Source organism: Sphingomonas chlorellae (assembly GCF_056485145.1).
In genome coordinates this window covers 1,167,861-1,281,475 of record NZ_JBQXXM010000001.1, presented here as the reverse complement: position 1 = coordinate 1,281,475, position 113,615 = coordinate 1,167,861, and the positions used below count along the sequence as shown (strand labels likewise).

General features: G+C 69.3%; 102 protein-coding genes and 4 tRNA genes (2 of these 106 cut by a window edge). 45 read left to right on the top strand and 61 right to left on the bottom strand.

The window, feature by feature from the left end:
* Both ACT3CF_RS05910 and ACT3CF_RS05905 read right to left on the bottom strand, forming a co-directional pair.
* A protein-coding gene (locus ACT3CF_RS05910; protein WP_478421070.1) for a hypothetical protein crosses the window boundary here: on the bottom strand, positions 1-233 show its 5' end (the start). It extends 322 nt beyond the left edge of the window; 233 of the gene's 555 nt are visible here — the first part of the coding sequence; its start codon is at positions 231-233; its stop codon lies off the left edge, out of view.
* Between the two features lie 5 nt (positions 234-238).
* Positions 239-952 (bottom strand): AAA family ATPase, encoded by a 714-nt coding sequence (locus ACT3CF_RS05905; protein ID WP_478421378.1) that lies wholly within the window; start codon positions 950-952, stop codon positions 239-241.
* Positions 953-1,115: 163 nt separating this feature from the next.
* Here ACT3CF_RS05905 and ACT3CF_RS05900 point away from each other — a divergent pair, with 163 nt between their 5' ends.
* Together ACT3CF_RS05900 and ACT3CF_RS05895 are read left to right on the top strand one after the other, a co-directional pair.
* A complete protein-coding gene (locus tag ACT3CF_RS05900; RefSeq protein ID WP_478421068.1) occupies positions 1,116-2,180 on the top strand; it encodes an SPOR domain-containing protein in 1,065 nt (354 codons plus the stop codon).
* A gap of 46 nt (positions 2,181-2,226) precedes the next feature.
* Positions 2,227-3,006, top strand: coding sequence for a TSUP family transporter (locus tag ACT3CF_RS05895; RefSeq protein ID WP_478421067.1), 780 nt, complete (start codon positions 2,227-2,229; stop codon positions 3,004-3,006).
* 10 nt (positions 3,007-3,016) lie between these two features.
* Here the strand turns inward: ACT3CF_RS05895 and serB are convergent, their stop codons facing one another.
* Complete coding sequence (serB, locus tag ACT3CF_RS05890) at positions 3,017-3,895, bottom strand: phosphoserine phosphatase SerB (protein ID WP_478421066.1); 879 nt, start codon at positions 3,893-3,895, stop codon at positions 3,017-3,019.
* On the opposite strand from serB, the gene miaA reads away from it, so the two are divergent.
* From miaA to ACT3CF_RS05865, 5 genes are all read left to right on the top strand, one after another.
* Positions 3,894-4,820, top strand: coding sequence for a tRNA (adenosine(37)-N6)-dimethylallyltransferase MiaA (gene miaA, locus ACT3CF_RS05885; protein ID WP_478421376.1), 927 nt, complete (start codon positions 3,894-3,896; stop codon positions 4,818-4,820). The genes serB and miaA overlap by 2 nt on opposite strands.
* Positions 4,821-4,891: 71 nt before the next feature.
* Positions 4,892-6,649 carry an acetolactate synthase 3 large subunit gene (locus ACT3CF_RS05880; protein ID WP_478421375.1) on the top strand — a complete coding sequence of 586 codons (1,758 nt, stop codon included), beginning with the start codon at positions 4,892-4,894 and terminating at the stop codon, positions 6,647-6,649.
* 54 nt (positions 6,650-6,703) lie between these two features.
* A complete protein-coding gene (ilvN, locus tag ACT3CF_RS05875; RefSeq protein ID WP_478421064.1) occupies positions 6,704-7,219 on the top strand; it encodes an acetolactate synthase small subunit in 516 nt (171 codons plus the stop codon).
* Positions 7,220-7,333: 114 nt separating this feature from the next.
* A complete protein-coding gene (ilvC, locus tag ACT3CF_RS05870; RefSeq protein ID WP_478421062.1) occupies positions 7,334-8,353 on the top strand; it encodes a ketol-acid reductoisomerase in 1,020 nt (339 codons plus the stop codon).
* Positions 8,354-8,542: 189 nt separating this feature from the next.
* The gene (locus ACT3CF_RS05865; RefSeq protein ID WP_478421061.1) at positions 8,543-9,145 is read left to right on the top strand and encodes a TMEM175 family protein; all 603 of its coding nucleotides are present in this window, start codon (positions 8,543-8,545) and stop codon (positions 9,143-9,145) included.
* A 51-nt stretch (positions 9,146-9,196) separates the two neighbouring features.
* Here the strand turns inward: ACT3CF_RS05865 and ACT3CF_RS05860 are convergent, their stop codons facing one another.
* Positions 9,197-11,842 (bottom strand): TonB-dependent receptor, encoded by a 2,646-nt coding sequence (locus ACT3CF_RS05860; protein WP_478421059.1) that lies wholly within the window; start codon positions 11,840-11,842, stop codon positions 9,197-9,199.
* Here ACT3CF_RS05860 and ACT3CF_RS05855 point away from each other — a divergent pair.
* From ACT3CF_RS05855 to ACT3CF_RS05840, 4 genes are read left to right on the top strand one after another with little or no spacing between them, the layout of a single operon-like run.
* Positions 11,841-12,038, top strand: coding sequence for a hypothetical protein (locus ACT3CF_RS05855; RefSeq protein WP_478421058.1), 198 nt, complete (start codon positions 11,841-11,843; stop codon positions 12,036-12,038). The genes ACT3CF_RS05860 and ACT3CF_RS05855 overlap by 2 nt on opposite strands.
* 33 nt (positions 12,039-12,071) lie before the next feature.
* Positions 12,072-12,692, top strand: a complete 621-nt coding sequence (folE, locus tag ACT3CF_RS05850) for a GTP cyclohydrolase I FolE (RefSeq protein ID WP_478421056.1) — start codon at positions 12,072-12,074, stop codon at positions 12,690-12,692.
* Positions 12,692-13,465 carry an SDR family NAD(P)-dependent oxidoreductase gene (locus ACT3CF_RS05845; RefSeq protein ID WP_478421054.1) on the top strand — a complete coding sequence of 258 codons (774 nt, stop codon included), beginning with the start codon at positions 12,692-12,694 and terminating at the stop codon, positions 13,463-13,465. Before folE ends, ACT3CF_RS05845 begins: the two co-directional genes overlap by 1 nt.
* 11 nt (positions 13,466-13,476) lie before the next feature.
* The gene (locus ACT3CF_RS05840) at positions 13,477-13,827 is read left to right on the top strand and encodes a dihydroneopterin aldolase (protein WP_478421052.1); all 351 of its coding nucleotides are present in this window, start codon (positions 13,477-13,479) and stop codon (positions 13,825-13,827) included.
* 58 nt (positions 13,828-13,885) lie between these two features.
* Here the strand turns inward: ACT3CF_RS05840 and leuA are convergent, their stop codons facing one another.
* On the bottom strand, positions 13,886-15,544 hold the full coding sequence (gene leuA, locus ACT3CF_RS05835) for a 2-isopropylmalate synthase (protein WP_478421050.1): 1,659 nt from the start codon (positions 15,542-15,544) through the stop codon (positions 13,886-13,888).
* Between the two features lie 282 nt (positions 15,545-15,826).
* On the bottom strand, positions 15,827-16,132 hold the full coding sequence (locus ACT3CF_RS05830) for a hypothetical protein (RefSeq protein ID WP_478421049.1): 306 nt from the start codon (positions 16,130-16,132) through the stop codon (positions 15,827-15,829).
* A 229-nt stretch (positions 16,133-16,361) separates the two neighbouring features.
* On the opposite strand from ACT3CF_RS05830, the gene ACT3CF_RS05825 reads away from it, so the two are divergent.
* Positions 16,362-16,631, top strand: coding sequence for an SWIB/MDM2 domain-containing protein (locus ACT3CF_RS05825; protein WP_478421047.1), 270 nt, complete (start codon positions 16,362-16,364; stop codon positions 16,629-16,631).
* A gap of 264 nt (positions 16,632-16,895) precedes the next feature.
* Positions 16,896-18,020 (top strand): BaiN/RdsA family NAD(P)/FAD-dependent oxidoreductase, encoded by a 1,125-nt coding sequence (locus tag ACT3CF_RS05820; protein WP_478421373.1) that lies wholly within the window; start codon positions 16,896-16,898, stop codon positions 18,018-18,020.
* Between the two features lie 116 nt (positions 18,021-18,136).
* Here the strand turns inward: ACT3CF_RS05820 and ACT3CF_RS05815 are convergent, their stop codons facing one another.
* Positions 18,137-18,562: a DUF1842 domain-containing protein gene (locus tag ACT3CF_RS05815; protein WP_478421045.1), complete on the bottom strand. Its 426-nt coding sequence runs from the start codon at positions 18,560-18,562 to the stop codon at positions 18,137-18,139.
* Between the two features lie 309 nt (positions 18,563-18,871).
* On the opposite strand from ACT3CF_RS05815, the gene ACT3CF_RS05810 reads away from it, so the two are divergent.
* The 3 genes from ACT3CF_RS05810 (at position 18,872) to ACT3CF_RS05800 (ending at position 22,766) form a co-directional block, all read left to right on the top strand.
* On the top strand, positions 18,872-20,617 hold the full coding sequence (locus ACT3CF_RS05810; protein WP_478421043.1) for a DEAD/DEAH box helicase: 1,746 nt from the start codon (positions 18,872-18,874) through the stop codon (positions 20,615-20,617).
* 239 nt (positions 20,618-20,856) lie between these two features.
* Entirely contained in the window at positions 20,857-22,221 is a 1,365-nt protein-coding gene (locus tag ACT3CF_RS05805) for a M28 family metallopeptidase (RefSeq protein WP_478421041.1), read from the top strand.
* 468 nt (positions 22,222-22,689) lie between these two features.
* A tRNA-Arg gene (locus ACT3CF_RS05800) sits at positions 22,690-22,766 on the top strand.
* 55 nt (positions 22,767-22,821) lie between these two features.
* Here ACT3CF_RS05800 and ACT3CF_RS05795 read toward each other — a convergent pair.
* Genes ACT3CF_RS05795 through ACT3CF_RS05780 form a run of 4 tightly spaced genes read right to left on the bottom strand, consistent with a single transcriptional unit; the run spans position 22,822 to position 25,212 of the window.
* Entirely contained in the window at positions 22,822-23,328 is a 507-nt protein-coding gene (locus ACT3CF_RS05795) for a DUF1178 family protein (protein ID WP_478421039.1), read from the bottom strand.
* Positions 23,325-24,146 carry a carbon-nitrogen hydrolase family protein gene (locus ACT3CF_RS05790; RefSeq protein ID WP_478421037.1) on the bottom strand — a complete coding sequence of 274 codons (822 nt, stop codon included), beginning with the start codon at positions 24,144-24,146 and terminating at the stop codon, positions 23,325-23,327. The genes ACT3CF_RS05795 and ACT3CF_RS05790 overlap by 4 nt, the downstream gene beginning before the upstream one ends.
* Positions 24,143-24,400, bottom strand: coding sequence for a glutaredoxin 3 (grxC, locus tag ACT3CF_RS05785; protein WP_478421036.1), 258 nt, complete (start codon positions 24,398-24,400; stop codon positions 24,143-24,145). Before grxC ends, ACT3CF_RS05790 begins: the two co-directional genes overlap by 4 nt.
* Before the next feature lie 32 nt (positions 24,401-24,432).
* Positions 24,433-25,212 (bottom strand): double zinc ribbon domain-containing protein, encoded by a 780-nt coding sequence (locus ACT3CF_RS05780; RefSeq protein ID WP_478421034.1) that lies wholly within the window; start codon positions 25,210-25,212, stop codon positions 24,433-24,435.
* A gap of 42 nt (positions 25,213-25,254) precedes the next feature.
* Between ACT3CF_RS05780 and ACT3CF_RS05775 the strand changes: the two genes are divergently transcribed.
* Positions 25,255-26,088 (top strand): class I SAM-dependent methyltransferase, encoded by an 834-nt coding sequence (locus ACT3CF_RS05775; protein ID WP_478421032.1) that lies wholly within the window; start codon positions 25,255-25,257, stop codon positions 26,086-26,088.
* 15 nt (positions 26,089-26,103) lie between these two features.
* On the opposite strand, the gene ACT3CF_RS05770 is transcribed toward ACT3CF_RS05775, so the two are convergent.
* A complete protein-coding gene (locus tag ACT3CF_RS05770; protein ID WP_478421372.1) occupies positions 26,104-26,526 on the bottom strand; it encodes a (deoxy)nucleoside triphosphate pyrophosphohydrolase in 423 nt (140 codons plus the stop codon).
* A 75-nt stretch (positions 26,527-26,601) separates the two neighbouring features.
* Between ACT3CF_RS05770 and ACT3CF_RS05765 the strand changes: the two genes are divergently transcribed.
* The 3 genes from ACT3CF_RS05765 to ACT3CF_RS05755 all read left to right on the top strand — a co-directional run bounded on the left by ACT3CF_RS05765 (position 26,602) and on the right by ACT3CF_RS05755 (position 27,415).
* Positions 26,602-26,787 carry a Flp family type IVb pilin gene (locus tag ACT3CF_RS05765; protein ID WP_478421031.1) on the top strand — a complete coding sequence of 62 codons (186 nt, stop codon included), beginning with the start codon at positions 26,602-26,604 and terminating at the stop codon, positions 26,785-26,787.
* A gap of 131 nt (positions 26,788-26,918) precedes the next feature.
* Positions 26,919-27,083, top strand: a complete 165-nt coding sequence (locus tag ACT3CF_RS05760; protein ID WP_478421029.1) for a Flp family type IVb pilin — start codon at positions 26,919-26,921, stop codon at positions 27,081-27,083.
* Between the two features lie 173 nt (positions 27,084-27,256).
* Positions 27,257-27,415 carry a Flp family type IVb pilin gene (locus tag ACT3CF_RS05755; protein WP_478421027.1) on the top strand — a complete coding sequence of 53 codons (159 nt, stop codon included), beginning with the start codon at positions 27,257-27,259 and terminating at the stop codon, positions 27,413-27,415.
* Positions 27,416-27,593: 178 nt separating this feature from the next.
* Here ACT3CF_RS05755 and ACT3CF_RS05750 read toward each other — a convergent pair whose 3' ends face one another.
* From ACT3CF_RS05750 to ACT3CF_RS05735, 4 genes are all read right to left on the bottom strand, one after another.
* A complete protein-coding gene (locus tag ACT3CF_RS05750; RefSeq protein WP_478421025.1) occupies positions 27,594-28,541 on the bottom strand; it encodes an acetyl-CoA carboxylase carboxyltransferase subunit alpha in 948 nt (315 codons plus the stop codon).
* Positions 28,542-28,551: 10 nt separating this feature from the next.
* On the bottom strand, positions 28,552-29,448 hold the full coding sequence (locus ACT3CF_RS05745; RefSeq protein WP_478421371.1) for a tyrosine-type recombinase/integrase: 897 nt from the start codon (positions 29,446-29,448) through the stop codon (positions 28,552-28,554).
* Positions 29,449-29,513: 65 nt separating this feature from the next.
* Positions 29,514-31,310: a hypothetical protein gene (locus ACT3CF_RS05740; protein WP_478421024.1), complete on the bottom strand. Its 1,797-nt coding sequence runs from the start codon at positions 31,308-31,310 to the stop codon at positions 29,514-29,516.
* A complete protein-coding gene (locus ACT3CF_RS05735; protein WP_478421023.1) occupies positions 31,291-31,428 on the bottom strand; it encodes a hypothetical protein in 138 nt (45 codons plus the stop codon). Before ACT3CF_RS05735 ends, ACT3CF_RS05740 begins: the two co-directional genes overlap by 20 nt.
* A gap of 75 nt (positions 31,429-31,503) precedes the next feature.
* On the opposite strand from ACT3CF_RS05735, the gene ACT3CF_RS05730 reads away from it, so the two are divergent.
* Genes ACT3CF_RS05730 through ACT3CF_RS05715 form a run of 4 tightly spaced genes read left to right on the top strand, consistent with a single transcriptional unit; the run spans position 31,504 to position 35,485 of the window.
* Positions 31,504-32,043, top strand: a complete 540-nt coding sequence (locus tag ACT3CF_RS05730) for a shikimate kinase (RefSeq protein ID WP_478421022.1) — start codon at positions 31,504-31,506, stop codon at positions 32,041-32,043.
* Complete coding sequence (gene aroB, locus ACT3CF_RS05725) at positions 32,040-33,140, top strand: 3-dehydroquinate synthase (protein ID WP_478421021.1); 1,101 nt, start codon at positions 32,040-32,042, stop codon at positions 33,138-33,140. Before ACT3CF_RS05730 ends, aroB begins: the two co-directional genes overlap by 4 nt.
* Positions 33,141-33,147: 7 nt before the next feature.
* Positions 33,148-33,525 carry a hypothetical protein gene (locus tag ACT3CF_RS05720; RefSeq protein WP_478421020.1) on the top strand — a complete coding sequence of 126 codons (378 nt, stop codon included), beginning with the start codon at positions 33,148-33,150 and terminating at the stop codon, positions 33,523-33,525.
* Between the two features lie 58 nt (positions 33,526-33,583).
* Positions 33,584-35,485, top strand: a complete 1,902-nt coding sequence (locus ACT3CF_RS05715; protein ID WP_478421018.1) for a M1 family metallopeptidase — start codon at positions 33,584-33,586, stop codon at positions 35,483-35,485.
* A 107-nt stretch (positions 35,486-35,592) separates the two neighbouring features.
* Here the strand turns inward: ACT3CF_RS05715 and ACT3CF_RS05710 are convergent, their stop codons facing one another.
* The 5 genes from ACT3CF_RS05710 to radA all read right to left on the bottom strand — a co-directional run bounded on the left by ACT3CF_RS05710 (position 35,593) and on the right by radA (position 40,402).
* On the bottom strand, positions 35,593-35,967 hold the full coding sequence (locus tag ACT3CF_RS05710; protein WP_478421016.1) for a DUF423 domain-containing protein: 375 nt from the start codon (positions 35,965-35,967) through the stop codon (positions 35,593-35,595).
* Positions 35,964-37,760 carry a cation:proton antiporter domain-containing protein gene (locus ACT3CF_RS05705; protein WP_478421014.1) on the bottom strand — a complete coding sequence of 599 codons (1,797 nt, stop codon included), beginning with the start codon at positions 37,758-37,760 and terminating at the stop codon, positions 35,964-35,966. Before ACT3CF_RS05705 ends, ACT3CF_RS05710 begins: the two co-directional genes overlap by 4 nt.
* Positions 37,760-38,221, bottom strand: a complete 462-nt coding sequence (locus ACT3CF_RS05700; protein WP_478421013.1) for an iron-sulfur cluster assembly scaffold protein — start codon at positions 38,219-38,221, stop codon at positions 37,760-37,762. Before ACT3CF_RS05700 ends, ACT3CF_RS05705 begins: the two co-directional genes overlap by 1 nt.
* Positions 38,222-38,317: 96 nt before the next feature.
* Positions 38,318-38,950, bottom strand: a complete 633-nt coding sequence (locus tag ACT3CF_RS05695; RefSeq protein ID WP_478421012.1) for a CvpA family protein — start codon at positions 38,948-38,950, stop codon at positions 38,318-38,320.
* Between the two features lie 75 nt (positions 38,951-39,025).
* Entirely contained in the window at positions 39,026-40,402 is a 1,377-nt protein-coding gene (gene radA, locus ACT3CF_RS05690) for a DNA repair protein RadA (protein WP_478421011.1), read from the bottom strand.
* A gap of 143 nt (positions 40,403-40,545) precedes the next feature.
* Here radA and ACT3CF_RS05685 point away from each other — a divergent pair, with 143 nt between their 5' ends.
* Positions 40,546-41,700 carry a glycosyltransferase family 4 protein gene (locus ACT3CF_RS05685; protein WP_478421009.1) on the top strand — a complete coding sequence of 385 codons (1,155 nt, stop codon included), beginning with the start codon at positions 40,546-40,548 and terminating at the stop codon, positions 41,698-41,700.
* A 12-nt stretch (positions 41,701-41,712) separates the two neighbouring features.
* Here the strand turns inward: ACT3CF_RS05685 and ACT3CF_RS05680 are convergent, their stop codons facing one another.
* The 3 genes from ACT3CF_RS05680 to ubiM all read right to left on the bottom strand — a co-directional run bounded on the left by ACT3CF_RS05680 (position 41,713) and on the right by ubiM (position 44,066).
* A complete protein-coding gene (locus ACT3CF_RS05680) occupies positions 41,713-42,054 on the bottom strand; it encodes a DUF2218 domain-containing protein (protein WP_478421007.1) in 342 nt (113 codons plus the stop codon).
* Between the two features lie 83 nt (positions 42,055-42,137).
* Positions 42,138-42,770 carry a PadR family transcriptional regulator gene (locus tag ACT3CF_RS05675; protein ID WP_478421006.1) on the bottom strand — a complete coding sequence of 211 codons (633 nt, stop codon included), beginning with the start codon at positions 42,768-42,770 and terminating at the stop codon, positions 42,138-42,140.
* A gap of 126 nt (positions 42,771-42,896) precedes the next feature.
* Positions 42,897-44,066 carry a 5-demethoxyubiquinol-8 5-hydroxylase UbiM gene (ubiM, locus tag ACT3CF_RS05670; protein WP_478421004.1) on the bottom strand — a complete coding sequence of 390 codons (1,170 nt, stop codon included), beginning with the start codon at positions 44,064-44,066 and terminating at the stop codon, positions 42,897-42,899.
* 159 nt (positions 44,067-44,225) lie between these two features.
* On the opposite strand from ubiM, the gene ACT3CF_RS05665 reads away from it, so the two are divergent.
* The 3 genes from ACT3CF_RS05665 (at position 44,226) to ACT3CF_RS05655 (ending at position 46,562) form a co-directional block, all read left to right on the top strand.
* The gene (locus ACT3CF_RS05665) at positions 44,226-45,551 is read left to right on the top strand and encodes a replication-associated recombination protein A (RefSeq protein ID WP_478421002.1); all 1,326 of its coding nucleotides are present in this window, start codon (positions 44,226-44,228) and stop codon (positions 45,549-45,551) included.
* 8 nt (positions 45,552-45,559) lie between these two features.
* On the top strand, positions 45,560-46,468 hold the full coding sequence (locus ACT3CF_RS05660; RefSeq protein ID WP_478421000.1) for a hypothetical protein: 909 nt from the start codon (positions 45,560-45,562) through the stop codon (positions 46,466-46,468).
* A gap of 18 nt (positions 46,469-46,486) precedes the next feature.
* Positions 46,487-46,562, top strand: a tRNA-Thr gene (locus tag ACT3CF_RS05655).
* A gap of 340 nt (positions 46,563-46,902) precedes the next feature.
* Here ACT3CF_RS05655 and ACT3CF_RS05650 read toward each other — a convergent pair.
* From ACT3CF_RS05650 to ACT3CF_RS05630, 5 genes are all read right to left on the bottom strand, one after another.
* Positions 46,903-49,452 (bottom strand): TonB-dependent receptor plug domain-containing protein, encoded by a 2,550-nt coding sequence (locus tag ACT3CF_RS05650; protein ID WP_478420998.1) that lies wholly within the window; start codon positions 49,450-49,452, stop codon positions 46,903-46,905.
* 273 nt (positions 49,453-49,725) lie between these two features.
* Positions 49,726-50,913 (bottom strand): pyridoxal phosphate-dependent aminotransferase, encoded by a 1,188-nt coding sequence (locus tag ACT3CF_RS05645; RefSeq protein WP_478420996.1) that lies wholly within the window; start codon positions 50,911-50,913, stop codon positions 49,726-49,728.
* A 66-nt stretch (positions 50,914-50,979) separates the two neighbouring features.
* Positions 50,980-51,810, bottom strand: coding sequence for a sulfite exporter TauE/SafE family protein (locus ACT3CF_RS05640; RefSeq protein WP_478420994.1), 831 nt, complete (start codon positions 51,808-51,810; stop codon positions 50,980-50,982).
* A 513-nt stretch (positions 51,811-52,323) separates the two neighbouring features.
* Entirely contained in the window at positions 52,324-53,628 is a 1,305-nt protein-coding gene (locus tag ACT3CF_RS05635) for a dicarboxylate/amino acid:cation symporter (RefSeq protein WP_478420992.1), read from the bottom strand.
* On the bottom strand, positions 53,625-54,914 hold the full coding sequence (locus ACT3CF_RS05630) for a Xaa-Pro dipeptidase (protein ID WP_478421370.1): 1,290 nt from the start codon (positions 54,912-54,914) through the stop codon (positions 53,625-53,627). The genes ACT3CF_RS05635 and ACT3CF_RS05630 overlap by 4 nt, the downstream gene beginning before the upstream one ends.
* 206 nt (positions 54,915-55,120) lie before the next feature.
* Here ACT3CF_RS05630 and ACT3CF_RS05625 point away from each other — a divergent pair, with 206 nt between their 5' ends.
* Positions 55,121-56,260, top strand: a complete 1,140-nt coding sequence (locus tag ACT3CF_RS05625) for a M24 family metallopeptidase (RefSeq protein ID WP_478420990.1) — start codon at positions 55,121-55,123, stop codon at positions 56,258-56,260.
* A 65-nt stretch (positions 56,261-56,325) separates the two neighbouring features.
* Positions 56,326-57,564 carry a LysR family transcriptional regulator gene (locus tag ACT3CF_RS05620; RefSeq protein WP_478420988.1) on the top strand — a complete coding sequence of 413 codons (1,239 nt, stop codon included), beginning with the start codon at positions 56,326-56,328 and terminating at the stop codon, positions 57,562-57,564.
* 7 nt (positions 57,565-57,571) lie between these two features.
* Here the strand turns inward: ACT3CF_RS05620 and ACT3CF_RS05615 are convergent, their stop codons facing one another.
* The 5 genes from ACT3CF_RS05615 to ACT3CF_RS05595 form a co-directional block, all read right to left on the bottom strand.
* Positions 57,572-58,972 (bottom strand): HlyD family type I secretion periplasmic adaptor subunit, encoded by a 1,401-nt coding sequence (locus tag ACT3CF_RS05615; protein WP_478420987.1) that lies wholly within the window; start codon positions 58,970-58,972, stop codon positions 57,572-57,574.
* The gene (locus tag ACT3CF_RS05610; RefSeq protein ID WP_478421369.1) at positions 58,969-61,086 is read right to left on the bottom strand and encodes a type I secretion system permease/ATPase; all 2,118 of its coding nucleotides are present in this window, start codon (positions 61,084-61,086) and stop codon (positions 58,969-58,971) included. The genes ACT3CF_RS05615 and ACT3CF_RS05610 overlap by 4 nt, the downstream gene beginning before the upstream one ends.
* Before the next feature lie 203 nt (positions 61,087-61,289).
* Positions 61,290-62,342 carry a polysaccharide pyruvyl transferase family protein gene (locus ACT3CF_RS05605; RefSeq protein ID WP_478420985.1) on the bottom strand — a complete coding sequence of 351 codons (1,053 nt, stop codon included), beginning with the start codon at positions 62,340-62,342 and terminating at the stop codon, positions 61,290-61,292.
* The gene (locus tag ACT3CF_RS05600) at positions 62,339-63,820 is read right to left on the bottom strand and encodes an oligosaccharide flippase family protein (protein ID WP_478420983.1); all 1,482 of its coding nucleotides are present in this window, start codon (positions 63,818-63,820) and stop codon (positions 62,339-62,341) included. Before ACT3CF_RS05600 ends, ACT3CF_RS05605 begins: the two co-directional genes overlap by 4 nt.
* A complete protein-coding gene (locus ACT3CF_RS05595; protein ID WP_478421367.1) occupies positions 63,810-64,559 on the bottom strand; it encodes a glycosyltransferase family 25 protein in 750 nt (249 codons plus the stop codon). Before ACT3CF_RS05595 ends, ACT3CF_RS05600 begins: the two co-directional genes overlap by 11 nt.
* A 242-nt stretch (positions 64,560-64,801) precedes the next feature.
* Between ACT3CF_RS05595 and ACT3CF_RS05590 the strand changes: the two genes are divergently transcribed.
* The 5 genes from ACT3CF_RS05590 to ACT3CF_RS05570 all read left to right on the top strand — a co-directional run bounded on the left by ACT3CF_RS05590 (position 64,802) and on the right by ACT3CF_RS05570 (position 73,870).
* On the top strand, positions 64,802-65,671 hold the full coding sequence (locus tag ACT3CF_RS05590) for a glycosyltransferase family 2 protein (protein WP_478420982.1): 870 nt from the start codon (positions 64,802-64,804) through the stop codon (positions 65,669-65,671).
* Entirely contained in the window at positions 65,671-66,624 is a 954-nt protein-coding gene (locus ACT3CF_RS05585; RefSeq protein ID WP_478420981.1) for a glycosyltransferase family 2 protein, read from the top strand. Before ACT3CF_RS05590 ends, ACT3CF_RS05585 begins: the two co-directional genes overlap by 1 nt.
* A complete protein-coding gene (locus ACT3CF_RS05580; RefSeq protein ID WP_478420980.1) occupies positions 66,621-67,541 on the top strand; it encodes an endonuclease/exonuclease/phosphatase family protein in 921 nt (306 codons plus the stop codon). Before ACT3CF_RS05585 ends, ACT3CF_RS05580 begins: the two co-directional genes overlap by 4 nt.
* On the top strand, positions 67,538-68,851 hold the full coding sequence (locus ACT3CF_RS05575) for an outer membrane beta-barrel protein (RefSeq protein WP_478420978.1): 1,314 nt from the start codon (positions 67,538-67,540) through the stop codon (positions 68,849-68,851). The genes ACT3CF_RS05580 and ACT3CF_RS05575 overlap by 4 nt, the downstream gene beginning before the upstream one ends.
* A 63-nt stretch (positions 68,852-68,914) precedes the next feature.
* Positions 68,915-73,870 (top strand): beta strand repeat-containing protein, encoded by a 4,956-nt coding sequence (locus ACT3CF_RS05570; RefSeq protein ID WP_478420977.1) that lies wholly within the window; start codon positions 68,915-68,917, stop codon positions 73,868-73,870.
* Here ACT3CF_RS05570 and ACT3CF_RS05565 read toward each other — a convergent pair.
* From ACT3CF_RS05565 to ACT3CF_RS05550, 4 genes are all read right to left on the bottom strand, one after another.
* Positions 73,846-74,622 carry a serine acetyltransferase gene (locus ACT3CF_RS05565; protein WP_478420975.1) on the bottom strand — a complete coding sequence of 259 codons (777 nt, stop codon included), beginning with the start codon at positions 74,620-74,622 and terminating at the stop codon, positions 73,846-73,848. The two genes, ACT3CF_RS05570 and ACT3CF_RS05565, sit on opposite strands and share 25 nt — an antisense overlap.
* Positions 74,622-75,185, bottom strand: a complete 564-nt coding sequence (locus ACT3CF_RS05560; RefSeq protein ID WP_478420973.1) for a polysaccharide biosynthesis/export family protein — start codon at positions 75,183-75,185, stop codon at positions 74,622-74,624. Before ACT3CF_RS05560 ends, ACT3CF_RS05565 begins: the two co-directional genes overlap by 1 nt.
* On the bottom strand, positions 75,182-76,387 hold the full coding sequence (locus ACT3CF_RS05555; protein ID WP_478420972.1) for a glycosyltransferase: 1,206 nt from the start codon (positions 76,385-76,387) through the stop codon (positions 75,182-75,184). The genes ACT3CF_RS05560 and ACT3CF_RS05555 overlap by 4 nt, the downstream gene beginning before the upstream one ends.
* Before the next feature lie 247 nt (positions 76,388-76,634).
* Entirely contained in the window at positions 76,635-78,818 is a 2,184-nt protein-coding gene (locus ACT3CF_RS05550) for a calcium-binding protein (RefSeq protein ID WP_478420970.1), read from the bottom strand.
* Positions 78,819-79,119: 301 nt separating this feature from the next.
* Between ACT3CF_RS05550 and ACT3CF_RS05545 the strand changes: the two genes are divergently transcribed.
* Positions 79,120-79,449 carry a hypothetical protein gene (locus ACT3CF_RS05545; RefSeq protein WP_478420969.1) on the top strand — a complete coding sequence of 110 codons (330 nt, stop codon included), beginning with the start codon at positions 79,120-79,122 and terminating at the stop codon, positions 79,447-79,449.
* Positions 79,450-79,491: 42 nt separating this feature from the next.
* Here the strand turns inward: ACT3CF_RS05545 and ACT3CF_RS05540 are convergent, their stop codons facing one another.
* Genes ACT3CF_RS05540 through ACT3CF_RS05530 form a run of 3 tightly spaced genes read right to left on the bottom strand, consistent with a single transcriptional unit; the run spans position 79,492 to position 83,041 of the window.
* The gene (locus ACT3CF_RS05540) at positions 79,492-80,676 is read right to left on the bottom strand and encodes a glycosyltransferase family 4 protein (RefSeq protein WP_478420967.1); all 1,185 of its coding nucleotides are present in this window, start codon (positions 80,674-80,676) and stop codon (positions 79,492-79,494) included.
* Positions 80,673-81,689, bottom strand: a complete 1,017-nt coding sequence (locus ACT3CF_RS05535; RefSeq protein ID WP_478420966.1) for an NAD-dependent epimerase/dehydratase family protein — start codon at positions 81,687-81,689, stop codon at positions 80,673-80,675. The genes ACT3CF_RS05540 and ACT3CF_RS05535 overlap by 4 nt, the downstream gene beginning before the upstream one ends.
* Before the next feature lie 2 nt (positions 81,690-81,691).
* A complete protein-coding gene (locus ACT3CF_RS05530) occupies positions 81,692-83,041 on the bottom strand; it encodes a UDP-glucose dehydrogenase family protein (protein WP_478420965.1) in 1,350 nt (449 codons plus the stop codon).
* Positions 83,042-83,224: 183 nt separating this feature from the next.
* On the opposite strand from ACT3CF_RS05530, the gene ACT3CF_RS05525 reads away from it, so the two are divergent.
* The 6 genes from ACT3CF_RS05525 to ACT3CF_RS05500 all read left to right on the top strand — a co-directional run bounded on the left by ACT3CF_RS05525 (position 83,225) and on the right by ACT3CF_RS05500 (position 91,597).
* Positions 83,225-84,739 carry an aldehyde dehydrogenase family protein gene (locus ACT3CF_RS05525; RefSeq protein ID WP_478420963.1) on the top strand — a complete coding sequence of 505 codons (1,515 nt, stop codon included), beginning with the start codon at positions 83,225-83,227 and terminating at the stop codon, positions 84,737-84,739.
* Between the two features lie 118 nt (positions 84,740-84,857).
* The gene (locus tag ACT3CF_RS05520) at positions 84,858-85,715 is read left to right on the top strand and encodes a hypothetical protein (protein WP_478420962.1); all 858 of its coding nucleotides are present in this window, start codon (positions 84,858-84,860) and stop codon (positions 85,713-85,715) included.
* Positions 85,716-85,972: 257 nt separating this feature from the next.
* Positions 85,973-86,914, top strand: coding sequence for a hypothetical protein (locus ACT3CF_RS05515; RefSeq protein WP_478420961.1), 942 nt, complete (start codon positions 85,973-85,975; stop codon positions 86,912-86,914).
* 234 nt (positions 86,915-87,148) lie between these two features.
* The gene (gene galU / locus ACT3CF_RS05510; protein WP_478420960.1) at positions 87,149-88,006 is read left to right on the top strand and encodes a UTP--glucose-1-phosphate uridylyltransferase GalU; all 858 of its coding nucleotides are present in this window, start codon (positions 87,149-87,151) and stop codon (positions 88,004-88,006) included.
* 3 nt (positions 88,007-88,009) lie between these two features.
* On the top strand, positions 88,010-90,190 hold the full coding sequence (locus ACT3CF_RS05505) for a GumC family protein (protein ID WP_478420959.1): 2,181 nt from the start codon (positions 88,010-88,012) through the stop codon (positions 90,188-90,190).
* A gap of 9 nt (positions 90,191-90,199) precedes the next feature.
* Entirely contained in the window at positions 90,200-91,597 is a 1,398-nt protein-coding gene (locus tag ACT3CF_RS05500; RefSeq protein WP_478420958.1) for a hypothetical protein, read from the top strand.
* Between the two features lie 646 nt (positions 91,598-92,243).
* Here the strand turns inward: ACT3CF_RS05500 and ACT3CF_RS05495 are convergent.
* The 3 genes from ACT3CF_RS05495 to ACT3CF_RS05485 all read right to left on the bottom strand — a co-directional run bounded on the left by ACT3CF_RS05495 (position 92,244) and on the right by ACT3CF_RS05485 (position 95,760).
* A complete protein-coding gene (locus ACT3CF_RS05495) occupies positions 92,244-93,665 on the bottom strand; it encodes an amino acid permease (protein WP_478421366.1) in 1,422 nt (473 codons plus the stop codon).
* 167 nt (positions 93,666-93,832) lie between these two features.
* Positions 93,833-94,831 carry a 4-hydroxyproline epimerase gene (locus ACT3CF_RS05490; protein WP_478420956.1) on the bottom strand — a complete coding sequence of 333 codons (999 nt, stop codon included), beginning with the start codon at positions 94,829-94,831 and terminating at the stop codon, positions 93,833-93,835.
* Positions 94,831-95,760, bottom strand: coding sequence for a dihydrodipicolinate synthase family protein (locus ACT3CF_RS05485; RefSeq protein ID WP_478420954.1), 930 nt, complete (start codon positions 95,758-95,760; stop codon positions 94,831-94,833). The genes ACT3CF_RS05490 and ACT3CF_RS05485 overlap by 1 nt, the downstream gene beginning before the upstream one ends.
* Positions 95,761-95,806: 46 nt before the next feature.
* On the opposite strand from ACT3CF_RS05485, the gene ACT3CF_RS05480 reads away from it, so the two are divergent.
* The gene (locus ACT3CF_RS05480; RefSeq protein WP_478420952.1) at positions 95,807-97,057 is read left to right on the top strand and encodes an NAD(P)/FAD-dependent oxidoreductase; all 1,251 of its coding nucleotides are present in this window, start codon (positions 95,807-95,809) and stop codon (positions 97,055-97,057) included.
* 101 nt (positions 97,058-97,158) lie between these two features.
* Here ACT3CF_RS05480 and ACT3CF_RS05475 read toward each other — a convergent pair whose 3' ends face one another.
* The 5 genes from ACT3CF_RS05475 to ACT3CF_RS05455 form a co-directional block, all read right to left on the bottom strand.
* Positions 97,159-98,175 carry an Ldh family oxidoreductase gene (locus tag ACT3CF_RS05475; RefSeq protein ID WP_478420950.1) on the bottom strand — a complete coding sequence of 339 codons (1,017 nt, stop codon included), beginning with the start codon at positions 98,173-98,175 and terminating at the stop codon, positions 97,159-97,161.
* Positions 98,176-98,468: 293 nt separating this feature from the next.
* Positions 98,469-98,545, bottom strand: a tRNA-Met gene (locus ACT3CF_RS05470).
* 43 nt (positions 98,546-98,588) lie between these two features.
* Positions 98,589-99,098, bottom strand: coding sequence for a 2'-5' RNA ligase family protein (locus ACT3CF_RS05465; RefSeq protein WP_478420948.1), 510 nt, complete (start codon positions 99,096-99,098; stop codon positions 98,589-98,591).
* Positions 99,095-100,993, bottom strand: a complete 1,899-nt coding sequence (locus ACT3CF_RS05460; protein ID WP_478420946.1) for a potassium transporter Kup — start codon at positions 100,991-100,993, stop codon at positions 99,095-99,097. Before ACT3CF_RS05460 ends, ACT3CF_RS05465 begins: the two co-directional genes overlap by 4 nt.
* Positions 100,994-101,197: 204 nt before the next feature.
* Entirely contained in the window at positions 101,198-101,668 is a 471-nt protein-coding gene (locus ACT3CF_RS05455) for an Lrp/AsnC family transcriptional regulator (RefSeq protein WP_478420944.1), read from the bottom strand.
* 151 nt (positions 101,669-101,819) lie between these two features.
* On the opposite strand from ACT3CF_RS05455, the gene ald reads away from it, so the two are divergent.
* Positions 101,820-102,926, top strand: a complete 1,107-nt coding sequence (gene ald / locus ACT3CF_RS05450; RefSeq protein WP_478420942.1) for an alanine dehydrogenase — start codon at positions 101,820-101,822, stop codon at positions 102,924-102,926.
* A 94-nt stretch (positions 102,927-103,020) separates the two neighbouring features.
* Here ald and ACT3CF_RS05445 read toward each other — a convergent pair whose 3' ends face one another.
* The 11 genes from ACT3CF_RS05445 to ACT3CF_RS05395 form a co-directional block, all read right to left on the bottom strand.
* On the bottom strand, positions 103,021-103,716 hold the full coding sequence (locus ACT3CF_RS05445; protein WP_478420940.1) for a tetratricopeptide repeat protein: 696 nt from the start codon (positions 103,714-103,716) through the stop codon (positions 103,021-103,023).
* A complete protein-coding gene (locus tag ACT3CF_RS05440) occupies positions 103,713-104,099 on the bottom strand; it encodes a cytochrome c-type biogenesis protein (RefSeq protein WP_478421365.1) in 387 nt (128 codons plus the stop codon). Before ACT3CF_RS05440 ends, ACT3CF_RS05445 begins: the two co-directional genes overlap by 4 nt.
* 44 nt (positions 104,100-104,143) lie before the next feature.
* Entirely contained in the window at positions 104,144-104,677 is a 534-nt protein-coding gene (locus ACT3CF_RS05435; protein WP_478420938.1) for a redoxin family protein, read from the bottom strand.
* Complete coding sequence (locus ACT3CF_RS05430; protein WP_478420936.1) at positions 104,674-106,668, bottom strand: heme lyase CcmF/NrfE family subunit; 1,995 nt, start codon at positions 106,666-106,668, stop codon at positions 104,674-104,676. The genes ACT3CF_RS05435 and ACT3CF_RS05430 overlap by 4 nt, the downstream gene beginning before the upstream one ends.
* Entirely contained in the window at positions 106,665-107,099 is a 435-nt protein-coding gene (ccmE, locus tag ACT3CF_RS05425; RefSeq protein WP_478420934.1) for a cytochrome c maturation protein CcmE, read from the bottom strand. The genes ACT3CF_RS05430 and ccmE overlap by 4 nt, the downstream gene beginning before the upstream one ends.
* Entirely contained in the window at positions 107,096-107,227 is a 132-nt protein-coding gene (locus ACT3CF_RS05420; RefSeq protein ID WP_478420932.1) for a hypothetical protein, read from the bottom strand. The genes ccmE and ACT3CF_RS05420 overlap by 4 nt, the downstream gene beginning before the upstream one ends.
* Complete coding sequence (gene ccmC, locus ACT3CF_RS05415) at positions 107,224-107,943, bottom strand: heme ABC transporter permease CcmC (protein ID WP_478421364.1); 720 nt, start codon at positions 107,941-107,943, stop codon at positions 107,224-107,226. Before ccmC ends, ACT3CF_RS05420 begins: the two co-directional genes overlap by 4 nt.
* Before the next feature lie 91 nt (positions 107,944-108,034).
* Complete coding sequence (locus tag ACT3CF_RS05410; protein ID WP_478420930.1) at positions 108,035-109,771, bottom strand: EAL domain-containing protein; 1,737 nt, start codon at positions 109,769-109,771, stop codon at positions 108,035-108,037.
* Between the two features lie 137 nt (positions 109,772-109,908).
* Positions 109,909-110,961 carry a Glu/Leu/Phe/Val family dehydrogenase gene (locus ACT3CF_RS05405; RefSeq protein ID WP_478420928.1) on the bottom strand — a complete coding sequence of 351 codons (1,053 nt, stop codon included), beginning with the start codon at positions 110,959-110,961 and terminating at the stop codon, positions 109,909-109,911.
* Positions 110,962-111,031: 70 nt separating this feature from the next.
* Positions 111,032-111,108, bottom strand: a tRNA-His gene (locus tag ACT3CF_RS05400).
* Between the two features lie 58 nt (positions 111,109-111,166).
* On the bottom strand, positions 111,167-112,309 hold the full coding sequence (locus ACT3CF_RS05395; RefSeq protein ID WP_478420926.1) for an ATPase, T2SS/T4P/T4SS family: 1,143 nt from the start codon (positions 112,307-112,309) through the stop codon (positions 111,167-111,169).
* Between the two features lie 140 nt (positions 112,310-112,449).
* Here ACT3CF_RS05395 and ACT3CF_RS05390 point away from each other — a divergent pair, with 140 nt between their 5' ends.
* Positions 112,450-113,136: a prolyl hydroxylase family protein gene (locus ACT3CF_RS05390; RefSeq protein ID WP_478420924.1), complete on the top strand. Its 687-nt coding sequence runs from the start codon at positions 112,450-112,452 to the stop codon at positions 113,134-113,136.
* Between the two features lie 75 nt (positions 113,137-113,211).
* Here the strand turns inward: ACT3CF_RS05390 and ACT3CF_RS05385 are convergent, their stop codons facing one another.
* Positions 113,212-113,615 carry the end of a TonB-dependent receptor domain-containing protein gene (locus ACT3CF_RS05385; protein WP_478420922.1) on the bottom strand. The gene runs 2,305 nt beyond the window's last position, so 404 of the gene's 2,709 nt are visible here — the last part of the coding sequence; its start codon lies beyond the right edge, outside the window; the stop codon is at positions 113,212-113,214.

The following is a 113,615-nucleotide window of genomic DNA, read 5'->3' as shown; positions in this document are numbered from 1 at the left end:
GGGCGCTCGGCACAAGCAGACCGTGCCGGCACCGCTTCGGATGGCACCGGCGCTTCCGCGCCGTGATCGTTCCAGCCCAGGTCGTTCCAGGCGGCATCGTCGACCGGAAGGACCGCAGCGTCGGCCGAACTGGCGGGCGATGCCGAGCGCATTGCCGGGCGCGCCTCGCCCTTGCGGGCGAGCAGTCCCGCACCCAATGCGCCGAGCGATTTGGAAGGACCGAGCACCGCCACCGTCCTCAACTCACCACCCGGCGGCCGAAACCGCCGGCAGGTCGGCCGCCCACCGGATGCCCCAGCGATCCGGGCGACGCAAAGACGGTGCGGCGGAAATTCTTTTCCAGCCGATCGGCGATGTAACTCCACAACGCCGAAATCTCCGCCGCAGACTTCCCCCGCGGATCGACCTCCATCACGGTGCGCCCGTCGATCATCGACGAGGCGAAATCGGTACGGTGATGGACGATGATCGGCGCGACAGTGCCGTGCTGTGACAATGCGACGGCGACTTCGGACGTGATCCGTGCGTTGGGCGTCGCAGCGTTGACGACGAAGATCAGGGGCTTGCCCGCACGTTCGCACAGGTCGACCGTCGCGCCGACGGCGCGCAGATCATGCGGACTTGGCCGGGTGGGGATGACGATCAGTTCCGCGATCTGGATCACGCTCTGGATCGCCATGGTGATCGCAGGCGGCGTGTCGATGACGGCCAGTTTGAAGCCCTGCTGGCGCAGTATTTCCAGATCGGAGGCCAGCCGCGCAACGCTGGTCTGCGCAAAGGCCGGCATTTCGTCCTCGCGCTCGTTCCACCAGTCGGACAGCGACCCCTGCGGATCGATGTCGATCAACACGACCGGCCCGTGCCCGGCGAGCTGCGCCTGAACGGCCAGATGCCCGGACAAGGTGGTCTTGCCGGATCCTCCCTTCTGCGAAGCCAACGCGAGAACGCGCATCACCCCCCTCAAACCTGGGTCATTCCTGTGGCTGCCTTGCCACGGCGTCGGATAAGAAGCCGTTAATGGCGCGGGCACCGCGCCCCCAGCCGCGCAGAGGGAGTAAGGATATCTTTGCCAATCGATGGTTAACTGACGGGCAAATCCCGGTTGCGGGACGGAGGTGAACAAGTCGATGAAGTTCGTGTGGATTGCCGCCCTTTCCGGACTGATGCTGGCCGCAAGCCCCGCCAAGGCCGATGACAATCCCGTCAAGACCGGTGTCGAGGCCTATGCGCGCGGTGACTACAAGATGGCCGTCGCATTGTGGCGCGGACCGGCCGAGCGCGGCGACGCGGATGCGCAGTTCAACCTGGGCCAGGCCTATAAGCTGGGTCGCGGCGTCCCGCTCGATTCGCGCCTTGCGGAGCAGTGGTTCCGCCGCGCCGCCGAACAGGGCCACGAACAGGCGGGCGTCAACTATGGACTGGCGTTGTTCGAAAACGGCAAGCGGGCCGATGCCGTGCCCTGGCTCGAACGCGGCGTCGCCCGTGGCGATGCGCGCGCGCAATACATCCTTGGCGTGATGCTGTTCAACGGCGACGTCGTGGCGAAGAACCCCGTGCGCGCCTATGCTCTGGTCGTGCGCAGTTCGCAGAGCGGGCTCGACGCCGCGTCCAAGGCGCTGGCACAGATGGACCAGTATCTTCCCGTGGCCGACCGCCAACGCGGGCTGGCGCTGGCGCGTGAATTGGAAACGCACCCGGCGATCGTCGAGGTTCCCGTCACCATTGGCGACGCATCGGGTACGGCGGCAGTGTCGGCGGAAGCCGCGTCACCGAGCACCAGAATCCCCCGCCCCGCTTCCCCCCGTCCGGAAGCAACACCACCCTCGGTGGCCGTCGCAGCGCCCCCCGCTCCGGCGGCTGCGTCGCCGCGCGCCGCGACGCCGGCGCCTCGCCCCGCCCCATCGGTTGTACCGCAGGCACGACCTTCGCCCGCGCGGACCACGACGCCGTCGGCGCCGGCCCGTCGTGAAGGCGCGTGGCAGGTTCAACTCGGCGCCTTCGGCGATCCGGCGAATGCCCATCGCTTGTGGGCACAGGTCGCCGGGCGCTTTCCCGGTCGCCAGCCGCACTTCGTCAAGACCGGTACGCTGACACGGCTGCTGATCGGCCCCTATGCCTCGCGCACCGATGCGCAGGCCGGATGCCGCGGCGTATCGCCCTGCGTCCCGGTGGCGCGATAGGATAAGGGGACGCTTGAACGCCGGTCGAGGCGGGTTAAACGGTGCTGTGCACCTGACCTTCGACCTGCTCGCCTTTCTTACCGGAATCGCCTTCGTGGCAGGGGTGATCGACGCATTGGCCGGCGGCGGCGGATTGCTGACTCTCCCCGCGCTGATGGCCGCGGGTATCCCGCCCGTTGCCGCGATTGCCACCAACAAGCTCCAGAGCACGCTCGGCACCGGGGGCGCCTTCCTTGCCTTTGCGCGTCGCGGTCATGTCGATTTCCGCCGCTTCGCGCCGCATGCGCTGGCAGTGTTCGCCGGCGCGTGCCTCGGCGCCTTCACGCTCCAGCACGTCGCCCCGACCTTTCTCAAAGGGCTGATGCCCGCCTTGCTGATCGCGATGGCGCTCTATTTCCTGCTGGCACCGCCGATGCGCGAGGCCGACCGCCACGCGCGGACGGGGCTTGGCGGGCTCGCGCTGATTGTCGCAGCGATCGGCTTTTATGACGGGTTTTTCGGCCCCGGCACCGGATCGTTCTTCACCACCGCGCTGGTCGCGCTCGGGGGCCTGGGGCTGGTGCGCGCGATCGCCCACGCCAAGTTCTTCAACTTCGCCAGCAACGTCGCCGCGCTCGGCATCCTCATCCTTGGCAGCAAGGTGATGTGGCTGCCCGGTCTCACGATGGCAGTCGCCAGCATCGCAGGGAACCAGGCGGGCGCCCATCTCGCGATGCGCTTCGGCGGGCGAGGCGTAAGGCCGTTGCTCGTCCTGATGTCGCTGGCGCTCACCGCGCGCCTGCTCGCCGATCCCGCAAATCCGCTGCGCGTCTGGCTGGGCTATTGATGGTCGACCGTCATCCGGTCACCCAATCGGCGCGCGCGATGCCCTGCGCATAAAGCAGCGCGGTCAGGTCGCCATGGTCGACCCGGGCGCCGGCGGCCGCCGCCACAATCGGCTTGGCGTGATAGGCGACGCCCAGCCCCGCCAGCCGGATCATCGCCAGATCGTTGGCGCCATCGCCGACGGCCATCGTCTGTTCTGCCGAAATGCCGAGTGCGGCCGTCGCATCGCGCAACGTCGCCTCCTTCGTGCTGCTGTCGACGATCGGCCGCGCGACCGTGCCCGTCAGCGCTCCCCCGGCGATCTCGAGCCGATTGGCGATCACGCGGTTGAAGCCGATACGCGCCCCGACCGGCTCCGCAAAACGCGTAAACCCGCCCGAAACGAGGATCGCATGCGCGCCGCGCGCGCGCATCGTTTTGACCAGCGCTTCGGCGCCGGGCATCAGCCGGACGCGTTCGGCGAGGCAGCGATCGATCGCGTCTTCCGAAAGTCCCTTGAGCAGCGCCACACGTGCGTCGAGCGCGGCAGCGAAATCGAGTTCGCCGCGCATCGCCCGCTCGGTCACGTCGGCGATCTGCGGTTTGATGCCGGCATAATCGGCGAGTTCGTCGATGCACTCGACGGTAATCATCGTCGAGTCCATGTCAGCGACGAGCAGCGCCTTGGTTCGCCCCGCTTCAGGCTGCACGATCACGTCGGTTCCGGCGAGCGCCCCTTCCAGCGCGGCGCGCGCTGCATCGGGATGGTGGGCGAAGTGCAGGTCGGCGGCAATGCCGTCGTCGATCCAACGCCACTTGCCCGGCGCACAGCCGAGCGCCGAAAGTCGATCCGCTGCGGCGGAAACATCCCCCGCCGCCAAAGCCTCTGCTATCAGTGTCGCGATGAACATGCGTCCCCCAGAACGACCGTTGGTCGCGCTCATTGCAGGGCCGACGGCCAGCGGCAAGTCCGCACTCGCGCTTGCGCTCGCCGAGCGCCACCGCGGCACGGTCATCAATGCCGATTCGATGCAGGTCTATGCCGACCTCGATGTGCTCACCGCCCGCCCGACCGCCGACGAGATGGCACGAGCGCCACATCGCCTGTTCGGGCATGTCGACGCTGCCGACCGCTATTCCGCGGCGCGGTGGGCGGCGGAGGCCCGTGAAGCAATCGCAGAGGCCCGGGACGATGGACGATTGCCGATCCTCGTCGGGGGCACGGGCATGTATCTCCGCACGCTGATCGACGGGATCGCACCGGTTCCCGAGATCGATCCCGCAATCCGTGACGAGGTACGCGCGCTTCCGGTTGCGGAGGCGCACCGAGCACTCCAGCAGGAGGACCCGGCGGCCGCGACCAGGCTTCGCCCCACCGACACGAGCCGGGTTGCCCGTGCGCTGGAAGTCGTTCGGTCCACCGGGCGACCACTCGGCGCGTGGCAGGCCGAACGTGTCGGGGGAATCGGCGATGCGATCACCCTCGCCGCGTTCATCCTGCTTCCCGATCGCGACTGGCTGGGCGAACGGATCGACCGGCGCTTCGCCATGATGGTCGACGCCGGTCGCGACGAGGCCGAACGCCTCCTTGCGCGGAGCGATGTCCCGGCCGACGCCCCTATCCTGCGCGCGATCGGTGTGCCCGAAATGCGCGCCCTGATTACGGGCCAGATCGACCGGAAGGCGGCGATCGCCGCGGGAGCGCTCGCATCACGCCAATATGCCAAACGGCAATATACCTGGTTCCGACGCCAGCCCCCGGAGAGCTGGCACCGCCGGAAAGAGACACAAACGAGTCACCTTGTCGACATTTTTGAACGATTCTTTCTCATTTAACTATTGACGTGCAGTTTTGTTGCCTTTAGCGACCCGCACTCTGGCGGCACCGTATCAAGGAGTCGCGCGTGATGGAGGCAAATGTGGTCGAGAAATGCGGAGCGGACATCCTGATCGAGGCGTTGTGCGACCTCGGGGTGGAAGTCGTGTTCGGCTATCCCGGCGGCGCGGTGCTCCCCATCTATGATGCGCTGTTCAAGCAGGACCGGATCAAGCACATTCTCGTCCGGCATGAGCAGGCCGCGACGCACGCGGCCGAGGGCTATGCCCGCTCGACGGGAAAGCCCGGCGTGGTGCTCGTCACGTCGGGCCCGGGGGCAACCAATGCAATCACCGGCATCACCGACGCGCTGATGGATTCGATCCCGATGGTCGTCATCACGGGTCAGGTGCCGACCGGGCTGATCGGCACCGACGCATTTCAGGAAGCCGACACCGTCGGCATCACGCGCCACTGCACCAAGCATAATTACCTGGTGAAGGATCCGGCGCGGCTGGGGCGGATCGTCCACGAGGCATTCCACATCGCGACTTCGGGTCGCCCCGGCCCCGTCGTCATCGACATCCCCAAGGACGTTCAGGTTGCCACCGCGGCCTATGCCGATCCGGGGCCGATCACGCACAAGACCTATCGTCCCACCACCGCCCCCGACCGCAATGCGATCGAGGAAGCCGTCGACATGCTCGCCGCGGCCGAGCGCCCGATTTTCTATACGGGCGGCGGCGTCATCAATTCCGGCCCGGAGGCGTCGCGGCTGTTGCGCGAGCTGGCGGCGCTCACCGGGGCGCCGGTTACATCGACCCTGATGGGGCTGGGCGCATTTCCTGCCTCTTCGCCCCAGTGGTTGGGGATGCTGGGGATGCACGGCACCTACGAGGCCAACTGGGCGATGAACAAGGCCGACCTGATCATCGCGCTGGGCGCGCGTTTCGATGATCGCGTTACCGGTCGCCTCGACGCCTTTTCCCCGCATTCGCGCAAGATCCACGTCGATATCGATCGTTCGAGCGTGAACAAGAATGTTCGCGTCGACCTGCCGATCATTGCCGATGTCGGTGCGGCATTGGCGCAGATGATCGAACTGTGGCACGCCCGCCAGCATCCGCGACCGGACCTCACCGACTGGTACAACCGCATCGAAGGCTGGCGGCAGATCCGTTGCCTCGACTTCGACGAGTCGAACGAGCGCATCATGCCCCAGCGCGCGATCCGTGCGCTGGAAGCCGCAACGCGCGGCCGGGCGCCGATCATCTCGACCGAGGTGGGCCAGCACCAGATGTGGGCGGCACAGCATTTCGGGTTCGAATCGCCGAACAAGTGGTTGACCAGCGGCGGACTGGGCACGATGGGCTATGGCCTGCCGGCAGCGATCGGCGCGCAACTGGGCAATCCCGACGCGCTGGTGATCGACATCGCGGGCGAGGCGTCGATCCAGATGAACATTCAGGAACTGGCGACGGCGACGCAATACCGTCTGCCGGTGAAGGTGTTCATCCTGAACAACGAATATATGGGCATGGTTCGCCAGTGGCAGCAGCTGACCTATCAGAGCCGTTATGCCGAAAGCTATTCGGACGCCCTGCCCGATTTCGTGAAGCTCGCCGAAGCCTATGGCTGGAAGGGCATTCGTATCGAGCGCCCCGATCAGCTGGAGGACGGCATCGCCGCGATGCTTGCGCATGACGGCCCGGTGCTGGTCGACTGCCTGGTCGCCAAGCTCGCCAACTGCTTTCCCATGATCCCCTCGGGCGCAGCACATACCGAAATGCTGCTTCAGGCAGCCGAGGTATCGGGCGAAATGGACGACGAAGCCAAGGCGCTGGTCTGATCACGGGATGTTCGGGTCCCCGCGCCCTTGGGGTGGGGATCGAAGAGGGTAGTCATGCACATCAAGGAAGAAGCCATCGAGCGCCACACGCTGGCGGTCATCGTCGATAACGAGCCCGGCATCCTCGCGCGGATCGCCGGCCTGTTCACCGCCCGCGGCTATAACATCGAAAGCCTGACGGTGTCGGAAATCAGCGATGACAATCTCATCAGCCGGATCACCATCGTCACCTCCGCCTCCGCAGCGGTGATGGAGCAGGTGATCGCCCAGCTCGAGCGGCTGGTTCCGGTCCACAAGGTCACCGACCTGACGCGCCACGGTCCGCATGTCGAACGCGAGCTCGCCCTGGTGAAGGTGGCGGGAACCGGCGACCATCGGATCGAGGCACTGCGGCTGGCCGAGGTCTATCGCGCACGCGTGGTCGACGCCACGATCTCTAGCTTCGTGTTCGAGGTCACGGGCACGATCGAAAAGATCGACAAGTTCGTCGAACTGATGCGCGAAGTCGGGCTGGTGGAGGTCGCACGGACGGGTATCGTCGCGATCTCGCGCGGCAAGGAACCGGCATAATCGCGCCTTCGGAATTTCACATCGCCCCGGACGGGTCCGGGGAGCCGCCATTCCTGGCGACGAAAAACAAGCTGGCCCCCGGCTTGAGACCGGGGTGACGAAAGGGAAGAAGAAATGCGTGTCTATTATGATCGCGATGCCGATCTGAACCTGATCACGAGCAAGAAGATCGCCATCCTCGGCTATGGCAGCCAGGGCCATGCCCATGCCCAGAATCTGCGGGACTCGGGCGTGAAGGAGGTGGCGATTGCGCTCCGCCCCGGCTCCGCGTCGGCGGCAAAGGCCGAAGCGGCCGGCTTCAAGGTGCTCAGCAACCAGGATGCCGCCGCATGGGCCGACATCCTGATGATCCTCGCGCCCGACGAACACCAGGCGGGTATCTGGGAAGCCGACCTCAAGGGCCGGATGAAGCCGGGCGCGGCGCTCGCCTTTGCGCACGGTCTGAATGTCCATTTCGGCCTGATCGAGCCGCCTGCGGACATCGACGTCATCATGATCGCCCCCAAGGGCCCAGGCCACACCGTGCGCAGCGAATATGTCCGCGGCGGCGGCGTTCCCTGCCTGATCGCCGTCCACCAGGACGCCTCGGGCAACGCGCACGATGTGGCGCTTGCCTATGCCTCGGGCGTCGGCGGCGGCCGATCGGGCATCATCGAAACCAACTTCAAGGAAGAGTGCGAAACCGACCTGTTCGGCGAGCAGGCGGTGCTGTGTGGCGGCATCACCCATCTGATCCAGGCGGGTTTCGAAACGCTGGTCGAGGCCGGCTATGCCCCCGAAATGGCGTATTTCGAATGTCTCCACGAAACCAAGCTGATCGTCGACCTGCTGTATGAAGGCGGCATCGCCAACATGCGTTATTCGATTTCGAACACGGCCGAATATGGCGACATCACGACGGGGCCGCGCATCATCACCGATGAGACCAAGGCCGAGATGAAGCGCGTGCTTGCCGACATCCAGTCGGGACGCTTCGTCAAGAACTTCGTGCTCGACAACCGTGCGGGCCAGCCGGAACTGAAGGCCGCGCGCAAGGCCGCTGCAGCGCATCCGATCGAAAAGGTCGGCAGCGAACTCCGCGCGATGATGCCGTGGATCGGCGCGAACAAGCTGGTGGACAAGAGCCGCAACTGATCGTCATCCGGGCGTCCCGGCCCCGCATCGACGCGGGTCCGGGACGCCCATAAACTTCACTGAACTTCGCGTGGGCGCGGTGCCGCAGGCGTTGACGCCCTCTGGCGATTTCGCCGCCTCACGGCATGGCGATTGCCTTCACCGCACCCATGGGTCAGGTTCCGGCGCAGAGCTGCTGGGAGGATGCGCATGGCCGACGATCATGAAGGGCGCGACGGCGCGAAACGGATCGAGGCCTTTTCCGATGGCGTGATCGCGATCATCATCACGATCATGGTGCTGGAAATGCACGCCCCCGAAGCACCAGGCATCGGCCCGCTGCTCGCGCTGTGGCCGGTGTTCCTTGCTTACCTGCTCAGCTACCTTTACGTTGCGATCTATTGGGTAAACCATCACCGGCTGTTTCACTTCGCCACCCGGGTGAGCAACGGCCTGCTCTGGGCCAATATCGCGCTTCTCTTTACGCTTTCGCTGGTGCCCTTCGCGACGGCCTATCTTGGCAGCCAGCATTTCAGCCGCCCGGCCACGCTGCTTTACATGCTGGTGATGCTCCTGCCGTCCTTCGCTTATGGCTGGCTTCAGCGCGTGATCCGGCGCACCGGCGCAGACCATGCCGAGGCACGCCATTACCATCGCCGGATGGGGCGCAAGATCGTGGTGGCGTCGCTGATCTACCTCTTCGGGCTCGTCGTGGCGCTGTGGTCGCCCGCCATCGGTCTCGCCTGTGCCGCACTGGTGGCACTATCCTGGTGTCTCGCCGAAAGTCCGCTCGACCGGATGTTCGAGCGCTGACGGGCCGCGGCCGGGAATCGCCCCGGCCGCGACAGAAGCGATCAGAAGCGATCAGAAGCCAACGCGTGCGCGAACGCCGTAATAGCGCGGCGTTCCCGGATAGCCCGCATAGTTGCCATTCTGCTCCGGGACGCCAAAGCCGGAAATATAGTAGAACTGGTTGGTCAGGTTCTCCACCCAGAACTCAAGGCTGTATTTGCGATCGCTCGACTGGACACCGACCGCGGCGGAAACGAGTGCATACCCCTGATTGTAGAGCGCGTTGCGCCCGTTCGCGTCGGGAAGGCCCGAGGGAATGTTGACCTCGCTATTGTAACGGGCATCGACATGGACGAGACCGTTCAGTCGGCCCGTGATCGGCGGGGTCCAGGTGCCGGCGATCGTGATCGTGTGCTTGGGCTGGTTCTCAATCTGCAAACCCTCGCGGCCCTGCAGTGGCGTGCCGGCGAAGTTGTTGCCGGTCTTGTCATATTTGGCGTCGATGAAGCTGTACCCCATCTGGAAAACCAGGTCGCGCTGCGGCTGGACGGTCGCCTCGACTTCGACGCCCTTGCTGGTCGTCTTGGGCACATTCTGGACGACGAAGTTGGTGCCGCTGAAAACCAGGCTCTGAAGGTCGTAGAATTTTGAATAGAAGCCGGCGATGTTGATCGTGAAGCGCGAACTCAGCCCCGCCTTCACCCCCAGTTCGTAGGAATCGACCGTCTCACGCCCGAAATGCAGGTCGCTGCCCTGCGCGCCGTTGCCGCCCAGCAGCGCAGAATCGAACGTCGCCTGGTCGAGATTATACCCGCCCGACTTGTACCCGTGGTCATAGCTGGCATAGCCGAGGATGCGTGGCGTGAACTTGTATGCCAGCTTGACCGTACCGGTGAGCTGGTCTTCGCTGCGACTATCCGCATAGTTACCATTGAACTCGCTGTTCACCGCCGGATTGCAGCTGAGCAGGAACAGGTTGTTGAACAGCCCCGGAACCTGGCGAAGGATGTTGGCATAGGCCGCCGCCGCGGCATTGCCCGTCCGGGCCTGATTGAAGAAGGTACAACTGCCTGTATTGCTGTTGATCGACGCTGTGAGATCCTTGGTTTCGTGATTGTACCGCGCGCCAAGCGTCAACGAGAGCTTGTCAGTGATGTTGACGATGTTGTGGGTGAAAATGGCGAAGGCATTGGTCTTCACCCGAAAATCGTCGTTGTTGTTGCCCTGCCCCGCGCTGGCACCCGGAAGCGGTTGTGCGGCCAGCGCGGCAAGGCCCGGGACGACCGCGATCCCCGGGATCGGGGCGGTGCCCGCCTGAGCGCGGAACAGCGTGACCAGCGGCGCCAATTGGCCGTAAGCCGCAGGCGGCGCCGCAGGGTTGAGCAGCACCTGCCCGAAGGTCGGCACCCCTGCCCCCAACGATCCATAAAATTGCACCGGTGTGCCGAACAACGGCTGCAACTGTGCCGAGAAGATCGAGTCGACATAGCGGTTTACGTCGCTGCCGACCCGAACGGTGTCCCGCAGCTTGTTGGTCTCGTTCAGGTAAAAACCACCGATCAGCCAGTCGAGCTTTCCGCCGAAGGTCGATCCTTGCAGCCGCAATTCCTGGGTGAAATCGTTCAACTGGTTGCGATAGCCGTCGCGGTAGGCACGATCGATCCCCGAAAAGTCGATGTCCTGTGACCGCAATGCCCGCCAGTTGCGATAGGCGGTGATCGACGTCAGCCGCGTGTCGCCGAAACTGTAGTTGATCTCGCCAGAGAACCCGTAATCGCGGATCTTTTCGCCATAATCGCGATTGGGGGAAATTGCCTGGATCCGGTCACTGGGCGCGCCGGTGTACAGGCCGACCCGTCCCTGTGCGCCGGCAATTGCCTGAATCACCGGCGCAAGAGGACCGCGCACCGCGGAAACAACGCCGCAGCAATGTTCATCGGTCTCATAGTAATCGGCAATCAGTCGGATCGTCAGGTCGCTGCTGTCATACAGCGCCTGACCGCGCATCAACCAGCGATTGCGGTCGTTCATCGCGCGATCGCTGTTTGCGTCCTGGATATAGCCGTCGCGTTTGCGATAGGCGCCGTCGAGCCGCAGCGCGACCTTCTCACCGACCGGGCCGGTGACCGCGCCGCGCAGTTCATAAGCGTTGTAGTTTCCGTAACCGCCCTCGACATAGCCGCCGAGGTCGAACTTGGGCTGGGCCGTGGTGATGCTGAGCGCACCCGCCGAAGTATTGCGCCCGAACAGTGTCCCCTGGGGACCACGCAGCACCTCGACGCGGTCGAGTTCCGGCAGTTCGGAAATGGCGACACCGGCCCGCGAACGGAAAACCCCGTCGATGAACACGCCGACGGCGGGCTCGAATCCAGGATTATCGCCGCCGGTGGTGATCCCGCGGATATAGATGGTGGTGCCGGTTGCGGAGGATTGCCCGGTCGACGACTGGAGCGACGGTGCCAACTGTTCAAGGTCGCGGATATTGTCGACGCCTGCGTTTTCCAACAATTGCGGCCCGATCGCCGTCACTGCGATCGGCACGTCCTGGACCGTCTCGTTTCGTCGGGTCGCAGTAACGATGATCTCGTTTGCCGAGGTGAATTCGGATGCCTGCGCCTTGGCGCCGGCACTATCCTCTTGCTTCTTGTCCTGCGCGTGAACCGGCGACGTCATCGCCAACACAAGCGCCGTCGCTCCGAGCAAATCGCCCTTTCGCATGACCAGCCTCTCCCCTGTTGGTCGCGCCGATCTTGCGCCGGTCGCGACTTTTGTCTTTTTCAGACAGCTCGACTATCGCCCGATTTTTCGGGGCGTCAACGGACAAGGCGGGCCGGGTATTTCTGCTTGCCGTCGCCGCCTGACCGCGGGCATTGCGCCACGCCCGATGACGCTGGCGCAGCGGCTCAAACCGTAGCGTCACGCCCGCATGCGACGGAAAGGACAAGCCATGCACGATTCCCATGACGAGGCAGATGACGGCGACATGCTGGCACCGCCGCCCAAGATTCCCGTGCCCGACGCGGTCGCCGATGCGGTTCGCACGCTGATTCGCTGGGCGGGCGATGATCCGGATCGCGAAGGCCTGCGCGACACGCCGAAGCGCGTTGCCCGCGCCTGGAAGGAATATTGCGCCGGCTATTCGGAGAATCCCGCGCACCATCTGTCGCGCGTGTTCGAGGAGGTCGGCGGCTATGACGAGATCGTGCTGCTGAAGGACATTCCCTTTCAGTCGCATTGCGAACACCACATGGCACCGATTACCGGCAAGGCATCGATCGCCTATTTGCCCAGGAACCATGTTGTCGGCATCTCGAAACTCGCGCGCGTTCTCCACGCTTTCGCCCGCCGCCTTCAGGTCCAGGAGCGGCTCACGGCGGAAGTCGCCGACTGCATCTGGAATCACCTGCACCCGCTCGGGGTCGCGGTGGTGATCGAGGCGCAGCATGGCTGCATGACCGCGCGCGGCGTCCGCACGCCGGGGGTCGGAATGGTCACCAGCCGGATGATGGGCGTGTTCCGTGACGATGAGCGCAGCCGCGCCGAAGTGCTCAAGCTGATGGGTTATTGATGCAGCGACGCGTGCTTGTCACCGGTGCCGCGCGGCGCATCGGCGCGGCGATCGCGCAGGGTCTTGCAGCGCGCGGGTGGGCGGTGGCGATTCATCACCACCAGTCACCCGACGCGGCACAGGCACTCGCCCGAACGTTGCGTGCGCAGGGCGCGACAGCGGCGGTGGTTACCGCCGACCTTGGCGATCCGCACGGACCGGCTGCGCTGCTGGCCGAAGCGCGCGACGCGCTCGACGGACCGATCGACGCGCTGGTCAATAATGCCTCGCGCTTCGTTTTCGACGCACTGCCGCTCGACGGTCATGCCGAGCTTGATGCGCATATGCACGTCAACCTCGCCGCGCCGGTGCTGCTCGCGCAGGCACTTGCCGCACAGCCAGACCTGACCGAGGGCGCCGTCGTCAACCTGCTCGACCAGAAGGTCGGCAACCTCAACCCGGATTTCTTTACCTATACGTGCAGCAAGATTGCGCTGGCCGGCGCGACCGAGATGCTCGCCCGCGCACTGGCGCCGCGGGTTCGCGTCAACGCCGTCTCGCCGGGATTGAGCCTGCCCAGCCTCGACCAGAGCGACGACGAGTTCGCGATCACGGGCAAGCAGAACCTGCTCGAACGCCATGTCGCGATCGACGATATCGCCGCGACCGTGGCGCATCTGCTCGAAACGCGGTCGATCACCGGCCAGAATGTCTTTGTCGACTGCGGTCAGCGCTTCCTCTCGCGCGACGGCGACGTCATGTTCTCCACCCGCGCCGGCCCGGCGCACGAGTGAGCGCCTCCCGCATGGCAGAATATTCGATCCAACTCGATTCGCTTGAGCTTGTCATGGGGCTCGGCATCCACCCCGAGGAGCGCGCCGCGCCGCAGCGGGTGATGGTATCGGTCACGATGACCTGTCGTTACCCTGCCCAGCCCGAGGATCGGATCGACGCGGTGGTCGATTACGACTTTCTGCGCGAATCGATCCGCGCGCTGGTTGCGGGGCGCCATTTCGAGCTTCAGGAAACGCTGTGCGAGGCGATCGCGGCACTGGCGCTACGCGATTCGCGTGTCTGCGCCGTTCGCGTGCGCTCGACCAAGCCCGACATCTACCCCGACGCCCGGATCGGCTGCGAAATCGTCCGCGAGCGCTGAAACCGAACGCCCGCCGCCGAAGCGAACGGCTCCGGCGACGTTCCGTCCATTTTTCAGGTCAGATGCGGTTGGCCGCGCTCAACACCGCGCGAACCGAGGCGGTCGCCACGTCGCCGTCAATGCCGGCGCCCCAGATCGTCCGCCCATCATCGGTGCGGCATTCCAGATAGGCCGCCGCCTGCGCATCGGTGCCATAGCCGATCGCATGTTCGTTATAATCGACGACCTCGATCGAGACGCCGCACGCCTCGCGCAACGCGTCGATCACGCTTGAAATCAGGCCGTTGCCGCGTCCGCTGACGGTGCGCGCCTCCCCGTCGATCGACACCGTCCCCACGAAAGCGCGCGAGCCCGTCCCCCGCGTTTCATGATATTCGACCAACGCAAAGCGATCGCCCGGGCCGGGCAGATAAACCTGTTCGAACCGCGCCCAGATATCGGCGGCGTTCAGTTCGCGGCTCGTCTCGTCGGCCAGCGCCTGGACGTGCTTCGAAAAGTCGGCCTGCATCCGCTTGGGCAGCTTCAATCCCTTGTCCTGCTCGAGCACCCAGGCGACACCGCCCTTGCCCGACTGCGAGTTGACACGGATCACCGCCTCGTAATCGCGCCCCAGATCCTTGGGATCGATCGGGAGATAGGGAACGTCCCATACCTGGTCGTTGCGCTCGGCCTGCGCGGCGAAACCCTTCTTGATCGCATCCTGGTGGCTTCCCGAAAACGCGGTGAACACCAGTTCCCCGGCATAGGGGTGACGCGGATGGACCGGCAACTGGTTGCAATATTCAACCGTCTGGATGACCTCGTCGATGTTCGAGAAGTCGAGGCCCGGATCGACGCCCTGCGTGTACATGTTGAGCGCCATGGTCACGAGGTCGCAATTGCCCGTGCGCTCGCCATTGCCGAACAGGCAGCCTTCGACGCGATCGGCGCCCGCCATCAGCCCCAGTTCAGCCGCAGCGACGCCGGTTCCCCGGTCGTTGTGCGTGTGGAGGCTGATCACCACGGCCTCGCGGTTCCGGATGTTGCGGCAGAACCATTCGACCTGATCGGCATAGATGTTGGGCGTCGCGGCCTCCACCGTGGCGGGCAGGTTGAGGATCAGCGGCCGCTCGGGCGTGGGGCGCAGAATGTCCATCACCGCTTCGCAGACCTCGACCGAAAAATCGAGTTCGGCGGTCGAGAAGGTCTCGGGGCTGTATTCGAACATCCACTCGGTATCGGGCTGCTTTGCAGCTTCGTCGCGCAGCACCTTCGCCCCGGCGATCGCGATTTCACGAACCTCGTCGCGCGTCATGTTGAACACGATACGCCGCCAGGCTGGCGATACGGCGTTGTACAGGTGCACGATCGCCTGCTTCGCACCGCGCAGGCTTTCGAAGGTCGTCTCGATCAGGTCACGGCGCGACTGGGTGAGCACCTGCACCGCAACGTCGTCCGGAATGCGGCCGTCGCGGACGAGGCCGGAAATGAAATCGAACTCGGTCGCACCCGCGCTGGGAAAACCGACCTCGATCTCCTTGACGCCGACCTTGACCAGCAATTCGAAGAACCGCGTCTTCTTCTCGGCGTCCATCGGATCGATCAGCGCCTGATTGCCGTCGCGCATGTCGGTCGACAGCCAGCGCGGCGCCTTGGTGATCGCACGGCTGGGCCATTGGCGGCCCGGCAGGTTGATCTGGGGGAAAGGGCGATATTTGACGCTGGGGTCGCGCAACATGGGATTTCGTCTCTCTAAAAGCAGGCGGCGCGCCATGGGGCAGCCGCAGATTGGCCGAATGGCGGATCAGATTTGCCCTTAGGGACGTGCGCGCACTGGCGAATTCGCCCCTAAGGGCGAATAAGTCGAAGGCCGAGAAGCGAAAGGCGCATGGCGTTGGTCACGAGCGCCTTATGCCGCGTGCGACAGGATTTGTCCACCTTTCGCGCTGCAAAGCAGCGAAATTACGCAAAACACCCCGCCAACAGCTTCTTTCGACGTCGATTTCGCCGGGCATCCCGATCAGTCGCCGGCCTGCGCATCGTCATTTTCCCGCGTCTCGTTGCCGGCATCCTCCTCGACGGCCGCGTTGGCGGCATCGGCAGCGACGGCGGGCGTGGGTCTGGCGCTCGGCGTCGCCACGATCTCCGCCATCGGCGGCGGCGCGGCGAAATTGGCCTGCTCCGACGGGTTTTCACCACACGCAGCCAATCCCAGCAGTCCCAACACCGCGAACCGACGCATCGCCTTCTCCCTTGCCAGACGCCCCTTCCCTAACACGTCGCAGCGGCGCACGCCTATCGTCGCGAGGCGCCGCAGCGACGCCAATGGGGCCATTGCACGCGCAATCCGGCGCAAATCGCGCGTTTCCCGCCCGCTTTACGCAGAACGTGGCTAGACAGAGCGCCACAGTCGCGATCAAAGAACGCTCGGGGCCGCGCCCTTGCGGGCACGGCCCACAGCACATCGTCGAGAGCGGGATGGCCGGGATAACTCCGCAGCCCGGCACGCAGGCGAGGGAACGACCCGGAAACGGGTGCAAAAGGAGAAGAATAAGATGGCCGAGAAGAAAGCAGCTGGCGGCGCGCGCGGCGGCATCGCCAAGCCGGTAACCCCGTCGCCGGACCTGGCCAAGATCGTCGGAAAGGATCCGCTCCCCCGGAGTGAGGTGGTGAGCAAGATGTGGGAATACATCAAGAAGCACAACCTCCAGAACCCGGAAAACAAGCGGGAAATCCTGGCCGACGCGACGCTTGAGCCGATCTTCGGCGGCAAGAAGGCGACGATGTTCGAAATGAACAAGCACCTTTCGAAGCACATGAGCTGATCCCGCAGCCGGCGCATCGCCGCCGGCCGGTCGATCCACCAGCGCGGGGCGGGTTCCGGTGGAGCCCGCCCCGCTTGCATTCCGGTACGGCGGATGGCCCCGGATGAGGGGCAGCGCGGCGTCGTTGGAAAGTCCAGTCAAACGCACAGCGCGAATCGATCACGACCGACGCTTCCCGCGCCCATCGTTCCGGCCTAGGGGGTCGCGGTGAAACAGGAATGCGAATTCGACGCCATTGTGCTCGGCGCCGGCGCGGCCGGACTGATGTGCGCCGCCACCGCCGGGCAACGCGGGCGGCGCGTGGTGGTGCTCGACCATGCCGACGCGCCCGGCAAGAAGATCCTGATTTCGGGCGGCGGCCGATGCAACTTCACCAACCTGCACGTCGCGCCCGACCGATTCCTCTCCGCAAACCCGCATTTCGCCAAATCGGCGCTGGGGCGATACACGCCGCAGGACTTTCTGGCGCTGGTCGAGCGTCACGGCATCGCGTGGCACGAAAAGACGCTGGGGCAGCTTTTCTGCGACCATTCGGCGCGCGACATCGTCGCAATGCTGCTGGCGGAATGCGCCGCCGGGCAGGCCCGGGTCGAAACCAGCCATCCGGTCGCCGAAGTCGACCATGGCGACTGCCGCTTCCGGATCGGACGCTTCTCCGCACCGGCGCTGGTGATCGCAACCGGCGGCCCTGCCATTCCCAAGCTCGGGGCGACGGGCTTCGCCTACGACCTTGCGCGACGGTTCGGAATGAAGGTCGTCGAACCGCGCCCCGCGCTGGTTCCGCTCACGCTGCCGCCAGAACAGGCGCTTTTCCGCGAACTTGCCGGGGTTTCGACCGAGGTGACGGCGCAGGCGAACGGCCCGGCCTTTCGCGAGGCGGCACTGTTCACGCACCGGGGGCTGTCGGGTCCGGCGATCCTTCAGGCGTCATCCTATTGGCGGCACGGTGAGCCGGTAACGATCGATTTCACCCCCAGCCGGGACACCGGCTGGCTTCGCGACGCCAAGCGGGCCCGACCGCGCGCATCGCTGCGCCGGGTGCTGGCCGACATGTTACCGGAGAGGCTGGCAGAGGCGCTTTTTCAAGCGCTTGCGGCAGAAACAGCCATTGCGGGCGAGCTGGCGAACCTCCCCGATCGGACGCTTGAACAAGTCGAACGACGGCTGGCCGGTTGGCGATTTCTGCCCAACGGCACCGAAGGGTTTGCCAAGGCTGAGGTCACGGTCGGGGGGATCGCGACCGATGGATTGTCGTCGCGGACGATGGGGGCGACGCGCGTGCCGGGGTTGTATGCGATCGGCGAGGCGGTCGATGTGACCGGATGGCTGGGCGGATATAATTTCCACTGGGCCTGGGCGAGCGGCTGGGCGGCGGGTCAGGCGCTGTAGAATTGCCGTTCAAGGCAATGATCTGAAATCATTTTTCGGAAACGCGAAGCCGGTGGCCGCGGGGGAAACGCGGCCACCGGCGGGGAGACATCGAGTGGATCGCGGACCCGATGCCCTCAGGCCTTTACGGCCTCCGAGCGGGCAGGGGTTGCGCCCGCTTCGTTCGTAATATTGGTGACCGTCGCATCAATAACGGTCTGGTTGCCGTAAACAAAACTGCCCTTGCCGTTCCAGTTGTGATCGACCGCGAGCGCGGCGCTGAACTTGGCGAGATAGCTGCCGATCGCGGGCGGCGGCACCGACACGACATATTCGCCGGTCACATGCGCCAACTGGACATTCGGACCGAGCCCCGTCTGGAAAAGCGAGCCGGTGACCTGGGGAATCACGGTCTGGCCATAGGGAGGCGGGAGCGCCTGGGAGATTTCGGCACCGCCGCTGATCTGCCCGGTGTTCGCGTTGACGAGAAGGTCGAGAACCAGGACGGGAGCCCCCGACATCCCAGTCGTCGCCCGGACCTTTACATGATAAAGCGCTGCCACGTTAGACACTACACCCTCCTAACTCGCAGAACATCGACTCGGTCTGCACGTTTTATTTACCACGCCCAAGACTTGCCCACAATCGTTTCTGAAGCATCGCCGCCACGGACTCGCACCCCCTGCCCGTATAATTTGTCCGAACCTGTCCCAATGGCATGTCGAACCCCGCCGTTTCGGAGCGAAATCGCCCGTTGGCACGTCGCCGGGTGGCGAAAGACCGCAAAAATGCGTCGAAACGTGCCGTTCCGGGGAAGCCCAGGTCGGTTTTCGCTTGCTCGAATGCGCAGGGACGCCCATTTGGGAAGTTCCATGACATTTTCCGATCTTTCGCCGCTTCTCGCCGAAGCGCTCGCCGAACGCGGCTATGCCGCCCCCACGCCCGTCCAGTCCGCCGTGCTCCAGCCCGAAGCGCTGGGGCGCGACCTGCTCGTTTCCGCCCAGACCGGTTCGGGCAAGACCGTCGCCTTTGGCCTGGCCATGGCATCCGACCTGATCGACGCCGAGACCGGGCTGCCGCCCGCGCGCGATCCGCTGGCGATCGTCATCGCCCCGACGCGCGAACTGGCGCTGCAGGTGAGCAGCGAGCTCGGCTGGCTCTATGGCCGCGTCGGCGCGCGCATCGCCACCTGCGTCGGCGGCATGGACCCGTCGAAGGAACGCCGCGCGCTCAACCACGGCGCGCACATCGTCGTCGGCACCCCCGGCCGCCTGCGCGACCATCTGGAGCGCGGCGCGCTCGACCTCGGCGCGCTGCGCGTCGCGGTGCTCGACGAAGCCGACGAGATGCTCGACATGGGCTTTCGCGAGGATCTGGAACTGATCCTCGACCACACCCCCGCCGAGCGCCGCACGCTGCTGTTTTCGGCGACGATGCCGCGCCCGATCGCGCAGCTTGCCAAACAGTATCAGCGCGACGCGCTGCGCGTGTCGACGATGACCGAGAATCGCGGCCACGGCGACATCCAGTATCAGGCGCTGGCGATCGCGCCGTCGGACATCGAGCACGCGGTCATCAACCTGCTGCGCTTTCACGAGGCCGAGACGGCGATCCTGTTCTGCGCCACGCGCGACAATGTCCGCCACCTGCACGCCAGCCTGACCGAGCGCGGTTTCGCGGCGGTCGCGCTGTCGGGCGAGCACAGCCAGTCCGAGCGCAACCACGCGCTCCAGGCGCTGCGCGACCGCCGCGCCCGCGTCTGCGTCGCCACCGACGTCGCCGCGCGCGGCATCGACCTGCCGACGCTGAGCCTGGTCGTCCATGTCGAGCTGCCGCGCGACGCCGAGACGCTGCAGCACCGTTCGGGCCGCACCGGCCGCGCGGGCAAGAAGGGGACGGCGGTGCTGATCGTCCCCTACCCCCGCCGCCGCCGCGTCGAATCGATGCTGCGCGGGGCACGCATCCAGGCCGAGTGGATCGACGCCCCCACCCCCGAGGTGATCCGCGAGCGCGACCGCGAGCGCCTGCTGGAAACGCTGCGCGCGCCCGTCGAGATCGACGACGAGGATCGCGCGCTGGCGAACCAGTTGCTCGCCGAGCGTACCCCCGAGGAGATCGCCGCGCTGCTGGTGCGCGCGCACCGCGCATCGCTGCCCGAGCCCGACGAGATGATCGAGCGCGCGCATTCGGACCGGCGCGAGGAACGCCAGTCGGCGCATCGCGAGGGTTTCGACGACATCGTGTGGTTCCGCATGGACATCGGCCGTCGCCAGAACGCCGACCCGCGCTGGATCCTGCCGCTGTTGTGCCGTCGCGGGCACATCACCAAGAACGAGGTCGGCGCGATCCGCATCCAGCCGAACGAGACGCTGTTCCAGATCCCGCGCGCGATCGCGGCCAAGTTCGCGAGCGCGGTCGCCCGCAGCGCCGATCGCGACGACCAGGACGTGACGATCGAACCCGCCGAGCAAGGCCCGATGCCGCGCGCACCGCGCGGCGCCGGACGCGGCGCGAACAGCGAGGGACGCCGCCCGCACGGCCACGCGCCGCGCGGTGACGGCGAAGGCCGCCGTCCCGCCGGTCCGCGCCCCGGCGGCCCGCGTCGCCCGCGCGGCTGATCGCCGCCAGCCCCTTTCCGACGCCCCCGCCCCCGGGCGGGTCCATGCGGCAGCATCCGACCGGCCCGGGGGCCGCGGGTGCCGCCGCCGTCGTGTCGGGCGCCGTCGATGCGCCGCGACACGACGGCGGCAGCGGGGGCAACGGGCGCAACACGGGGGCTGCGACGGGCGTTGCCCGCCACCGGAGCCGCGCCTAACGTCGCGCGCATCATCCTTATCAATCCCGGGGGGAAATGCGCGTGCGTCCGATCGATCGACTGTTCCTGGCCAGTGCCGCACTGGCGCTGATCGCCACCGATGCCGCGGCGCAGCCCGCGCGGCGCGCCGCCGCCGAGCCGGTGGTTTCCGAAGCGTCGGTGCGCGCGCACGAATCGTACCTGGCCGGCCCCGCGCTGCGCGGGCGCGGCAGCGCGACCCCCGACGAGGCGATGGCCGCCGCCTATGTCGCCGCGGCGTTCCGCGGCTATGGCCTGGCGACGGCGCCGGGGCACGATTCCTATGTCCAGCCCGCGACGATCGTGCGGACGCGGCTGAACGGCCCGGCCACGCTGACGCTGGGCGGTGCGCCGCTGCCCGCGCCGACGCTGCTGATCGGCGGCACCGCGGGCGTACACGGGCGCGCGACGATCTTTGACGGCGACGATCCCGCCAAGCTGCCGAACGCCGACATCGTCGTGATGACCGCGCGCGACCTGGCGCCGCAAAAGGCGCTGCGCGGCGTGCCGCCGGGGCGCGCGCGGCTGGTGATCGTGCGCGAGAGCGAGGCGACGCGAACGCTCTATGCCCGGCTGGGCGGGGCGCCGCGGATGCCGAGCTATCTCGGCGGCGAGCATCTCGAGCCGCGCACGATGATCGCGACGCTGCCCGACGCCGCGATCGACCGCATCGCCGCCGCGGGCGATGCCGAACTCGCGCTGACGCTCGACGTCGCCGAGACGCGCGCCGTGACGACCAACGCGCTAGGCTTCATCCCCGGCACCGACCCCAAGGCGGGCGTGATCCTGCTGTCGGCGCATCTCGACCATCTGGGCGTGCGCCCCGACGGCACGGTGATGCCCGGGGCGAACGACGATGCGTCGGGGACCACCGCCGTGCTTGAACTGGCGCAGGCGCTGGCGGGCAAGCGCCACCGCCGCGGCATCCTGTTCGTCGCCTATGGCAGCGAGGAAGCGGGCGGGTTCGGTTCGCGCTACTTCGCCGCGCATCCGCCGGTGCCGCTGACCGACATCGTCGCCAATATCGAGATCGAGATGATCGGCGCGCAGGATCCGAAGCTGCCCGCGGGGACGATGATGATGACCGGCTATGACCGGTCGAACCTGGGCGAGACGATGCGCGCCAACGGGGCGCTGGTGACGGGCGATCCGTATCCGGAGGAGAACTTCTTCCAGCGTTCGGACAATTATCAGCTCGCGCTCAAGGGCATCGTCGCGCACACGATTTCGGGCTGGGCGGTGGTGCCGACCTATCACCAGCCGACCGACACGGTCGAGAATCTGGACACCGCGTTCATGGCGCGCGCGATCGGATCGCTGGTGCGGCCCATCCGCTGGCTGGCCGATTCGACGTTCGTGCCGGCGTGGAAGCCGGGCGGGCGGCCCTGATCCGGCGCGGACGGGGGCGCGGCACGGCCGGGGGCGCGGCGAGGCGCGGGGGATTGCGCTGACAGGGCGTTCCGCCGCTGGCGCGGCGGCCCCTCCACCAGCGGCCTTGCGGCCGGCGGTCCCCCTCCCCGGCGCGGCCGGGGCGGATTGGGGGATAGCGGGTCGGCGTTGGGGTTTGGGTGGCGGGCGTTCCGCCGCTCGCGCGGCGGCCCCTCCACCACCGGCCTTGCGGCCGGTGGTCCCCCTCCCCGGCGGGGCCGGGGCGGATTGGGGGATAGCGGGTCGGCGTTGGGGTTTGCTTGGCGGGCGTTCCGCCGCTCGCGCGGCGGTCCCTCCGCCACCGGCCTTGCGGCCGGTGGTCCCCTCCCCGGCGGGGCCGGGGAGGATTGGGGATGACGGCGGCGGGGGTGAGGATCTTGCGGGGGTGGATTGACCGTGTCGCCGGGGAACTTTAGGCGTTCGGCCGTTGCCCCGGTAGCTCAGCAGGACAGAGCAACGGTTTCCTAAACCGCAGGTCGGGAGTTCGAGTCTCTCCCGGGGCACCAGTTTCCGACATCGCCGTCCCTGCCCGGCAGCCCCGCCGGGGCTGCGCCGCGCGGCTCAGTTGCACGCCTCGGGCGGGACGACGGGGAGGATGAGCGGGGTGACGGGCACGCCCTCCTCGATCAGCTCGCGCGCCTGTTCGGGCGTGGTCTGGCCGTGGATCGTCGCGGCGGGTTCGTCGCCCAGGTGCATCGCGCGGGCGCGATCGGCAAAGTCGTTGCCGACCCATTGCGACTTTTCGAGCATCCGCGCCTGAAGCGTCGCGAGCGCGGCCATCGCGGCCTTGACCATTTCGGGCGGCGGCGGCCCGGCTTCGGCCGCGGCGGGCGACGCGGGCGCGGGACCAGCGGTGGGAACCGGCGCGGCGGGCGCGCGGACGGGATCGGGCCGCTGATTGCCCTTGGCCGCGACATTGGGCGCCATCACGGCCTTTTCGATGCCGGTATCGCCGCACATCGGGCACGCGACGAGGCCCTGCGCGCGCTGAACCTCATAGGCGGTGCTCGACCCGAACCACGCCTCGAACACATGGCCCGCGGGGCATTTGAGGTCGAACACGATCATCGCGCGACCACCGGGGGAATCGCGCGACGGTGGCGCAGCGCGGGGATGCGCGCGCGCACGGCGTCGAGCCGGGCGGGATCGAGATCGACGAACGCGAGGCCGGGCGCCTCGCCCATGTCGCACAGCAATTCGCCCCAGGGGTCGATCGCGAGCGAATGGCCATAGGTGGTGCGGCCGTCCGCGTGCGTGCCGGTCTGTGCCGCGGCGAGGACGAAGGCCCCCGCCTCGATCGCGCGGGCGCGGAGCAGGACGTGCCAGTGCGCCGCACCCGTGGGCCGGGTGAAGGCGGCGGGGACGGCGAACAGCGTCGCGCCCGCGTCGCTGAGCGCGCGGAACAGGTCGGGGAAGCGCAGGTCGTAGCAGATGGCGAGGCCGAGCGGGCCGAGCGGGGTTTCGACGACCACCGGCGCGTCGCCCGCGACATAGCTGGCCGATTCGCGCCAGCTCTCGCCGCCCGGGAGATCGACGTCGAACAGGTGCATCTTGTCATAGCGCGCGACGATCGCCCCGCCCGCGTCGATCACGAAGCCGCGATTGGCGAGCGCGCCGTCGTCGCGGCGGATCGCGAGCGAGCCGAGATGGACCCAGATGCCGTGCCGCGCCGCCGCTTCGCGGACCGCGGCGAGCACGGGATCGTCGCCCTCGGCCCGGATCGCGGCGGCGGCGCGGGCGCGGTCACGATCGAGCAGCCCCGACATTTCGGGCGTGAACAGCATCGCCGCCCCGCCCGCCGCGGCGGCGGCCACGGCATCGACGATCGTGCGGGCATTGCGGGACGGATCGATCCCGCTCGTCATCTGGAGCAGCGCCGCCTTCATGCGGCGAGCAGGGGATCCAGCCCGCCGCGCTGATCGAGCGCGACGATGTCGTCGCAGCCGCCGATGTGGCGGCCGTCGATGAAGATCTGGGGCACCGTGGTGCGGCCGTTCGCGCGCTGGATCATCTCCTCGCGCTTCGGGCCGCCCATCGAGATCTCATATTCCTCGAACGGCGCGCCCTTGCTGTCGAGCAGCGCCTTGGCGCGCGCGCAATAGGGGCAGTGCGACTTGGTGTAGATTTCGATCTTTGCCATGCCGCAAGACCTGTGGTGCCGGGCACGGCTTGTCAATGTGCGGGCGCGTGCGGAGGCGGGGGAAAATCGGAGGCGGCGGGGTCGGGGTCGGCGTCGGCATCGAGAACGCGCGCCCAGCAGAGCAGCGTGACGCGCGCGGCGCCGGCGCGGACGAGCAGCCGGGCACAGGCATTGGCGGTGGCGCCGCTCGTGTGGACATCGTCGACGAGCACGACGTGGCGGCCGCGAAGCCGTGCCGCGGCATCGGGGGCAAGCGCGAACGCCCCCGCCAGCGCCCGGCGGCGCGCGGCCGGGCCCATCGCGCGCAGCGGCGGCGTCGCGCGGCGGCGGCGGATCAGCTCGGGCAGCACGGGCAGCCCCACGGGGCCGGCGACCGCGCGGGCGATGAGCAGCGCCTGGTTGAACCCGCGCGACCAGAGGCGGCGGCGGTGCAGCGGGACGGGAACCACCAGATCGGCGTCGGGCGGGAGCAGCCGCCGCATCGCTCGCGCCATCGTCTCGGCGAGCGCGAGGCGGCGGCCATATTTGAGGCGGAGCGCGACGCGGCGCGCGACGGGGCCATAGGCGACCGCGGCGCGCACACCGTGGTGCGGCGGCGGATCGGCAAGGCACGGTGCGCAGCGTGCCCCCTCCCCCCGGTCCTGCGCGAACGGGCGGTGGCAATGCGCGCACCAGGGCGGTCCGAGGAAGCGCAGCCCGGCCCAGCACGCGGCGCAGAAGCGGTGGTCGGCATCGGCCACGGCGCCGCAGCCGGGGCAGCGCGGGGGCAGCGCCAGCGTGGCGATCCAGGCAAGGGCGGCGGCGGGACGCACATGCTCTTGTCGCCGCGGGCGGGCCGCTGCACAAGCGGCCGCGTGTCCGACTCCGAGATCTTTGACCGCGCGCTGCGTCGCCGCCGCCGCGACCGCGCCCGCCCCGACTATGCGGGGCATGATTTCCTGCGCCAGCACATGCTGGAAGGGATCGCCGACCGGCTGGCGATGGTGAAACGCCCGTTCGCCGACGTGCTCGACCTGGGCTGTTTCGACGCCGCCTTCGACCTGCCGGGCGCCCGGATCGCGCGGATGGACGCGGGGTTCGGCTTTGCCCGCGCAGCAGGCGGGGTGCAGGGCGACGAGGACCGGATGCCCTTTGCCGATGCGAGTTTCGACCTGGTCGTGTGCGCGGGCGTGCTCGACCAGGTCAACGACGTCCCCGGCGCGCTGGCGCTGGCGCGGCGCGTGCTGCGGCCCGACGGGCTGTTCCTGGGCGCGTTCCTGGGGGCCGGGACGCTGACGACGCTGCGCAGCACGATGATGGCCGCCGAGGCCGAACGGCCGGCGGCGCGCTTTCACCCGCAGATCGAGGTGCGCGCGGCGGGCGACCTGCTCACGCGCGCAGGCTTTGCGCTCCAGGTCGCCGATGTCGAGACGCTGACGGTGCGCTATGCCGGGCTGGCGCGGCTGCTGGGCGACCTGCGCGGGATGGCGGCGACGAGCCTGTTGCCGGGCGCGCCGCCGATCGGCCGCGCGACGCTGGCCGCCGCCGCAGCCGAATTCGCCGAGCGCGCCGACCCCGACGGGCGCACGCCCGAACGGTTCGAGATCGTCTACCTGACCGGATGGGCGCCCGACCCGAGCCAGCCCAAGGCGGCGCGGCCGGGAAGCGCCACCGCATCGCTGGCAGCGGCGCTCAACGCGCGCCACTGACCGCGGGCGGCGCGCTCAGCCGAGGCGGACGAGCGCGTCGATGAAGGGCGCGTCGGCCGGCGGCATCGCGAGCGCACGCAACGCGTCGGGCGCGCACCAGCGCAGCGCGGTGGCGTGCCGCGCGCGCGGCTCCCCCTGCCATTCGCGCGCGACATAGAGCAGCAGGATGAGCTGGCGGCCGTCGAGCGGTTCGCTGGCGAAGGTGAGCGGCACGAGCGCCGCGGGCGGAACGGCGATCGCCAGTTCCTCGTCGAGCTCGCGCACCAGCGCCGCCTCGGGCGTTTCGCCGGGCTCGACCTTGCCGCCGGGAAACTCCCACAGCCCGGCCATCGCCTTGCCCTCCGGGCGCTGCTGGACGAGCACGCGCCCCGCGGAATCGACCAGCGCGGCGGCGACGACGAACAGCGGCCGGCGGTGCGGCTCGCCATCCCGCAGCATTGCGGATTCGGCCTTCGACACTTCGTTAACTCTCCTTGGCTATGACCGAGCGCAATCGGCGGAAAAGCGAGCGCGATGCGACAGATGTGGAAGGCCCTTCAATCCCTTTCCCGCGACCGTCGCGGCGCGACGGCGGTCGAATATGGCTTCATCCTGGCGCTGATCGTCATCGCGATCATCGCCGCGCTGACCGAGTTCGGCGCGACGACGACGCAGATGTGGAACAACGTCAGCATGCGCGTCCAGTCGGCATCGGGCTGAGTTGGAAAGCATTTCGTAACGTCTCCACTTAGCCCTTTCTTTACCCCGCCCGCTTACGGTCATCCGCGTCGGATCAGGGAAATCCTGGTCGGCCGGGTAAATGAAGCTTCCTTCCGAACGTGGAGACCGAGATGCAGAAGATTCGCAACTTCCTCAAGAATTCCAAGGGCGCCACCGCGATCGAGTACGGCCTGATCGCCGCGCTGATCGCCGTCGCCGCCATCGCCGCGATGCAGGGCCTGGGCAACCAGCTCACCAAGACGTTCAACAACGTTTCGTCGAACATGAAGTCGTAATCACGGCACGCGAGACGGTTCGGGCGCGGGCGGCGGCGTGAAAGCCGGCCGCCCGACCGAAAGGTCGAGGTTCCGGGCACCGCCCGGACCTCCGCCCCGCCCGCCTGTGCACCGATGACCGCACGTCATCCCATTTGCGAACGGCCCCGGGCGGGGCAGGAAGGGAAACAGAGATGATCCGCAAGCTTTTGTCGAACCGCAAGGGCGCGACAGCGATCGAGTACGGCCTGATCGCCGCGCTGATCGCCGTGGCCGCGATTGCCGCGATGCAGGGCCTGGGCAACCAGCTCACCAAGACCTTCGACAACGTCTCGTCGAACATGAAGTCGTAATGCCGCCGCCCCGCCGCCCAAGGCGGGGCAGCGCAGCATCGACCAAAGCGATGTGTCGAAAACAATGCGAGGGGCCGGCCCATGCCGCGCCCCTCGTTTTGCGTTCAGCGGGCCGGCCCGACGATCGCCGGGCCACGGCACCACCGGCGCGCGCCCTGCCCCGTCCGGCGAATCGCGGTCAGAAGCGGCCCATCGCCAGGAACTTGGCGCGGCGGGCCTGGCGCAGCGCATCGGGGGCGAGCCCGTCGAAGCGGTGCAGCGATTCCTCGATCGCGTCGCCGAGCCCGGCGATCGCCGCCGCCGGATCGCGATGCGCGCCGCCGAGCGGTTCGGGAATGATCCGGTCGATCACGCCCAGTTCCTTCAGATGCTGCGCCGTGACCTTCATCGCCTCGGCCGCATCGGCCGCCTTGTCGGCGGTGCGCCACAGGATCGACGCGCAGCCTTCGGGCGAGATCACCGAATAGACCGCATGTTCCATCATCAGCACGGCGTTGCCCGCCGCGAGCGCCACCGCGCCGCCCGAACCGCCTTCGCCGAGGATCGCCGCGACCACGGGAACGCCGAGGTTGAGGCACTGTTCGGTCGAACGCGCGATCGCTTCGGCCTGGCCGCGCTCTTCGGCCTGGACGCCGGGAAACGCGCCCGAGGTATCGACCAGCGTCACCACCGGCAGCCGGAACTTGTCGGCAAGGCGCATCAGGCGGATCGCCTTGCGATACCCCTCGGGCTTGCCCATGCCGAAATTGTGCTTGAGGCGGCTGGCGGTGTCGTCGCCCTTTTCATGTCCGATCACGACGACGCGACGCCCGCGGAACCGGCCGAGCCCGCCCAGGATCGCCGAATCGTCGGCAAAGGCGCGGTCGCCGGCAAGCGGCATGAAGTCGTCGATCAGCCCGGCGACATAATGCTTGAAGTGCGGCCGTTCCGGGTGCCGGGCGACCTGCGTCTTCTGCCACGGCGTCAGCCGGGCGTAGGTTTCTTGCAACAGCCGATCGGATTTCGCCTGAAGCGGCGCGATTTCGGCGTCGATATTGACCGCGCCGCCCTCGGCGGTGCGGCGAAGTTCGTCGATCCGGCCCTGAAGCTCGGCGATCGGTTTCTCGAAGTCGAGGAAGCTAGCCATCGCTGCGCGGTTAGGCCCCGCGGCGGTTCGCGTCAACGAGTGCCGCAGGCAAAGGATGCCGTTCATTGACCAGTTCGACCAGCCGCCGGCTGTCGACATGCGTGTAGATTTCGGTCGTGCCGATATCGGCATGGCCGAGCATCGCCTGGAGCGCGCGCAGGTCGGCGCCGCCTTCGAGCAGGTGCGTGGCGAAGGCGTGGCGCAGGACGTGCGGGCTGACGCGATCGGGCGGAATCCCCGCCGCCGCCGCGAGCGCGCGCACGAGCTGGAACAGCCGCACGCGCGAAAGATGCCCCGCGCCCGACGGGAACAGCCAGGGCTGATCGGCGGGCACATGCGCGCGCCATTCGGCAACCGCGGCGCGGGCGCGATCGGAGATCGGCACCATGCGTTCGCGCCCGCCCTTGCCCTTGAGGATCAGATAGGGGCGATCGGGCGCGATCGCGGCGCGCGGCAACGACACGAGTTCGGTGGCGCGCAGCCCCGAGCCGTAGAGCAGCTCGATCAGCGCGGCGAGGCGCAGGTCGAGCGGATCGGGCGGATCGCGCGCGATCCGTTCGGCAATGACCGCGAACAGCCGGTCGACATCGGCGGTGCCGAGCACGCGCGGCAGTGCGCGGCCGGCCCCCGGCCGGGGGAGCGCGCCGCCGGGATCGTCGGGGCGGAACCCCTCCTCGGCCAGAAAGGCGAAGAAGCGGCGCAGCGCCGCCGCCTTGCGCGCAACCGTCGCCCGCGACAGCGCACCCCAGCCTTCGCCCAGCCGTTCCAGATCGGGACGCGTCGCCGCGGCGAGCGCGCCGCCCAGCGCCTGCGAGGCGAGCCGCAGGTCGGTGGCATAGGCGAGCACGGTGTTGGCCGCCGCCCCCGCCTCTGCCCGCAGCATCTCGCAGAACCGGTCGATCAGCACCGCGTCGCCCGGCCCCGCCGGACCGGCGGGCGCATCGGCGCCGGGCGCGGCATCGCCCTCGCCGCTCACGCGCGCGTCAGCGCCTCGACCGCGACCATGCGGGCATAGGTGCCCATTCCCGCCGCCCGCATCGCCGCGACGATGTGGAACAGCGCCTCGGGCGTGATCGACGACCAGCGCCGCGCCTGCATCCCCACCCCCGCGAGCAGCGCGACGGTGCCGGCGTCGCCGCGCATCCCGGCCGCGTCGATCGCGTCGGTCCAATGGTTGGCGGCGCCGAGCTGAACCCCCAGCGCCTCGGCCTGCTGGCGCGCATCGTCGACGCCGAGCCGCCCGAGCCCGGCGAGCCCGGCGAGCACGATCTGCGCCTTGCGCTGCCCCGCCGCCGAGGCGAGCAGGCTGAGGTCGCTCGCCTGGACCTTGCGCATTGGGCCGGGCTCGGCGAGCGTGAGCAGCGCCCACGCCTCGGTCCCCGGCTTGACGACGCCGTGCCACTCCATCGCCGCGGCGTCATAGCCCGCGCTGAGCATCGAGGCGATCAGCAGCTCGGGCGATTCGACCTTGGGATCGGCGGGAATCCACGAAGCGGCGCGAGCGGTGAGCACGAGCCGCGCATAGCGGGTGCGCGGATCGTCGACCGCGAACCACAGCCGCTGAATCGCCTTGAGCCGCGCGCCGGTGTCTGCCGCGGCGTGCGCGGTGCGCAGGTCGCGGACGGTGTCGGCAACCGCATCACGCGCGCCGCCTTCCTGGTCGATCTCGCCATAGAGATCGACGAGCCCGGCATTGGAGAACACCCCCGCCGCAGCCGCCGATTCGGCCGCCGCCACGCGCGCCGCGGGCGCGAGCGCGGGCGCCACCGCCTGCCAGTAACGGACCTGCGGCGCGGCGACGTCGTAGAGCGCGTCGGGCACATCGACCCCCATCGCGGTCGCCATGCCCCAGCGCCAGCTCGTCAGCTCGGTAACGCCGACCCAGTCGATCGTCGCCGAACGGCGGCCCTGTGCCCCCAGCCCCAGCGCGCGCTGGGCAAGCTGGTTGTCGATCGCCGAAGCGGGGGTGCCGCGCCGCGCGTCGTCGAACAGCGCCTGCGCCGCCTGCGCCTTGCCCGCCAGCCCGGCGCACACCGCACGCGCGAGCGCCCAGTTGCGATTGCCGGTCTGGGCGACGGCAGCATCGGCGACGGGGCAGAGCGCGGCGGGATCGGCGCTGGCCATCGCCGACTGCATCGCCACCTGGTAGAGCCAGGGCGAATAATCCTCGACGTCGACATAGGCGATCACCGCGCGCGCGGCATTCGCCTCGCCCATGCGCAGCAGCAGCCAGGCGCGCTCGGCCGCGAAATCGGCGCCGTTGAGATTGGCGGGCGTGTCGACCGCCGACATCAGCGCACGGCGCAGCGCGATCGACACCCAGCGCGAGGCGATCGGCGCATCGAGCCGCCGCATCAGCGTGCGCAGCCAGCGCCCGTCGCTGTTGCCGAACGCGGTGGCGGCGAACGGCGTGTTGCCGCCCGCGACAATGCCGACGCGCGACAGCGAGTGGCGCGCGAACTCGGGCAGCTCGTAACGCGACAGGTCGGGCGCCGCGCCCTGCGCGCTGCCGAACACCGCGCCCGACAGGTTGCCGTCGAGCGGCGCATCGGGCGACGCCGCGGCACCGCCTGCCGGGGCGGCGGGCGCAGGCGCCGCGGGGGCGGCAGCGGGCGCAGGCTGGGCCGGCGCGGCGCGCGGCGCGGCCGGTTCGTCGAAGCCGGGGGGAAGCAGCGATTCGGGCTTGTCCTGCCCGAGCGCCGGCACGCCGATCGCGACCAGCGCCCCGAACAGGGCGGCGCGCCGTGCCTTACTTGGCGAGGTTTTCAAGCGGGACCACCTTCTCCACACGCGTCGGTTCCTTCACGCTGGTGCGGGTCGACAGATAGAGGACGCCCCCGACCAGGAGCACGATGACGAGAAGGAGCAGGGCAAGCGAACGCGACATGAAAAAAGGCCCGTGATCTGAAAAACGACGCCGCCTTTTGCCCGACAGGCAGCACCGCTGTATAGCCCCCCGAAGATGTTGGAAGCGCAAGCGAGCGAACGCCCCTGGACGGGGAAGCCGATCGTCCTGGTCGGCCTGATGGGTGCGGGCAAGACGACGGTGGGCCGTCGGCTGGCCCAGCGGCTGCGGTTGCCGTTCGTCGATGCCGATCACGAGATCGAGCGTGCGGCGGGGATGACCGTGACCGATATTTTCGACCGGTTCGGCGAGGCGCATTTCCGCGACGGCGAACGGCGCGTGATCGCGCGGCTGATCGACGGGACGCCCCGCGTGGTGGCGACCGGCGGCGGCGCGTTCATCAATCCCGAGACGCGCGCGCTGATCCTCGACCGGGCGCTGGCGATCTGGCTCGATGCCGAGCCGGCGGTGCTCGCCGACCGCGTGCGGCGGCGCGACACGCGCCCGCTGCTGCGCGGCCGCGACCCCGAAGAGACGCTGCGCGCGCTGGCCGCGGTGCGCAACCCGCTCTATGCGCTGGCGCCGGTGCGGGTGAAAAGCGTCGCCGGCCCGCACGAAATGACCGTCGAAGCGATCCTGAAGGCCCTGAACCTGTGACCATCGTTCCCGTCGCGCTGGGCGCGCGCAGCTATGACGTCCGCATCGAGGCGGGGCTGATCGCCCGCGCGGGCGAGATCCTGGCCCCGCTGGCGCGCGGACGGCCGATGCCGATCGTCACCGACGCCAATCTGCGCCCGCACCTGGCGACGCTGCGCGCCGGCCTGGACGCGGCGGGAATCGCGAGCGAGGCGATCGTGCTGCCGCCCGGCGAGGGCACCAAGAGCTGGGCGGAGCTGGAGGCGCTGACCGACCGGCTGCTGGGCCTGGGCGTCGAGCGCAGCGACCATGTCATCGCGCTGGGCGGCGGCGTGATCGGCGACCTGGTCGGCTTTGCCACCGCGATCCTGAAGCGCGGCTGCGGGTTCGTGCAGATCCCGACGACGCTGCTCGCCCAGGTCGATTCGTCGGTGGGCGGCAAGACCGCGATCAACACGCGCGCGGGCAAGAACCTGATCGGCGCGTTCCACCAGCCGGCGATGGTGCTGATCGACCCGCAAGTGCTCGACACGCTGCCCGCCCGCCAGTTGCGCGCGGGCTATGCCGAGGTCGTCAAATACGGGCTGATCGACGATCCCCGGTTCTTTGAATGGTGCGAGGCGAATGCCGCCGCGCTGCTGGCGGGCGACCCGGCGGCGCGCGCGCATGCCATCGCGCATTCGGTGGCGGCCAAGGCGCGGATCGTCGCCGAGGACGAGCGCGAGACGCGCGGCCGGCGCGCGCTGCTGAACCTCGGTCACACCTTTGGCCATGCGCTCGAGGCCGAGACGGGTTTTTCGGAACGGCTGTTCCATGGCGAGGGCGTCGCGGCCGGGACCGCGCTCGCCTATGGCTTTTCGGCGGCGCAGGGGTTGTGCCCGGCCGAGGATGCCGCGCGCGTGGCGGCGCATCTGCGCGCCGTCGGGCTGCCCGACGGGCTGGCCGCGACGGGGATCGCCGCCGACGGCGCCGCGCTGGTCGCGCACATGCTGCACGACAAGAAGATGGCGGGCGGCACGCTGCCCTTCCTGCTCGCGCGCGGCATCGGGCAGACCTATCTCGACAAGACGGTCGACCTCGACGCGGTGGCGGCGTTCCTCGACGCGCAGCCGCGCTGAACCCGGGATGGCAGCGCGCGCGATCGGCTGGCTGCTCGACGCCGACGATCGCGACCGGCTGTTCGCACGCTTCCCGCCGCGCTGGCCGGACGCAATCGCGCACCACGTCACGCTGGCCTTCGCGACCGACGCGCCGCTGCCCGCGACGCCCGCCGAGGCGGCGGTGGTGGGGCATGTCGACGACGGTGCGGGGGTGGAAGCGCTGGTCGTCGCGATCGACGGCGACACCATGCGCCCCGACGGCAGCCGCTATCACATCACCTGGTCGATCGACCGTGCGCGGGGACGCACGCCGCGCGAGAGCAACGACGTGCTGGCGGCGCACGGCTGGACGCCGATCGCGCCGCCGATCGCGATCCGGCTGATCCCGGGGCGGATCGACTGACCGCCCGCGACGTGCGGGGCATTGCCGTTGGCGACGACGCGGCTTACCCATCGCGGTCATGCGCATCCTGACCCTTGCCCTGAGCGCGACGACGATGCTGGTCGCGCCTGCCCTCGCCCTCTCCCCCCTCCATGCCCAGACGCGGCAGGCGGCGGCGCCCGCGCCGATACTGACGACGCCCGAGGCGCGCGACGTGTGGACGCACGCGCGCCCCGAGATCGCGCGCGTCACGCACGTCGCGCTGGACCTGAGCGTCGATTTCGCGACGCGGACGCTGAAGGGGACCGCGACGCTCGACCTGCTGACCGCACCGGGCGCGAACGAGATCGTGCTCGACGACGACGGGCTGGCGATCGCGCGGATCACCGACGGCGCGGGCCGGCCGCTCGCCTATACCGTCGGCAAGGCCGAGGGCGAGATCGGCGCGCCGCTGACCGTGACGCTGAACGGCGCGCGGCGGATCGTCGTCCATTACGCGACCGCACCCGGCGCATCGGCGCTCCAGTGGCTCGACCCGGCGCTGACCGCAGGCAAGAAGAAGCCCTATCTGTTCAGCCAGGGCCAGCCGATCAACAATCGCAGCTGGATCCCGACGCAGGACAGCCCCGGCATCCGCCAGACCTGGGAAGCGACGCTGACCGTCCCCGCCGACCTGGTCGCGGTGATGAGCGGCGAGCGGATCGACGGCGCCAAGGGCGTCCCCGCGGGCGAAGGACGCCACCGCTTCCGTTTCCGCATGGACCGGCCGGTGCCGCCCTATCTGATCGCGATGGCGGTAGGCGACCTGGCGTTCAAGCCGGTCGGGCCGCGCGCGGGCGTGTGGACCGAACCCGCCATGCTCGACGCCGCCGCGGCCGAGGTCGCCGATGTCGAGAAGATGATCGACGCGGCGCAGGCGCTGTACGGCCCCTATCGCTGGGGCCGCTACGACATGCTCGTCCTGCCGCCGAGCTTTCCGTATGGGGGTATGGAGAACCCCACCCTCACCTTCCTGACGCCGACGATCATCACCGGCGACAAGTCGAACGTCGACGTGGTGGCGCACGAACTGGCGCATAGCTGGTCGGGCAACCTCGTCACCAACGCCACCTGGTCGGACAGCTGGCTGAACGAGGGCTTCACCACCTATTTCGAGAACCGCATCATGGAGGCGGTGTACGGCAAGGAACGCGCCGCGACCGACGCCGACCTGGAATGGGACGGGCTGAAGAAGGACGTCGCCGATGCCGGGGGCGCCGCGGCGCCGACGACGCGGCTGCACGGCGATCCGGGCGCGACCTTCGGCCAGCTCGATTATTTCAAGGGCTCGACCTTCCTGCGCACGATCGAGCAGACCGTGGGACGCGCGCGCTGGGACGTCTATCTGCGCGGCTATTTCGATCGCCATGCCTTCCAGCCGCAGACGACCGCGGGCTTTCTGGCGGACCTGCGCGCGCACCTGATCCGCGGCGACCGCGTGCTGGAGGAAAAGCTCCAGCTCGACCGCTGGGCCTATCAGCCGGGCGTGCCCGAGAATGCCGTGCATGTTCAGTCGGCGACGCTGAAGGCGATCGACGCGCAGCTTGCCGCGATCAATGCCGGCGGGCCGGCGGCAGCGGTCGATCCGAAGGGCTGGTCGACGCAGCAATGGCTGCGCTTCCTCAACGGGATCGACCGGCGACAGACGCCCGCGCGGCTGAAGGAACTCGACGAGACGCTGGGGCTTTCGGCGTCGACCAACGCCTATGTGCTGTCGGCCTGGGGCGAACTGGCGATCGCCAACCGCTATGATCCCGCAATCCCCGCAGTCGAACGGCTGGTGGGCAGCGTGGGCCGCGGGCTGCTGATCTATCCGATCTACAAGGATCTGGTGGCGCAGGGCGACTGGGGCAAGCCGATCGCGCAGCGCCTCTATGCCAAGTACAAGGCCGGTTATCACCCCAATGTCGTCGCCGGGGTGGCGCGCATCTTGGGTCAATAAACGAAGGTCGTCGGGCGGCGGCGGGAAAGGCCCGTCCCGCCCGCACCGTCGCCCGGAGCCGCATTTCCTGAGCCGTCGACCGTCGACGCGGCCGAGTTCAAAATGCGCTAGCCCCGCCCGCGTGCGGCATGGACGGCGAGCCAGAGCCAGCCGCCGATCATCGTCGCACCGCCGATCGGCGTCACCGCGCCCAGCCAGTGCGGCGCGCCGAGCGCCATCGCATACAGCGTCAGCGCGAACACCGCCGCACCGGCGACGAACGCCCAGCCGGGACCGCGCGCGCCCATGCGCAGCGCAACGAGCGCCGCGAGCGCATGGACGAGCTGATAATGCCCGCCGGTACGCAGCCATTCGGCCGCCTGGCCGACGGCGCCGTGTGCGCCGAACGCCCCCGCGGCGACGGCGAGCGCGCCCGACAGCGCGGCGAGCATCGCCAGCAACCGCCCGGCCTGCGCGGCGTGCGGTGCGTCAGCCGCGGTCATGCGCCCTCCGCCGCCGGCGCGTCATCCGGCTTTTCGGGAGCGTCGGTATTGGCGTGGCTGAACATGATGTGCCGCGCGGCATAGAGATCATTCTGCTCCTTCTGCACTTTGAGCCGTTCATAGTCGCGGCGGCGATACTCGCTTTCGGTCCGGTCGATTTCGGCGAGGTCGACGCCGACCGCCTCCATCGCGCGGCGGCCCATGACAATCGCGCTTTCGAGCACCTCGCGCACCACGCCCGCGACAGGGGCGCCGCGCAGCTTCATCACCGAGCGCCGGTCGAAGGCGCGCACGAAGATCGCCGCGCGCGGGAAGCTGTGATGGATCGCCTCGACCGATTCGGTATCGAGGCCGTCGCCGTCCTGGCAGAACAGGATCAGTTCGGCCTCCTCCGCCCCTGCGCGGCGGAGCAGGTCGACGCGCGTGCCGTCGCCATAATAGACCTTCATCCCGAAATCGCCCGCGGTGCGGATCATCTCGACGTCGTTGTCGATGATCGTCACGGGGATCTTCTGACCGATCAGCATCTGGGCGACCGTCTGGCCGAAGCGGCCATAGCCGACGACGATCGCGTTGCTGCCGTCGCCCTGGGGCTCGTCCTCCGCCTCGGCCTGCGGGCCGGCGACCTCGTCGGTGCGCAGGCGGCGCGCGAGCATCATCAGGAACGGCGTGGTGGCCATCGACAGCGTGATGATCGCGCCGAACACGCTCGCCGCCTCGTTCTCGATCAGCAGCGCGCGCTGGGCCTGGGCGAAGAGGACGAAACCGAACTCGCCGCCCTGGCTGAGCAGCAGCCCGAGCCCGAACGCCTGGCGCACCGACATGCCGAACAGCCGCGCGATGCCGGTGATGAGCACGGTCTTCGCGGTGATGAGCGCGAGCGCCATGCCCGCGACGAACAGCGGCCGGTCGGCGATGGCGTGGAGGTTGAGCGACATGCCGACCGCGAGGAAGAACAGCCCGAGCAGGATCGCGCGGAACGGCTCGACATCGGCCTCGAGCTCGTGCCGATAGGGCGAGTCGGCGAGCATCACGCCCGCGATGAATGCCCCCAGCGCCGCCGACAGCCCCAGCGCCTGCATGATCGCCGCGCTGGCGATCACCGCGAACAGCCCGGCAAAGACGAACATCTCGCGTTCGCCCAGATTGCCGATCAGCCGGAAGAAGGGGCGCAGCAGGAAACGGCCCGCGAGCACCAGCCCGACGATCGCCGCGACGGTGTAGGCGCCGAGCACCCATCCCGGCGGTCCGCCCTGGTCGGCCGGATTGCGCGAAAGGGCAGCGACGATCGTGATGAGCGGGACGATCGACAGGTCCTGGAACAGCAGGATCGCGAAGGCGCGTTCGCCGAAGGGCGTGCGCAACCGCCCCGCCGACTGGAGCATCGGCAGCACCTGCGCGGTCGACGACAGCGCGAGCGGCAGCCCGAGCGCGAGCGACGCGCCGAGCGAGAAGTGCGTCGACCAGACGATCGCCGAGACGACGAGGCCGCACAGCACCACCTGGATCAGCCCGAGCCCGAAGATGTCGCGCCGCATCCGCCAGAGCCGGCTGGGGCTGAGTTCGAGCCCGACGAGGAACAGCAGCAGCGCGATGCCGAGTTCGGCGATTCCCATCTTCGACTGCGCGCCGCCGACGAGCCCGAGCACCTGCGGCCCGACGATTGCGCCGGCGACAAGGAAGCCCAGCGTGGCGCCGAGCCCCAGCCGGCGGAACAGCAGGACGAACACCAGCGCGAAGCCGAGCAGCGGCACCCCGTCGCGCAGCAGCGACATGCTGCCATGATCGTCCATCAGCGGGTCTCCTCGGGTTCGGCGGAATGGGGGGCGGCGGCCGCGGCGCGGTGCGCGGCCTCGGCCGCGGCCTCGAACGGCAGGCGGATCGCGGGATGGCGGCCGGGATGGTCGCGTGCGGGGGCCAGCACGTCGATGCCGGGCCAGTCGGGCGCGTCGGCGCGCGTTCCCGCAAGCCAGTCGGCAAGCGCGTCGCGCGCCTGTTCGAGCGCGGCGGGCGAACGGCCGGGCGCCTGCGCGCGCAGCAGAGCCGCCGACGCCTGGCCGAGCGCACAGGCCTGGGCCGTCACCGCCACCGCCGCCACCCGGCCCGACGCGTCGACGCTCACCGCAACCCGCACGCTGCTGCCGCAGGTCCGCGAACGCCGCTCGACCTCGGCCCCCGGCGTTGCGATCCGGTCGTCAAAGGGAAGCGACGCGGCGAGCCGCAGGATCTGCGGGGTGTAAAGCGGTACGGTCATCGCCCTATGGATTAGGGTGCCGCGGCGGCAAGCGCGACCCCCGCCGACACGAAAAATGGCAAAACGGCCGCAGCACGGCGCGGCGGCGCGGCCGCGCTAGCGATCGGTGCTGTGGCGGCGATGCGTCGCGGCGGGGCGCGGGCGATGCGTGGCGGCGTTCGCCGCGGCATCGTCGTCGGTGGTCGCCGCGCCATTGTCGGCATCGTCTTCGCCGCCGAACACCGGCTCGCCCTTGCGCCGGCGGTCGACGAAGTCGGCGATCGTCGCGCTGGTCTTGTCGAGCATCGGATAGGTGGTGGCGCTGCGCATCCATTGCGGGCGGTGCGCGGGCCCGCCGCCGACGGTGTCGAGCACGAGCACGATCAGCAGGAAGGCGATGCTGACGAGGATCAGCCCCTTGAGCGCGCCGAAACCGAGGCCGAGCGCGCGGTCGATCGGGCCGATGAAGCTGTCGCGCACGCGGCCGCCGATATTGGCGGCGAGCAGCCGGCCGCCGAGATAGGTGCCGCCGGTGAGCAGCGCGAACGACAGCACCGCGCCCCCCTGGACCGTGCCGACGACGCCGCTCAGCACCTCGGCCAGCGGCGTGTGGAAGAGCTTGAGCGCCATCACGACGAGCAGCCAGGCGAGCAGCGACAGCACCTCGGCCACGAAACCGCGCAGAAAGCCCATCACCGCGGCGGCGCCGATCGCGATGAGCACGATGATGTCGAGTCCGGTAAGCGTCATTCGCATCTCCCGCGGGCGCCTATAGCCGAGCCGGGCGCGCCCGCGAAAGGGTGCCCGCGGATGCGCCGCACGGGCTCAGCCGCGGCCGAGCAGATGATCGACGAATGCGCCGAGCGAGCGGAACCCCGACAGCGCCAGCCCGCCCGATTCGGCCGCCTGGGCCGACGGGCCGAGCGCGCGCGAGAAACCGAGCTTTGCCGCCTCGCGACAGCGCAGCGCGCCATGCGCGACGGGGCGCACCTCGCCCGACAGCGCAACCTCGCCGAACGCCACCGCGTCGGTGGGCACCGGCCGCTCCGACAGTGCCGAGACGAGCGCCGCCGCCACCGCGAGATCGGCGGCGGGATCCTGGACGCGATAACCGCCGGCGATGTTGAGATAGACCTCGCATGCCGAGAAGCTGAGCCCGCATCGCGCCTCGAGCACCGCGAGGATCATCGCGAGCCGCCCCGAATCCCAGCCGACCACCGCGCGGCGGGGGGTCGCGCCGCTGGCGAGCCGGACGGTGAGCGCCTGCACCTCGACCAGCACGGGTCGCGTGCCCTCGAGCGCGGGAAAGACGACGGTGCCGCTGACATTCTCGTCGCGCTGGGTGAGGAACAGCGACGAGGGATTGCCGACTTCGGTGAGGCCGTCGGTGTGCATCGCGAACACGCCGATCTCGTCGGTGCCGCCGAAGCGGTTCTTCACCGCGCGCAGGATGCGGTAGAGATGGCTGCGCTCGCCCTCGAACGCGAGCACGGTGTCCACCATATGCTCGAGCACGCGCGGCCCGGCGATGCTGCCGTCCTTGGTGACATGGCCGACAAGCACGAGCGCGGTGCCGCGTTCCTTGGCAAAGCGGATCAGTTCGCCCGAGGCGGCGCGCACCTGGCTGACGGTGCCCGGCGCACCTTCGATCAGGTCGGAATGCATCGTCTGGATCGAATCGATGATGAGCAGGTCGGGCGGCGTCCCCGCACCGAGCGTGGTGAGGATGTCGCGCACCGACGTCGCCGCCGCGAGCTGGACCGGCGCCTGCCCCAGCCCCAGCCGGCGCGCGCGCAGCCGGACCTGATCCGCCGCCTCCTCGCCCGAGACATAGGCGACGCTGCGCCCCGCCGCGGCGAGCCGTGCCGCGGCCTGGAGCAGCAGCGTGGACTTGCCGATGCCCGGATCGCCGCCGATCAGCGTCGCCGACGCCTCGACGAAACCGCCGCCGAGCGCGCGATCGAGTTCGGCGATCCCCGTCGCCATGCGTTCGGGGAGCGGGATTTCGGCGTCGAGCCCGCTGAGCTGGATCGTGCGACCGCCCGACTGGAGATTGTGGCGCGCCTGAAAGGGCGTGGGCGCCACGGCCCCCGCATCCTCGACCATCGTGTTCCATTCACCGCAATCGCCGCATTGCCCCGCCCATTTGGACGAGACCGATCCGCAGACCTGACACACATAGCGCTTCTGGGGCTTTGCCATGGCGGCAAGGCTAGCCCAGGCGAAACGAAAAGGGAACAGACAAGCGCATCGCATCCGACGCGGCATGGCGGGGGCGCCGCGCCTGCAATCGGGCGCTTCCCCCGGTTGCCGCCCCTGCCCGCCCCGGCTATGCGCACGGTGCGATGAACGCCTCCGACCTCCGTGTCGCCCTTTTCAGCGGCAACTATAACTATGTCCGCGACGGCGCCAACCAGGCGCTGAACCTGCTCGCCGCGCACCTGCTGGCGGCGGGCGTGACGCTGCGCGTCTATTCGCCGACGACGGCGACCCCCGCCTTCGCGCCGACCGGCGATCTGGTCGACGTGCCGTCGGTGCCGCTGCCCGCGGGGCGCGACGAATACCGGCTCGCGCGCGGGCTCCCCGCGCGCGTGCGCCGCGACCTCGAAGCGTTTGCGCCCAACATCGTCCATTGCTCGGCGCCCGAATTCCTGGGCCATGCCGCGGTCAAATGGGCGCACCGGCACGGCGTCCCCGCGGTGGCATCGGTCCACACGCGCTTCGAAACCTATTTCCGCTATTACCGCGTCGGCTTTCTCGAGCCGCTGATCATCGGCATCCAGAAGCGCTTCTACAACCGGTTCGACCGGGTGATGCCGCCGTCGCAGAGCATGGTCGACCTGCTGCGCAGCTGGGGCGTCACCGCGCCGATGACGATCTGGTCGCGCGGGATCGACCATCACCGTTTCCGCCCCGACCGGCGCAGCCTGGAATGGCGGCGCGGGCTGGGCATCCCCGACGACGCGGTCGCGCTGGGCTTTCTGGGCCGGCTGGTGAAGGAAAAGGGCCTCGACATCTTTGCCGAGGTGGTCGCCGAGCTTCGCCGTCGCGGCGTGCCGCACAAGGTGCTGGTGATCGGCAAGGGCCCCGCCGAGCAATGGTTCGCCGAGCAGGCGCCCGAGGCGATCTTTGCCGGTTTCCAGTCGGGCGACGATCTGGGTCGGGCGGTCGCGTCGATGGACGTGTTCTTCAACCCCTCGGTCACCGAGACGTTCGGCAACGTCACCACCGAGAGCATGGCGGCGGGCGTTCCCGTCGTCGCCGCACGCGCGACGGGTGCCGTCGACCTGATCGAACAGGGCGTGACGGGCTTTCTGGTCGATCCCACCGACGTCGCGGGCTATGCCGACGCGATCGAGACGCTGGTGCGCGCCCCGGCGTTGCGCCACCGATTCAGCCTGGCCGGACGCGCCCGGGCGGCGGGTTATGTGTGGGAGACCGCGAACCAGGCGGTGCTCGACGCCTATCTGGAGCTGGCGCGCGCCCGCGCGGGCGACTGACGCACCGGCGGCTCAGCGCCAGTCGAACGCCAGCGGCGCCTCGCGAAAGGCAAAGCGATCGAGGTGGCGCGCCACCACATCCTGAAGCGCGGCGCATTGCGCGGGCGTGCTCGCGGCGATGCGGACGACCAGCGCTTCGGGCTCGGCGACGAAGGTGACGGTCGCATCGCCTGGGAAAATGCCGGCACGCCCCTCACGCGGGAACACGACCTCGCCCTGTTCGGGCGTGAAGCGCACCGCGAGATTGTGCGACCAGTGTTTGCACAATTGCTGGAGATAACGGCTGGCGCTGGCGGTGGGCACGCGCGCGGTGGCGGCGGCTGCAACGGCGGGATCGGGAACGCTTTCGGTCATGCTCGGCTCCGTACAGGGCGTCGACGGCAATGTGGCGGGGATGGCGGCCGGGACAAGGCACGGCCGCCACCGCGCAGGTCGGATCAGCCGTCGAGCCGCTCGATCCGCCGGGCCGCGTCGTCGAGGATTTCGGCGATCGCGTGCTGCGTCTCGGTATCGCTATCGTCGCGGTGGAGCCGTTCGTGCAGCACCGTGCGCAGGTTGCCGAGCGCGCGGCGCACCGGCCCGGCATCGTTGCGCGCCTGCGCCTCGCCGAGCTGGCCGAGGCGTTCGACCAGTGCCGCGACGGTGGCCGCGGACTGGGCGAGTTCCGCCTCGCCCTCGGCCGTGATCGCATAGGTCTTGCGCGCGCCGCCGGTATCGGCCTCGGCGATCAGCCCCATGTCGGCGAGCATCGTGAGCGTCGGATAGACCACGCCCGGGCTGGGCGCATAGGCGCCGTTGCTGCGCGCCTCGATCTCGCGGATCAGGTCATAGCCGTGACGCGGCTGTTCGGCGAGGAGATGGAGGAGGATGAGGCGCAGCTCGCTGCCCTCGAACATCCGCCGGCCGCGACCGCCATGCCCGCGACCGCCGCGGCCGCCGTCTCCCGGGAAACCGCCGCCAAAGGGGCTGCCGCCCCAGCCGCGATCCCAGCCGCCACGATGCCCGCGACCGCCGAACATCATCGCGGCCATGCCGTGCCGGCAGTCGGCACCCTTGATAAAACTATGCATAAATGCCTCTTGAGCGATTCTTGATGCGCTCAAGATATATCTTGAAACGGATCGCACAAGAGGGTGCCGACGATTTTCGTCGAGCACCCTTTTCCGCATCCGGATCGCGGCGTGCGTTGGCGGCGCCTAACGCGCCATCAGCATCGTGCGCACCGACTGGCGGACGAGCGGCAGCCGGGCACCGAGGCGCAGGCCGGCGTGGCGGATCACCCGCGCGGGCATCGATTCATCGGTATAGACGCGCACGATCAGGTTGGTGCCGGCATAGAGCGGCCAGCTCGCGGTACGGTGTGCGCGCTCGAAACGACGGAGCAGGCCGGTGCCGCCGATATCGCGGCCCCGCCGCTTGGCCTCGCGCACCTCGGCCGCGAGGATCGCCTGCCCGCTGAGCCCCAGGTTGAAGCCGTGGGCCGTCACCGGGTGCATCCCCACCGCCGCGTCGCCGATCAGCGCCGCGCGCGTCGCCGCGAAATGGCGCGACCAGGTCGTCGCGAGCGGATAGACATGGTGCGAGCTTGCCACTTCCAGCCGGCCGAGCCGCGCCGAATAGCGACGGGTGAGCTCGGCCCCGAGCGCCGCGTCGTCGAGTGCGGCCACCGCCTCCATCGCCTGTGCAGGAAGCGTGAGCACCGCCGACGACTGGTTGCCGTTGAGCGGGAGCATCGCGAACGTCTGGTGATGATCGAACCATTCGGTCGCGATCCCCTGATGATCGCGCTCGTGGCGCACGCGCACGACCATCATCGACCGCTGGAGCCGGTTGATCTCGGCCGAAATGCCGAGCTGGTCGCGGATGAACGAAAAGCGTGAGTCCGCCGCGACGAGCAAGCGGCCCCGCAGCGTCTCGCCATTGTCGAGTTCGACCTCGGCGGCGTCGCGGCGCGCCTCGGCCCGCGTCACGCCGCGCCCGGCGAGCAGCCGGACGCCCGCCTGGCCGGCCAGCGCGTCATAAAGGCTGGCGCGGATGCGATGGTTGGGGACGAGCATCCCCAGTTCGCCCTCGGGCGCGTCGCCCGGATCGAAGGTGAGCGCAAAGGGGGACGCACCGTTGAGCACGCGCGCCTTGCGCAGCGGCGCGACGTCCTCGGGCTTCAGGAAATCCCATGCCCCCAACCCCTTGAGCAGGCGGATCGAATGCTGGGTCAACGCGATCTCGCGCCCGTCGAACGCCGGTTCGGCAAGCGCCGCCTCGGGCTGGCGTTCGACGATCACGACGTCGAGCCCCGCATCGTCGAGCGAGCGCGCAAAGGCGAGCCCCGCCGGGCCGCCGCCCACGATGATGACGTCGCATTCCATGTCCGGCCTCCCTGGTTGCTGGCCCCCGTTGCTGCGCCGGGCGGCGACCGCGAGCGTTGCGGCAGATCAACTCTGCCCGCCCGCCCCGCCGGGGCACGCCGATCCGCCGATCCGCCGACAAGGATGCAATTCGCGCAAGACCGCCCTATCTTGCGCGTGATGGCCGACCTTTTCGCCGATGACTCCGCTCCCGCCGCCGCCCCCGTTGCCGAAGGCGGCCCGCTTGCCGACCGGCTGCGCCCGCGCACGCTCGACGAGGTGGTCGGGCAGGAACATCTGACCGGGCCCGACGGGGCGATCGGCCGGATGGTGGCCGCCGGCCGGCTCAGCTCGATCATCCTGTGGGGGCCGCCGGGCACCGGCAAGACGACGATCTCGCGCCTGCTCGCCGACGCGGTGGGGCTGCGCTTCGTCGCGATTTCGGCCGTTTTTTCGGGCGTGGCGGACCTGAAGAAGGTGTTCGCCGAGGCGCGCGATCATGCGCGGCTGGGACGCCGCACGCTTTTGTTCGTGGACGAGATCCACCGCTTCAACCGCTCGCAGCAGGACGGCTTCCTGCCGTTCGTCGAGGACGGGACGGTAACGCTGGTCGGCGCGACCACCGAGAATCCGTCGTTCGAACTCAACGCCGCGCTGCTCAGTCGCGCGCAGGTGCTGATCCTCCACCGGCTGGGCGCGGCGGCGCTGGGGCAGTTGCTCGACCGGGCCGAGGCGCTGGAGGGGCAATCGCTGCCGCTGACCGAAGCGGCGCGCGCCGCGCTGATCGCGAGCGCCGACGGCGACGGGCGCTTCCTGCTCAACCAGGCCGAGACGCTGTTCGCGATCGGCGCCGACGCCCCGCTCGACCCGGCGGCGCTGTCCGAGCTGCTGCAGCGGCGGATGGCGGTGTACGACAAGGATCGCGAGGGGCATTACAACCTCATCTCGGCGCTCCACAAATCGATCCGCGGCTCCGACCCGCAGGCCGCGCTCTATTATCTGGCGCGGATGCTCACCGCGGGCGAGGACCCGCTGTTCGTGCTGCGGCGGCTGGTACGCGCGGCGGTCGAGGATATCGGGCTCGCCGATCCCAACGCGCTGACGCAATGCCTTGCCGCCAAGGACGCATACCAGTTCCTCGGTTCGCCCGAGGGTGAGTTGGCGATCGTGCAGGCCTGCCTCTATCTCGCGACCGCGCCCAAATCGAATGCCGCCTACAGCGCCCACAAGACCGCGTGGCGCAGTGCGCGCGAGACCGGATCGCTGATGCCGCCGCCGAACATCCTCAACGCGCCCACCCGGCTGATGAAGGACATCGGCTATGGCCGCGGCTATACCTATGACCACGACACCGCGGAGGGTTTCAGCGGCGACAATTACTGGCCCGAGGAAATGACGCCGCAGACCTTTTACACCCCCACCGACCGCGGCGCCGAAAAGCGGATCGGCGAACGCATCGCCTGGTGGAACGCGATGCGCGCGCGGCGGCAGGCCGAGCGCGGTTGAGCGAGCGCGTGACGGCCGCAGCGGATGCGGCGGATGCGGCCGGGCCAAAGGCCCCGCCCCGCTTCACCGATTTCATCGCGATCGACTGGTCCGGCCAGGCGATCGAGCGCCCGCGCGGGCTGGCGGTTGCGCATGCACGGGCGGGCGACGACGCCCCGGTGCTGGTCGATCGCGCCTGGTCGCGTCCGGAACTGCTCGACTGGCTCGCGGGCCTGGCACAGCGGCGGGTGCGCGCGCTGATCGGGCTCGACCTCTCGCCCGCCTTTCCCTTCGCCGATGCGGGCGCCTATTTTCCCGGCTGGACGGAGAGCCCCGCCGACGGCCCCGCACTGTGGGCGCTGGTCGAGGCGCTGTGCGGCGACGACCGGCACCTTTCGGCGAGCGGCTTCGTCCGCCACCCCGAAGCCGCCCGCCATTTTCGCCAGATGGGCGCGTGCGGCGACCGCTTCCCGGCGGGCCGCGGCCGGTTGCGGGTGTGCGAGCACGGCCAGCAGGCGATGGGGCTGGCGCCGTATAGCTGCTTCAACCTGGTCGGCGCCTCGCAGGTGGGCAAGTCGAGCCTGACCGGGATGCGCGTGCTCCACCGGCTGCGCGGGCGGATCGGACTGTGGCCGTTCGACCCGGTGCCCGAGGACGGGCCGCTGTTCGTCGAGATCTATACCGCGCTTGCGGCGCGCGAGGCGGGGATGCGGCGCGGCACGTCCAAGATCCGCGACGCCGCGACGCTCGACACGATGCTCGCCGCCTTGGGATCGCGCCCGCATGCGCCGCTGCCGCGTTATGACGACCACGCCACCGACGCGATGCTTTCGGCCGCATGGCTGCGCTGCGCGGCGGAGCGCCGCGCGCTCTGGGCTCCCGCCGACCTCGATCGCGACCTTGCGCAAACTGAGGGCTGGACCTTCGGCGTCGCATGAAGCTAGTGGGACATCGTCGCCGGATTAGCTCAGCTGGTAGAGCAGCGGTTTTGTAAACCGAAGGTCGCGGGTTCGAGCCCTGCATCCGGCACCAGCGCTCAGCAAAAAGTCGTTTCGAACGAAGGGGGCAAGCACAGCATCGCCCGCGGCCATGGGCCGATTCGTGCGCGACCGGACCGGATAAGGCCGGTGTCCATAACGGGGATCATGGACACCGGCCGGGCCGATGAAAGGCCCGAAGCCGTCCTAATATGGTTAACAGGGCTGGCAACCATTTGTCAGCGCAGGACAGCCCCAAAGCGGCACGCCACCCCCGGTAAACCACGGTATTGCCTGACAAATTTGACGGTGTTGCCCTGCCGTCCCGCCGACGGGCCGCACCGCACCGGTGAAAACATGCCGGCCGCACCCGCATGGTGCGGCCGGCACAATGCTCAGAACTTGAACGAAAGCCGCGCGTAGTAATAGCCGCCGTTGATCCCATATGGCGAAATGGTGAGCGGCGAATTCCACACATTGGTTCCCGACGAGGGCACCAGGCTGCTCGGCAGCCCCGCGGTGGCGCCGCGCGCGGCGAGCTGGTTGCGGACCTTTTCGGGCTTCTTGTCGAACAGGTTGTTCGCGCCGAGCGCGAGCTTCATCCCGCCGAAGTCATAGCTCGCCTCGAAATCGGTGATCGCGGCAAAGCCCACCGCGTTGCGCAGATAGTCGTAATTGCCGGAGTAACGATAGAGCGCCGAGGTCTTGCCATAGAAGGTCTCGCGCAGCGTCACCTCGATCGGCCCGGCGGTAAGATTGGCCCCGGCCACCAGCTTCACCTTGGGCGACGCATCCTCGAGGTTGCTGATCGGCGAGACGTCGACCAGCGCGCTGCGCACGCGCGTCACCTTGGTCTCGTTATAGTTGCCCGACAGCGTCCAGTTGATCGTCCCGAACGCGACCGGCGTCGGATAGCTGAAGGTCAGGTCGACGCCGCGCGTGCGCGTATCGACGCCGTTGATGAACGACGCGACGCTGACATTGCCGACGGTGGGGTCGAGGATGTTGCCGTGCGCGGCGATCGCGGCAAGCACCGCGGCGCCCGTCACCGGATCGACCACCCCGCCCGACTTGCCGACGATCGAGCTGGACCCGACGATGCGGTTCTTGATCTTCACCTGATAGGCGTCGAGCGTGATCGCCAGCCGGCTGACCGGGCGGAACACCGCGCCCGCGCTGAACGTCGTCGACGTTTCGGGCTTGAGCGGCTGGAAGCCGACAATCCCCGCCGCCGCTGCGTTGGCAGGCAACTGCACCGTGGCCGAAGTCGGCGAAACGTTGGTCGCCGAATAATATTCCTCAGCCAGCGTCGGTGCGCGGAAGCCGGTGCTGACGGTGCCGCGCAACGCGAATGCGGGGTTGAAATCGTAACGCCCCGTCGCCTTCCAGATCAACTTTTCGCCGAAATCCGAATAATGCTCCCAGCGCAACGCGCCGTCGAGCTTGAGCCCCGTCACCGGCGTCGCCGCGACGTCGAGATAGATCGACTGGTTGTTGCGGCTGTGCGCGCCCGCATCGCTGGCGGTGAAGCCCGGATAGGACTGGCCGCCCTCCTTGTACGTCGATGCCGGATCGCCCTTGCCGATCGTATAGCGTCCCTCGCGATATTCGGCACCGAATGCCAGCGTCAGCGGCGCCGCCATGCCGAGTTCGAGTTCGCGCGCGACGTCGAGATTGGCGGTGAGTTCCTGATTGCGGAACGAACCGTCGTAAAAGTCGGTCGGCGTGAAATGCGTGTCGACGAACAGCGAGGCATTGGCGCTGTCATAGGTGTAGATCTCGTTGTGATCCTCGCCATAGGTCGAGCTCAGATCCCATTTCCACCCGCCGATCTCGCCCTTGATGCCGCCGGTGAGCGCGAAGTCCTGTTCGACCAGCCCTTCGCGCGGGCTGAATCCCTTGGGCGCAAAGATGATCGCGCCCGGCGTGGTGAGCGACCCCGCGACGCCGAGCGTCGGCGACGCGATGATGCGATCGGGCAGCCGCACATTCTCATAGGCGCTGGCGGTGCGGCGGCTGTAGCTGCCGAACGAATAGACCGTCACCCCGCCCAGGTCATAGCCGGTGTTGTAGGTGAACGTCGCCAGCCGCGAGCGCGAATCGCCGACGATCTTGTTGATGTTGGGATAGCCGGTCGTCTGCTGGCGGATCGCCGCCTGCGCCGGCGTGAGCGACGACAGCAGCGTGCCGTTCGCATCGGTGACGCGCAGGTCGAGCCCGCCCTGCTGGCTGAAATCGTGGAAGCGATACATGCCGGTCAGGTTGAAATAGCCCTTGTCGCCGATGCGCGTGGCGATGTGCATCTGGCCGCCCAGCGTGTCGCCGCCGCCCTTGTAATAGCGGCCGCCGGTGAAGCTGCCCGATCCGCCCTCGTCGTCATTCTTGAGGATGATGTTGATGACGCCCGCGATCGCGTCCGAACCATATTGCGCCGCCGCTCCCTGCTCGAGCACCTCGATCCGCGCGATCGCCTCGGGCGGGATCAGGTCGAGATCGGGCGACGCCGCACCCTGGTAGGGGCCGCCGAGGACGTGGAGATTGGCGCTGCCGTGCCGCCGCTTGCCGTTGACGAGCACCAGCGTGTGGTTGGGACTGATCCCGCGCAGCCGCGCCGACAGCGTCAGGTTGGCGGTGTCGCCGCCGAACGACTGGGCGACGAACGACGGCACCAGCTGCGTCAGCGCCTGGCTGAGATTGGGCTGGCCGACATGGCTGAGCGCAGCCTCGTCGAGCACCTTGATCGGCGTCGCGCTTTCCGCAGCGGTAATTCCCGTGCTGCGCGTGCCGGTGACGATGATTTCCTCGCCCGCCGTTCCCTTGGGTGCCGACTGGGCCTGGGCGATATCCGCCGATGCAACCTGGACCGGAGCATCGCTCTGTGCGTGCGCCTGGGTGGCGGCGAACAGACCGATGACCAACGCAGTAACCGAAACACTTCCCTTCATGAGGAGCCCCCTTCCGCTTGATGGAATGCCCCTTCAGGTTCCGCTCCGACGCTTCTCTGTCTCTTTTTTGACACACGAAACGAACATGGCTGCGATGCCGAGTTCCGACTCGGCCCTTCCTGTGATCGAGCGGGCAAGCCGCTCGCGTTGCCGGGAGCGCACCACGCGCCTCCGGCCGATGATGCCGCCGCGATCGGCGGTCGTTACGATTCCCATCCTGCTGCTTGGCGGGGCGGCAGCCGGCGCTTCACCGTGCCGCCGCCCCGCAGGAAATCAGGCGGTCCACACCTTGTCGAGCGCCGCGCAGAACAGCTTCATCTCGGCCATCGAGCCGATCGTGATGCGCGAGATCGTCGGCCAGATCGGCCAGGAACGACCGATTTCGACGCTCTGGCTGCGGAATGCCGCCTGCACGTCCTTGGCCGCGCGCGTCTTCCAGTCGATCATCACCATGTTCGCCTGGGTGGGAACGAAATGCAGCCCCCGCTTCTTCAGATGCTCGAGCGTCAGTTCGCGCGCGGCGACCATTTCGGCGCGGCGCTTGTCGATCAGCGCCTTGGCGGTGAGGCTGGCCGTTGCGCAGGCCAGCGACGGCAGCGGCAGCGCGCCCGACTGCATTCCGCCGTCATAGCGCATCATCTTGGCGATGTTGGCCGGGTTGGTCATGATGAAGCCCATGCGCATCCCGGCCATGCCGAAGATCTTGGAAAAGGTGCGCATGACGATCACGTCCTTGTGCTTGACCGCAAGCTGCGACGCGACCGGGACGCCGGCGAAGTGGACATAGGCCTCGTCGACCAGCACCATCGCCCCGGCGGGCTTGTTGGCGATCAGCCATTCGATGTCCTCGATCGGGGTGATCGTGCCCGTGGGATTGTTGGGCGTGCAGATATAATAGAGCCCCGCATTGGGATCGGCGGCGAGCATCCCCTTCACGTCATGGCGGAAATCGGGAGTCAGCGGCACGCGCTTCACGGGCGCGCCCAGCCAGTCGGCGGTGCGGCCGGCAAGCTCGAACGTCGGGTCGGCGGTCACCAGCCCGCGCGTCGGCGAGCAATAGGTGACGACCGCGCGCGACAGCGGGTCGCTCGACCCCGGCCACGGCGCAACATGGTCGGCAGGGACGCCCTCCACTGCCGATACGGCGCGAAGGAAGTCGCCGCGTTCGTCGCGCGGCGCATAGCGGTTGCTGAGCGCGATGATCTTGGCCGCGGCGACCTGTCCCGGGGCGAGCGGACCGGTCCAGCACTCGTTGGCGCCGATCCGCACCTTGGCCGTGGGTGCCGGATCGGGCACGCCGCCCGATGCCCAGGCGGGGCGGCCCGCCGCTGCGGCAACGGCGCCCGCGCCGAAGATCGCGGCGATCCGCGCCAGGTCGCGCCGCCCGTAACCGCGCGACAACAGGTCGTCCTGCGCCGCCGGATCAAGCGCTTCGGGCTTCACGGTCTCAATCGCTGTCATGCTGCATTCCCTCTATTTTCTTGGTTCTTGCCGGGCGAAGACCCCCCTGGCCCGGCGAAACGGGGATCAGAATTTCATCGCGTTCTTGAACATGACGAACGAGATGAAGACGAGGTACACACCGAAGACGCGCTTCAGCAGCGCGGGCGGCAGGCTGTGCGCCGCGGCCACGCCCAGCGGCGCGGTGAGGATCGACATCGACGCGATCGCGACCGTCGCGGGCATGTTGACATAGCCGAACGAGCCCCAGGGCAAGCCCGGTTCGCCGAAGCCGATGATCGCAAAACCGATCGCGCTGGGAATGGCGATCAGCACGCCGATGCCCGATGCCGTCGCGATGGCGCGATGGATCGAACGCCCGCACAGCGTCATCACCATGATCGCGATCGTGCCGCCGCCGATGCCGAGCAGCGAGGAAAAGGTGCCCAGTCCGCCCGCAATCGCGACGCGCGGGGCGATGCCCGGCATCTCGTCAGCGATCTGGTGGTTGGCAAGTTGCGGCACCAGGAAGTTGAGCGACATCAGCCCGACGCCGATCGCGAACACGAGCGTCAGGACATGCCCGTCGAACCGCTGCGCGAGCAGCACCCCGGCGGCATCGCCCAGCACCAGCCACGGCGCCCAGCTCTTCAGGATCTCGAAATCGACCGCCCCGCGCTTGGCGTGCGAGCGCACCGATCGCAGCGAGGTGAGAATGATCGTCGCGGCGGACGTGCCGATCGCGACATGCGCATATTGCGCGTGCGAACCGCCCAGCAGCGGCAGAACCAGCATCAGCGCCGGGACGACGACGAAGCCTCCTCCAATTCCGAAAATTCCGGCCGCAAAGCCGGCAACGAGCCCCGCGCCGAGAAGCGCGAGAAGCGGCAAAAACCACGATGCTAAGGTCAAGGACACGGCCACCCCAATTGACTGAGTGAGGCCCTCTCCACGGAACCGCGGGTGTTATTTTGCTACGCGACCAAGCCCCCGCATGGTGAAAGGATGCATGGGGGCGCAGCCTTGCGCAACATTAAATTACAGGCGCGTGAAAATTCGTTTCTGGATTCCTTCCGCCCCTGTTGCATCGCGGTGACAGTTCCGCTGCGCCGCAGCGATTCGGGCGACGGCGGTACCGCGCGACCGCCGCACCTTTCGGGCGGCGGCAGGGCGTCCCAAAACGGGGACAATCCACGAATTTTCTTGGATCATGCACATCCATGCAATCCTTGAATTGCCGCCGAATGGAGCTATGGACGGCCCAAGCCCTCGGGTCGCAAACGCGAGGGTTGGCCGGGCGGCTCGTCCAATCCCCCTCTGCCGCCCGGCCATCGCCGCCTTGCCGACGGCACGGCAGCCCCCCTCGATCCACTCCGGGAAAGTGCGGAAGCCGTTGCGCGACTCGGCGCGCCGAATCGGCTGCACCCGCCCCTAGTCCCGGCGATTCGGCGCCAGCGCGGCAGCCAGCGCATCGCGGTCGAGTCGCCCCTCCCAACGCGCCACGACGATCGTCGCCACGGCGTTGCCAATGAAGTTGGTGAGGCTGCGGCATTCCGACATGAACCGATCGACCCCCAGGATCAGCGCCATGCCCGCGATCGGCACCGACGGCACGATCGACAGCGTCGCCGCCAGCGTGATGAAGCCCGCCCCCGTCACGCCCGCCGCGCCCTTTGACGACAGCATCGCGACGCCGAGCAACAGCAGTTGCTCGCCGAACGAGAGGTGGACGTTGGTCGCCTGGGCCACGAACAGCGCCGCGAGCGTCATGTAGATGTTGGTGCCGTCGAGGTTGAACGAATAGCCGGTCGGGACCACCAGCCCCACCACCGACTTGGCGGCGCCGGCGCGCTCCAGCTTCTCGATCAGCAACGGCAGCGCGCTTTCGGACGACGAGGTGCCGAGCACCAGCAGCAGTTCGGCCTTCAGATAGACGATCAGCCGCACGATCGAGAAACCGCAGGCGCGCGCCACCAGCCCCAGCACCACCAGCACGAACAGCAGCGAGGTCGCGTAGAAAGTGGCGACAAGCGCCGCCAGGTTGGCGAGCGTCCCCACGCCATATTTGCCGACCGTGAACGCCATCGCGCCCAGCGCACCCAGCGGCGCCGCGCGCATCACCAGCCCCACCAGCCGGAAGAAGACGAGCGACACCGTCTCGAGCAGCCCGACGAGCGGCTCGGCGGGGGCGCCGACGAGCGCGAGCGCGATCCCGAACAGCACCGCGACCAGCAGCACCTGCAGGATGTTGCCGTCGACAAAGGCCGAGAGGAAGGTTTCCGGGATGATCCCGGTGAGGAAGCCGGTGATGCTCGTCTCGTGCGCCTTGTGCGCATAATCGGCGACGCGCGCGGCATCGAGCGTCGCCGGGTCGATGTTGAGCCCCGCCCCCGGTTGAACCACATTGGCGACGATCAGCCCGACGATCAGCGCAAGCGTCGAAAAGGTCAGGAAATAGGCGAACGCCTTGGCGGTCACCCGGCCCACCGCGGCCAGGTCGCGCATCCCGGCGATCCCGGTCGCGATGGTGAGGAAGATCACCGGCGCGATCACCATCTTGACCAGCTTGATGAAGGCATCGCCCAGCGGCTTGAGCGCTTCGCCCGTAGCGGGCGCGAAATGGCCGATCAGCACGCCCAGCACGATCGCGACGAGCACCTGGGCATAGAGATGCCGATACCAGGGGCGTCGGGGGATCGCGATGCGCACCGCGGGATCGGGCGCGGCGATCCTCATTGCGTCCCGGCCACGGGCTTCACGACCGAACCGCCCTTCATCACGAAGGCGACATGTTCGAGCGTGCGGACATCGGCGAGCGGATCGCCGTCGACCGCGATCAGGTCGCCCAGCCGTCCCGGCGCGATCGCGCCCAGATCGGCGCCCTTGTCGAGCATCGCCGCCGCGTCGCTCGTCGCCGCGCGAATCGCCTCGATCGGGGTCATCCCCCATTCGACCATCTTGGCGAATTGCAGCGCGTTGTCGCCGTTGGGATAGACGCCGCCGTCGGTACCAAACAGCAGCCGCACGCCCGCGGCATGCGCCGCCCGGAACGTCTCGCGCTGCTTGCGGCCGATCGTCCGTTCCTTTTCCAGGCTTTCGGGAAACACGCCGTTCCGCGCGCCTTCGGCCAGGATGTAGTCGTCGTTATAGATGTCCATCACCAGCGCGGCATTGTGCGCGCGCGCCAGCCGGAAACTCTCGGCATCGGCCAGACTTGCATGTTCGATCGTGTCGACGCCGGCGCGCAACGCCTCGTTGATGCCGGCGGTACCATGGGCATGCGCGGCGACACGCATCCCCAGCATGTGCGCCTCGTCGACCACCGCCTTGATCTCGTCGGCGCTCATCTGTTGCGCGCCGACCGAGTCGGTTTTGGACAGCACCCCGCCCGTCATGCAAACCTTGATGACCTCGGCACCATATTTGCGCATCGTGCGCACAGCCGCGCGGAACTCGGTGGGCGAGTTGGCGATCTGGGGCGACTTCATCTGCATCGACGGCGGAAACTCGGTCGAATCGCAATGGCCGCCGGTGACGCCCAGCGCATAGGCCGCGGGGACGATCCGCGGGCCGGGGACATAGCCGCGGTCGATCGCCTGCTTCAGCGCGACATCGTCGAAATTGGCCGAACCGACATTGCGCACCGTGGTGAAACCCGCCTCCACCGTCCGGCGCGCGCTGGCGACGCCCACCACCGTCCAGAAATTGTCGGTGAACTCCAGCGCCTGATACCCGCTCAACCGCGGATCGCTGGTCAGATGGACATGCATGTCGATCAGCCCGGGCAGCAGCGTGCGAGCGCCCAGTTCGATCCGCCGCGCATCGGCGGGCACGGCATCGCCGCGCCGCCCGACCCTGGCGATGCGCCCGTCGGTCACCACCACCTGCACATCGTCGACGCGGCGTCCGGCGAGCACGTCGACCATGTGATCGGCAGAAATTACCACCGTATCGGCCTGTGCCGTCGCGGGCATCGCCGTAGCCAGCAACGCGCCGGCAAGCGCGATCGGGGCAATCTTCATTCGCATGGCGTTCCCTTTGTTGTTCGATCGCTGCCGATCCTCACGCTCGCACGATCATTTGCAAGCCTCGATGATGCGGCACCGCGTCGAAGCCCGGATGCCGCAGCGTCCCATTGCGGTATTCCCCTTGGTGCAGCGCACACAAAATGGCTGGACGGCGCGCGCGGGGCCATGCTTGGGCGGCGGCCGGGGGGAATGGGGGACACATGCACACAGGGGAATCGGAACGACCGATTCAACGCGCCGCCATCCTGCCCTGGCGCGACCGGGCCTGGCCGATCGGGCCTGACGAACGCCGCAGCCGCATCGAACATGCCCGCGCGCTGGCGCTGCTGGCGGGGCTCGACGCGCTGCTCGTCACCGCGCGCGACAGCCTGCGCTATTTCACCGGAATCGACGCGGTCGCGCTCGCGGCCGACTGCGGCTGCCGGTGCGGATGCGGCACCGCGCCGCTGGCGCTGCTCCTCCCGGTTCGCGGCGATGTGTGGATCAGCAGCGCGCGCACGGCCGATGCGCTGACGGCGGCGGGCCTGATGCTGCCGATCGAGGCGCGCGGCTTTCATGGCGCTTCGGCAATGGCGGCGGCGCTCGCCGATGTCCTTCCCCGCGGCGCGACGCTCGCGATCGACGGCGTCGCCGATATCGCCCTCAGCCGCGCACTCGCCGCGCAGGGGCTCGTCCTCGCCGACGGGACGCCGTGCGTCACCACCTGCCGCTGGGCAAAATCGCCGGCGGAGATTGCGTTGATCGGGCAGGCGGCGGCCATGGCGCTCGCGGTGCAGCACCATGCCGCCCGCGCGCTGCGACCGGGCGTCGACGCGGCCGAGGTCGAACGCTTCATCGTCGCGGCGCACCGGGCGATCGGCGCCGACGGGCCGGGCCAGGCGAGCGTCGCGTTCGCCGACCGGGGCGCGGGCACGACCATGGCAGACGCATCGCACCGCATCCTGGGCGAACGTGCGCTCGTCCGCATCGCCAGCGCCTGCGCGGTCGACGGCTATCACGGCGCCGTCACGCGTACCTTCTGCTTCGGCGATCCCGTCGCTGCCGATCTCGACCGCTTTGCCGCGGTCCGCGCGGCGCAGACCGATTTCGCTGCGCCAGCTCCGCAGCCGGGCACCGTCGTGCGGACCGAACGGCGGATCGGATTGGGACTGGGGCCGGCCCTGCCCTGCGGCACCATCGGCATGCCGATGGAGGTCTCCGGCGCCTGCTACGCCGTCGCCGCCAGCATCGCCGACGATGACGGTTTCACGATCGCGGTGGAGGATTGCTTCCACACCACCGAAACCGGCCCTGCCGCCTTCACGCGCCCCCAGCCCGCGCTCGACCGGCCGTTCGACTGATCGCCGATCCGCATTCCGCCTTGCCCGAACTTGGGTTAGGCTGGCCGGCGGAGAGGATAAAAACAATGACCAGCAACGACCCGGGGGGGCGGGCGGAGGCGATCAGCTTCCGTCAACTCCGGCTGTTCGAAAGCATCGGCCGTCACCAGAGCCTGCGCCGCGCGTCGCTCGACTATGGCCTTTCGCAACCCGCCGTGACGCAGGCGCTAGCCAAGCTGGAGGTCGCGGTGGAGGCGCCGCTGATCGACCGCGACAGCAGCGGCAGCCGTCTCAACGGCTTCGGCGAGATCCTGCACCGGCGTACTGCCCGCATGTTCGACCAGATCGCCGCCGCGCTGACCCAACTGGGCGTGCCCGGCGACCGCCAGGCGATTGCGGCGACCGCGCGCCGGATCACGCGGGCACAGGCGCGCGGGCTGGTCGCGGTGGTCGAGACCGGATCGTTCGCGCGCGGTGCCGAACGGCTGGGGCTGTCCCAGGCCTCGCTCCACCGCGCCGCGCGCGAACTCGAGGCCGAGCTGCGCCGTCCGCTCTGCCACCGTACCGCGACCGGGATCATCGTCTCGCCCGCCGCGATGGCCTTTGGCCGACGCCTGCGGCTGGCGGTGCAGGAGCTCGCCTGGGGGCTGCGCGAGATCGCCTGCGCACGCGGCGCCTGGGGCGGCAGTGTCGCGCTCGGCACCATCGCTGCGGGCGATTCGCTGCCGCTGGGTTCGGCGATCGAGCGTTTTGCGGGCCGCCACCCCACCACAAGGCTGCGGATCGTCGAAGACGGCGCCGAGGCGCTTTTCGCCCAGTTGCGCGACGGCGCGCTCGACCTCGTGCTCGCGCCGCTGCCCGAACATGCCGACGGACTGGCGGGCGAGCCGCTGGTGCCGGCGCGCTACGCCGTCGCGGCGCGGCGCGGCCATCCGCTGCTCGCCGAATCGACGGTGCCGCTCGACCGGCTGCGCGAGCAGGAATGGATCATGGGCGCCCCGGGTGCGAGCCGCCACACCTGCTTCACGCGGCTGTTCGCCGACGGGCCGATGCCGCACGCGCCGATCGCCACCTGTTCACCCGCAACGATGCGCCAGTTGCTCGCGGGCAGCGACCGGCTGGCGTTGCTGACCGAACAGGAACTGCACGACGCGCAGGGCGTGGTCGAGCGCATCGCCTTCGGTCCCGTCGGCGCCGCGCCGCCGCTTGGAATCGTCACGCGTGCGGACTGGCTCGGCACGCCGCTCCACGACGCCTTTGCCGAGCTGCTCCGTAGCGCCACGCGCGCGCCGGTGGCACACGCCGCGCTCCGCCGCACCGGCTGAGCCGCGATCAGCGTTCGCGCCCCGCCGTGCGGCGCACCGCCTCGATCGGGCTCAGCAGATAGTCGGCGAGCGAACGGCGCCCGGTGCGGATGTCCGCCGTCGCCGCCAGGCCGGGGGCCAGCGGCACCGTGGTGCCGTCGCGAACGATGCTGTCGCGCGCCAGTGCCACGCGGACGATATAGACCAGCCCCTGCTTCTCGTCCTGCACCGCGTCCGAACTGATCCGCACGATCCGCCCGGGGACGGTGCCGTAGCGCGTGAACGGAAACGCCTCCAGCTTCACCGCCGCCGGCTGCCCCACCGCCACGAACCCGATGTCGCGGTTGGCGACCATCACCTCGGCGACCAGCGGGCCGTGCGCGGGCACCACGATCATCACGGGTTTCGCCGCCTCCACCACGCCGCCCAGCGTGTGGACCGCCATCTGGGTGACGGTGCCGTCGACGGGGCTCGTCAGCCGCTGATAGCGCATTCGCTGCGCCGCCTTGGCCACCTCCTCGCGCCGCAGCCGCACCTCGTTCTCGGCCTTGGCGAGGTCGCCCAGCACGCCGCTGCGCGCCTGTGCCGCGGCCTCGGCGCCGCTCGCCCCCGCCACGCCGATCTGTGCCGCCGCCCGCCGCGCCGCAGCAAGCGCGGCATCGCGGTCGCGCACCGCCGCCAGCCGTTGCCGCCGCATCTCGATCACTTTCAGCTTCGAGACATAGCCCTTTTGGAGCAGCCGTTCGTTCGCCGCCACCTGCTGATCGATCAGCGGGATCGTCTCGGTCAGCTTGGCCGCCTGGATCTCGGCCTCCGCCCGCGCAGCCATCGCGGCGCTGCGGTCGGCGCTGTGCGTGCGGATGCCCTCGCGGATCTGGTCGAGCTGCGCCTGGGCAAGCGCGCGCTGCGTCGCCAGCGTCTCGGGCGCCGTCCCCGCCGGCAGGTCGAGGCGCAGCGGCCCGCCGTCGAGCGCGGTGAGCACCGCGCGCAACCGTGCGGCATCCTGCTCGGCCGCAGCCAACGCCTTGGTCGCCTGGCTCGCCTCGGCGGTCGAAAGCGTGGGATCCAGCTCGACGAGCAATTGCCCTGCCCGCACGCGTTCGCCGTCGCGGACATGGATCGCGCGCACGACGCCCGCTTCGGCGGGCTGGACCAGCTTGACGTCCTCGGCCGGCACCAGCCGTCCGGGCGCCGAGGCGACGATGTCGACCTGCCCCAGTACCAGCCACACGAGCATCACGGCCAGAAGCGCCAGCAGCACCCAGGCGGTGATCCGCGCGGTGGGCGATACCGGCCGCTCGATCACCTCCAGCGCGGCGGGCAGGAAATCGCTCTGTTCGACGCGCAGCCGTGGATGCGCCGCGGCATGGGCGCGCTCGTTGTCCACCGCGTCGCGCACGGCCAGCCAGTGGCGGCGCAGCGCCTTCATGCCGCCCCGCCCCCGCGCAGCCCCATCTGTCGCGCATGGAGCCCGGCATAGCGCCCGCCCAGCCGCAACAGCTCGTCGTGCGATCCGATCTCGACGACGCGTCCCTTTTCCAGCGTCATGATCCGGTCGCACTGGCGGATCGCCGACAGCCGGTGCGCGATGATGATGACGGTGCGGCCCTCGGCAATCGCGTGCAGGTTGCGCTGGATGATTTCCTCGCTCTCGGCATCGAGCGCCGAGGTCGCCTCGTCGAGGATCAGGATGCGCGGGCCGGTGACGAGCGCGCGCGCGATCGCCAGCCGCTGCCGCTGCCCGCCCGACAGGTTGACGCCGCGTTCCTCGACCGGCGTGTCATAGCCCTGCGGCAGCCCGACGATGAACTCGTGCGCGCCCGCCAGCCGCGCCGCCGCGATCACGCGTTCGATCGGCATCACCGGGTCGGCGATCGCGATATTCTCGCGGATCGTCCGGTTGAACAGCAGGTTCTCCTGCAACACCACACCGATCTGGCGGCGCAGCCATGCGGGATCGATCTGCGCGATGTCGACGCCGTCGATCAGGATGCGCCCCGCCGCGGGCAGATAGAGGCGCTGGAGCAGCTTGGTCAGCGTCGACTTGCCCGATCCCGACGATCCCGCAATCCCCAGCGTCCCGCCCGCGCGCAGGTCGAAACTGACACCGTCGATCGTCCACGGCCCCTCGGCCGCATAGCGGAAGCGGACCTGCTCGAACCGGATCGCGCCGCGCAGCGCGGGCAGCGCGGTGCGCGATCCCGCGCCGGGTTCGGGCGGCTGGTTGAGGATGTCGCCCATCCGCTCGACCGACAGCCGCACCTGCTGGAAATCCTGCCACAGTTGCGCCAGCCGGATCACTGGTCCCGACACCCGCTGCGCGAACATGTTGAACGCGACCAGCCCGCCCACCGTCAGACTGCCCGCGATCACCTCGCGCGCGCCGAAAAACAGGATCGCGGCCAGGCTCAGCTTGGAAATGAGCTGTACCGCCTGACTGCCGCTGTTGCCTAGGTCGGTGACGCGCTGGCTGGCGACGCTGTATCCGGCAAGCTGCATCTCCCAGCGGTCCTGCCATTGCGGCTCGACCGCCGCGGCCTTGAGCGTCTGGATGCCGGAGACGCTTTCGACCAGCAGCGCATTGTTCGCCGCCCCGCGCGCGAACTTCTCGTCGAGCCGGCGGCGCATCGGTCCGGTGACGAGCATCGACACCGCGACATAGGCGGGCAAGGTGACGAGCACGATCAGCAGCAGCGTCGGCGAATAGAGCCACATCGCCGCCAGGAAGACGATGGTGAAGGCGGGATCGACCAGCACGCTCAGCGACGCATTGGTCATGAACTCGCGCACCGTTTCGAGCTGGCGCACGCGCGTCACCGTGTCGCCGACGCGCCGCCCCTCGAAATAGGCGAGCGGCAGCCGCATCAGATGGCGGAACAGCCGCGCGCCCAGCTCGACATCGAGCTTCTGGCTCGTTTCGGAATAGAGCCGCGTGCGCAGCCAGCCGAACGCCACCTCCCACAGCGACACGATCACGAAGCCGATGCTCAGCACCTGCAACGTCGCCAGGCTGTTGTGGACCAGCACCTTGTCGACGACGTTCTGGAAAAACAGCGGCGCGGCAAGCCCCAGCAGGTTGATCGCCAGCGTGATGAGCAGCACCTCGCCGATCAGCCGCCGGTATTTGACGATCTGCGGCACGAACCACGTCATGTCGAACGCACTGGCGGCCACCGCGACCGCCTCGCGCGTCGTCACCAGCACCAGCTCGCCCGACCAGCGCGCCTCCATCGCGGCGCGGTCCAGCCGCTCGACCGGGCCGCCCGGATGCTGGATCGCCGCGGCATCCTCGCCCACCCGGCCGACGACGAACCACCCCGCCGGTCCCGTCGCCAGCACCGGCATTGGCAACCGCCGCAGCCGGTCGAAATCGGCGCGGATCGCCCGCGCGCGCACGCCCTCCATCCGGCGGGCCAGCCGCACCAGATCGCCCGGCGCGACGGCGCGGCCATGCCCCAGTTCGTGGCGAAGCTGGGCGGGATCGACCGCGACGCGATGGTGTGCGAGGAGCAGGGCCAGCGCGACCAGCCCGCTATCGGCCAGCCCCGCCGAACCCGCAGCGCCCGTCGTTCCCGCCCCGGCGCCGGTCGCGTCGGTCGCGTCCGGCCCCTCCGCGCGCTGCGGCGGCGGATCGGCGGCGATCACCCTGCCCGGCTCTTCCTCCACGGCCAGCCTCCGTCGCGACACCGGCGGCGCTCCGGCAACGCGCAGGACGCACCGGAAGGCCCCGTCATTGCTCGATCCGCCTATGCGTGCGCCAGCCGCCGCACCTTGGCCGCGCGCACGCGGGCGAACGCCAGTGCAAACGCCTCGGCGCGCGATTCGGCGCGCATCAGCCCGTCGAATTTGGCGGTCCACTGCTCGGCGAACCCGGCCACCTTGCCATAGCTGTTGTCGAGCAGGACGTGCGGGATCCCCATCAGCACCGACAGGATATGCGCGTGCAGCCGATCGGTGACGACGACCTCGCCCTGCCCCAGCATCGCCAGCCCGCGGCGCAGCCGCCATTCGGCCATCCGCCGCTGGCGCAGCGCCCGCATCGCCAGCGGATCGCGCACGAACAGCCGCTGGAGCTTGATCGAAACGCGCAGGTTGCGCTTCTGCGCGGCATCTTCGACCAGCCAGTCGTCGGCGAGCACGCCGGGGGGCAGCGGCGCGTCGTCGCCCGTGTCGGCACGCTCATGGTCGGTGCGGAGCAGCGCGAAAACGGGGACGCTCGCCGGCATGCGCGGCTGGCTGCCCAGCATCAGCGCCGCGTCGGGGCACAGCACCACCGGACATTCGAAATGGTCGCGCGCAAAGGCGAGCGAGCGAAGGTCGCGAACCAGCAGCGTGAAATTGCCGTGCGCGCGGATCGCCGCCGCCATCTCGCGCGCGGCGTCGGCGGTGGCATAATGGATCGACTGCGGCATCTGCACCACCGGGCGCCCGCGAAACCGTTCGAGCAGGTGCAGGCGAAAGGCTTCGTGCTTGGGCCACAGCGTGCCCATGTTGCCGCCGCCATGGATCAGGATCGGCCCCTCGCCCGCCGCGACCTCCAGCGCATCCGCGTCGAAATCGACGATCGCCGAGCTATAGGCGGGCATCCGGTCGCGCGCCTTCAGATAGGCGATCTCGCCCAGCCAGATCGCCGAATCGCCGACATTGCTGTGGTCGGGAAAATCGACCAGCGCGACCGGGCCGGGCGGCAGCACCGAATCGAGCGCGCGTTCGAACCGGGCGGCGAGACCGGCGACGATCGCGACCGCGCTGAGCTTGTCGGCCTGGGGGGGGACGATGGACGGGTGGGCGATGGTCATGTCCGGGCCTTTCGTGAACGCAGGAACAGGGTGGCGGCGCGACCGCGCCAGACGGGACTGATCGCCAGCAGCACGCCGGCGTAAACGAGCGCGCCGGCGGCGCTCAGCCCCAGCATCGTCGGCCAGGCGCCGAAACGCGTGCCGATCCCGCGCAGCGCCGCCGCCAGCACGACGCCCATCACGGTCGAGGCGATCAGCGGGCTCGCAATCGCCCGCCAGGTGTCGGCCGGACCGATTCCCGAGGCGCGGCGAAGCAGCCAGACCTGCAACGGCAGCGTCAGATAGGCGCGCACGACATAGGAGATCGCCACCGCGAACAGCCCGAACGGCAGCGCCGCCAGCGTCAGCGCGACTCCCAGCGCCAGCTGCGTCGTCGAAAGCCCGATCAGGCTGCGCGCGCGTCCCAGCGCGCTGAGCGAGGGCGAGGCGAAGAAGTTGAGCGTGAACGGCAGCGCCATGAAGGCAAAGATCTGCGCCATCGCCCCCGCATCCGCCCATTTGGCGCCGAACACCGTCGGCACCGCGATCGGGGCGAGCGCGCCGAAGCCGACCAGCGCGGGAAAGGACAGCGCCGATGCCTGCGCGATCATCCATTGATAGGCGCGCCTCAGGTCGCGCGGATTTTCTTTCACGCGCGACAGCGTCTGCACCGCAACCTGGGTAAAGGGCTGGATCGCCCCGCGCCCGATCAGCTCGACCGTGCGCCAGGCGGTGCGATAGATGCCCACCGCCGCCAGCCCGATCCCCGCGCCGATCGCCATTTCCTGCACGCGCACCGTCGCCAGGAACACGAGCTGGACATAGATCAGGCTGCCGTTGAGCGTCAGGTTGGCGCGCAGCACCGGCCATTCGAACTGCCAGCCCGGCTTCCAGTCATACGATGCGCGCGACAGCACGACGCCCGCGATCTCGGTGACGAGCCGCTGGATGACGAGGCTCCACAGCCCCAGCCCCGCAAACGCCGCCGCGATCGCGCATCCGCCGCCCAGCAGCCCGCCGACCACCGATCGCAACGCCGTGGTGCGGTGGCCGAAGTCGCGCAGTCGCAGCGCCATGTGCGTCCCGCCCAGCGCCGAGATCGGCAGCACCAGGCTCATCACCGCCAGCGGGAGCGCGATCCCCGGCGCGCCCATCGCGTCCGCGATCGGCCGGGCGAGCAGGATGATCCCCGCCGCCGAAAGCACCGAAAACCCCTGTTGCGCACGATAGATGGTGTCGAGGAACCCGGGCGTCAGCACCGTCTGGCGCGCGATCGTCTGCACCAGTCCCGCGGTGGCGATGATGCGGAACGCCTCGGCGGTCATCGCCATGATCGAAAATGCGCCGATGTCGGCCCGCGACAACAGCCGTGCCAGCACGACGAACACGATGAACGAGAAAAGCTGGTCGGAAAGGAAGCGCACGACCGTCCAGCCGATCGAACGCTTGCTGCGCGATCGAAGCGTGGCATCGAAGCGTCCGGGCAGTTCAGCGTTCAAGCAGCCGCCTCGCTTTCAGCATCCGCACGCGCATCCGCTCGATCCCGCGCCACGCCCGCTGCGCCATCGTGTGATAGGCGGGATCGGCCTTGGGCGCGAAGCGTGCGGCGCCGATGTCCGACGCGACGCTCGCCTCCAGGATCGGCGCGGGGTGCAGCGCCAGGTTGGGAACGCCGTGCGCCCACGAACGGTCCATCGCGTCGTCGATCGGGCGCCGCACGACGCGGCAATGCTCGGCAAGCCGGCGCGCGCCGTCGCGCGTGATCGCATAGCCCTGCGTGCCATAGGCGAGCCCGATCAGTTCGACGATCGTGCGCGAATGCTGCAGGAAGTCGCGCCGCACCACGCGCTGAAAGGTGGGCCGCTTCGAATAGAGGCGCAGATAGTCGACGCCGATCGCATGCAGGTCCACGCGCGCCAGCCGCTCCAGATAGGGCCAGTCGACAACGGTGTCGTCCTCGAGCACGATCGCCTGCGCGATGCCCGCGCGCGCCATGTGCTGCCAGATCGCGAAATGGCTGGCGTAACAGCCGATCTCGCCGCGCGTCAGCGCGCGCCCCTTGTTCCGCCGGATCGCGGCCTCGTCGATCTCCATCTCCGCGACAGGCCCGGTGCATGCGTCGAAAAACTGCCAGTCGAGCGCCGTTTCTTTCGCCATCGAAACAAAATTGTCGCGCCTCGCCCGCGCCGTTTCGAGCGAAACCACAAAAACCTGTGAAATGCCGCTCAACTCGGGCATCGTTGCGACCACGTAACACGCCTCCTCGATACAGTTCCCGCATTGCATATCGCAACGCAGCATAACCGTTATGAACGGCATACTCTTTGGTAACGGCGCTTTCTCTTCACGCGAAGCCGTTATTAAATCGGCCCACCGCCCCAAAAGGGCATCTCATCTTCGCACGCGCCGCATCATGTTGACCTCGCCGCGCTTCCGCCGATGGTGTGGTGCGGCAACATTCGAGCGAGGCAGAAACGACGATGTACCAGGTCTCGGTGGTGGTGCCGGTGTGGAACGGCGCGGCGGTGATCGCTCGCTGCCTTGACGCATTGCAGCGTCAGACCTTGCCGCAGGATTCGGTTCAGATCATCGTTGTCGACAACGGTTCGACCGATGCGACGGCCGAGATCGTGCGCGGCTATCCGCGCGTGCTGTTGCTGCACGAGCCCACGCCCGGCTCCTATGCCGCCCGCAACCACGCGCTCGCGCACGTCGCCGCGCCCGTCACGGCGTTCACCGACGCCGATTGCGTGCCCGAACCCGACTGGCTGGCGCAGGTCCTCGCCGCCGCGCACGCCAATCCCGGCTTCGGCGTGCTCGCGGGCCGCATTGAGCTGTTCGACGAGGTCGCGGCCGAGGGGCAGGCCTTTGGCGACTACGAACGGCTGTTCAGCTTCCCGCAGGCGCACGCCGCGCGTGGCAATTGCGCCACCGCCAACTGGGCGAGCGAGACCGCGCTGCTGCGTCGGCTCGGCGGGTTCGACGCGACGCTCAAGTCGGGCGGCGACCGCCAGATGGCGTTGCGCATCCGCGAATCGGGCCATCCGCTCGTCTATGTCCCCGCGATGGTCGTCCGCCATCCGGTCCGCGCAAGCCGCGCCGAACTGGTTCGCAAGCGCCAGCGGCTCAGCGGCGGGCGCTGGGATCGCACGCGGCGCAGCGGACGGCTGGCACGCGTGCTCGCCGTCACCGCGGTCGACACGGTCCGCCGCCTGCGCCGCGCGGCGATCTCACCGGGCTTGTCGCTGCGCCGGCGACTGGGGGTGATGCGGCTGACGATCGCGCTCGCGGGGGTTGCGGTGGGCGAATTCGTCCAGCTCGCGGCCGGGCGCAAGGCGGCACGCGACTGATGGCCCCGCTCGACATCTCGGTCGTGATGCCCCTGTTCAACAAGGGCACGCACGTCGCCGCCGCGATCGACAGCATCCGCGCGCAGACGCTCGCGCCGCGCGAGATCCTGGTCGTCGACAATGGCTCGACCGACGGCGGCCGCGCGATCGTCGCCGCGATGGGGGATCCGCACATCCGCCTGCTCGACCTCGCCCGCCCCGGCCCCGGCGGCTATGCCGGGCGCAATCTGGGGGTCGACCATGCGCGCGGCGACTGGATCGCGTTTCTCGATGCCGACGATCTGTGGGCGCCCGATCATCTGGCGAACATGGCCGCCGCGGTCGCCGTCGATCCCGGCGTCGGCGCGGTCACGACGCGCTTCGTCCATGCCTTTGCCGATCGGGCCAAGCTGCAACGGATCGCGCCCGCGCTCGAAGCGCCGGTGAGCCTCGATTTCGCGGGCTTCCTCCGCGCCTGGCTGGCGGTGCGCGAATGTCCGATGTGGACCGGTGCGATCGCGATCCGGCGCGACGTGCTGCTCGCCGCGGGCGGCTTCCCGGACGGGCGCGCGGTGCGCGGCGGCGACAAGGATCTGTGGCTGCGCGTGATGGCCCGGACGCGGCTGCGCTACGATCCGGTGCCCAGCGCCACTTTCCACCGCGATTCGGAAAACAAGGTGAGCAAGGGCACCACCACGCTCGACGTCCCGTGCCTGGTCGAAACCGCGCACGCGATGATGGCCGATGCGCCGCCCGATGTCGTCGCGCTGCTCCGCCGGCTGGTGAACCAGGAAATCGCGCACTACGCGCGTTACGCGATGAAGCATCCGGGGCGCACCGGCATCCGGTTGCGCGACGTCTGCCTTCCCGAAGGGCTGGGCACCGCCGCGCTGGTGCTCGCCGCGCGCTTCGTCCCGGCACCGCTGCGCCAGGGTGGCCATCAGTTGCGCAACCGCCTGCTCGCCCGCGCGTGAGAGGCGCGGCGATCCTCGGCCGGACGCTGCTCGCGGCTGCCGGTCTGGCCGGCTGGGCCGCCTGGGCCGGGCAATGGGTGCCGGTGCTCGACGCGCTGGCCTCGCTCGCGCCGATCCTGGGCGCGGCGGCGGTGCTGGGCGCGCTGCTGTGCTGGCGCCGGCCGGTCGTGGCGATCGCCGGGCTCGTCGTCGCGCTCACGCCCGCCGTGCTGATGATCGCCCCCGAATGGCTGCGCACGATCCCGGCCGCGGCGCCGGGCGCGCCGCCGGTGCGCATCGTCACGCACAATGTCTGGGTCGAAAACGCCGATCCCGCCGAAACCGCCCAGACGATCGTCGACGCGAACGCCGATGTCGTGCTGCTTCAGGAAATGAACGGCCGCTTCCGGCCGATGCTCGCCGCGCTGCGCCAGCACTATGCCTATGGCACCGATTGCCCACCCGGCTGCGGGCTCGCCATCCTGTCGCGCTGGCCGATCGGCGATCGCGACTATTTCTTCCGCGATCCCGCGGGCCGACGGATCGGCCCCGCGCTCGTCTGGGCGCAGATTCGCCCGGCGGGGATGCCGCCCTTCACCGTCGCCTCGCTCCACTATCCGCACCCGCTGCCCGTTGCGGGCCAGGCGCGCCGCCGCGCGGCGCTGGCCCAGGCGATCGCGCGGATCGATTCGCGGTCGCTGGTGATCGCGGGCGACATGAACCTCACCCCCTGGGCGGCGGCGATGCGCGACCAGGACCGCGCGCTCGCGCCGATGACGCGGATGACGCGCGCACTCGCCAGCTGGCGCCGGCCGCTGCCGATGCTGCCGATCGACCATCTCTATGCCGGTCCCGCCTGGGGGCTGATCGGGGCGCGACGCCTCGCCGCCACCGGGTCGGACCATTTTCCGCTGCTCATAACGCTGGGACGCCGATGAAGCCCTTGCTCGCACGCGCCTGTCTGGCCAATTTCGCGCTGGTCAACCTCGCCCTCGCCCTGCCGGCCTGGGCGCAACAGTCGGACGCGACCGACGGGCTGGGCTCGGTCAGCTCGGAAAACCCGTTCGGGCGCGATCGCAACACCAGCGTGCTCGATCGCCCGCGCCCCGACTACGTCCCCGTCCCCGCGCGCATCGGCACGGTCGAGGTGCTGCCGCGCGTCGCGCTCGGCACCGGTTATGACGACAATCTCTATGCCACGCGCGGCAACCGCGTCGACGACGCCTATCTGCGCGTCCGCCCGCGGGTGACGATCACGCGCCCCTCGCCCGATCTGCGGCTGTCGCTCAACGCCGAGCTCGACCTGCTGCGCTACGCCGACCGCGCGAGCGAGAATGCGACCCAATATGTGCTCGACGGCCGCGCGCTCTACACGATCCGGCGCGACACGACGCTGTCGGTGCAGCTCGTCAACGCGCGCTACAGCGAGGAACGCGTCTCGCCCGATTCGCCCACCGGCGTGGTCCGTCCCAACCGCTTCACGCTCACCAGCGGCAACGCCTCGTTGTCGCACGTCTTCAACCGGCTGCGCGTGCGCGGCGTGGTCGATGTCGAAAACCGCAACTATCGCGACGGCCGCTCGCCCACCGGCGCCGTGGTCGACCAGGATTTCCGCGACCGCACGACGATCACCACCACCGGGATCGGCGAATATGCGCTCAGCCCCAGCATCGCGCTGTTCCTCGCGGGTTCGTACAACTGGCGCGACTATCGCACGCGCGTCGGCCCCGTGCCCGCGCGCGATTCGACGGGCTACGAACTCACTGCGGGGTCCAGCTTCGAACTGGGGCGCAAGATGCGCGGCTCGCTGCGCGTCGGCTATCTGCGCCAGCATTATCGCGACCGCTTCTTCGACGACATTTCGGGGCTGCTCGTCCGCGGCGAGCTTGCCTGGTTCGCGACGCCGCTCGTCACCGTCACCGGCCGGGTCGACCGCACCGTCAGCGAAACCGGCGTCGCCGGCGCCGGCGGCTATCTCAAGACCACCGCCGGCCTCCGCGCCGATTACGAGCTGCTGCGCAACCTCATCTTCAGCGCGGGCGGCGAGCTCGAAAAGCGCGACTTCAGCAATATCGACCGCAACGACGATCGCTGGACCTGGCGTTTCAACGGCACCTACCTGCTCAGCCACCGGCTTTCGCTTCGCGGCGAGTTCCAGCGACGCACCCAATCGAGCCGGGGCGCGTTGCCCGGTCGCCAGTTCAACGACAACCGCATTTCGCTGGGGATCACCCTCTCAGGCATCTGACGCGGGATCGCACGACCGCCACACGACAAGCCGCCCGACGGCCGCACGACAGGGAGCCATGCCATGCCGACGCTCTATATCGCCCCCACGGTCAGCGGCGCCGGGGACGGCTCCAGCCCCGACAATGCGGCATCGCTCGCCGATCTGCCCCGGCTGATCGCCGCCGCCGGCCCGGGGGGCGAGGTGCGCATCCTCGCCGACCGCGGCGACTATGCCGCGCTCCCCGACGCCATTTCGATCGTCGCGGGCGGACGTCCCGGCGCGCCGGTGACGATCCGCGGCACCGATGCGGCGGGCAACCCGATGGCGGCGCACATCGTCGGCACCCGCCCTGCCCCGTTCGATCCCGATGCACCGTCGGGCGAGGAGGTGATCCGGCTGCTCGCAGGCGCCGACAATCTGGTCTTTTCGGGGCTCGCCTTCGAAAATGTCGGCACCGCGATCCGCGTCGGCGCCGATATCGCGAACCTGACGATCGAACAGAGCCGCGCCACCAACGTCGCGCGCTTTTTCGAGGATGTCGCCTCGGGCGCGAACACCAGCGCCACGATCCGCGGCCTCACCATCGCCGACGTCGATGTCGACGGCTATTCGAAGGGCGCGATCCGCGTCCAGTATGACAGCAGCAACATCCGCATCCACGATGTCCGCGGCGACAGCCAGTTCCAGGACGGCGACAATTTCGCCATCGGGCTGCATCTCGACGGCACGGCGCACGACGTGCTCGTCGAACGTGTCGCGATGCGCAACGCGCTCGACACCACCAACGGCTATCGCAACGGCGACGGCTTCGCGACCGAGCGCGGCACCTATGACATCACGCTGCGCGACATCATCGCCACCGGCAACAATGACGGCGGGCTCGACCTCAAGACCGACGGCATCGTCGTCGACGGCGCGATCGTCTCGGGCAACGGCCGCAACCTGCGCCTGTGGGGCGACGGGATGCAGTTGCACGACATCGTCAGCCTCGACGCCGGCGCGACGCTCCCCGGCGGCAATCGCGAGCATGTCTGGATCGCCGCGGGCGCCAGCGCGACGATCGACGACGTGCTGTTCGCCGATCCGGGATCGCCGACGCTGTTCAACCTCGCCGAACAGAACGGCCTGCTCACGATCACCGATTATGGCGCGACGCTCGGGCCGGGCTACACGCTCGTCAAGAAGGGCAAGGGATCGGTACTGACGCTGGCGGGCGAGCGCGTCGCGGTGGCGGCGGGCGGCGACGGCAACGATCTGCTGCAGGGCACCGACGGCGCCGACATGATCGGCGGCGGCAACGGGCGCGACATGCTCGTCGGCGGCGGCGGGGACGATCTGTTGCTCGGCGGTGCGGGCGACGACAAGCTCGTCGGCGGCACCGGCGACGACACGCTGGTCGGCGGCGCGGGCGCAGACATTCTGGTCGGCGGCGCCGGACGCGACCGGCTGGGCTATGCCGGCAGCGCGGCGGGCGTGACGATCGACCTCGGCCGCAACATCGCCGCCGGCGGCGATGCCCAGGGCGACCTTTTCGACGGTTTCGAGGATGTCGAGGGCTCCGGCTTCGCCGACCTGATCGTCGGCGATCGCGGTGCCAACCGGCTGTTCGGCGGCGCGGGCGACGACGTGCTGCGGGGCGGCGCGGGCGACGACGTGCTGGCCGGCGGGCTCGGCGCCGACCGGATCGACGGCGGCGAGGGTTTCGATCGCGCCGACTATTCCGACAGCACGGCGGGCATCGTCATCGACCTTGCCGCCGGGACCGCTGCCGGCGGCGACGCCCAGGGCGACCTGCTCGTCGGGATCGAGGCGCTCACCGGCTCGCGCTTCGCCGATCAGTTGCTCGGCTCGGCGGGCGGCGACGTACTCGACGGCGAGGCGGGCGACGACCTGCTCGACGGGCGCGACGGCGACGACGTGCTGGTGGGCGGCGCCGGGGCCGATCGATTGATCGGCGGCGCCGGGCTCGACACGGCCGACTATTCGGCCAGCGCCGCGGGGGTGGTCGTCAACCTCGCCGACGGCACCGGCCAGGGCGGCGATGCCGAGGGCGACCGGCTCGAATCGATCGAACGGCTGCTCGGCTCGCGCTTCGACGACCGGCTCACCGGCGACGATGGCGACAACTGGCTCGTCGGCGGCGCGGGTGCCGACGCGCTTCAGGGCAATGGCGGGCGCGACACCGCCGATTATTCGGCCAGCGGCGCTGCGGTCACGATCGACCTTGCCGCCGGCAACGGGCTCGGCGGCGATGCCGCGGGCGACACGCTGGCGGGGATCGAGGATGTCGTCGGCACCGCATTCAACGACCGGATCGCGGCCGACGCCGCCGACAACCGCCTCATCGGCGGCGCGGGCGACGACATCCTCGACGGGCGCGGCGGCGCGGATGCGCTGGTCGGCGGCGACGGTGTCGATACCGCCAGCTATGCCGATGCCGCGGCGGGCGTCGTCGTCGACCTCGCGCTCGGCGGCAGCGGCGGCGAGGCTGCGGGCGACAGCTATCAGGGCATCGAAAACCTCGTCGGCTCGGGATTCGACGACGTGCTGCGCGGCGATGCCGGTGCCAACCGCATCGCCGGGGGCGCGGGCGCCGACTGGATCGACGGCGGCGACGGCGACGATCTGGCCGATTATTCGGCGAGCGCGGCGGCGGTGCAGATCGACCTTGCCGCCGCCGTCCAGGCGGGCGGCGACGCTGCGGGCGACCGGCTGGTCTCGATCGAACGCGTCCTCGGCTCGCGCTTCGGCGACACGATGCTCGGCGCCGATACGGCCGACGTCCTGCTGGGCGGCGACGGCGACGACCGGCTCGAAGGGCGCGGCGGCGACGACTGGCTCTATGGCGGCGCGGGTGCCGACTGGCTGGTCGGCGGCGACGGGATCGACACGGCCGATTATCGCGGCAATACGGTCGGCGTCGCGATCGACCTCCAGGCCGGCACCAGCAGCGGCGGCGAGGCCGAGGGCGATCGCTTCGACGGCATCGAACGCTTCATCGGTTCGGCCTTTGCCGACACGATCGTCGGCGACGGCGGCGACCAGATCCTGATCGGCGGCGCCGGGGCGGATGTGCTCGACGGCGCCGGCGGCTTCGACACCGCCGACTATTCGGCAAGCGCCGCAGCGGTGAACGTCAACCTCGCCACCCAGGTTGCGACCGGCGGCGACGCCCAGGGCGATCAGTTGCGCGGGATCGAGGCGCTGGTCGGCAGCGCCTTTGCCGACAAGCTCACCGGCGATGCCGCCGCCAACCGGCTCACCGGCGGCGCAGGCAACGACACGCTCGACGGCGGCGCGGGTGCCGACTGGCTGGTCGGCGGCGCGGGCGACGACACCTATCTTGTCGACACGCCCGACGACGTGATCGTCGAGGACGCCGACGGCGGCACCGACCTCGTTCGCACCAGCCTCACCGCCTACACGCTCGGCGCCAATCTCGAAGTGCTCAGCTACACCGGCACGCTTGCCGTCACCGGGGTCGGCAACGCGCTCGACAACAGCCTCTACGGCGGCGCGGGGGACGACGCGCTCTATGGCCTCGACGGCGACGACAAGCTCGTCGGCGGGCTCGGCGCCGACCGGCTCGACGGCGGCGACGGCCGCGATCAGGTCGATTACACCAAATCGGCCGCAGTCAACGTCAACCTGGCGACGAACGTCAACACCGGGGGCGAGGCGGCGGGCGACCTGCTCTACAATATCGAGGTCGTCGTCGGCTCCAACTATGCCGATGTCATCACCGGCCGCGACGATCCGCTCTCGGGCGACACGCTCTATGGCCGCGGCGGCAACGACATTCTCGTCGGCGGCGTGGGCGACGACACGCTCGACGGCGGCGCGGGCGACGACGTGATGCGCGGCGGCGCCGGCAACGACATCTATGTCGTCTACGAGGCGGGCGACCAGGTGATCGAACTCGCCGGCGAAGGCGTCGACCGCATCCGCACGGCGGCCGCCGTCTACACCATGCCCGACAATGTCGAGGAACTGGTCTATACCGGCACCGTCGCCGCGACGCTCACCGGCAATGCCGGCAACAATCTGATGGTCGGGCGGACGGGCAACGACCTGCTGTTCGGCGGCGACGGCAACGACGTGCTGCGCGGCGCCGCCGGCGCCGACCGGATCGACGGCGGCGCCGGTGCCGACACCGCCGACTATGCCACCTCGGTCGGCGCGGTCTCGATCAACCTGCGCACCCAGACCGCGAGCGGCGGCGACGCGATGGGCGACATCTTCGTCAGCATCGAAAACGCGACGGGCAGCGCGTTCGACGACGTGCTCGCGGGCAGCGCGGGCGCCAACACGCTCTCGGGCGGCGGCGGCAACGACATCCTCACCGGCGACGACGGCAACGACACGCTCTATGGCGGCACCGGCAACGACCGGCTCGACGGCGGCAAGAACGAGGATACGCTCTATGGCGACGACGGCGACGACTGGCTCGTCGGCGGCCAGCAGGGCGACCGGCTCTATGGCGGCGCGGGCAACGACCGGCTGCTCGGCGATACCGAAGGCGTGTCGTCGCTCGCCGCCAAGGACGTGCTCGACGGCGGCGACGGCGACGATCTGCTGATCGGCGACGGCGCGACGCTCTCGGCCACCGGCCGCGGCGCCGACGACAAGCTTTACGGCGGCGCGGGCAACGACATCCTCGTCGGCGACGGCCAGACGCTGATGGCGGGCGCGACCGGCGGCGACGACACGCTCGACGGCGGCGACGGCGACGACTGGCTCTATGGCGACGGCATGGCCCTCGCCCCCGGCGCGCGCGGCGGGGCCGACCGGCTGACCGGCGGCGGCGGGCACGACCGCTTCGTCTTCTTCCCCGGCTCAGGCCGCGACGAGATCACCGATTTCGCGCATGGCGGCGCCGAGGCCGACCTGATCGACCTCAGCGCCTATGGCATCGCCTATGAATCGCTGCGCTTCAGCCTTGGCAGCGGCGGGCTCACCATCCTGCTCAACGACACCGACTCGATCTTCCTGCGCGGCGTCTCGGCGGTCGATCAGAACGACTTCTTCTTCGGCTGAGCGGCCGCGCGGTCGCGGTCCTCGCGCCAGCCGAGCAGCGCGCCCTCGCACGCCGCGATCAGCTCGGGCGGCGCCGCGCGGTTGATATAGCCGTCGCTGCCCTGGTCCGACAGCAGCTTGGCCGGGATGCCGCCGACGACGCCGCGCCGCGGCACGTCGCGCGTCACCACCGCATTGGCGCCGATCGCCGCTTCGGCGCCGACATGCACGCCGCCGATCACCTTCGCGCCCGATCCCAGGAAGGTGCGGTCGCCGATCACCGGCGCCCCGCGCCGCCCGCCGCGATTCATATACCCCAGCACCACGCCGTGCGTGACGTTGACGTTGCTGCCCAGCACCGTGTCGCCATGGAAATAGAACCCGCCGAACCGGTTGAGGAACAGGCCCGGCCCGATCTCGGTATATTCGGGGATGGCAAAGCCATATTTGTACCGCGCGCGCAGCAGCATCAGCTTGGCGATCGGATAAAGGCCGAAGCCCTTGAGCGGCTTGAGCTTCAGCCAGCCGCAACTGCGCATCAGCACCGTGTATTTATATCCGGGCGTGAAGGCATAATGGCGCACGAACGCGCCCAGGCTCACGCGCCCGGCATAGCGATAGAGGTCCGCCGCCAGCAGCGCGCGCAGCTTGGCAAAGCTCACCGGGCAGCCGCGCAGGTGCGGCCGCCCCGACTCATCGCTCTCGGGCTCGATCACCGTCACCGGCTCGGGCAGCACCCGCGCGACCGGCCGCTCGCCCAGCGCCGCCGTCATCAGAAATACCTTTCGGCAAACCGGATCGTGTCGCCCGGCAATACCGGGAAATCGGCGGTCAGCGGATAGACCTGTTCGCCCGCCTCGCCCGCGCGCTTCAGGAACACGCGCTTCTCGTTCGCGCGATAGGTAAAGCCCTCGGCCTTCGCCACCGCGCCGCGGATCGTCAGCCCCTGCGTATAGGGATATTCGCCGGGCTTGTTCACTTCGCCGATCACATAGATCGGGCGGAAGTTGATGACCGAGATCGAGACCTTGGGCTCGAGCAGATAGCCTTCCTTCAGCTTCGCCTCGACCGCGTGCGAGAGTTCGTCGGGCTGCATCCCCGCCGCCTGCACCGCGCCGATCAGCGGAAAGGCGATCGACCCGTTCGGCCCCACCTCGAAATCGCCGGTCAGCGACACCTCGCCAAAGGTGACGACCTTCACCTTGTCGCCGGGGGAAAGCCGGAACGCCGCCGCCGCGGGCGGGGCGGAGGCGCCGCCGGCCACCGGCTGCTGCCCCGCACAGGCGCCCAGCATCGTCAGCGCGGCGATCGCCGCAACCGTTCCGCGCAACTTCATCGCGTTCCTCCTGCCGTCATTGCCATCTCTCCCGGTTGGACGGGCACGCGCCGGGGCGTGCGCGCGTCCAGCGCCGCCTCGATCCGCGCCCAGTAATCCGCTGCCGCACGCGCGACGCCGTAATCGAGCGAACGCTGCCGCGCCGCCGCGCCCGCCGCTTCGCGCCGCGCCGTGTCGAGCATCAGTTCGCGCAACGCCTCGGCAAAGGCGTCGGTGTCGTTGGTCGGCACGATCGCCCCCGCCGCCACCGTCATCGGCCCACGCAGCGCCGCGCGCGGCCGCCCCGCCAGGATCTCCGACGGGCCGGAGGCACAGTTGGTCGCCACCACCGCGCGCCCGCACGCCATCGCCTCGACCAGCCCGTTGGGGAAACCCTCGGCGTTCGACGGCATCGCGAACAGCGCCGCGCGCGCGACGACGGCAAAGGGATTGTCGGCAAATCCGGGCATGTCGACGCGCGCGCCGATCCCCAGCGCCTGCGCCCGCTGTTCGAGCGCCGCGCGCTCCGGCCCTTCGCCCAGGATCACCAGCCGCATCGCCGGCGGCAGCGCGGCGCGCGCAAAGGCGTCGAGCAGCATCGCGAAATTCTTGTTGGGCACCAGCCGTCCCGCCGCGACGATATACGGCCCGGCGGGGACGATCGCGGGCGGCTCGGCGGCCAGCGCGGCGATCCGGTCATGGTCGACGGGGTTGGCGATCGCCGAGACGCGGGCGCGCGCGACGCCGAAATGGGCGACCAGGTCGTCGACCACGCCCTCCGACACCGCGATGACATGGTCGGCGCGCGGATAGGTCAGCCGTACCATCGCCTTGGCCAGCCGCGCCCCCGCACCGGTGCCCAGATGCGCGCTGGTATTGACGCGCTCGCTCACCAGCCAGGGGCGCCCCCGCCCCGCCATCGCCGCCGCATTGGCGACGTTGGCGCGCGTCAGGAAGCTCAGCGTCGCCGCGGGCCGCAGCCGCCCGACCAGCCGACGCAGTTGCCGCACGCTCGCGCCCAGCCGCGACCGCGCATCGAGCTGGTGCAGCGTCACCCAGTCGGGAACCGGATAGGCGCGCGGTTCGTCGTCGAGCAGCGCGAGATGCAGCGCATAGCGCTCGCGCCACGGCGACGACGCCGCCAGCAACGTGGTCAACACGCGTTCGGCACCGCCGCCCGCAAGTGAATTGATGACAAACAGGATGGGCGCCTTGTCCCGCATCGTCCCTCGCCATGTCCTCGGGGCGATCATGCTCCGGGGAATATACGTAACACGGCTGATTGCTGCGGTGCATCACGACGCCCCCGCCCCATCGTTGCAAAGGGGCGCTTCGTCGCGGCCAGAACATCGGCGCACGACAATTTGGGGTCTACATCGGATTTATTTATAACGCCTGCGGAACATTCCGGCACGACTTGGCGGCATCGGCAACGCTCCACCCGAAGCGATGCCGATGCCGCCCGTCGCGTCAGGCAAAGACGAAGTCGTTGGCGGTCAGTCCGGTGACGTTGCGAACGAAGATCGTGTCGCTCCCCATCGTCACCCGCGTGCCCCCCGCCTCGCTGGCGAAGCGCAACTGGTCAAAGCGCAGGTCGAACGCGCTCAGGTCGATGCGGTCGCCCTGCGTCCGGCTGAAATCGGTGATCTCGTCCGCCCCCGATCCGCGCGCGAAAACAAAGATGTCCGCGCCCGCTCCGCCGGTCAGCACGTCGGCGCCGCCGCCGCCGATCAGGTGATCGTTGCCGTCGCCGCCGTTGAGCTTGTCGGCGCCCCCGGTCACGCCCGCGGCCATCGTCCGTCCGTCGCCATAAAGCCAGTCGTCGCCCGCGCCGCCGTCCAGCGTGTCGTTGCCGCCGCGGCTGGTGTCGCCCATCACATCGGCATCGCCGATCAGCACGTCGTTCCCCGCGCTGCCATAGAGCTTGTCGTCGCCGCCGCGCCCGGTGCCGGTCATCGTCGCGGCGTCGCCCATCGCCACGTCGTTGCCGTCGCCGCCGTCGATCCAGTCGTTCGCGCCCAGGCTGCTCAGCGTCTCGACATCGCCCACCAGCCGGTCGGCGCCCGCGTCGCCCTTCAGCGTGTCGGACTGCCAGCCGCCGGTCAGCGCATCGTCGCCGTCGCCGCCGTTCAGCGCGTCACAACCGTTGCCGCCCAGCAGCGTGTCGTTGCCCGCCCCGCCGAACAGCGTGTCGTTGCCGTCGAGCCCGCTCAGCACGTCGCGCCCCGCGCCGCCGGTCAGCACATTGGCCAGCGCATTGCCCGTGCCGGTGAAATCGGCGCCGCCGATCCGCAGCAGATCCTCCAGGTTGGCGCCCAGCGTATAGGCCGCCAGGCTCGTCTCGACCCGGTCGCGCCCGGCATTGGCGGCTTCCACGATCGTGTCGCCGGCATCGTCGACCGTGAACACGTCGTCCCCCGCGCTGCCGCGCAGCGCATCGGCCACCGGCCGCGGCGCGAACGGAACATAGACGGTCGAGCCCGTCGACGCGCCGCCCTGGTCGCACACCAGGTTCTCGGTCGCGGTGTCGAACCCGGCCAGCCCGGCCAGCGTGCCCTTGGTCATCATCATCGCCAGCGACGAGTGGGTGAACTCGGTGCCGTTGAGCGTCAGATGCCCCTCGGACGAGATCACCTTGGTGCGCGATCCGGCATCGTCGAACCGCCCGCCGTTGATCGTCACGTTCGCCGCGCTGTCGAGCCAGAGCTGGTTCTGCTCGGACAGGCCGCCGCGCCAGGTCGGGTTGCGCCCGATCGAGTCGGTCAGCGTCGCGCTGCCCCACAGGCGATAGTTGCGGCCGTTATCCTCGCTCAGCGCGCGCAACAGCGTCGTGCCCTCGGACTTCAGGTCATATCCGCCGTCGGTGTTGCCGCGCGCCACCGTGTCGATGAAATGGATGTCGTGCACGCCGCGCTCGGTCGCAAAGCCGTCGCCGTTCAGATAGTCGCTGCTGCTGCCGGTGCTGCGGACATTCTCCACCGTCACCTTGTTCAGCGTGACGTTGTGGACCGTGCCGTCGAGATGCACGCCGATCGGCAGGTCGTCGCCCACCTGCCCGCCGCCGTCGGCATGGACATTCTCGATCACGACGTTGCGCGTGTCATATTGCAGCCGGATCGCGTTGCGCGAAAAGCCCTGCACCGCCACGTCGCGGATCTGCAAGCCGTCGACCGACGCGCTCGTCGCCGTCCCGCTCGCCAGGTCCTCGACGAAGCGCCGCACATTCTTGCCGTTGACCTTCTCGATCGTCAGGTCGGCGATGTCGGCGCCGATGCGGAAGGCCGATCCGACATTGTCGATGGCAAGGTCGCGGAACTGGAGGTGGTTGGCGCCGGCACCCAGCTTGAACAGCTCGTTGCCCGCGGCGTCGCCCGCCTTCCAGTCGGCGGGGCGGTTGCCGACGAAATGCGCCGCCATCGGGTTGCCCGCCGAATCGATGCCGCGGATCGTCACCGGGGCGCCCGCGGCGCCGCCCTTGCTGATGCCGATGATGCTGGTGACGTTGTAATCGCCCTTGTCGGCGATCAGCAGCACCTGCCCGCCCGCGCCGGCCTTTCCGATCAACGTGTTGAGCGAACCGATCGACGCAGCGTTGTTGATGTCGCGACCGCTTTTGTCGCCACATCCGGTCGGGGAGAGATACAGGTTACTCATCGGGTACAGCCTCTGGATGCCGTGGACGCGCGACCTCGCCCGCAACTTGTTGGAGTTGCAGTTATTATAGGATCAGCAGACCCCAAGTCGGGGGCGGATCACGCTGGAATTGTGCGGAGTGCCCGTCCGTGTGCGGGCGAACCCGATCTTTCGGGCGCCCTCATCCAATAACACCGTAAAAGGTGCGGAATAATCTCGTAATTCCGCCAAACGGGGAACTGCTTAGAGGAAATTGCGAGGCTCGCGCACCGCAGCGCCCCTTCGATGCCCCTCCCCGATGCCCCTTCGCAAAGGAGCTGCCATGGATCGTCGTGCTTTCCTGGAACTGTCCGCCGGCTCGGCGGGAATCGCCGCGATGGGCGGCAACGGCGCGGACGCCGGCGCGGACGCGCGCGAATCGGCGGCCGGTCCCGGCGCTGCGGGACGCCCCGAAATCGCGCTCGATCCGCACCCGGCGGGGGGCTGGCGCGTGGTGAGCTGGGATTGGCGCGACGGCGCGTGGCGTCCGTGCGTCGCGCATGCCCGCGCCGGTGCGGCGGGCTGGCACGTCGACGGGCCGGTCGCCGCGGCCGATCGCGCGTCACTGGCGGCGCGGCTCGGCGAGTCGCGTGCTGCGGCGGGGCGCGGCTGATCGGCCGCCGCCCCGGCGCGACGGACCGGCGCTAGCCGCGCGTCAGGGTTCGACCACTTCGGGGGTCAGCGTGCCGACCGGCTCGGTCCGCCGCGGCATCAGCGCCGCGCGATAGACCTGCACCGTCTCGGCCGCGGCGCGGTCCCACGAAAACCGGCGGCGGACATGCTCGGGATCGGCATGCGGCACCGCCCCGGCATCGGCGATCCGCGCCGCCAGCGCGGCGACGCTGCCCACCGGGAAATAATGCTCGGCGGGCAGGTCGATGTCGCGATTGGCGGCGATGTCGCTCAACAGCATCCGCGCGCCGCAACTCGCCGCCTCCAGCGCCGCGATCGGCAGCCCTTCGTGATAGGACGGCATCGCGAACAGCGTGCAGCTTTCGTACAGCCGCCGCAGCGTCGCGCGCGACTGGACGCCGGCAAAGATCACGCGCGCGCCGCCCTTCGCCATCAGGCTGCGGGCATAGTCGCTGGCATGGTCGGCCGCGCCGACGATGACGAGCTGGCCCGGATGCCCGGACCGGCCGAACGCCTCGATCAGGTCGTGGAGCCCCTTTTCGGGGACCAGCCGGCCGACCGCGAGCACGAACGGCCCGGCAATCCCCAGCCGCTCGTGCACCAGCCGCACATCGGCGTCGTCGGGCAGTTCGGGGGCGCCGTTGGGGATATAGGCGATCTGCTCGGCGCGACGCGGAAAGCGCTCGCGCAGTTGCGCGGCGAGCGACGGCGAGACCGCGATCACGCGGTGCGCGAAACGCAGCGCCAGCCACTCGCCCGCACGCAGCGCGCGCTTGGCGACCGGCCCCCATTTGGCGCGGTCATAATCGGTGCCGTGGTGCGTCACCACGACGCGCAGCCCCAGCGCCCAGGCCAGCGGCGCCATCAGCGCCGGCCCGATCGCGTGGATATGGATCAGCCGGGCGCCGCGCCGCCGCGCCGCCAGCACCGCGAACAGCGTCGACGACACCGCCTCCAGATGCTTCGACTTGGGGCACGGCATCCCGACCACCTCGACGCCGCGCCAGTGCGTGCGCGGTTCGGGCAGATAGGGCGCGCGGCCCAGCACCACGGCATGATGCTCGGGCCACAGCGCCTTGATCCGCGGCACCAGCTCCTCGCAATGGCTCTCGACGCCGCCCATCACCTGCGGCACGCCGCGCAGCCCGGTGATGCAGATCGTCGGCCCGGCGGCCGCGTCGGCGCGGCGCTCGATCATGCCGGTCATGCCGATTGCGCCTCAAGCGGGCGTTCGGCCGCCGTCGCGGTGCCATGGAAATCGCGATACCAGTCGACGAACCGCGCAATGCCTTCAGCCAGCGACACGCGCGGGCGATATCCGGTCAGCGCGCCGATCGCCGAGATGTCGGCATAGGTCGCGGTGACGTCGCCCGGCTGCATCGGCCGCATCTGCTTGATCGCGGGCCGGCCCAGCGCCGCCTCGAGCGTCGCGATCATGTCCATCAGCCCGACGGGGTTGCAGTCGCCGATGTTGAGCAGCCGGTGCCCGCCCGGTTCGGGCGGCCGGTCGAGCACGCCCACCACCCCGTCGACGATGTCGTCGATATAGGTGAAGTCGCGCGCCATCCGCCCTTCGCCGAACACCTCGATCGGCTCGCCCGCCAGGATTTTGCGCGTGAAGCCGAAATAGGCCATGTCGGGCCGGCCCCACGGGCCATAGACCGTAAAGAAGCGCAGCCCGCTCTGCGGAAAGCCATAGAGCGCGGCATAGGCCTGGCTCATCATCTCGCACGAACGCTTGGTCGCGGCATAGAGCGACACGGGCGCGCTGCACGGCTCGTCCTCGCGAAATCCGGCGCCGCCCAGCGGCCGCTCGCCATAGACCGAACTCGACGAGGCATAGACCAGATGCGCAAAGCCCGGCGCATGGCGCGCGGCCTCCAGCACGGCCAGATGCCCCTTCAGGTTGCTCTGTTCATAGGCGAACGGGTTTTCCAGGCTGTATCGCACCCCCGCCTGCGCGGCGAGGTGGACGATCCGCGTGATCCCGTGCTCGGCGACGATCGCCGCGACCAGCGCCGCATCGGCGACGTCGCCGCGCACCATCGCAAAGCCCGGCCTTGCCTCCAGCCGCGCCGCGCGCGCCGCCTTCAGCGCCACGTCGTAATAGGCGTTGAAGTTGTCCAGCCCGATCACGCGCTCGCCGCGCGCGAGCAGCCGCTCGGACACCGCATGGCCGACAAAGCCGGCGGCGCCCGTCACCAGCACGGGGGCAGCCATGGTCAGGCCGCCTGCTGGGGGGCGTCGGCTTCGATCGCCGCGTCGCTGGCGCCCGGCCGGCCGACGCTGAAATAGCGAAAGCCCGCCGCCTCGACCTGTTCGGGCGGATAGATGTTGCGCAGGTCGACGACCACCGGCTCGGCCATCGTCCGCTTCAGCCGGGCGAAGTCGAGCGCGCGGAACGCGTCCCATTCGGTGACGATCACGACCGCGGCGGCGCCTTCGGCCGCGTCATAGGCCGACGCGGCATAATCGACGTCGTTGAGCAGCGCGCGCGCCGCGTCCATGCCCTCGGGATCGTGCGCGCGGATCGTCGCGCCCGCGTCCTGCAGCGCCTGGATGATCGACAGCGACGGCGCATCGCGCATGTCGTCGGTATTGGGCTTGAACGTCAGCCCCAGCACCGCGATCGTCTTGCCGCGCACGCTGCCCAGCGCGTGGATGACCTTGCGCGCCATCGCCCGCTTGCGCGTGTCGTTGACCGCCACCGTCGCCTCGATCAGCCGCAGCGGCGAATCATGGTCCTGCGCGGTCTTCATCAGCGCCAGCGTGTCCTTGGGGAAGCACGACCCGCCATAGCCCGGCCCGGCGTGCAGGAACTTCGCCCCGATCCGGTTGTCGAGCCCGATCCCGCGCGACACCTCCTGCACGTCGGCGCCCACGCGCTCGCACAGGTCGGCGACCTCGTTGATGAAGGTGATCTTCATCGCCAGGAAGGCGTTGGCGGCATATTTGATCAGCTCGCTCGTGCGCCGGCCGGTGAACAGCACCGGCGCCTTGTTGAGATAGAGCGGCCGGTACACCGCCTCCATCGGCGCGCGCGCGCGTTCGTCCTCGATGCCGATGACGATGCGGTCGGGGCGCTTGAAGTCCTCGATCGCCGCGCCTTCGCGCAGGAATTCGGGGTTCGACGCCACCGCGAACTCGGCCTTGGGGTTGCACTCGCGGATGATCCGCTCGACCTCGTCGCCGGTGCCCACCGGCACGGTCGACTTGGTGACGATCACCGTAAAGCCGTCGATCGCGCCCGCGATCTCGCGCGCGGCGCCATAGACATAGGACAGGTCGGCATGGCCGTCGCCGCGCCGGCTGGGCGTACCCACCGCGATGAACACCACGTCGGCGGCGGCGACCGGCCCCGCCAGGTCGGTGGTGAAGCTCAGCCGCCCCGCCGCGACATTCTTCGCGACCAGCGCATCGAGCCCGGGTTCATAGATCGGGATCCCCCCGGCCTTCAGCTTGGCGATCTTGTCGGCGTCCTTGTCGACGCACGTCACGTCGTGGCCGAAATCGGCGAAACAGGCGCCGGAGACGAGGCCGACATAGCCCGACCCGATCATGACGATCCGCATGGCGTGATTCCCTTTTTATCCGGAGGTAGCGTTTCTGCTGCGCCTGCGAACAATCCCTGTTGAGCCGCGCAGCGTCAACGCACTCGCTTCAAGACGAGAGAATCCGTCGATGGAATGAGCACAGATGCGCCATGTTGATCCCATCCACCGGAAAGAACAACATAAATATTCCGCACGCGTAACATGTATTTTTACTGGAAAACCCACTATAACGGTCGCCGGCAGACATTGGCTGCGGCCCGACGGAACGCCTCGCCGCGTTTCCGCACCGCATCATCGTCGCGGCCGGCGGAGCGGTTTGTGCCGCACCGCGACGGTCTGCCGGGTTCGGACACGGGCCGGTCAACGGCCCGGGGAGAGGAATGCGTAACGATGGTTGAGGCACGCCGGGCCACGTTTCTGGCCGAATTGCCCGTCCCGCTCGCGCTGCGCCGCGAACGGCTGCGACGCGCTGCGGCGCTCGTCGCGCGCGATGCCCCGCTGTTCGCCGCCGCACTCGTCGACGACGGCCGCCACGCGGGCGTCGCGGCGGCCTATGATGCCGAAATCGCCCCCGCCCAGGCGACGCTCGACGATGCGCTGCTTCAGCTCGCGCGCTGGATGCGGCCGACGCTCGCCGGCGGCTGGCTCGCGCGCCACCGCCGCGATGCCGGGCGGATCGTGCCCCAGCCGCGCGGGGTGGTCGGCATCGCCGTCCCGCCCGCCGCCCCCTTCGCCGCTGCGGTCACGCTGCTCGCGGGTGCGCTCGCCGCCGGCAACCGCGTCGTCCTCGGCTTCGATCGCGCCGACGCCCATCTCGCCCGCCGGTTCGCCGCACGCGCGGCGGGGCTGTTCGATCCGTCCGAGCTCGCCGTGCTCGGCGACGCGCCGGGCGACGCCGAACGCTTCGCCGCGATGGCGTTCGACGCGCGGCTCGATGCCCAGCCCGCCCCCGCCGAGGCGCCGGAACCCGCGCTCGCCCCGGCGATCGTCACCCGCGGCGTCGCGCTCGCCCGCGTGGCCGAACAGCTCGTCGACGCCCGGTTGCGCGGCGGCGGCACCGCGCCCGACCTCATCCTTGTCCCCGAAGAGGCGCTCGATCCGTTCGCCGCCTGGCTGTGGCGCGCGGCGATGCGCCCCGACTCGCGCCGCCGCGCCGCGGCCTCGCCGCCGCCCGCGCCGCCGCATCGCGAACAGCTCGCGCGGCTGCTCGACGATGCCCGCGCACGCGGCGCCATGGTCCGCATCGCCGCGCCCGATCGCCCGTCTGCCGGCGCCGGGCTTCCGCTCCACCTCGTCACGCATGTCGGCACCGACATGGCGCTGCTCACCCCCGCCGCGGCGGGGATCGCGCCGCTCCTGTCGGTGATGGCCTATCGCACGCTCGATTCGGCGTTCGCGGTGCTCGACCGGATGCCGGTGCCGCGCGCGCTCGCCTGTTTCGGCCGCGATCCGGGCGAGGCGCGCCGCGTCCTCGCCCGCACCCGCTCGGCTGCCTTCGCGTTCGATGCCTGGCCCACCGCGCTCGGCGACCGCGGCGCCGCCGCCGCGCTGCCCCCGCCCGAAAGCGCGGTCGAACACGCCTTTCGCCGGTCGAGCCGCCTCCGCCACGTCCTCGGCGCGCCGCGCCTCACGCTCCCCTGGCCCCGCACCCCCGCCGACCGCCCCGCCCCGCAACCGGCGCCCACGCCCGACCCGCTCGCCCATCCGGCACTATAGTCAGGTCAGATCAGCCCTCTCTTTCCATGTTCGACGGATTCTTATAGTTTCCGTTCCGATACGCGCGGCTTCAGGGGCACTCGGGGGAGTACCGCGGCGCTGTCGATTGGGGGGAACCATGAAGAAGTTTCATATTATTGCAGCTATTCTTGCGCTGACGTCGGCCACATCGATCAATGCGCAGACAAAATCGACCGCCGCCGAGGTTCTGAACAATGAAGCGGTGCTTTCGCTTGCCGCCGCCGGGCTTCCCGACGAAGCAATCGTCGCGAAGATCAAGGCGTCCAAGGCCGAGTTCGACACCTCGACCGCGACCATCCTCGCGTTGAAGCAGAAGGGGCTGTCCGGCCCGGTAATCGCCGCCATGATCGCCGCAGCCGACGCGGCGGCCGCTCCCGCAATGTCGCTCGACGCCGCGGACCCGATGATCCCGCATCCTGCCGGCGTCTACGTCCTGTCGACCGACGGTCCGCAGAAGATGGTGGCGATGCAGCCCACCGCCTCGACACAGGCGAAGACCGGCGGCCTTTTGGGCTATGCCTTCACCGGCGGCATTGCCTCGCTCAGCATCAAGGCATCGATCGCGGGCGACAAGGCGCTTGTGACGACCAGTCCCACGCCCACCTTCTATTTCTTCTTCGACGACTCCAACGTCGGCACGGTCAATCAGTCGAGCACCTGGCTCGCGGGCAGCGCATCGATCGTGACGAGCCCGTCCGAATTCTCACTGGTGCAGTTGATGGAAAAGAAGGGTCGGCGCGAGGCCCGGGTCGGCAGCGCCAATATCGCGGGGGCCAAGACCGGTATCATGGACAAGGACCGGATCGAATTCACCTTCGAGATGGTCCGCCGGGGCGTGTTCCGGGTGACCCCGAAGCAGCCGCTCGCCGCGGGCCAATATGGGTTTGTCTACTCGGTGGGCAGCGCCAATGGAGGCCCGCTGACCGCGCGCATCTACGACTTCGGCGTGAAATAACAAAGTCGATCCTACGCCCGCCCATGGGACCGATCGAACCGGGGGATGCTTCCCGTCGGGTTCGGGCGCGTCCATGGGCGAGGCGGCCATGATGCCGCTCGGCGATCAGCCCGCCTGCCGCCTCCGTCCTTCGCCCGCTCCCGGCCGATCGCTCACGCCACCCCGCCCCGGCGCCCCGCCGCACGCCGCCCACATTCCGGCGCAACCCCGGGGGCTCCGCGCGGAACCGGCGCGCACCGGCGCGTTACGCGGTCGCCATGCATCGCCTCGCCTCACGCCTCGCCGCTCCGCAACCGCGCATCGCGGCCGATGGGGAGCCCGTCTATCGCGTGCGTTCGGCGGCGGCGTTCCGCGGCGTGCGCGCGCACGATGTCGGCAACGGGCTGTTCGTGTTCCAGCAGGATACCCGGGGCGTCGCGATCGAGGATGTCGTCGTCGCCGGCGGCTATCGCGTCATCGAGAACAAGGCGCCGGTCAAGGGCGAGGATGCCAGCGTCGTCGGCATCCGCATCCGCGGCGTCCGCGCGACCGATCTGCGGCGCAGCTTCGCGCGCTTCCGCTATGACAGCCATGACGGCGTGATCGAGGATGTCAGCGCCACCGGAACGCTCACCACGGGCGCGCACGACCTGCCCGTCGGCATCGCGTTCGGCGACCGGGCGCATGACTTCCGGCTCGAACGCTGCACGATGCGCGGCTTCCGCTGGCAACGAAAGCCGGGGCAATACTGGAACGGCGACGGCTTCTCGTCCGAACGCGGCAATCACGGCCTCGTGTTCCGCCAGTGCGCGGCGTGGGACAACAGCGACGGCGGGTTCGACCTCAAATCGACCGACACGCTGCTCGACGATTGCGTCAGCGGCCGCAACGCGCGCAACTACCGGCTCTGGTCCGACATCCATGCGACGCGGCTGACGAGCATTGATCCTATAAAACTGGGCGGCGTCGGCGATACGGTCCATTTCGCGCTGATGGCGGCGCACCGCACCGCCGATCAGCCGCTGGTGATCCGCATCGATCACCTGCGCGTGCGCAGCAGCCAGGCCTGGCCGATCTTCGACGTGCACGACGGCGTCGCGCGCATCGAAATCGGGTCGCACGACATCCAGGTGCCGCCCGGCACCCCGCTCGTCCGCACGCGCGGCACCGCCGCCGTTCCGGGGGGCGTGCGCTTCGCCACCGCCCCGCCAAGGCTCTGATTCCACCCGCTTCGACGCGGCGTTCGTCGTCCGGACGCGGATTGGCCACGCTTCAACGCCGCCCCCTTGCTGCACTGCAACGACACTGTGCAGCCTCAAGATGTCGGACGATGAGTTCATGTCTAGCGTATCCGAGTCCCAATGATTCGGACGAATAGATCTGGTTCGTTACGCTCCTGTATTGGTTGTTTGCTGGTCTTGGGAGGGGCCCAGCAACCAAGGAAAGGGTGAAACATGCAAAAAGTACGCAAGGCAGTATTCCCGATCGGCGGGCTTGGAACCCGTTTCCTTCCCGCAACGAAATCGATGCCCAAGGAAATGCTTCCGGTTGTCGATCGGCCGCTCATCCAATATGCCGTCGATGAAGCGCGCGAAGCGGGCATCGAGCAGTTCATTTTCGTCACCAGCCGCGGCAAAAGCCTGATCGACGATCACTTCGATCGCGCCTTCGAGCTCGAAGAAACGATGTCGCGCCGGGGCAAGCCGCTGGGCGTGCTCGACGGCACGCGCACCTCGCCGGGCGACATCACGATCGTGCGCCAGCAGGAACCGCTCGGCCTCGGCCATGCGGTGTGGTGCGCGCGCCGCATCGTCGGCGACGAGCCGTTCGCGGTGCTGCTCCCCGACGACCTGATGGTCGGCGAGCCGGGATGCCTCAGGCAGATGATGGCCGCCTATGCCGAAGTCGGCGGCAACCTCGTCTGCGCCGAAGAGGTCGCGCCCGAGGACACGCGCAAATACGGCATCATCACCCCCGGCACGCGCAACGGCGCCGTCACCGAGGTGCAGGGGCTGGTCGAAAAGCCCGATCCCGCCGAGGCGCCGTCCAATCTGGGCGTGATCGGCCGCTACATCCTCCAGCCCGAGGTGATGGACATCCTCGCCAGCCAGGAGGAAGGCGCCGGCGGCGAGATCCAGCTCACCGACGCGCTCGCGCAGTTGATCGGGCAACAGCCGTTCCACGGCGTGACCTTTGCGGGCAAGCGTTATGACTGCGGCGACAAGAGCGGCTTCGTCACCGCCACGCTCGCGCTCGCGCTCGAACGGCCGGAACTCGCGCCCGCGATCCGTGCCTTCATGGCGACGGCCTGATCCATGGACGCCGTCCGCGGGCAACTGCCCAAGGCCGTCGGTAGCGACCCCCAGGTCGACCGCGGCGCCCTGATCGACCTGCGCCGGATCTTCGCGATCATCCGGCGGCGCTGGCTCGTCATCCTCACCGCGGTCGCGACGGCGCTGGTCGTCGCGGCGGCGGCCTATTTCGCGGCCGAACCGCGTTATGTCGCGACCGCGCAGGTCGCGCTCGAACGCAGCGCCGAACGCGTCATCAACGTCGATCAGGTCGTACCGACCACCGATCCCGATTCGGCCGCGGTCGATACCGAGGTCCAGGTGCTGCGCTCGCCCGAACTGGTCGGGCGCGTCGTCGACCGGCTCCGGCTCGATCGCGATCCCGCGTTCAACAAGGCGGCGGTGCCCGGCCAGCCCGCGCCCGCCAAACCCGACCTGATCGGGCGCCAGCGCGCGATCGGCACGCTGCTTTCCGGGCTCACCGTCAAGCGCGACGGGCTGTCCTATGCGATCAGCGTGTCGTTCGAGGCCGATACCCCGCAGCGCGCGGCACAGGTCGCGAACACGCTCGTCGACGAATATGTCGCGGGCCAGACGGGCAGCAAGACACAGGCGACGGCGCGCGCGCGCCAGTTCCTCGAACAGCGGCTCCAGCAACTGCGCAGCCAGGTGCTCGAGGCCGAACGCGCGGTCGCCGACTATCGCGCGGCGCACAACCTGTTCCCCGTCTCGAACACCAGCACGGTGACGCAGCAGGAATTGTCGACGCTGACGACGCAGCTCGCCCAGGCGCAGGCCGAAAGCGCGGCGGCGCAGGCGCGGCTCAGCACCGCCCAGGCCCAGCTTCGTCGCGGCCGCAGCGGCGACGAGCTCGGCGAATCGCTCGAATCGCCCGTCGTCAGCCAGTTGCGCGCGCAACGGGCCGAGGCGGCGCGCGACGTCGCCTCGCTCGAAAAGCGCTACGGCCCGCGCCACCCCGATCTCGTCCGCGCCCAGAATGCGCTGCGCAGCACCGATCAGCAGATCGCCTCGGAGGTTCAGCGCATCGTCGCCAACCTGTCGATCCAGGCGAACATCGCGCGCCAGCGTGCGGCGTCGCTCGCCGGCTCGATCAACCAGGCGCGCGGCCAGCTCGCGGGCGACACCACCGCGTCGGTCCGGCTCAACGAGCTCGAACGCAACGCCGAATCGTCGCGGACGCTCTATCAGGCGTTCCTCGACCGTTATCGGCAGACGGTGGCGCAGGCGGGGCTCGAACGCTCGAACGCCAACATCATCAGCCGCGCCCGCGTCCCCGGCGCCCCCAGCTCGCCCAACCCGCTGATCTACGGCGCGCTCGGGCTGGTCGGCGGGCTCGGTGTCGCGGCGATGCTGGTGCTGCTGCTCCAGTTGCTCGAACGCGGGCTCGAAACCAGCGACGCGATCGCCCAGTCGCTCGCGCTGCCGACGCTGGCGACGATCCCGAACGCGCGCACGCTGCCGGGCTATCGCAAGTCGGGGCTCCCCGCCCCGCCGGCGGAGTTGCCGCTCAAGCGGCCGCAATCGGCCTTTGCCGAGGCGTTCCGGTCGCTGCGCACCTCGATCCAGTTCGCGGGCAACGGCACGCCGATGCGGGTGATCGCGATCACCTCGTCGGTGCCGGGCGAAGGCAAGACGACGACGACGATGGCGCTCGCGCGCGCCATGGCCGCCGCGGGCAGCCGCGTGCTGCTGATCGACTGCGACGCCCGCCGTCGCGCCTCGAGCCGCGAGTTCACCGCCGGGGTCGAGGTCGGCCTCAACGAGGTGATCGCGGGCGATGCCAGCCTCGACCAGGCGATCGTCCAGGATCCGCTGTCGGGGGCGTATCTGCTCCCGCACCGCCTCGATGCCAGGGTCATCAGCCTCGCCGAAAGCCCGCGCCTCGCCGAACTGATCGAGGCGGTGCGCGAACGCTACGACTTCGTCCTGCTCGACACGCCGCCGGTGCTCCCGGTCGACGAGGCGCGCGTCATCGCCAGCATGGCCGACGGCGTCGTCCTGCTCGTGCGGTGGCGCAACACCCCGGCCAAGGCGGCGGAAATCGCGCTGCGTCAGCTCAACGACGTCCACGCCAATGTGATCGGCGCGGCGCTGACGATGGTCGACATGCGCGAACATGCCCGGTCGGGCTTTGCGGATGCCGGCTATTACAAGCGCGAATACAAGCATTACTATGTCGGCTGAGGGGCGCCGGTGAACCCCTCGCTCACCTTCGGGCCGGCCTTCGGGCTCCCGGTGCTGCTGCCGGTCACGTTGCTGCTGCTGGTGCCGCTCGGCATCGGCGTGGCGCGGGCCGGCAGCCTCGCGGGCCGCTTCGTGATCGTGGCGCTGTGGCTGCGCTACATCGCGGGCGCCTATCACCTCTACATGTTCAAGCCGATCGCCGCCGGGCTGTCGGGCAACGCGATCCTGTCGATCGCGGTGACGCTGTTCGGGCTGGCGTTCGTCGTCCGCCCGGCCAATCTGGCGATCCGCTGGCTGCTGCCGGTCTACCTGCTGATGGCGCTGGTGCTGTTCAGCGCGACGATGAACGGCGATGTCGCGGGCGGCATCAACGTCATGGTCAAATATGCCTATCTGGTGGTGATCGCGCTCGCGGTGTTCCAGGGGATGCGCCGCGATCCGTCGGGCGGGTTCGTCGGCTGGGCGATGGTCGCGTTCCTGCCGCTGCTCGTGTTCCAGGCGCTGTCGGTCGTGCTCCACCTGCCCAAGGGGTCGGAGACCGGCGACGGCCTCGTCTGGATCGGCGGCTACAACCATGAAGGCGCCTTTTCGGTCGCGCTCGTCGCGGGGTTCACGATCGCGTGCTTCGCGCGCCGGGCGCCCGCGCCGGTGCGGGTCGCCTTCCTGCTCGCGACGCTGGTCGGCATCCAGCTCGCGGGCTACCGCACCTCGATCCTCGCGCTGGCGCCGCTCGCGCTCGCGACCTTCCTCGTCGGGCTGACGCGCAGCGTGCGGCGCGACCAGCAGGCGCTGATGGCGACGACCGCGGTGGTCGCGGGGCTGGTGCTCGTCGCCGGGATGGGCGTGCTCTATGCCGACAAGTTCGCCGATCTCGCGACCTTCCTCGCGCACCCCGGCGACCTCATCAAGCCGCCGCGCGACTTCGACTATGCCGATCGCCAGGTCATGTCGGCGCGCCCGCTGATCTGGAGCAGCTATCTCTACGCCTGGGCCGAGGGCACGCCCGCCCAGTATCTGTTCGGCTTCGGCCCCGAAAGCTGGGAGGGGCTGTTCAAGGTCTATCCGCACAACACGCTCGTCGCGACGCTGTACGAGCTGGGCATCTTCGGCGTCGGCGCGATGCTGCTCCTGTGGGGGACGATGGCCGCCGCGGCATGGCGCGCGCGCGAGGAACGCTTCCTCCTCCTCGCCGCGCATTTCGCCTTTTTCCTGCTCAACATGGCGACGATGCCGTTCTGGCAGGTCGAGGGGCTGGGGCTCTACGGCTTCCTGTGCGGCTACACGATCTATCAGGCCCGCCGCGCCGCGACCCGACACGAACGCCGCGTCCCCGCGATCGAAGACGACGCCGCCGCCCCGCTCTACCCCGGCCTGCGCGGCCCCGGCGCCCCCCAGCTCAGCCGCTGACCCACTCCTCCCCGGCCCCGCCGGGGAGGGGGACCACCGACCGAAAGGCCGGTGGTGGAGGGGCCGCCACACCAGCGGCAGAACACCCCAAACCACCCACCCCCACTCCTCCCCGGCCCCGCCGGGGAGGGGAACCGCCGGCCGCAAGGCCGGTGGTGGAGGGGCCGCCGCGCCAGCGGCGGAACACCCCAAACCACCCACCCCCCACTCCTCCCCGGCCCCGCGGGGGTGGGGTACCGCCGGCCGAACGGCCGGTGGTGGCGGGGCCGCCGCGCCAGCGGCGGAACACCCCAAACCACCACCCCTCCCCCACTCCTCCCCGGCCCCGCCGGGGCGGGGAACCACCGGCCGCAAGCCCGGTCGCGGAGGCGCCGCCGCACCAGCGGCGGAACACCCCAAACCACCACCCCTCCCCCACTCCTCCCCGGCCCCGCCGGGGAGGGGGACCGCCGGCCGCAGGCCGGTGGTGGAGGGGCCGCCGCGCCAGCGGCGGAACGCCGCCCCCGAGCCCCCCGCCGACGCCCGCGAAAACCGCCCCCACGCCCCCGCCAGCGACGAAAACCTACCCCCTGCCCCACCCCCAAAAAGAAAAAGGGCCGGCCCCACCCCGGGGACCGGCCCTCCATCCTTCCCGATGCGGGGACCGTCAGATCCCCGTCACCGCATGCCCCTGCTTCGCCAGGCTGCGCCGGCGGCCATAGGCCAGGTACAGCACGATGCCGAGCAGGTTCCACATCAGGAAGCGCGTCAGCGTCGTCGTCGGCAGGCTGAAGATCAGGTACACGCACCCCAGGATCGCCAGCGTACCGACGAGATAGGGCTGCGGGCACCGGAACACGCGCGGCAGCTCGGGCGCCTTGCGCCGCAGGATCATCATGCACGCCGCCACCGCGATGAACGCCAGCAGCGTCCCCGCATTGGCCAGCTCGGCGATCTCGTCGAGCCGGAAAAAGCCCGCGACCAGCGCCACGAACACCCCCGTCACCGCGGTGATGAGCGACGGCGACCCCGTCCGCTCGCTCACCTTGCTCAGCCCGCGCGGCAACAGCCCGTCGCGCGACATCACGAAGAAGATGCGGCTCTGCCCGTACATCATCACCAGGATCACCGACGGCAGCGCGATCAGCGCGGCGAGCCCGATCGCCCATGCCGCCACCGGATGCTGCAGCGTGCGCAGCACATAGGCGAGCGGCTCCGCCGAATGGCCGAGCTGGAGATAGCCGACCGCCCCCACCGCCGACAGCGCGACGAGCATATAGATCAGCGCGCACATCGCCATCGAACCGACGATGCCGATCGTCAGGTCGCGGCCCGGATTCTTCGCTTCCTCGGCCGAGGTCGCGACCGCGTCAAAGCCGTAAAAGGCAAAGAACACGATCGCCGCCGCCGCCATCACCCCGCGCGTCGATCCGCCCGGCACCGCATGGCTGGCAAAGCCATAGGGCATGAACGGCTCGAAATGCGTGATGTTGAACGCGGGCAGCGCCAGCACGACGAACAGCGCCAGCGCCAGCATCTTGATGACGACCAGCACGATGTTGAACGTCGCGCTCTCGCGCGTTCCGGCGATCAGCATCCCCGCCACGCCCAGCGCGACGAGCACCGCGGGCAGGTTGACGATGCCGCCGCCGTGCGGCCCGGCGAGCAGCGCGGCGGGCAGATGGATTCCCGCCGCCTGGATCCACCCGACCAGATAGGCCGACCAGCCAACCGCGACCGTGCTGCACGCCAGCGAATATTCGAGGATCAGGCTCCACCCGACGACCCAGGCCACGGCCTCGCCGATCGCCGAATAGGTATAGGTATAGGCGCTGCCCGCGGTCGGGATCATCGTCGCCATCTCGGCATAGGCAAGCGCGGCACAGGCGCACACCGCGCCCGCAATGGCAAAGGCCAGGATCACCGCCGGCCCGGCGCGCTCGGCGCCCACGCCGGTCAGCGTATAGATGCCGGTGCCCACGATCGCGCCGATCCCCAGCGCGATCAGATGGGGCCAGCTCAGCGTCTTGCGGAGCGTCCGGTGATGCTCGACCGCATGCGCGTCGAGCGGCTTGAGCGGCCCGAGGATTGTTCGCACCAAAGCATTTCCCCTCTATTTTTGGTCTGTCCCGATCTTCTCTCAGAGCCCGCCCGGAAATGCGAGGGGGGGCGTGTCCTTCGCCGCCCGATTGCCGGCGGCAACCGCAACGGCAACGGCAACGGCAGTGGCGCCGGCCCCGCCCCGGCGCCGTCCGGTCAGACGACCGTGAACCCGGCCCAGAAGGCGTCCTCGCGGTCGATCCAGATCGTGTTGTGCCCGGTCGCGATCGCCGATCCCTCGATCGACGGGATGATCCCCGGCTGGTCGCCCACGCGCGCCTCGGCCTCGACGCGGCCGATGAAGCGGCTGCCGATATAGCTTTCATGGACGAATCGGTCGCCGACCTTCAGCCGCCCCGTGCCGACCAGATGCGCCATCCGGGCGGAGGTGCCGGTGCCGCACGGCGAACGGTCGATCGCGCGCTCGCCATAGAAAACGGCGTTGCGGCCGTCGGCGCCCTCGCCGCGCGGCTTGTCGGCCCACAGCACGTGCGAGACGCCGCGGATCGTCGGCTCGACCGGGTGGACCGGCTCGTATTGCGCGCGCACCAGTTCGCGGATCGTGCGGCTCAGCTCGACGATGCGCGCCGCGCCCAGCGCGTCGAGCCCGGCATAGGCGCCCTGCGGCTCGATGATCGCGTAATAATTGCCGCCATAGGCGACGTCGATCGACAAGGGGCCGAACCCCGGCACGTCGATCGCGATGCCGCGCGCCGCCAGATAGGCGGGGACGTTGCGGATGCGCACCGAACGCACGCGGTTGCCCTCGGCGGTATAGGTGATGTCGATCACCCCGGCGGGGACCTCGATGCGCAGCCGCCCCGGCTCGCGCGGCTGGATCAGGCCGTTTTCCAGCCCGAACGTCACCATGCCGATCGTGCCGTGGCCGCACATCGGCAGGCACCCGCTCGTTTCGATGAACAGGATGCCGCAATCGGCGTCGGGGGTGGTCGGCGGATACAGGAAGCCGCCCGACATCATGTCGTGCCCGCGCGGCTCGAAGCACAGCCCGGTGCGGATCCAGTCGAACCGCGCCAGGAAATCCTGCCGCCGCTCGGCCATCGTCGCGCCGTTGAGCAACGGGGCGCCCCCCGCGACCAGCCGCACCGGATTGCCCGCGGTGTGGCCGTCGATGCAAAAGAACGTCGACCGCATCACGCCGCGTCCTGCCGGCCGGCGTCGCCGATGGGGCGGGTAGCGGCGCATTGTTCGACCATGGCGATGACCTGGCGGCGGCGTTCGCCGGCGAGCGGCATGCGCGGCATGCGGACGCGTTCGCTGCCGCGGCCCATGATCTGCTCAGCGAGCTTGATCGACTGGACCAGGTCATGCTCGGCGTCGAGGTGGAGCAGCGGCATGAACCAGCGATAGATGCGCCGCGCCTCGATCCAGTCGCCGCGCTCGGCCGCCGCGACCAGCGCCACCGACTCGCGCGGGAACGCGCTCGTCAGCCCCGATACCCAGCCGCTCGCGCCCAGCAGCAGCCCTTCGAGCGCCACGTCGTCGAGCCCCGCCATCACCTGGTAACGGTCGCCGTAACGGTTGATCATGTCGGTAAAGCGCCGCGGATCGGGCGCGCTTTCCTTCACCGCCACGATATTCGGCACCTCGACCAGCGCGTCGAGCGTCGCGAAATCCACCGACACCCGGTACGCGGGCGGGTTGTTGTACAGCATGATCGGCAGCCCCGTCGCCTCGGCCACCATCCGGAAATGCGTGCACAGCTCGGCCGGCGTCGGCACATAGACCATCGCCGGCAGCAGCATCAGCCCGTTCACCCCGATCGCCTCGGCGTCGCGCGCATAGGCGATCGCCCGCGCCGTCGTGAACTCCGATACCCCCGCGATCAGCGGAACCCGGCCTTCCACCGCCTCCACCGCCGCGCGCAGCACCGCACGCTTCTCTTCCGGCTCCAGCGAGTTGTTCTCCCCGCACGTCCCCAGCAGGATCACCCCCGTCACGCCGTCGTCCACCAGCGCGCGAACCACCTGCGCCGTCGCCGCCAGATCCACCGACCCGTCCGCGGCAAACTGCGTCGTCGCCGCCGGATAAACTCCCGTCCACAAGGCCCTGCTCAACGTCACTTGTTCCTCCATTGAACCTGGTTTCGTATACGGTATAAGCAAGTCCATGCCAATCGCCAATTCGCCCGCATCCGCACTGGTCATCGGCAGCGGGATCGTCGGTCTCTCGTCCGCGATCGCGTTGCAACGGCGCGGGATCGCCACCACGCTCGTCGCCCCCGATGCGATGCACGGCACCGCCAGTTGGGGCAATGCCGGTCATGTCGCGGTCGAACAGGTCGAACCGCTCGCCTCGTTCGCGACGGTGCGCGGCTTGCCGCACCGGCTGTTCGCGCGCGGCGGGGCGCTGTCGCTCGAACCGCGGCACCTGCCGACCTGGCTGCCCTTCTCGCTCCGGCTGCTCTGGGCGGCGCGGCCGCGCCAGTTCGAACGCGGGCGCGCGGCGCTTACCGGGCTGCTCGCGGCGGCGATGCCAGCGTGGCGGCGGCTCGCCGATGCGGTCGGGCGGCCCGACCTGCTCGTCGAACACGGCCATTATGTCGTGTGGGAAAGCGCGGCGAGCGCGGCGGCGGGGCGTGCGCGCTGGATGGCGGCGCCCAAGGGCACGACCCAGTGTTTCGATCTGCCCGCCGCCACGCTCGCGCGGATCCAGTCGCTCGTCCGCGTGCCGCTGGCGGGCGGCATCGGTTTCGGGGGCAGCGGCCAGATCGCCGATCTCGACGCGCTCGGCGATGCGCTCGACGCTGCCTTCCGCGCGCTCGGCGGCGTGCGCCATGCGGGCACCGTGACCGCGATCGACCCGCGCCCGCTGGCGGTGCGGCTCGCCGACGGCGACGTGCTCGGCGCCGACATCGTCCTCGTCGCGGCGGGGGCGCGTTCGGCGCCGCTGCTCACCCCGCTCGGGCTGCGCGTGCCGCTCGTCGGCGAACGCGGCTATCATCTCCAGGCGCCTGCCCCCGCCTGGCCGCTCGACCTCGCGCCCGTGGTGTTCGAGGATCGCTCGATGATCGCGACGCGCTTCCGCACCGGGTTGCGCGCGGCGAGCTTCGTCGAATTCGGTCCGCCCGACGCCGCGCCCGATCCGCGCAAATGGGAACGGCTGCGCGCGCATGCCGATGCGCTCGGGCTGCCGCTCGACGGGGCAGTGCCGTGGATGGGCGCGCGCCCGACCTTGCCCGACTATCTGCCCGCGATCGGGGCCGCCGCGCGGCATCCGGGGCTGTTCTATGCCTTCGGGCACCAGCATCTCGGGCTGACGCTCGGGCCGCTGACCGGCGAGATCGTTGCCGCGGCGGTGACGGGCGGCGGGGTGCCGGGGGTCGATCTGGCGCCGTTCGACCTCGCGCGTTTCGGCTGATCGCGCAGGAAAAGGCGGTGCGCCACGGCGTGCCTGCGAACGGCATGACAAGGGCGCCGGATTGCGCCTTTTCGACGCCGATCGTCGTCCGAACGCGCGATTCAGTGCAGCAATGCGCGGATTTCGCCCAGCATTGAGGCCGAAACCAGGACGCCTTCGGCGTCGCTCACCGCGCGCGCGGCATAGCGCCGGGCCGACGGGAGCCGGGCGCCCTGCCCCTCGATTCCGGCGAACAGCGCCTCGGCCCGGTCGAGCTCGTCGGGCAGCCGCGAACCCAGGAATCCTGCGGGATCCACGGCGATAATCAGCTCGCCGCCCAGCGGCGAAGCCCCCGCGCCGCCGTCCGCGGCCATCGATTCGCGGCTCGTCAGATCGCCGATCAGCGGCCCCGCGATCAGCTCGACCATCGTCGACAGCGCCGATCCCTTGTGCCCGCCAAAGGTCCGCATCGCCCCCGCCAGCGCCGCCCGCGCATCGCGCGTCGGCCGCCCCTCGGCGTCGATCGCCCAGTCGTCAGGGATCTCGCGCCCCTCGCGCGCGTGCAGCTCGATCTCGCCGCGCGCGACGGCGCTGGTCGCGAAATCAAAGACATAGGGGCGACCGTTCTTGCGCGGCCAACCGAACGCGATCGGGTTGGTGCCCAGGATCGGCGCGTTGCCGCCCGCCGGCGCGACCCAGGCGTGGCTCGGCGTGCACGCGAACGCGACCAGTCCCGCCTCGGCCAGCGCCTCGACTTCGGGCCACAGCGCGGCGAAGTGGACGCAGTTGGTGATCGCCATCGCCGCGATCCCGTGCCGATGCGCGCGCGCCTCGAGCAGCGGCCGCCCGATCGCGAAGGCAAGCTGCGCATAGCCCCCGCGCGCATCGACGCGTACCAGCGCGGCGGGCGAATCGAGCACCGCCGGCTCGGCGTCGACCGCCACCTTGCCCGCGCGGATCGTCCGCGCGCACACCAGCAGCCGGTACAGCCCATGCGACGTACAGCCGTCGCGCTCGCCCGCCACGATCGTCTCGGCCACGGCCGCGACATGCGCCGGCGCAAGCCCGCAATGCTCCAGCACCGAATGCGCGAGCGCACGCACCTCGTCGATCGTCATGCGGACCTTGGCGTTGGACATGGCGCTAAACTCTTGGGCTAAATGGCAAATCGGTACGCACTCGACGCGCGAAGCCCATGGAAACCGCCGTCGCCCGGCGCTCTGCGCCGAACCGGATGGCATCATCCCCCGAACCCACACGCCGAACGCGTATTTCGTATACCAAACTCGCGGGAAGCCGGCCGCGTGTCAAGCAGGCCGGCGCACACGACGTGACGCGACCTGAAAGGACCATTGCCGAAACTGGGCTGACATTCCGGCGCCCACTGGGCTGCTTACGGAACCAAAACGCTGCAAAGCCAAAGGCTTAGGGGTGGTAGCGGAGGAGGGACTTGAACCCCCGACACGCGGATTATGATTCCGCTGCTCTAACCAACTGAGCTACTCCGCCCCAACGAGCGAGGGCCGCCGAATAGGGGCGAGATTCGCCCGCGTCAAGCGAAGTTGTGCGAAGAATGTGCTTCCCACGGCCCGCCGCGATAATGCCAGCTCGCCAGCCCGGCGATCGCCAGCGGCCGCGGGACGAAATCGGCACGCAATTCGGCCAGCAAGGCCTTGGAATCGCTTGGTGCGACCTTGTTCTGGATCGTGATGTGCGGTCGCCATCCCGCACGATCCTGCGGCACCAGCATCGGCGCGAAGGCGGCGGCCAGTTCGGCGCGGATCGCCTCCAGCTCGGGCGATTCGATTCGAAAGGCGACGCCGCGCCCCAGGTCGATCAGCCCGCCCAGCCACGCCCGCGGCGCCGCCACGCCGCGCGTCATCGACGCCAGACGGTGCCGCAATTCGTCCCCCAACTGCGGCGCAAGATGATGGAACAGCGTGCAATGCGCGGGCACGAGGTTGCGCTCGGGCGGGAAATGACGCCGCCGCAGCCCGTCGAGATAGGCGAAGTCGCGCGCGCCGAACCGCGCGGTGACGATCAGCGGCGCCGCCTCGCTCAAATCTCGACCTGGCTGCCCAGTTCGACCACGCGGTTGGTCGGCAGCTTGAAGAATTCCATCGCGCTTTCGGCGTTGCGCAGCATCCACGCGAACAGCTTCTCGCGCCACAGGATCATTCCCGGCCGCGACGACGGCAACAGCGTCTGCCGTGCGAGGAAGAAGCTGGTCTCCATCATCTTGAACGGCGCGCCGCACACCGCATTCTGCTTGAGCGCGGTGGGCACGTCCGCTTCCTGCATGAAGCCGTAGAAGAGCAGCATGCGGTGGAAACCCTTGCCCAGATCCTCCGCCTTCAGCCGCTCGCTGTCGGGGACATAGGGCACGTCGGCGATCCGCACCGTCAGCAGCACCACGCGTTCGTGCAGCACCTTGTTGTGCTTGAGGTTGTGGAGCAGCGCCTGCGGCACGCCGTCCGGGGTCGAGGTCATGAACACCGCCGTCCCGGGCACGCGCGTGGCCGTCGTCGCCGCCGATTCGATGAAGATCTTGATCGGCATCGCACTCTCGCGCAGCCGGTCGATCATCAGCTTGCGGCCCTTCGACCAGGTCGTCAACAGCGTGAACACGAACAGCCCGATCGTCAGCGGGAACCAGCCGCCGTCGGGCACCTTGGTCAGGTTGGCGGCCAGATAGGCCAGGTCGACCGTGAAGAACAGCAGCAGCAGCGGCAGCGCATAGCGCTTCTTCCAGTGCCACAGGCCGAACAGCACCACCGCGAGCAGGCAATTGTCGATGAACATCGCGCCCGTCACCGCGATGCCATAGGCCGCGGTCAGGTTGGACGAGGTCTGGAACGACAGCACCAGCAGGATCACCATCGCCATCAGCGCCCAGTTGACGAGCGGGATATAGATCTGCCCCGCGGTCGCCGCGCTCGTATGCTCGATCCGCAGCCGCGGGACGAAGCCGAGCTGGATCGCCTGCTGCGTCACCGAAAACGCGCCCGAGATCACCGCCTGGCTGGCAATGATCGCCGCCATCGTCGCCACCACCACCAGCGGCAACCGCAGCGCTTCGGGCGCGAGCATGTAGAACGGGCTTTCCAGCGCTTCGGGCGAGCGCATCAGCAGCGCCCCCTGCCCCATATAGTTCGCCATCAGCGCGGGCAGGACGAAGAACAGCCACGATACGCGGATCGGCTTGCGCCCGAAATGCCCCATATCGGCATAGAGCGCCTCGGCCCCCGTCACCGCGAGCACGACCGAGCCGAGCGCGAGGAAGGCGCGCAGCGGATCGCTTGCAAAGAACTGATAGGCATGGTGCGGCGACAGCGCACCGAGGATCGCCGGCGTCTGAACGAAGCTGATGATGCCCAGCGTCGCGATGATGACGAAATAGGCGGCCATCACCGGCCCGAACAGCGCACCCACGCGCGCGGTGCCCGTCCGCTGGATCGAAAACAGCATCACCAGGATCACGACCGCGATCGGGATCACCAGCCGGTGGAAACCGGGCGCGGCCACCGCGAGCCCCTCGACGGCCGACAGCACCGAAACCGCCGGCGTGATCATCGAGTCGCCATAGAAAAGCGCGGTCGCGAACACGCCCAGCAGCACGATTCCCTGCGTCCAGCGCGAACGATCGGTCCGGCCCGAAATCAGCGCGAGCAGCGCCAGGCTGCCGCCCTCGCCCTTGTTGTCGGCGCGCATGATGATCGCGACATATTTGAGCGTCACCACGACCATCATCGACCAGAACATCAGGCTGATGACGCCCATGATGTGCAGCGGATCGAGCGTCAGCTTGTGATGGCCCGCAAAGGTCTCGCGGAACGCATAGAGCGGGCTCGTGCCGATATCGCCGAACACGATGCCGATCGCGCCGAGCGCCAGCTTCCACGTCGCATCGGTCGCATGGCCGTGCGCATGGGCATGATCGCCGGTTTCGGCAGGCACAACCGTGGCGCCCTCGGGGGCGGTGCTCACCGCGCGCCGTAACCTGGAAAGGGCGAAACGTTTCTGGTCATTCAGACCTGCATTCCTGCCAGCATCGGGTGCGCGCCGTTAGCATGTGCAGACGCTTCCCCGCAATGTCCCCTGGGGGGACGCCGGAGAACGGCATTGGTTGCATCGCAACACGCCGTTCCGGAATACCCGTATTCAACCCGGTGTCGCAAACATCGCGTCGGCCTCGCTCCGCGTCGGCACCGATCGCAGCACGAAGCTGCTGTTGATCGTCACCACGCCGGGCAGGCGTCCCAGATGCTCACGATGGAGCCGCTCATAATCGTCGAGGTCGCGACACAGGATCTTGAGCCGATAGTCCTGCCCGCCCGATACCAGCGCACATTCGACGATCCCGTCGATCGCGGCCACCGCGCGTTCGAACTGCGCCAGATCCTCCTCGACCTGCGACCCCAGCGTGATGTCGACCAACGCCGTCAGCCGAAATCCCAGCCGTCGATGCCCGAGCCGCGCGCCATAGCCGATGATGTGCCCCGACGCCTCGAGCGACTGGATGCGGCGCGTACAGGCCGATTGCGAAAGCCCGACGGCAGCGGCCACCTGACTCACCGGCGCGCGCGCATCTTCAGCCAACAGCATCAAGATGCCGCGATCGATGCGATCCATGCATGATTCTCCAATTCGAGGCGACCCTATCGCAAATCCATGCACGACCCAACCATTTGGCGCCTGCACTTTGCAGGGATTCGCTCGCGCAACTTTGTTACAGTCGAGGTCCAATCCGAAACCCGGATCCTTCCCTTTGGAGTTCGCAATCATGCGCATCGGTGTTCCCAAGGAAATCAAGAATCACGAATATCGCGTCGGCCTCACGCCCCCGTCGGTCGCCGAACTGATCGCCGCCGGGCACAGCGTGGTGGTCGAAACCGGCGCCGGCGCCGGGATCGACTTCGACGATCAGGCCTATGTCGCCGCCGGCGCGACGATCGCGCCGACTGCCGCCGCGGTCTTCGCGGGCAGCGACATGATCGTGAAGGTCAAGGAGCCGCAGCCGCAGGAAATCGCGATGATCGAATCGCGCCACACGCTGTTCACCTATCTCCATCTCGCGGCCGACAAGCCCCAGGCCGAAGGGCTGATGGCGTCGGGCGCAACCTGCATCGCCTATGAGACCGTCACCTCGGACTCGCGGTCGCTGCCGCTGCTCAAGCCGATGAGCGAAGTCGCCGGCCGCATGTCGATCCAGGTCGGCGCGCACTATCTCGAAAAGGAACAGGGCGGCCGCGGCGTGCTGCTCGGCGGCGTGCCGGGCGTGGCGCCGGCGCGCGTCGCGATCCTCGGCGGCGGTGTCGCCGGCATCAACGCGGCGCAGATGGCGGTGGGGCTGCGTGCCGACGTCACCATCTATGACATCTCGAACGATCGCCTGGCCGAACTCGACCTGCATTTCGGCAGCCAGATCAAGACCGCCTATGCCTCGCGCGCGGCGATCGCGGCGGCCGTGGCCAACGCGCATCTGGTGATCGGCGCGGTGCTCGTGCCCGGCGCGGCGGCCCCCCGCCTCGTCACGCGCGACATGCTCAAGACGATGAAGCGCGGGTCGGTGCTCGTCGACATCGCGATCGACCAGGGCGGCTGTTTCGAGACCAGCCACGCGACCACGCACGACGATCCCGTGTTCGAAGTCGACGGCGTGATCCACTATTGCGTCGCCAACATGCCAGGCGCGGTCGCGCGTACCTCGACCTTCGCGCTCAACAACGCGACGCTGCCGTTCGTGGTCAAGATCGCCAATCTCGGTGCAGAGGGCGCGATGCGCGCCGATCGTCACCTCGCCAACGGGCTCAACGTGTCGGGCGGCAAGATCCGGCATCAGGCGGTGGCCGAAGCGCTCGAGCTGCCGTTCGAGGCCTGGGCGGGCTGACCGGCCACGGCTTGGCTGACCGACGCAAGAAAGGGGGAGCGGCCATGGTCGCTCCCCCTTTTTTCGTTGCGTTTTCGCGCGAATGCCCGGTCGATCAGCGCGCAGGCGGCTGGCGCAGCCCCGGCGGCAGCGCGATCGGCGGCGGCGCCTCGCCCCGCTCCTGCGCCGCGCGGATCTGAAGCACGCGATCGAGCAGGAACAGCCGCACGAGCAGCTCGTCGCGGAAACTGGCCTTTTCGGGCGTCAGTTCCAGCGCCTTGGTCCAGAGCGGCTTGGCCTCGGCCAGCTTGCCGCCCCGCACATAGGCAAGGCCATAGAAGAAGGGCGGCCCGGGATGCTTGGGCCATAGCTGCATCGCCCGTTCGAACGACAGCTTCGCCGCCGGCGACATCTGCATCGCGTCATGTTCGGACAGGACCAGCCCCAGCCCGGTCCACAGCGCGGCGTCCTTGGGCGACTTGCGCACGGCGCCCAGCATCACGTTGACGGCGTCGTCGGGCGACCCGGCGCGGGTCATCGCGTCGGCTGCTGTGAAATAGCTGTAGTCGAAGTTGAACCGGCCAAACATCTTCTCGCGGAGCGCGACCAGATCGCGATCGACCTCGCCCTTGGGAGCCTCGGCCGCGACCGGGTGCCCCGCCAGCCCCGGGCTCCCCTGCCAGGCATAGCCCGCCGCCCCCAGCAGCACCGCCGCGAGCGGGATCGACCATAGGCCGCGCGGATAGCCGCTCAGGCGCAGCGCCACCAGCGCGCCCAGCGCCATCGCGCCCACCAGCATCCATCCCATCATTGCCTGCGTCTCCGGAAGGTCCGTCGCGCGATCACCAGCCCGACGAGCAACAGCGCCACCGGCGCGATCCACAAGGGTGCCGTCACCCAGCTCAACGGCGGGTCATAGGTCACATAGTCGCCATAGCGCTGGACCAGCCAGCGGCGGACCTGCTCGGGCGATTCGCCCGCGTCGATCCGCGCCCGCACCAGCGCGCGCATGTCCCCGGCCATTTCCGCATCGCTGTCGGCGATCGACTGGCCCTGGCATACCAGGCAACGCAGCGTCTCCATCAGCGCCTTGGCACGCGCTTCCTTCACCGGGTCGGCGAGCTGCGTATAGGCGAGCGGCGCGGGCGGACGGTTCGAATCGGCGCTCGCCACCCCGATCGGCGCGAGCGCGATCGCGCAGGCGCCGATCGCGGCGCGCAGCACGGGAAGCCGCACGCTCACTTTGCCTTCTCCAGCTCGGCGAGCAGCATCGGCACGTCCTCGGACCGGATGTCGCCGATATGCTGATAGGCGATGCGGCCATGCGCATCGATCACGAAGCTTTCGGGCACGCCCGACGATCCCAGCGCAAGCTGGGCCGCGCTCTGACGATCGTCGCCGATCCGGGCATAGGGATCGCCGTTGCGCGCCAGAAAGGCCTGCACAGCCTCCGGCGTATCGCGCACCGCGATCGCGTCGATCTGGACGCCCGCGGCCTTCAGCTTCATCAGCTGCGCCCCTTCGGCGGCGCACGGGATGCACCAGCTCGCGAACAGGTTGAGCAGCCGCGGCTTGCCCGTCGCGGTAAAGGCATTGGCGGGCAGCCCCGGCCGATCGGGCAAGAGCGGCGGCAGCGCCAGCGCGGGCACCGGCTTGCCCACCATCGCCGAATGCACGGTCCGGTCGGCGGGCTTGCGCAGGCCGAAGGCGACCAGTGCAAACAGCAGGACGAACAGCGCCAGCGGCGCCCAGATCATCAGGTTGCGCTTCATGCGACCGCAGCCTCCCCTTCGTCGTCGCCGATCTCGGCGCCGGCTTCCGGTGCATCGTCCGCCGTCCGGCGGCGTGCGCTGCGGAGACGGTCGAGCACGCGGCCGACCAGCGCGATCAGCCCGCCGAGCGCGATCAGCCCGCCGCCCAGCCAGATCAGCGTCACGAACGGCTTCCACCACAGCCGCAGCTGCCAGCGCCCCTGCGCGTCGTTCTGCCCCAGCACGGTATAGAGTTGGCCGTCGGCAAGCGTCGCGATCGCGGCCTCGTTGGTCGTGGTCGGCGGCGTGCTGAAGAAGCGCTGCTGCGGCACCAGGGCGAATGCCGCGCCGCTGCCGCGCCGCGCCTCGAGCCGCGCTTCGACCGCCGACCAGTTGGGGCCGATCGTCGGGCGCACCTCGGCCAGCGTTACCTTGAACGGACCGACATCGACGCTCTCGCCCACCGAAACGGCCGCCAGTCGTTCCTGCTTGAACGCGCTGTCGCTCGCCATGCCGACCAGGCTGATCGCAACACCCAGATGCGCGATCACCATGCCCCAGATCGGCAGCGGCGTCGTGCGCAGCCGGCGGCCCCGCAGCGGCAACAGGCTTGCGACGGCAAGGCCGAGGCCCAGCGCGATCGCCAGCATCGCCATCCAATGCACCGTCCCGGCGACCGCGATCAGCAACACCAGGCTCAGCACGGCGACCGCGACGGGCGCAACCATTCGCCGCGCCAACGCAGCGGCCGCGTCTCGTCGCCAGCGCAGCAACGGCCCCGCTGCAGTCGCCGCGACCAGCAGAAGCGCCACCGGCGTGATCGCCTTGTTGAAGAACGGCGCGCCGATCGAAAGCTGCACGCCCATCGCCTGCGCGGCCAGCGGATAGAGCGTGCCGATGAATACCACGCCGAGAATCACCGAGAGCAGCAGGTTGTTGAGCACCAGCCCGCCCTCGCGGCTGACCAGCTCGAACGTCGATCCTTGCGTCACGCTGCCCACGCGCGCGCCGAACAGCGCGAGCGCGCCGCCGATATAGATGCCGAGCAGCGCGAGGATGAACGTGCCGCGCGTCGGATCGACGGCAAAGGCGTGGACGCTCACCAGAATGCCCGAACGCACGAGGAAAGTGCCGATCATCGACATCGAGAAGGCGACCACCGCGAGCATCAGCGTCCACGCGCGCAGGCCGTCGCGCGCCGCAAGGACGTTGACCGAATGGAGCAGTGCCGTCGCCGCCAGCCACGGCATCAGCGACGCGTTCTCGACCGGATCCCAGAACCACCAGCCGCCCCAGCCGAGCTCGTAATAGGCCCAATAGCTGCCGGCGGTGATGCCGATCGTCAGGAAGATCCACGCCGCGAGCACCCATGGCCGCATCGCGCGGGCAAAGGCCGGACCCACGTCGCGCATCAACAGCGCGCCCACCGCAAAGCTGAACGCGACCGAAAGCCCGACATAGCCGAGATAGAGCGTCGGCGGGTGGAAGGCGAGGCCGGGATCCTGAAGCAGCGGGTTGAGCCCCTGCCCGTCCGGCGCGGGCGGATTCAGCCGCAGATAGGGGTTCGAGGCAAAGGCGAGAAAGGCATAGAAGCCCAGCGCGATCGCCGCCTGCGCACCCAGCGTCGCGCCCAGCGTTCCCGCTGCCAGCCGTCGCTCGAACAGCGCGACGCCGGCGCCGCACAGCGCCAGCACCGTGACCCACAGCAGCATCGAGCCTTCATGGTTCCCCCATGCGCCCGCGATCTTGTAGAGCAGCGGCTTCAGCGAATGGCTGTTCTGCGCGACCAGCAGCACCGACATGTCCGATCGCACGAACAGCGCGATCAGCGCCGCAAAGGCGCCGAGCGTCAGCACCCCCTGCACCACCGCCGTGCGCCGCAATGCGCCCAGCACGATCGCAGGGTTCTTGCCCGTCCGCGCCGCCTTGGCCACGCCCCAGGCGAGCACCAGCTGCATCAACGCGAATCCTGCCGCGAGCCACAGCGCGGCCAGTCCAGCCTCGGCGATCATTTCGCCAGGCTGTCCGACTTGTGCATCTTGCCCGCGACCTGCGGGGGCATGTAGCGCTCGTCATGCTTGGCGAGCAGGTTGTCGGCGACAAACGCGCCTTCAGGGGTGAACTTGCCCTCGGCCACGACGCCCGATCCTTCCTTGAACAGGTCCGGCGTCACGCCCCGGAACGACACCGGCACGCGTGCCTTGCCGTCGGTCACGGCAAAGGTGATCGAAACGCCGTCGGGCAGGTGACGCAACGACCCTGCCTCGACCATGCCGCCCAGCCGCACCGCCTTGCCGACGGGCGCACCGCCCCCGGCAACGTCGCCGGGTGCATAGAAAAACGCCGCCTGGTCCTTCAGCGCCGACAGGGCAAGCGCGCTTGCACCACCGATCGCGCCCAGCGCGAGGAGGCCGAGCACCAGCCGCTGATGCTTCGCCTTCATCGATCGCGCCTCAGGCTTTCGGCGGCGCTTTCGGCGCGGCGCATCGCGGCCCAGCTCAACGCGGCCAGCAACGCCGTGCCCGCCGCGGTGATCAGATACGCTGCCGAGACGAACAGCCAGTGGTTCATTGTGTCGCCATCCGCTTCAGGCGCGCTTCGACCTTCTGCGTCGCCAGCGCGGCGCGCATCCGCATCAGGACGATGCCGGCGAACAGGAAGGTGAAGCCGCTCATGGTGAAAAACAGGGGCCACAGCATCGACGAATCGATCGTCGAGCGCCCCAGACCGATGCTCTGCCCCTGGTGCAGCGTGTTCCACCACACCACCGAATAACGGATCACGGGCAGCAACACCGAGCCCGCCACGCCGAACAGCGCGGGCACCCGCCCGTCGCCGCCGCGCTCGGCATCGGCCCGCGCCAGCGCGATATAGGCGATGTAGACGAAGAAGAGCAGCAGCATCGACGTCAGTCGCCCGTCCCATTCCCACCACGTCCCCCAGGTCGGCCGGCCCCAGATCGAGCCGGTGACGAGGCAGATCGCGGCAAAGGTCGCCCCCGCCGGCGCCATCGCCCGCGCCGCCAGGTTGGCAAGCGGGTGGCGCCAGATCAGATAGGCGAAGCTGGCGACCGCCAGCCCGCTCCATCCGCCCATTCCCAGCCAGGCGGCGGGGACATGGATATAGAGGATTCGGACGCTGTCCTTCTGCAGATAGTCGGCCGGGGTCTGGGTGAGCCCAGCCCAGCAACCGATCAGGGCGAGCGCGACCCCCGCCCAGAAGAACAGGGGCGTCAGCGGGCGCGCCAGCTTCAGGAAGCGCGCAGGATTGGCGAGTGCATGGATCACGGCAGTAACAGCGCGGCAATAGCGGCGATTGCGACCCGAATCCACTTTGTGGTGTTTGCTTATAGCGTTGTGCCCGGCGGCGGCGCCCGGTTCAGGCTGCCCGGCGGGCGACCGCGTCCGATTTCAGCCATTCGACAAAGGCATCGGCCTCCATCGGCGCACCGAAATAATAGCCCTGGCCCTCGTCGCAGCCCATGTCGCGCAGCATCGTCGCGCTCAGCGAATCCTCGACACCCTCGGCGACCACCCGGAACCCCATGTCCTGCGACATCCGGATCATCGCGGCGACCAGCTTGCGGTGCCGAACGCTCGCGGTCATGTCGCGCACGAAGCTCTGGTCGATCTTGACGACCTGCGCCGGCAGCCGATGCAATCGCGCAAGGCTGCTATAGCCGGTACCGAAATCGTCGACGGCCAGCCGGATGCCGGCCTGGTTGAGCAGCGCGAGCTGGTCGTGCGCGTGGCGCGGCTTCGCGACGAACAGGCTTTCGGTGACCTCCAGCTCCAGCGCCTCGGGCGGCACCCGGTGCTTGAACAGATAGAGCTGCGCCTTGCCCGCGAAATCGGGCTCCTCGAGGTTCGCGACCGACACGTTCACCGACATCGAAAAGTCCGGCCGCGTCTCGCGGATGCGCGCGAGATGGGCGAGCGCCATGTCGATCACCGTTCCGGTCATCGCCCGCGCCAGCGCCGAATGCTCGACGATCGGGATGAATTCGCCCGGCGAAACCTCGCCCAGCTCGGGGTGCCGCCAACGCAGCAGCGCCTCGGCCTGGTGGCAGCGCATCGTCGTGAAGTCGATCCGCGGCTGATACACCAGGCGAAGCTGCTCGGGATCGAGCAACGCCGTCTCGAAATCCTGAAGCAGCCGGAAACGTCGGCGATGCGCCGAATCGCGGGTGCTGCAATGCACCCCCACCGGCGATCCCTGGTGCCGCGCGTCGAGCGCTGCGGCGCTTGCCTGGCGCAGCACGTCGCGCGGGCTGGTCTTGCCGGGAAGGAACGAGGTGACGCCGATCGCCGCCTCGGCGACGAAGCCCACGCTCGTCCGTCCGCGCGTGCGCACCAGCTCTTCCTCCAGCAGCATCACATAATCGGCCGTATCCGCACGGGCGGGGCCGATGAACGCGATCTGCGTCGGCGAAATCTGATAGGCGCGACGGCGCGGGCCGAGCTGGGCACAGATATGCGCCGCCCCTTCCATGATCATTGCGTCGAGCTTGGCCGGACCCAGCACGCGCTGGATGTGCGCGACCTGTTCGGCACTCGCCAGATCCACCACGACCGCCATGCGCGGCTCGTCGCCGGCGGTGCGGGCCAGATCCTCGAGGTCGTCGAAAAACTGGTTGCGATTGGGCAGGCCGCTGATCGGATCGATCCGCCCGACCGCATGCTCCATCTCGACCTGCGCCATCACCAGCGCCGCGAGATCCTGCAGGCCCAGCACCGCGGCGTCGTTCACTTCGCGCGGCTCGGGCGAAAGCACGCAAAGCGCGCCGATCGCGATGCCGTCGCGCGTCACCAGCGGTGCGCCCGCGTAAAAGCGAACATCGGGCGAAAGCCCCGGCCGATCGGGCATCTTCGACCGGGCGCGAAGGTCAGGGATCACGATCGGCCGCCCCTGTTCGGCGACGCGCGCGCACAGCGAGTTCTCGCGCGGAAGCCATTCGAGCGTCGTGCCCACCCGCGACATCAACCGCTGACGGTCGCCGTCGATCAGCGAAACCGCACCGACAGGCGCACCGAAGAGCTGGCAGGCAAGCCGGGTGATGCGGTCGAACCGCTCGCTCGGCCGGACGTTCATCAGTCCAAGCCGGCTCAACGCCATCTGCCGCGCTGCTTCAGATCGTTTCGCTGCGAGCCCCATCCCTTCATTTATAGGATGAGATTCACGGCAGGCGCGGCATCGGCCTGCGTTTGAGCGCAATCGACGCCCGGCGGCCCCGCCCGGCGCGGTCGGCCGGGTCAGCCCCGACCGATCAGCCGCTGCGCGATACGGTCGGCCACGACGCTCGCGGGATCGCCGGTGCGCTCGCTTTCGTCCCACACCTCGACCAGCCGGTCGGGGATGCGCGCGACGCGGGCGTCGACCTCGGCGCGATCGCCCTGCCCCAGATATTCCAGCCCGACATTGATGATGCCGCCGGCGTTGATGACATAATCGGGCGCGTACAGGATCCCGCGATCGTGGAGCAACTGCCCCTCCGCGCCGGTGGCGAGCTGGTTGTTCGCCGCCCCGGCGACCGCACGACAGCGCAGCGCCGCGATCGCCGTCGCGTTCAGGATCCCGCCCAGCGCGCACGGGCTCAGAATGTCGGTCTCGACGCTCAGGATCGCCTGCGGGTCGCTCGTCTCGGCGCCCAGCGCCGCCGCCAGGTTCTGCGCGCGCGCGGTGTCGACATCGGCAAGCACCAACTTGGCGCCGTCTGCCGCCAGCATCCGCGCGACATTGCCGCCGACCGAACCGACACCCTGGATCGCCACGCGGACGCCCTGCATCGTCTCGGCGCCCAGCGCACGCTTCGCCGCCGCCTTGATGCCCAGATAGACGCCGCGTGCCGTCACCGGGCCGGGGTCCCCGCCCGCGCTGCCGTCGGCGACGGGCAGGCCCGAAACATGCCGCGTCTCGGTCGCCACCACCTTCATCCGCGCTTCGGACATACCGACGTCCTCGGCGGTGACATAGCGACCGGCGAGCGATTCGACGGCGCGACCGAACGCCTTGAGCTGCGCCTCGCTGATCACCGCACCCGGCCGATCGGCCAGCACGACACCCTTGCCGCCGCCCAGCGGCAGCCCGGCCATCGCGTTCTTGTAGCTCATCCCGCGCGAAAGGCGCAGCGCATCGGTCACCGCAGCGTGCGAATCGGCATAATGCCAGAAGCGGACGCCCCCGGCCGCCGGACCAAGCGCGGTCGAGTGAATCGCGATGACGGCGCTCAGTCCGCTCGCGCGATCGGTGAAGAAGTGCACGGCTTCGTGCGCGTCGAAATCGGGATAGCCCCAATCGGTCGTCACGGGATCCTCATCTGGCGGAAGAGAGCGTGGCGCAGCGCCGCATCTGGGGCCGCTGGCCGCATGAAAACGCTGGGGCGACCGACGGGACTTGAACCCGCAACCCCTGGTACCACAAACCAGTGCTCTAACCAATTGAGCTACGGTCGCCGCGAAGAAGGCGCCGCTTAGCCGCCTCCGCAGCAATGCGCAAGATGCTTACACGATCCTAACCGCGAGAAATTCGCACCGCCTCTGCCGGCGCGATGATTCCGTCGCGCGCCAGCCGCCGCGCCGCCGCCCCCAGCGTCGGCGCGCGCAAAAAGGCGTGGCGCGCCAGAATCGCCTCGTCACCGCCGTCGTTGATCAGCCGCCGCAGCGCGGCATCGACCTGGATCGTCTCGAACACGGCGCTCTCGCCGGCATGGCCGCTGCCGCCGCACGATTCGCACCCGCTGGGCGAAAAGACGATCGTGCCCGGGTCGAACCCCAGCAACGCCGACACCGATCCCTCGGCCTGAATCGGCGCGCGACATTCCGGGCACAGCATCCGCACGCGCCGCTGCGCCATCACCAGCGTCAGCGTCGAGGCGAGCTGAAAGGGCTCGATCCGCCACGCGCGCAGCTGGCGGATCGCCCCCATCGTGTCGGGGGCGGCCAGCGTCGCCAGTACCAGGCGTCGCCCCTCGGCCGCCTGTGCGGCAAGCATCGCAGCCTCGCGCGACGCCAGCCCGTCGATCGCCAGCACGTCGGGATCCTGCCGCATCGCCGATCGCACCGTCGCCGCATCGGCACTTCCGGCAATCGCGCGCACCACGCCCTCACCTGGCGGCAGATCCGCGACACGCCCGGCACCGAGCATCAGCGTCACACGGTCGTCGCCCGCCACATGCGCGATCAGCGCGTGCAGCGTCGTGCGCGTCGCATCCGCCTCGGGGCCGGTCACCAGCACCAGCCCGCCCTGGCGCAGTGCCGCCACCACCGCCATGTTCGCGGCACCGCGCAGCCCCAGCGCCGCCAGCGCGGCATCCTCGCGATCCTCGTCGCCGATCCCGATCACGATCCGGTGTCCGCCGGCGATCGCCAGCGTCGCCACCGACACCTCGCTGCCGTCGGCAAGGCCGAAATGGCCATGCGGTGCGACGGCCATGCTCCAGGCCAGGATCGCCGACGCAGCGGCGGGCGACAGGGGTTCGGCGTGCGTCAACGATCCATCGACGCGCATCCGCCAGCGCGAATCGTCGATGCGATGGTCGATATGAACGTGCGTCGCCCGCGCCTGCCGCGCCTGATCGATCACCGCCGTCAGCATCGCCGGTTCGGCCGACGCCGGATGGTCGTGCGGAGTAAAGGCTTCCTGCGATCGCTCCATCCCTGCCCTTCCGTTGCGGAAGTTCAGCGCTAGTAATCGTGTTTGAACTTTCGCGGTCACTTTTGTTGCATTTCGATGGTCTTGGCCGCCCGAACTCGATCGGTCTGGCCAGCACCACAGGCTTTTGGCAGGAAGGGACGATGTCGTCCGCGCCGTCACCGCCCGCCCCCGCCCCGCTGCCCGATTTCGGCGGCGGGCTCCCCGCAGAACCGGTGGTGGCTCGCCTCTCCTCGCAGCCTGACGTCCAGCGCGTGCCGCATCCCAAGGTGTCGCTGTTCATCGTGCGCGATTTCGTCGATCCGGCGCTCTGCGCCGCGCTGATCGATCAGATCGACCGGCATCGACGGCCCTCGACGATCGCCGACGACACCGGCGAAGCCGCGTTCCGCACCAGCGAGACCTGCGACCTCGCCTCGGACGAGCCGTCGGTTGCCGAACTTCGCCGCCGGATCATCGCCCTCACCGGCCTGTCGCCCGCACATGCCGAGCCGATGCAGGGGCAACGCTATGCCGTCGGACAGGAGTTCAAGGCGCACACCGACTATTTCGAACCCGACGGGCTCGATTATCTCCGCTTCTGCGAACGCTCGGGCCAGCGCAGCTGGACGGTGATGGTCTATCTGAACGCGGTCGAGGCCGGAGGCGCCACGCGGTTCAAGGTGATCGACAAGACCGTTCAGCCCGAACCGGGCAAGCTGCTCGCCTGGAACAATCGCTGCCCGGACGGCTCGCCCAACCCCGCGACACTCCACCACGCGATGAAGGTTCGCGCGGGCACCAAATATGTCATCACCCAGTGGTTCCGCGAACTGCCGTGGCAGGGCTGACGCCGAAGGCCGCCGCCGGTCAACCATCCGGAACGGCGGCAGGGCCCGGGCTGAACCCGGCCCCTGCCCCGCGCATCAGAAATTGAGCGACAGCCCCAGCGTCGCCGTCGTGCCGACATTGTACAGGTTGTAATAGATCCGGTTCTTCCCCAGCTCCTGATACTCCTTGTACTTGGTGCCGGTGATGTTGCGCACCTCGAGCTTGGCTTCCATCTCGACCCCGGCGATCCGGATGCCCTGCCGCGCGACGAAATCCAGATGGACGCCCGGATATTCATAGATGTCGGGCAACAGCCCCGGCCCGCGCGAGGTCAGCCGCTTGCTGGCATAGGTGAACAACAGCGTCTGCTGCGACAGATGGTCCTGGTCCTCCAGCCCCACTTCCAGGTTGACCAGATGGTCCGACTGGCCGGTCAGCGGGCGGGCATCGAGGAAATAGTCGCTCGCCGGACGCTCGGACGATCCGACCGCGCCGGTGA

Coding starts and splice junctions, on each gene's coding strand:
- ACT3CF_RS05865 (WP_478421061.1), top strand. CDS start 8,543: ATGGCCGACGATCATGAAGGGCGCGACGGCGCGAAACGGATCGAGGCC.
- ACT3CF_RS05505 (WP_478420959.1), top strand. CDS start 88,010: ATGGACGCCGTCCGCGGGCAACTGCCCAAGGCCGTCGGTAGCGACCCC.
- ACT3CF_RS05395 (WP_478420926.1), bottom strand. CDS start 112,309: ATGGAGCGATCGCAGGAAGCCTTTACTCCGCACGACCATCCGGCGTCG.
- ccmE (WP_478420934.1), bottom strand. CDS start 107,099: ATGAAGGCGAAGCATCAGCGGCTGGTGCTCGGCCTCCTCGCGCTGGGC.
- ACT3CF_RS05575 (WP_478420978.1), top strand. CDS start 67,538: ATGAAGCCCTTGCTCGCACGCGCCTGTCTGGCCAATTTCGCGCTGGTC.
- ACT3CF_RS05845 (WP_478421054.1), top strand. CDS start 12,692: ATGCAGCGACGCGTGCTTGTCACCGGTGCCGCGCGGCGCATCGGCGCG.
- serB (WP_478421066.1), bottom strand. CDS start 3,895: ATGTTCATCGCGACACTGATAGCAGAGGCTTTGGCGGCGGGGGATGTT.
- ACT3CF_RS05390 (WP_478420924.1), top strand. CDS start 112,450: ATGTCGTCCGCGCCGTCACCGCCCGCCCCCGCCCCGCTGCCCGATTTC.
- folE (WP_478421056.1), top strand. CDS start 12,072: ATGCACGATTCCCATGACGAGGCAGATGACGGCGACATGCTGGCACCG.
- ACT3CF_RS05545 (WP_478420969.1), top strand. CDS start 79,120: ATGGATCGTCGTGCTTTCCTGGAACTGTCCGCCGGCTCGGCGGGAATC.
- ubiM (WP_478421004.1), bottom strand. CDS start 44,066: ATGGAATGCGACGTCATCATCGTGGGCGGCGGCCCGGCGGGGCTCGCC.
- ACT3CF_RS05475 (WP_478420950.1), bottom strand. CDS start 98,175: ATGTCCAACGCCAAGGTCCGCATGACGATCGACGAGGTGCGTGCGCTC.
- ACT3CF_RS05635 (WP_478420992.1), bottom strand. CDS start 53,628: ATGAGGATCGCCGCGCCCGATCCCGCGGTGCGCATCGCGATCCCCCGA.
- ACT3CF_RS05645 (WP_478420996.1), bottom strand. CDS start 50,913: ATGACAGCGATTGAGACCGTGAAGCCCGAAGCGCTTGATCCGGCGGCG.
- ACT3CF_RS05710 (WP_478421016.1), bottom strand. CDS start 35,967: ATGACCGCGGCTGACGCACCGCACGCCGCGCAGGCCGGGCGGTTGCTG.
- ACT3CF_RS05840 (WP_478421052.1), top strand. CDS start 13,477: ATGGCAGAATATTCGATCCAACTCGATTCGCTTGAGCTTGTCATGGGG.
- grxC (WP_478421036.1), bottom strand. CDS start 24,400: ATGGCAAAGATCGAAATCTACACCAAGTCGCACTGCCCCTATTGCGCG.
- ACT3CF_RS05675 (WP_478421006.1), bottom strand. CDS start 42,770: ATGCATAGTTTTATCAAGGGTGCCGACTGCCGGCACGGCATGGCCGCG.
- ACT3CF_RS05480 (WP_478420952.1), top strand. CDS start 95,807: ATGCCAATCGCCAATTCGCCCGCATCCGCACTGGTCATCGGCAGCGGG.
- ACT3CF_RS05880 (WP_478421375.1), top strand. CDS start 4,892: ATGGAGGCAAATGTGGTCGAGAAATGCGGAGCGGACATCCTGATCGAG.
- ACT3CF_RS05760 (WP_478421029.1), top strand. CDS start 26,919: ATGCAGAAGATTCGCAACTTCCTCAAGAATTCCAAGGGCGCCACCGCG.
- ACT3CF_RS05435 (WP_478420938.1), bottom strand. CDS start 104,677: ATGAAGCGCAACCTGATGATCTGGGCGCCGCTGGCGCTGTTCGTCCTG.
- ACT3CF_RS05430 (WP_478420936.1), bottom strand. CDS start 106,668: ATGATCGCCGAGGCTGGACTGGCCGCGCTGTGGCTCGCGGCAGGATTC.
- miaA (WP_478421376.1), top strand. CDS start 3,894: ATGCGTCCCCCAGAACGACCGTTGGTCGCGCTCATTGCAGGGCCGACG.
- ACT3CF_RS05750 (WP_478421025.1), bottom strand. CDS start 28,541: ATGGCTAGCTTCCTCGACTTCGAGAAACCGATCGCCGAGCTTCAGGGC.
- ACT3CF_RS05570 (WP_478420977.1), top strand. CDS start 68,915: ATGCCGACGCTCTATATCGCCCCCACGGTCAGCGGCGCCGGGGACGGC.
- ACT3CF_RS05770 (WP_478421372.1), bottom strand. CDS start 26,526: ATGCTGCGGGATGGCGAGCCGCACCGCCGGCCGCTGTTCGTCGTCGCC.
- ACT3CF_RS05540 (WP_478420967.1), bottom strand. CDS start 80,676: ATGACCGGCATGATCGAGCGCCGCGCCGACGCGGCCGCCGGGCCGACG.
- ACT3CF_RS05565 (WP_478420975.1), bottom strand. CDS start 74,622: ATGACGGCGGCGCTGGGCGAGCGGCCGGTCGCGCGGGTGCTGCCCGAG.
- ACT3CF_RS05420 (WP_478420932.1), bottom strand. CDS start 107,227: ATGAACCACTGGCTGTTCGTCTCGGCAGCGTATCTGATCACCGCGGCG.
- ACT3CF_RS05650 (WP_478420998.1), bottom strand. CDS start 49,452: ATGAAGGGAAGTGTTTCGGTTACTGCGTTGGTCATCGGTCTGTTCGCC.
- ACT3CF_RS05595 (WP_478421367.1), bottom strand. CDS start 64,559: ATGCCCGAGTTGAGCGGCATTTCACAGGTTTTTGTGGTTTCGCTCGAA.
- ACT3CF_RS05410 (WP_478420930.1), bottom strand. CDS start 109,771: ATGGCGTTGAGCCGGCTTGGACTGATGAACGTCCGGCCGAGCGAGCGG.
- ACT3CF_RS05790 (WP_478421037.1), bottom strand. CDS start 24,146: ATGAAGGCGGCGCTGCTCCAGATGACGAGCGGGATCGATCCGTCCCGC.
- ACT3CF_RS05455 (WP_478420944.1), bottom strand. CDS start 101,668: ATGGATCGCATCGATCGCGGCATCTTGATGCTGTTGGCTGAAGATGCG.
- ACT3CF_RS05530 (WP_478420965.1), bottom strand. CDS start 83,041: ATGCGGATCGTCATGATCGGGTCGGGCTATGTCGGCCTCGTCTCCGGC.
- ACT3CF_RS05625 (WP_478420990.1), top strand. CDS start 55,121: ATGCACACAGGGGAATCGGAACGACCGATTCAACGCGCCGCCATCCTG.
- ilvC (WP_478421062.1), top strand. CDS start 7,334: ATGCGTGTCTATTATGATCGCGATGCCGATCTGAACCTGATCACGAGC.
- ACT3CF_RS05590 (WP_478420982.1), top strand. CDS start 64,802: ATGTACCAGGTCTCGGTGGTGGTGCCGGTGTGGAACGGCGCGGCGGTG.
- ACT3CF_RS05685 (WP_478421009.1), top strand. CDS start 40,546: ATGAACGCCTCCGACCTCCGTGTCGCCCTTTTCAGCGGCAACTATAAC.
- ACT3CF_RS05555 (WP_478420972.1), bottom strand. CDS start 76,387: ATGCGGGACAAGGCGCCCATCCTGTTTGTCATCAATTCACTTGCGGGC.
- ACT3CF_RS05905 (WP_478421378.1), bottom strand. CDS start 952: ATGCGCGTTCTCGCGTTGGCTTCGCAGAAGGGAGGATCCGGCAAGACC.
- ACT3CF_RS05855 (WP_478421058.1), top strand. CDS start 11,841: ATGACCAGCCTCTCCCCTGTTGGTCGCGCCGATCTTGCGCCGGTCGCG.
- ACT3CF_RS05680 (WP_478421007.1), bottom strand. CDS start 42,054: ATGACCGAAAGCGTTCCCGATCCCGCCGTTGCAGCCGCCGCCACCGCG.
- ACT3CF_RS05615 (WP_478420987.1), bottom strand. CDS start 58,972: ATGAAGGCGCTGCGCCGCCACTGGCTGGCCGTGCGCGACGCGGTGGAC.
- ACT3CF_RS05535 (WP_478420966.1), bottom strand. CDS start 81,689: ATGGCTGCCCCCGTGCTGGTGACGGGCGCCGCCGGCTTTGTCGGCCAT.
- ACT3CF_RS05695 (WP_478421012.1), bottom strand. CDS start 38,950: ATGACGCTTACCGGACTCGACATCATCGTGCTCATCGCGATCGGCGCC.
- ACT3CF_RS05765 (WP_478421031.1), top strand. CDS start 26,602: ATGCGACAGATGTGGAAGGCCCTTCAATCCCTTTCCCGCGACCGTCGC.
- ACT3CF_RS05755 (WP_478421027.1), top strand. CDS start 27,257: ATGATCCGCAAGCTTTTGTCGAACCGCAAGGGCGCGACAGCGATCGAG.
- ACT3CF_RS05525 (WP_478420963.1), top strand. CDS start 83,225: ATGTATTTTTACTGGAAAACCCACTATAACGGTCGCCGGCAGACATTG.
- ACT3CF_RS05860 (WP_478421059.1), bottom strand. CDS start 11,842: ATGCGAAAGGGCGATTTGCTCGGAGCGACGGCGCTTGTGTTGGCGATG.
- ACT3CF_RS05795 (WP_478421039.1), bottom strand. CDS start 23,328: ATGATCGTGTTCGACCTCAAATGCCCCGCGGGCCATGTGTTCGAGGCG.
- ACT3CF_RS05810 (WP_478421043.1), top strand. CDS start 18,872: ATGACATTTTCCGATCTTTCGCCGCTTCTCGCCGAAGCGCTCGCCGAA.
- ACT3CF_RS05550 (WP_478420970.1), bottom strand. CDS start 78,818: ATGAGTAACCTGTATCTCTCCCCGACCGGATGTGGCGACAAAAGCGGT.
- ACT3CF_RS05520 (WP_478420962.1), top strand. CDS start 84,858: ATGAAGAAGTTTCATATTATTGCAGCTATTCTTGCGCTGACGTCGGCC.
- ACT3CF_RS05825 (WP_478421047.1), top strand. CDS start 16,362: ATGGCCGAGAAGAAAGCAGCTGGCGGCGCGCGCGGCGGCATCGCCAAG.
- ACT3CF_RS05665 (WP_478421002.1), top strand. CDS start 44,226: ATGGCCGACCTTTTCGCCGATGACTCCGCTCCCGCCGCCGCCCCCGTT.
- radA (WP_478421011.1), bottom strand. CDS start 40,402: ATGGCAAAGCCCCAGAAGCGCTATGTGTGTCAGGTCTGCGGATCGGTC.
- ACT3CF_RS05620 (WP_478420988.1), top strand. CDS start 56,326: ATGACCAGCAACGACCCGGGGGGGCGGGCGGAGGCGATCAGCTTCCGT.
- ACT3CF_RS05605 (WP_478420985.1), bottom strand. CDS start 62,342: ATGACCATCGCCCACCCGTCCATCGTCCCCCCCCAGGCCGACAAGCTC.
- ACT3CF_RS05630 (WP_478421370.1), bottom strand. CDS start 54,914: ATGAAGATTGCCCCGATCGCGCTTGCCGGCGCGTTGCTGGCTACGGCG.
- ACT3CF_RS05715 (WP_478421018.1), top strand. CDS start 33,584: ATGCGCATCCTGACCCTTGCCCTGAGCGCGACGACGATGCTGGTCGCG.
- ACT3CF_RS05820 (WP_478421373.1), top strand. CDS start 16,896: ATGTGCGCCGCCACCGCCGGGCAACGCGGGCGGCGCGTGGTGGTGCTC.
- ACT3CF_RS05735 (WP_478421023.1), bottom strand. CDS start 31,428: ATGTCGCGTTCGCTTGCCCTGCTCCTTCTCGTCATCGTGCTCCTGGTC.
- ACT3CF_RS05720 (WP_478421020.1), top strand. CDS start 33,148: ATGGCAGCGCGCGCGATCGGCTGGCTGCTCGACGCCGACGATCGCGAC.
- leuA (WP_478421050.1), bottom strand. CDS start 15,544: ATGTTGCGCGACCCCAGCGTCAAATATCGCCCTTTCCCCCAGATCAAC.
- ACT3CF_RS05585 (WP_478420981.1), top strand. CDS start 65,671: ATGGCCCCGCTCGACATCTCGGTCGTGATGCCCCTGTTCAACAAGGGC.
- ACT3CF_RS05560 (WP_478420973.1), bottom strand. CDS start 75,185: ATGAAGTTGCGCGGAACGGTTGCGGCGATCGCCGCGCTGACGATGCTG.
- ACT3CF_RS05700 (WP_478421013.1), bottom strand. CDS start 38,221: ATGACCGTACCGCTTTACACCCCGCAGATCCTGCGGCTCGCCGCGTCG.
- ACT3CF_RS05730 (WP_478421022.1), top strand. CDS start 31,504: ATGTTGGAAGCGCAAGCGAGCGAACGCCCCTGGACGGGGAAGCCGATC.
- ACT3CF_RS05445 (WP_478420940.1), bottom strand. CDS start 103,716: ATGATGGGATGGATGCTGGTGGGCGCGATGGCGCTGGGCGCGCTGGTG.
- ACT3CF_RS05490 (WP_478420956.1), bottom strand. CDS start 94,831: ATGCGGTCGACGTTCTTTTGCATCGACGGCCACACCGCGGGCAATCCG.
- ald (WP_478420942.1), top strand. CDS start 101,820: ATGCGCATCGGTGTTCCCAAGGAAATCAAGAATCACGAATATCGCGTC.
- ilvN (WP_478421064.1), top strand. CDS start 6,704: ATGCACATCAAGGAAGAAGCCATCGAGCGCCACACGCTGGCGGTCATC.
- galU (WP_478420960.1), top strand. CDS start 87,149: ATGCAAAAAGTACGCAAGGCAGTATTCCCGATCGGCGGGCTTGGAACC.
- ACT3CF_RS05515 (WP_478420961.1), top strand. CDS start 85,973: ATGCATCGCCTCGCCTCACGCCTCGCCGCTCCGCAACCGCGCATCGCG.
- ACT3CF_RS05705 (WP_478421014.1), bottom strand. CDS start 37,760: ATGGACGATCATGGCAGCATGTCGCTGCTGCGCGACGGGGTGCCGCTG.